Genomic DNA, 115343 nt, shown 5'->3' on the forward strand with positions numbered 1-115343 from the left:
GCTTGTGCAGCTCGTGGACGAGCGCGGACTTGCCGATCCCGGAGTAGCCCGAGACGAGCACGATCTCCGTCCTGCCGTGGCGGACCACGCGCTCGAACGCGTCGGTCAGCGCCTGGCACTCGGCCTCCCGTCCGTAGAGCCGCTGCGGGATCTGGAAGCGATCCGGCACGTCGCGCGCGCCGAGCGGAAACGGCTCGATCTTCCCCGCGGAGAGCCAGCGCGCGAGGCAGAGCTCGAGATCGATCTGGAGGCCGTGGGCGCTCTGGTACCGGTCCTCGGCCGACTTGGCGAGGAGCTTCATCACGAGGTCGGACACGGGCCCTGGGATCGCCGGCCGGAGCTCGGCGGGAGGCGGCGGGACGCGGGCGATGTGGCAGTGCACCCACTCCAGCGGATCACTCGCCTGGAAGGGCAGCTTGCCGGTGAGCATCTCGTAAAAGGTGACGCCGAGCGAGTAGAGGTCGCTCCGGTCGTCGACCCAGCGGTTCATCCGCCCGGTCTGCTCGGGGGACATGTAGGCGAGGGTGCCTTCGATGACGCCCGGGCGCCTGAGCGCGGGCTGCTCGCGGGGCACGCGCACCGCGAGGCTCATGTCGGTGATGCGCGCCTCGCCCGTCTCGCCGTCGAGCAGGATGCTTTGCGGCTTGATGTTCTTGTGGATCATGCCGCCCCGGTGCATCTCCGCGAGGGCGCCGGCGATGCGGGCGGCGCACCTCAGGAACACCGCGACGTCCATCGGTTCTCGACAGAGCTTGTCGAGCGGCTGGCCGCGGAAGTCGTTCACCGGTGGATTGGACACGATCTGCATTGACATAGAGCTCCGTGCTGTGATGGAGGCTCGGCGCGCCGCTCGGGGCGGCCTCGACGACCGGGCCCGGGGCGCAAGGGGGCCCTTCGCGCCGATCGACGCGCCTGTCCTTACGTTCTCACCCCGGGCGCCGGTCGACGATCGACGCCTCGGGCGCACGCCCGCGCGTGCGGCCCCGGCGGTCGCGCCGGAATCGCCGGACAATCGTCCTCTTGAACCAAGACCGCTCGCGCGATGGCCTGGACTCTCTCGTTCCTCGCCATTCGCCATGTGGCATTCATGGCTGCGCCCGAGGGCGCTCTGCTCGTCGCTCCCCCTGATTCCCCCTCTCTCATGGAGCCGATGGCGCCGGCGACGCTCGGGGCGATCCCATCACGCCCACGCCGGCGGGCCTCGTCGGCAGCTCGGCGGCGTTCTTATCCGCCCGCTCGAAGGCTGCCTTCGAGGCCGTGCTCCCGCCCGAGCCCTCTCCCCGTCTCTCCCCTCTCCGCGGCGGTTCCCGCCTTGGACAAAGGCTACACTACGAAGTCCTGAAGGACTCATCAAGAGGGATGTTGATGTCGCGCGGCGCGAAGACATGAGGCGATGAGGTGTGCTTGGAGGCGCCGCTCGCCGCAGCACTCTTGTGCTCGGTCGCTGCGCGCCGCGCGTGTCGTCGCCCGGCCGTCTAGCTGCTACCTGGCGCGCCTCGAGAGCGCTCGAGAGAGAGAGCGCGCGGCGAAGGCTCGCCATCGCCCCGGCGCCGCTGGTCGCGCCGAGCGCCGCGGCGAGCGACCGCGCGCTGCGCCGGGGCGCCGGCCGCGCCCGTGAGCCCTGTCCAGGCCGGCTGCGCCCGGCCCGGCAACGGGGGACGCGGGCCGCGGCCGTGAGCCCGGCGCGGGGCGGTCGCGCCCGGGCGCGGGCGGGGCGGCTGCTCCCGGCCCTTCGCGCGCGGGGGCGCGGCGCCCGCCGCCGGTTCGCGTGAGGGTTGCTGCTTTTCCGCGCCCAGTTTACGCGGAGGTCCATGACGCTCCACCCCCTCGCCGGCCAGAAGGCCCCGCCCGACGTGCTCATCGACCCGGAGAAGCTGCGCGCGCAGTACTACAGCGAGGTCCCCGACCCGGGCGACCCGCAGCAGCGCGTCGCGTTCGGCACGTCGGGCCACCGCGGGTCGGCCGCGCGGCGCAGCTTCAACGAGGCGCACATCCTCGCGGTCGCCCAGGCCCTCTGCGAGTACCGCGCGAAGCAGGGCACGACCGGCCCGCTCTACCTCGGCATCGACACGCACGCGCTCTCCGAGCCGGCGCAGCGGAGCGCGCTGGAGGTCTTCGCCGCGAACGGCGTCGACGTGCTCATCGCCGAGCATAACGGCGTCACGCCCACGCCGGTGATCTCGCACGCGATCCTGACCTACAACCGCGGGCGGACCGGCGGGTTCGGCGACGGCGTCGTGATCACGCCCTCGCACAACCCGCCCGAGGACGGCGGCATCAAGTACAACCCCCCGAACGGCGGGCCCGCGGACACCTCCGCCACCGGCTGGATCGAGGACCGCGCCAACGAGCTCCTGCGCGGGGGCAACGCCGGCGTGAAGCGCATCCCCTACGAGTCCGCGCTGCGCGCCCCGACCACGCACCCGTACAACTTCATCGGCTCCTACGTCGCCGATCTCGGCAACGTGGTCGATCTCGAGGCCATCCGCGGCGCGAAGCTGCGGCTCGGCGTCGACCCGCTCGGCGGCTCGAACATCGCATACTGGGGGCCGATCGCCGAGAAGTTCGGGCTCGACATCACGGTGGTGAACAAGGCCGTCGATCCGACGTTCAGCTTCATGCCGCTCGATCACGACGGCAAGATCCGGATGGACTGCTCGTCGCCGCACGCGATGGCGAACCTCATCGGGCTGAAGGACACCTACGATCTCGCGTTCGGCAACGACACCGACTCCGATCGCCACGGCATCGTGACGCGCAGCGCGGGCCTCATGAACCCGAACCACTACCTCGCGGTCTCGGTGTCCTACCTGTTCCAGAGCCGCCCGCACTGGCGCCCGGACGCGGCGGTGGGCAAGACGCTCGTCTCGAGCAGCATGCTCGATCGCGTGGCGAAGGACCTCGGCCGTCCGCTCCGTGAGGTGCCGGTCGGCTTCAAGTGGTTCGTCGACGGCCTGCTCGACGGCTCGCTCGGCTTCGGCGGCGAGGAGAGCGCCGGGGCCTCGTTCCTGCGGCGCAACGGGCAGGTGTGGTCGACGGACAAGGACGGCATCATCCTCGACCTGCTCGCCGCCGAGATCCTCGCGCGCACGGGCAAGGACCCCGCCGAGCACTACCGCGCGCTGACCGAGCGCTTCGGCGCGCCGCTCTACACGCGGATCGACGCCCCGGCGACGCCGCGCGAGAAGAGCGTCCTCAAGAAGCTCTCCCCCGACGCGGTGCGCGCCGAAACCCTCGCCGGCGAGCCGATCGTCGCGAAGCTCACGCGCGCGCCCGGCAACAACGCGGAGCTCGGCGGGCTCAAGGTCGTCGCGGAGAACGGCTGGTTCGCCGCGCGGCCGTCGGGCACCGAGGACGTCTACAAGATCTACGCGGAGAGCTTCAAGGATCGGGCGCACCTCGATCGCGTGCTCGACGAGGCGCGCGCGATGGTCGCCGACGCGCTCTCGGCGCAGTGAGGGCGGGCGCGCGGGCGGCTGAAATGCGGGCGGCGGGCGGCGGCGCAAGGCCGCCCGCGGCGCGTGATGGGGACAAACCTATCTTGTAGGATGGCGCCCGGCGGATCCCACTCCAGAGCGGGGCGAACCGGCTCGGCCGGGATCCGTGGGAGGAGCGAGAGATGACCGTTTCCGTCAAGGGCGCTGAGCTGTTCACCTCGACGTGTGGCCAGGGGCCCCCGTGCCTCGTGCTCTGCAGCCTCGGGACGAAGGCGCACGAGCGCCAGACGCCGGCGCAGCTGAGCGATCGCCTGAAGCTCGTCTACGTCGACCTGCGAGGGAGCGGCCGCTCGACCGGCGATCCTGCCGACCTCACCTTCGACGTGCTCGCCGAGGACCTGGAGTCCGTGCGGCGCGCGCTCGGGGCCCCGCGGATTGCCGTCTTCGGGCACTCGATCCTCGGGGCGCTCGCCGTCGAGTACGGCAGGCGCTGCCCCGAGAGCGTCTCGCATGTGATCACCGCCGGCACGCCGCCGAGCGGCGACATGGCCCGGCTGTCGGCCAGGTCCGCGGCCTTCTTCGAGCAGGACGCGTCGGAGGAGCGCAAGCGCATCCTGCGGGACAACCTGGCCAAGCTGCCTCCGGGCGCGCCCCCGGGTCAGGCCATGTTCGCGCAGACGCCCATGCGCTTCTTCGACGCGCGCTTCGACGCCGCGCCGCTGTTCGCGGAGGCCGAGCTCCGGCCGCAGTTCTTCGCGCACCTGCTCGGGACGCTCGCGCCGTCGTATGACATCACCGCCGATCCGGGCTCGCTCCGCGTCCCGCTCTTCATCGCGCTCGGGCGTTACGACTACACGGTCCCCCACGTCCTGTGGGACGGCATCGCGGAGACGTTGCCGGACGCGACGCTGCACCTCTTCGAGGAGAGCGGGCACCAGCCGTTCTTCGAGGAGCCAGGCCGCTTCGCCGCGGCGGTGGCGGCGTGGATGGACCGGAAGCGCTGAGGCCACGCCTCGATACCGGGCTCATCGCGCGCGCAGATCCGCGAGCGCGATCGGCTGCCGCAGGAACACCTCGCCGCGCTCGCCCTTCAGGATAAGCGCGATCTCCTCGCCGGTCCGGTCGAGATCGACGTCCACGACGCCGTAGTTCGTGCGGTCGAACACCTCGCTCACGAGATAACGATCGATACCCCTCCCCACCTGAGGCTCGTTCCAGGGCGCGTTCGCGAGGGGGCTCGACGTGAGCTCCCAGAAGTCGGGCCCCACGCGCCCGCCGACGTCGCGCCCGGGCACGTGCATGAGGTTCGCCATGTGGAGATCGCCGCTCACGAAGACCACGCCCTGGATGTCGTTCGATTCGATGAAGGAGAGGATCTCTTCGAGCTCGCCGGGCGCGTCGGTGCGGAAGCTGTCCCAGCCGTTCTTGACGGGGTGCTCGGGGAGCACCTGCGTGGGCGAGGCGATGATCTTCACGGGCGCGGCGCTCTCGCCGAGGCCTGTGAGCAGCCAATCGAGCTGGGCGCGACCGAGGATTTCCGCGCCGGACACGCGCTTGTGGTAGCGCGAGTCGGGGAGGAAGATCTCGGCGGGGCCCATCCGGACGGAGGAGAAGACCCCGGGGACGTCGGGTAGCCCGAAGCGGGCCTGCGCCCAGCAGCGCCGAAACGCGCGCAGCGAGGTGTCCTTGCCTTCGTAGCGGCCGTCCGAGTCGTTCGGGCCAAAGTCGTGGTCATCCCAGACGCCGAGCACAGGGACCTCGGCCAAGAGCCGCCGGATCGCATCGTTATTGCGATTCCGGAGGTGCGTGAGCATGAGCGTGTGCTCGGAGCGGGCGTCCAGATCGGCGCAGTAGGACGTGTCGCCGATCATCAAGAAGACGTCGGCGCCCTCGCGCGCGATGGCGTCGAAGATGGTGAGCCGCGCGTTCGTATAATCCCAGAAGCACGAGCCGTAGGCGATCTTGAGCCTGCGCGCGCCCGCCTCGGGCGCGGCGCGGAGCTCGTGGCGATCGGTGAGGCCGTTCTCGCTGGAGATCTCGTAGCGGTAGCGCTGGCCGGGGCGCAGGCCCGTGACGTGGAAGGCGGCGCAGAGCCACTCGGCGCGCTCGGGCGTGAGCGCGGCGCGGATCTCCTCACCGTCGCTGGAGAACAGCGAGATCGAGAGCGGGGAGGTGTCCCTCGCCTGGACCCAGATGCGCGCCTCCGTCTCGGAGACCTCGCCGACCATCGGGCCTGCGAGGAGCGGCCCTTCGGGACAGCTGTTCCATCCACCCGGATTGCCGCCCTCCTCCTCGGACGGGAGCTCGATCCGAACGCCGTTCCATTGCCCGTCCCAGCCCGTCGAGCCCGCGTATTTCCACGAGCCGCCGAACGTGTTGCCGCCCTCGTCGAGGGTGAGCTCGAACGAGCCCTCCTTGCCATGCTCGGGCTCGAACCACCGGCCGCGGGCCACGCCGCCCTCGAGCTCGCCCTCGAGGCGGCCGCCCTTGTGCGTGTACGTACCGCGGACGGCGCTGCCGCTCTGCGTAATGGTCAGCGTCCCGAACGTCGTCGTCCAGATCCCTGCGAAGCGGGGCATACTGCGCTCCACCCCGCGGCCCGCGAACAGCTCGGCCACGAGAGCCTCCTTCCAGGGGTCGCCCTGGGGAGCGCCCCGTCGCCGTCATGACACCATGCGCGGGGGCCCATGTAAACTCGCTGGCGGCGGGTCGCCCCGCGCTCCGTGCGGGCTTACCCCTCTGCGGCGCGGAACGCGGCCACCACCCAGTTCACGTGACGGCCGCGATCGTCGTTGCTCGAGTGGCGCTTGAACAGCGGCATCTTCAGGATGCGCACGTGATCCTGGAGGTTCGTCTTGAAGGGCGCGTCCGGGATCGGCGTCCCGTCGGGCCGCACCTGCCGCCCCTCGATCTTCATCTTCTTGAGCACCTCGAGCGACGCGAGCCGCAGGAGCTCATAGGCCTTGTCCGGGTCCTTGCTGCTCACCGACACGATGAGCTTGCCGAACGTGGGATCCTTGTTGACCAGGACGTCGCCCTCCTCGAAGCCGCAGTCGAAGCGGACCTTCAGGTCGGTGAGGCCCTTGTCCTCGAGCGCCTCGCGGATCGCGTCGGTGTCGGGGAGCACGATGCGATCGAAGACGCCCGCGTTGGGCAGGAACAGCCCCTTGCCGCCGTCGCGCGAGTCCCTGATCTCCGGCTTCCAGCTCTCCGCGTTGATGCGGAACTCGCGGCTAACGTGCGTCTGCACGACGTGCTGCTGCTCGAAATCGATGGCCTGCCCGTCCGCGATGCGCATCTGCCACGCGACGAGGTTCACGGGCACGCGGCCGCGCTTCCGCTTGATGCCGTAGCTCTCCTCGCTGACCGGGTGCTCCACCTGGATTCGTGTGTTCATCTCCAGGAAGTAGAACTTCCCGTCCTTGAACATGAGCTCCACGGTGCCCGCGCCCACGTAGCCCACGCGCTCCGCGATCTGCACGGCGATCCGGCAGATCCGGTCCTCCAGGCCAGGGTACCGCCGGAGCAGGGCCGGAGGCGCCTCTTCCTGGATCTTCTGGCTCGCGCGCTGCTCGCTGCAGTCGCGCATGCCGAAGTGCCGCGTGTTGCCGTAGCGATCCCGCAGCACCTGCACCTCCAGGTGGATCGTCTCCGGGATGTTCTGCTCGAACATCACGCCCGGCTGCCAGTTGTACGTCTTGATCTCGCCGAGGACCTTCTGGATGGCCTGGGGCACCTGCTCCTCGGTCGGGATGACCGCCTGCCCGCGCCCGCCGCCGCCGTTCGCGGCCTTCAGCCGCCCCGGGAAGGTGAAGCCCCCGGCGGCGTGTGTCTCCAGGATGGTCCGCTGGATCTCGCCGGGATCGTCGCTGTCGATGACGAGCCCCGGCGTCACGGCGCTGGGGTCGAGCTCCTGGGCCATCAGGCGGAACTTGCGCTTGTCGCCGGCGTTCTCGACGACGTCCTGCATGGGGCCGATGAAGACGATGTTCTTCTGGCGGAAGTGCCGGATCGCCGCGGCGTTCTCCGCGAGCGGGCCGTACCCGGGGTAGAGCCCCGCGCGCGACAGCTCCTCCTGCCACCCCTCCCCGAAGCGCCGCTCGAACTCGGCCCTCACCTTGTCCGCGATCTGGAGGTAGTTCGCGTAGCTCTCGCGAAAGCTCCCCTCGAGGCCCACGGCGAAGCCGCCGCCCTCGAGCGCGATCCGCACCTGCAGCGCGTCCTCGTCGTCCTTCAGGCTGTGCAGGACGACGGGGACCTTGCCGAGCGCGATGGCCTCGCGCGTGGCCCGCACGCCCATCTCGCCCTTGTCCGCCACGAGGATGTACTTGAGCTGCCCCGCGCTCACGGTCGTGGCGGGATAGCTGTCCAGCCGGTGCACCGCGGCGTACAGGAGGTCGAGGACCTGCGGATCCTCCCGGTAGATCTCGCCGGCCCGGGCGCGCAGGTGCTCCGCCGCCTGTTCGCGCAGCGAGGGCACGTCCTGCTCCAGGATCAGGAACTTGAGGAAGCTCTCGTCCTCGAATTCGCGGCGCTTGAGCGCGCGCAGCAGCCCGCCCTCCAGGTAGCCGGCGAAGCCGTCCCGGTCCGCGGGCGTCACCGACGCGCGCGCCTCCCGGATGCGCGAGAGCAGGTCCTCGGCCTCCGACAGGAGGTCCTGCACCCGCACCTCGTCGTTCAGCTGCCGGCGCAGCGCCGTCTCCAGAGGGCGCTGCCAGCCGAAGTGTGTTCTCCACACCTCGCCGTTGGCGATCAGGTACCGCAGCCCGAGGAGGCGGTGCGCGTCCTGGCCGCCGGCCAGCGTGCCCAGGTCGAGCAGCACGAACCCCGGGACGCCCATGGCCGTGGTGAACGCCTCCATCGAGGAGACGTAGCCGCCGCGCGGCAGCACCAGCTTCCACGGCGGGAGGGCTTGAGGGTCCTTGTGAGCGGGCAGGGAGCTGATGCGGACGGCGGTGGTCATCCTGAGCGGTTCTCCGGCGCTGCCAGCAAGCACCGAACCGTCGCGGGATGTCAAGCCCGTCGCCTGGGCGTTCGTCCTCCGGCGACGTGGCGCTTGCGCGCGCGGCGCGAGGCCGCGAGCCTCTCCGCGGCGAGCGCCCGGCGCTCTTCATGAGCGCCTCCTCGGCGCTTGGCCCGCTCCCGGCGCGTCAGGTTCCGGTGCCGCCCTCGGGTCGCGGCGCGGCTTGTTCACCGCGGGTCGCGTAGGCGATGCCGGCCTGGAGCGTCCCGCGCATCACGATGTTGCCCCAGGGGATGTCCAGCCGTACCAGGGTCTTGGCCACGTCGGGGCGCAGGCCGGTGAGGACGACCTGCGCCCCGAGGAGCTGGACCGCCTTCGCCGCGTTGACGAGGACGGACGCGACGTGCGAGTCGATGAGGCTCACCCCGGTGACGTCGAGGATGGCCACGCTCGCCTGGGTCCGGCTGAGGCCCTCGAGCAGCGTGGAGAGCACCTGCTCTGCGCGCTGCGCGTCGACGAGCCCGATGAGCGGCATCACCACCACCCTGTCGGTGATCGGGATCAGCGGGGTCGAGAGGTCCCGGAGCCGCTTGGACTGCTCCTCGATCACGAGCTCGGCCTGCTTGCGCTCGGTGATGTCGATCTCCATCCCCACCATCCTGAGCGGCTTTCCGTCCGCGTCCCGCGCGACGATCCTGCCCCGATCGATGTTCCATCGGTACTTCCCGTTCTTCATGCGGAGCCGGGTCTCGCAATCGTAGGCAGGGTATCTCCCCTCGATGTAGCCGAACGCGGCATCCATGACGCGCTGCACATCGTCCGGGTGGAGCAGGTTGACCCACGAGTCCACGTGCGGCGCGAGCTCGCCTGGAGCGTACCCCAGCGATTCGCACCACCGCTCGCTGTACATGACCTCGTTCGTCACGATGTTGTAGTCCCAGTAGCCCTCCGGCAGCATCTCGAGCACGTAGTTGAGCCGCTCCTCGCTGTCCTGGTGCGCCGCCGCGAGCGCTTGCCGCTCGGTGATGTCGTAATGCATGATCAGCGCGCCGCTCGCCTCGTCGCCTCCCCGCTCGCTGCCTCGCGCACTGGAGGCGAGCGCGCTCGCGACGACCTCGAAGTGGCGTGGCGGCGCCGCGCGGTCGCAGGCGTACTCCAGCGTGAACGCCTGCGAGCGGCCGGCCAGGACCTCGCGCGTCCCGCGCGCGAAGGCCTCCACGCTCTCGCCCCCGCGGACCTCCGCGCAGCGCGCCAGGTAATCGCCCCCGACGCCGAAGCGTTCCCCTGCGAGCGCCTGCTCGACGTTGAGCCGTGACCAGGGCGCGTTCACGGCATGGATGCGCCCCTCGTGATCCACGATGGCCGCAGGCTCCCTGATCGAACACAGGAGCGCCTCTGGTGAGCTGATGTGCATGAGTTCCCCTCGTGGTGCGCCCCGAGGGGCGCCTCTGTCGATGGTTGGTACAGCAACCATACCAGAGCCTCCCCACGGTGGTCTGCCCACCTGTACATCGAGATAAGGAGAGTTCGCCCGTCTGCTGCGCTGTGGGCGTCGCGCTGGATGAGCGACGTTTCGAGTGGTCTGGCCTGCGCTTCCGGCTGCGGGCGAGCGCGTCTCCGAGGAGAGCGCTTCACACAGGGCTTGTCCAGGTTTCCGGGTGCGGTCCGTCGTCGAGGACCGACAGGTCGAGATCGCGGAGCTGCTCCGGGTCGCCCATGACGTCGATCTGGGCGATTTTCCCCTGCGCGAGCGTGAAGCGGAGCACCCGGAAGAGCCGCCCGTGCGGGGCCACGACGACGCCCACCGCGCCGTCCACGAGGGCAGGGCGCGCGAACTTGGCGCCGCGCGCGCCGGAGATCGCGTGCTTGGCCCAGGCGCGCGCCCCCCGGACCTCCCTCCCGGCCGGGGGCGCGGTCGTGGCGTCGCTGCGGATCACGACGTCCGGATCGAGGATGGCCACGAGCGCGTCGAAGTCGCCGCCGCGCATGGCCGCGAGGAAGGCGTCGACGACCTCGCGCTGGCGGCCGACGTCGGCGTCCGGAGACGGGGGCGCTCCCTGCACGCGGCGGCGGGCGCGGCTCGCGAGCTGCCTCGCCGCGGCCGGGGAGCGGCCCACGATGGAGGCGATCTCCTCGAAGGAGACCGCGAACAAGTCGTGCAGCACGAACGCGAGCCGCTCGGCGGGGGTCAGGGTGTCGAGCACCACGAGCAGCGCGACGCCGACGGAGTCGGCCAGCTCCGCCTCGCGCTCGGGGTCGGTCCCGGCCTCGCGGTCCGCGGCGGGGTCGGGCGCGGCCATCGGCTCCTCGCGCCGCGCCTTGCGCGCGCGCAGCATGTCGAGGCACACCCGCGCCACGACCGTCGTCAGCCACCCGCCCAGGTTCTCGACGCCGCTCCTGTCGGCGCGGCTCAGGTGGAGCCAGGACTCCTGCACGGCGTCCTCCGCCTCGCCCAGGGAGCCCAGCATCCGGTACGCCACCGCCCGCAGGTGGGCCCGGTGGGCCTCGAACCGCTCCGCCAGCCAACTATTTTCATCCATCGGTCACACTCCCTCGTCGCGCTTCGTCATGGCTGTGACGAACGAACCCTAGCCGATGTGACGATGCGAACGGACGTTCAGCGCCCCGTCACGGTCGGCGACCACACCCGAGCCCCTCGGGAGGAGCACGATCATGCTGAAAGCACGGATGACGAACCCCGCGATGCTGATCCCCGGCGTCCTGCAGCCCATCTACGCCCTGGTCGGCGCCGTGAAGAAGAGCGGCGTGCCGGCGCGGACGCTCGAGCTCGCCCACCTGCGGGCGAGCCAGATCAACGGGTGCGGCTTCTGCGTCGACGTGGGCGCGCGCGACATGAAGAAGGCGGGCGAGACCGACGAGCGCCTGTTCGCCGTGGCGGCCTGGCGCGAGGCGCCCTATTTCACCGACGCGGAGCGCGCCGCGCTGGCGCTCGCCGAGGCCGCGACGAGGCTCAGCGATCGCGCCGATCCGGTGCCCGACGACGTCTGGGAGGAGGCCGCGAGGCATTACGACGAGCCGGCGCTCGCGGCCCTGATCCTGCACATCGCGCTGACCAACTTCTTCAATCGCGTCAACGTCGCCACGAGGCAGATCGCCGGCTCGGCGAAGTTGGAGGCGCGCGCGGACCCCCGCTGAGGAGGCGTCACTGCGCCCCGCTTTTCACCGACATTGGCCGCCGACCGAGGTTCTCTGCCCTCGCGTCGTAGTGCCCGGCCAGGGGGCCTTGCACTTCCGGCAGCGCCCCTCGGGTCGAGCACTGCTCGTTTGATGGCAGTCCCCATGCGCTGCACTCGCTCGGCCCCCCTCGTCGCCATCGCTTCCTCCTGCGTCGCGATGGGAGCAGCGCGCGCTGTGAGAGGCCCCCCGGCGCAACGGGGCGCCTGCTCGACCAGGACACGGGATCGGCGAACCAAGAACGAACGAGGGCTCTGCCGACCTGACGAGACGAAAGGCCAACCCCGGCGCCCGATGAAGCCCGCGATGCCCGCGTCACGGCGCACGCTGCGCGCGCTGGCAGCGCCGCGCAGCGGTGAACGCGGTGACTACTCAGAGCGGATAATCAACGCGTCGCGGCGAGTCGAGGCACTGCAAAGGGATCGCAAGCTCCCTTAGCCTTGCGAGCAGGGCCTCATCCCCGACCACAACGTGGTCTCTTTTGTTCTCCATGTCAGATTCAGCAAAATAACTCTCTCGCAGTGCGTCAGAGATCTCGAACATCGTTACTCTATACACCTGCGCTACGATCCCGGGGAGCACCGACAGCCCTTCTCTGCGAAGTATCGCTGCAGTTTCAGGGCGATCCAGTTTCAACGGATAAATGCCTACCCATGCGGTTCTACCTGGTCCGGTGGCTGGGAGTTGCCCAGCGAGAACGCGTCCCTCATGCAGCCATTGAAGTAATGCGTCGACCAACACCTTGACTCCTCATGGAAATAGATGCGGATGACGTCGCCGCCGAATGCATGGATTTGAAGATGGGATGAATCGTGCGGGTAAGCCTTCGCTCCCACGTCCCAATGATATGTACCCTCCTTGCTACCAAAAAAGCTCTTTGATTCTCCAGGCGACCAGCCGGTCGTATTTCGGTATCCCGAGCCTTGATACTTGCCCAGGAATAGCTCCTCAGCTTCGGCGCGACTGACCACTCGCCCTTCGGTCGCACCTTCGTCGAGGGCTCTGGCTGCATTGCGGACTGATCTGCTGGACCAGTCCAGCTCCCGCACGACGGTCCGTGCTGCAGTCGGTCCCCCCCTTGCGGCCTCCGGCGCCGCCGCCCCTCCCCGGATGCCCGGCAGCACGGCGCCGAGGGCCATCGCCACCCCGATGCCGCTCTCGAGCGCGACGGCGCCGGTGAGCGCGAGCACGTCCATCGCCGCCCGCATCTCCAGGGCAAACGACTCCCCCACGTTGCCCGCGTGCCACTCCAGGCTGCGGAGCTCGAGCGCGTTGTAGAACTCCTTCGTGAGCTCGATCGACCAGGTGAACTTTGGCACGATCACCGGGTCGTCCATCATCGCCCCGCTCACGATCCCGGCCATCGGCTTGTCCCCGGTCAGATCCGAGAGCCTCAGCCCGTGCTCGAGCACCGCGTTCAGCGTGTCCCTGGCCGGTTCCGTGTAGTCGTCGCCGACCGAGGCTCCCCCGCCCTGCTCGAAGCGCTCCTCTCCCTCGTGCAAGAACACCGCCCAGTCCTGCTCGAAGTCCTGACGGCCATCTCCGGTCGGAGGAGGCGGCGGCTCATCCGGCGCGCCCCAATCCGGCGGCGCACCGACGTAGATCTCCTCCGGCGGAAAGGGGAGCGGCCTGCCGGTTTCATCGTCGAAATACACCCACCCGTCACTGCCGTTGTCGTACTTGACCTGCTTCCAGATCCACCCGGTCGGGTCCACGTGGTTGACCGGGTCGTTCATGACATAGCTGTACCGGTTGTAGCTCTGCCCCGACGCCGGATCGGTCACGAACGGATCCGGCGTCAAGAACCTCCGCAGGTTCGGGTCGTACAGCCTCCCGCCCATGTCGATCAGCCCGAGCTCCTCGTCGTGCCGGTGCCCCGTGAACCCGTGCTTCACCTCCCGCTCCGCCGGCTCCAGCGCCTTGCCGTTCGCGTCGATGCGCCTCCCGAACGGTTCGTAGTGCAGCCGCTCCACCTCCTGGCCGGCGTCGTCCGTCACGACACCCACGCTCCCCAGCGGGTCGCTGTGCACATACAGCGTCCGCTCCTCCCCGGGGCCGGCGAACACCACCTGCGCCACCTCCCCTTCGGGCGACGCCACCCGGAACACGTGCCGCTGCTTCCCGCTCCCGTCCGTGCGCCGCTCGTACAGCCCCCCGACGTAGATCGTCTCCTCCCCGTCCTGCGCCTTCTTCACCCGCGTGCCGAACGCGTCGTACGAGAAGTCCCAGCGCCTGCCCTCCTTCGTCAACCTCCGCGGCAGGTCGAACGCCGTGTACTCGATCGAAAGCCCCGCGCTCGACCACTCCAGCCGCCCCGCCGCGTCGTACCCGAACGCCACCCCGTCGCGCGACACTACCGCGTGCGGCCTTCCCGTGGCCTCGTAGCCGTTCTCCTCCGCCAGGAAGCCGCCTACCGAGACCGTCCGCAGGTTGCCGATCTCGTCGTACCCGTACGTGGTCCGCCGCGATCCCCCCGGCGCAACCAGGTCCCACTCCTCGATCCGACCCACCTCGTCGTAAACGAACGTCTCCACCCGCCCCGCGACGCTGTCGCGCCGCTCGAGCACGCGGCCGTCATCGTGGTACCCGTACGCCAGCGCCTGCAGCGGCGCGGTCTTCCTCGCCTGCACCGCCTCCAGCCGGCCCGTCACCGGATCGTACGCCCGCTCCGCGACCACCTCGTTGCCGAACACCGCCTTCAGCAGCGCCCCGTCCTCGTTCCGCGCGTTCACCTTCCACAGGGGCCGCGTCGACCCGTCCTCCTTGTTCGCGCGCAGCTCCCGCAGCGACCCGTCCTCGTAAACATACTGCACGCGGAACCGTTCCCGCCCCGGCACCTTGGGGTACACCAGCTCATCGCGCAGCCCCGCGGCCGTGTACGTCACCCCCACGGCGAACTCCTCGTCGTCGATCGCCGTCCGCACCTCCGCCACCCGCCCCCGGTCGTCGTACGTATACGTGACCGTCGTCCCGTCCGGGCTCACCGCCGCCGCCAGCTGCCCCATCCCGTGCGGCGCGTTGTCCCACACGAACGTCGTCACCCCGTCCGCATTCCGCACCGCGCGCCGCCGCCCCATCGCGTCCCGCTCGACCACGGCCGTACGCCCCAGCGCGTCCACCTCCTCCCGGATCTCCCCGTAGCCGTTGTACCGCGTGATCCGCGTCCCGGCGTCCGGATCGCTCACGCTCGTCCGCCGCCCTCGCAGATCGTACCCCAGCTCGGTCTTGTTGCCCTTCGGGTCGCTCACCACGGTCAGCTTGCTGTTCGGCCCGTACGCGAACGACGTCGACAGCCACACGCCCCCCACCTTCACCGCCGTCTCGCGCGGCCTCCCGTCGACGTCCACGGTCGTCCGGGTGAGCCGGAATTCGGGATCGATCCTCGTCGTCTCGAACATCCGATGCTCGTACCGCTGCCGCTCCCCATCCGGCGCTCGCTCCGAGCTCACCCGGCTCAGGCTGTCGTAGGTCCGCTCGGCCTTCTCTGCTGCCGCCGCGCCGAACCCAGGGCGGCTCACCGACAGCGGCCGGCCGAACAGGTCGTGCGTGCTTCTGCGCACCCTCATCTGCCCGTCGAGCGCGCGAAGCGCCTGCTCGACCACGAGCCCCCGCTCATCCATCGCCGCCACGGCGCGGCCTCCGTCCGCGAGCGTCGCTTCCACGACCACCCCGGCAGTCTTCCCCGCGTCCTCCCGCGCCGCCATCCGGATCTCGCTTACCGGCCCGGCCCCGGAGGCCGCCCCTCTCACGCGACCGAGATCGTCATGGGTCCGCGTCGACCGCGCGCCGTTCGCGTCGATCTCGCCCATCAGTACCCCGTACGCCGGGTGCGTGTACATCCATTGCGACACGCCGAGCCCGTTCCACATCTGGCTGACGAAGATCCCCTCCCCCGACACGTCGTCATACTCGTAGTTCCAGACGCGCGACGACTCACCGGCCGCGTCCCGCTTCTGCTGCCGCAGCCGGCCCGCCTCGTCGTACGCGAGCGAGATCGTCTCCCGGACGTCCGCGTCCTCGCTGTCCGGCTCGATCCTCACCTCGTCGAGCAGCCCGCGCTCGTCGTGGTGATAGGCCGTGTGGAGCTTCGCCGGCGCGGTCGTTCCGGCCTCGTACGTGCGCTCCGCCTGGGTCTCGATCAGGCCCACCAGCCACTCCTCGGGCCGCACCTCGAAGGTCCTCGCAACCTCCCGGCGCAGGCCGTCCCGGGTCTCCACCGTCTCGCCGAGCAGGTTGCCGTGATCGTCGACCTTGTACCTGGCGCTCCGCTGGATCGGCGCGCCGCTGCCCGGATCGTCCACGCCGAGGCAGTGCCGGCTCACCTCCTCGTCCCACCGGAGCTCGACCTCCGGATCCTCGTACTCGCGCCGCTCGATCCGGCGCGTGTAGACGAAGTAGCTGCGCCCGCCGTTCAGCGACCGCACGCTGTACTCCATGTCCTGCTGGACGACCCGCGCGCTCGCCCTCGCCGGGCCCTCCTCCAGCGTGCACGAGCCGTCGATCTCCGCCACGCAATCGCGCGCTCCCAGCGGACCGTGGGCCACGATCGGCCTGATCTCGCGGATCGACCGCGGCCGGCTCGCGTACGGGTAGGTCGTCCCGACGCGCGTGGCATGGTCGAACGAGGTGATCCGCTCCAGCGGCCACGCGCTGCTCCACTCCGTCATCCGCCCGAACCCCAGGGACCCACGCCCGAGCAGGTCCGTCCGCAGATCGTCGAACCGATAATATGTCCCTCCCGGCCTCTCGAGCCCGCCCGCCCACACCACGACCGGCGCGCCGCGGCGCACGCACCGTTGCGGGTAGGTGCAGCTCGGAACCTCCGAAGACGCCGGCTCCGTCCGGCCGTACCGGACCTGGGCGCGGAGCGACCTCGGGTCATCCCCATCGGACACACTGCTCAGCAGATCCACGTCGTGTCCGCTCGCGAGCGTGATCTTGAGGGACGTCCCTTTCCACGTGAGGACGTCTGCGCGCCCGTCGCCGTCGAAGTCGCCGTTCCACATCGCATCTCCGGCCGGGATCGGCGCGTCCGCCGAGCCCGTCTCGGGCTCCTCCCAGCCGATATCGACGCGCGAAAAGCTCCCATCCCCGAACGAAAGCAGGGCGATGATCCTGTCCATGATCACGGGTTCGCTCGGCCCCACGCCGAGCCAGTCCGGGATCGACACGAGCAGATCCTCGCGCCCGTCGCGGTTCAGATCGAACGGCTCGATGACCGCGCGGTCCGGCTCGTCCATGCGCGCGATCATGTCCAGCACCCCGGCGAGCTCCGGGTCCGGGAGGGGCGCGGCAGGGCGGAAGCCGTTCCCCGTGTTCATGCTGATCTCGACCGCGCCGGCGTGGATCCAGAGCGCGTCGCGCAGGCCGTCGCCGTTGATGTCGGCGAGCTTCGCCGCGGTGTCCCCGCGTTTCAGCGGGAGCGCGGCCGCGGTCGTCAGCTCGCCCCCGTCGTCGAGGTGGATCGCCACGCTCGTTCCGCAGTCGGCCCCCTCGCCCACGACGAGCTCGCCGCGGCCATCGCCGTCGAGATCGCCGCCGAGCGCGTGGCCGCACCGGTCCGGGCCCGCGCGCACGCCAGCGCTGACGGGCTCGCCGAAGCTGCCGCGCTCGTTCATCCGGACGTGCCAGAAGGGGCCGCTCTCGAGCTCGACCTCGATCACCACGTCGAGCAAGGCATCGCCGTCCAGGTCGACGAGCTCGAGCCCGGGCGCCATCGCGTAGAAATCGCCCGAGCATCTCCAGCGCTCGCCCGCCGACAGCCTGCCGCCCGTGGACACGAACGTGTCGGCGTCCTCATCCCACGCATACAGCCGGTACTCGCAGCGCTCGGTGTGGTAGGCGAGCAACTCCACCTTGCCGTCGCCATCGACGTCCACGGGGCGGCTATGGGTCAGGTTGACGTGCTCCAGCGGAGACGCATCCGGATTGACGTGGATTCTCCGGAACGACAGCTCGCTGCCAGGCTCCGAGAGATGCAAGTGCAGCTCATCGGAAGGCTTCGGGCGCGTGGTGGGCACGTGTGGCCATCCAGATCCCGGCGGGTGCACGGCGGGCGGCCTCGGCACGTCCTTGGCGCGGAGGATGTCGTCCCTGCCGTCCCCGTTGACGTCGAAGACGCGCAGCGAGGTGAGCGCCGACGGGATCTTGATCTCCGGGCCGTCCGCGAAGAGCGAGGCGTTCTCACGCACCCAGCGCAGCCGCTTCGGCCAGAGGCACGTGCCCCGGTGCCCGCACTTCTGCACCGACGACAGCAGGCTGCGTCCGAGGAGCCCCATCTCGTAGCCCGCTGAGCGAGAGACAGCCAGCTGCCACGAAGAGCAGCTCGCCGGGATGTGAAGCCAAGACCACAGGCCCCCTGGTGCGTCAACGCGCTTTCTGTGCCCCACTCTCCTCACGAGATCAGCTCAAGTCTCCCGGGACCCCTTCACTCTCCCGCCGAGGCTTCCTCTCGTCTCGCACCGCACAGTTCCCTATCCGTTCGCGACGCCGCCTCATCTCCGGACGACACTTCCCCCTTCCTCCGAGACCATCTCCGGTCTCCCGCCGCACAGTCCCCCCTCGTTCCGCGACGGCCCCTCATCTCCCGGCGACACCCCACCCTTCCCCGGAGACGACCTCCCATCTCCAGGCTGCCCTCGACCCTCGTTCTCCTCCTCGGCCGCCGTCGAGAACTTGCCTCCTCCCGCTCCGCGTCGGATTGCCAATGACATCCGGCGAGCGCGGTGCATAACCTGCGAGAATGGCCACGACCAAGACCAAACCGAAATCCAAGAATACCCAGTCGTCTGCGTCCGTCCGCCAGATCTTCACCACCTCGGACGCCAACGAGGCCTACCGTCACTTCCTGCCGCGGGTGCAGGCGGAGGTCCCGGCCGACCGCGCCGAGATATGCCGGCTCTCGGTCGAGCTCGTCCGAGCCAACGTGGACCGCGGCGTCGGCGCGATCCGCCCTCACCTCGGCCGCGTCCGCGAGAAGCTGCCGCTCTGCCCGATCGACGACCTCCTCGAGCTGCCGAGCCTCGCGCTCGGGCTCGTCGCCGCCGCGGGCCGCATCGCGGCCGCCGCGAGCGAGCGCGAGATCGAGGCGCGCCTCGAGAAATTCCGCCCCATGCGCGACCTCACCCTGCGGCAGCTCGAGATCTTCGCCGACCTCAAGCTCGTGCCCAAGCAGCGCGTCGCCGCGATCCGCCGCGGCTCCGGCCCGGTCGACCACGCGCGCGACGGGGTCGACATCGCCGGGATGTTCCACGAGCTCGCGGACACCCTCGCCGGCAAACACCCCTTCTCGCCGGACTACCTCGCTGCGATGGCCGAACACGCCAACTGGCTCCTCGTCCAGCTCAGGCCGCGAGGCGCCCAGCAAAGGCCGTCGGAGCGCTCGCCCGAGGCCGTCGTCCGCGACCAGTTCTGGACCGTCATCAACCAGCGCTACGACCACCTGCGGGAGGCCGGCGTCGCGGCGTTCGGCCTGCGCCAGCTCGACGCGCACGTCCCGCCGATCGGCGCCCGCACCCAGTCCCCCTCGGCCGCGCAGCCGCCGCAGCCGCCGGGCGGCACCGCGACGCCGGAGGACGCCGAGCCCGACCTCGCCGCGGAGCCCTGACGCGCCGCGCCCTCCCCATGCCGCGCGCGGCCGGCGCCGCTCCTACTACAGCCGCCGCCGCGCGCGGCGGCGCCGCCGCGCCGCATCGCCTGTCGCCGCTGCCCCGCCGCCTGCGGACTACCTCGACCCCGCGGGAAACCTCCCCGACACGTCGCGCCGCCCACCAGCGCGGACCAGATCCGTCTGAACTGGTCTACAGTGCGCGCCATGGCTAACCCGATCGACGCCGACCCCAGCCGTCAGCGAGACACCGCCCCCGCTTTCTTCCGCGGAAATACGGCGCCGGACGCCCGCACCGGCATGCAGCCCGCCGCGCTCCGGCGCGCGTTCGCCGATCACCTCCACTACTCGCGCGCCCGCGAGTCCGTCACCGCCACGCCCTTCGACCGGTACGTGTCCCTCGCGCTCTCCGTGCGCGACCGCCTCATCGACCGGTGGACCAAGACGCAGCACACCTACTACGAGAAGGACGTCAAGCGCGGCTACTACCTCTCGGCGGAGTTCCTCCTCGGCCGCGCCCTGGTCGCCAACCTGCAGGCGCTCGACATCTACGACAGCTACAAGACCGTGCTCGCCGACCTCGGCCTCGACCTCGAGGACCTCGTCGAGCAGGAGCCCGACGCCGGCCTCGGCAACGGCGGCCTCGGCCGGCTCGCCGCCTGCTTCCTCGACTCCATGGCCACCATCGGCCTGCCCACCTACGGCTACGGCATCCGGTACGAGTTCGGCATCTTCGAGCAGGTCATCCGCGACGGCTACCAGGTCGAGCGCGCCGACGAGTGGCTCCGCTTCGGCAACCCCTGGGAGATCGAGCGCCCCGAGCACGCCGTCCCCGTCTCGTTCGGCGGCTACACCGAGCGCGTCCCCGACAAGCGCGGCGGCTTCCGCGTCATCTGGCGCCACGCCGAGCAGGTCATCGGCGTCCCGTTCGACACCCCGATCGCCGGCTTCCGCTCGAACACCGTGAACACCCTCCGCCTCTGGTCCGCCCGCGCCGGCGAGGAGTTCGACTTCGAGCTCTTCAACGCGGGCGACTACGTGCACGCCGTCCACGAGAAGAACCAGTCCGAGGTCATCTCCAAGGTCCTCTACCCGAACGACAACTTCGACAAGGGCAAGGAGCTGCGCCTCCGGCAGGAGTACTTCTTCGTCGCCTGCTCCATCGCCGACATCGTGAACCGCTACAACCGGGTCCACCCGGACTTCTCGCGCTTCGCCGAGAAGAACGCGATCCAGCTGAACGACACCCACCCCGCCATCGCCATCGCCGAGCTGATGCGCGTCCTCGTCGACGAGCACCTGCTCAACTGGGACGACGCCTGGAAGCAGACGGTCGGCGCGTTCGGGTACACGAACCACACGCTGCTCCCCGAGGCGCTCGAGCGCTGGCCCGTCGCGCTCTTCGAGCGGCTCCTGCCGCGGCACCTCGAGATCATCTACGAGATCAACCGGCGGTTCCTGCGCGAGGTCATGGACGCCCACCCGCACGACCACGACCGCGTGGCGCGGATGTCGCTCATCGAGGAGGGGCACGAGCGCCACGTGCGCATGGCCCACCTCGCCGTCGTCGGCTCGCACTCGGTGAACGGCGTGGCCAAGCTCCACTCCGAGCTCGTCAAGCGCGACCTGCTCCGCGACTTCTACGACCTCTGGCCCGAGCGGTTCAACAACAAGACGAACGGCGTCACGTTCCGGCGGTGGCTGCTCGCCTGCAACCCCGCGCTCGCCGAGCTCGTCACCGAGAAGGTCGGCCCGAGCTGGGTGACGGAGTTCGACCGGCTGCGCGAGCTCGAGCGCCACGTCGACGACCCCGAGTTCATCGAGCGGGTCGCCAAGGTGAAGCGCGCGAACAAGACGGCGCTCGCGAAGATCATCTCGCAGGAGCTCGACATCACCGTCGACCCGAGCTCGATCTTCGACGTCCAGATCAAGCGCCTGCACGAGTACAAGCGCCAGCTCCTCAACGCGCTCCACATCGTCGCGCTCTACCTGCGCCAGAAGCGCGGCGAGCAGGTCGCACCGCGGACCTTCATCTTCGGCGCCAAGGCGGCCCCCGGCTACCGGCAGGCGAAGCTCATCATCAAGTTCATCCACGCCGTGGCCTACGTCGTGAACGGCGACCGGCGCCACACCGGGCTGCGGGTCGTGTTCATGCCGAACTACCGCGTCTCGCTCGCCGAGCGCATCATCCCCGCCGCCGACATCTCCGAGCAGATCTCGACCGCGGGCATGGAGGCGTCCGGCACCGGCAACATGAAGCTCGCGCTGAACGGCGCGCTCACGATCGGCACGCTCGACGGCGCCAACATCGAGATCCGCGACGCGGTCGGCCCGGAGAACTTCTTCCTGTTCGGCCTGACCGCCGACGAGGTGATCGCCCGCCGCCATCAGCACTTCGAGGGCCGCGACGCCGTCGCGGCCGACCCGGAGCTCCGCGAGGTGATCGACCTCATCGCGTCGGGCTTCTTCTCGCCGGAGTACCGGGAGCTCTTCCAGCCGCTGCTCGACCGCCTGCTCGGCCGCGACGAGTACATGATGCTCGCGGACTTCAAGGCCTACGCCGCCTGCCAGCGCGAGGTGGAGGCCGCCTACGTCGACCAGAAGACCTGGGTGCGCAAGGCCGCGCTCAACATCGCCCGCGTCGGCGAGTTCTCCTCCGATCGCACCGTGCGCGAGTACGCCCGCGAGATCTGGGGGCTCACGCCCGTCGACATCGACCTCGGCGGCGCCGTGTCCCTCGTCTGACCACGCCCGCGCGCCGCGCCCGCGGCGCCTCCCCGCGCGGCCGCGCGCCCCCCGCGCCGCGCCGCCGGGCCGACCTGAGCGGTCCGGCGCGCGGCGGCCTCTCCAGCGCCCGCTCCCGATCCAGCGCGCGTTCCCGATCCGGCCCCCTCTTGACGAACGGCCCCGACGGTGGCCGAAGCGGGCGCAGACGCCGGATCGACGCGGACGTCGAGGGGGACGGAAATCCCCTCGTGTGCGCGTGCAGAACCCCCTCGGGCGGAGCATGCTTCCGGTGCGGGAGCGCTCCCGCATCGGCCTCACGTCGGCCGCTTGCCGGGGCGAGGCTCTTGCTATTCTTCCTGACGGATTTATGCCGAACGATCCCGAGGAAAAAGAAGGCAGGCAGGGCGACCTCGCGACGGAGCGGGAACGGAAGGTCGAGAAGGCCCGCCGCTACAAGGTCGTCTTCCACAACGACGACTACACGACGATGGAGTTCGTCGTGCTCGTCCTCATGAAGTTCTTCCACCGCACCGAGACGGAGGCCACGCACATCATGCTGAGCGTGCACCACCGCGGCCACGGGGTCGCGGGCGTGTACACGAAGGATGTCGCGGAGACCAAGGTCGCCCAAGTCCAGGACTTCGCCAAGGAGCACGGGATGCCCCTTCGGTTGACCGCCGAGCCGGAATGACCATGCGCATCAGCCCCGAAGTTGAGATCGCCTTTTCGCTAGCCACCCGGGAGGCCTCGCGCCGCCGGCACGAGTTCGTGACCATCGAGCACCTGCTCTACGCGCTGCTCTTCGACGAGGAGACGGCCGAGGTCCTGCGGCACGCCGGGGGCGACACCCCGCTGCTCAAGAAGAAGCTCGAGCGCTTCCTCGACGAGGAGATCGAGGCGCTGCCGGAGGACGCGGACACGAGCCCGACGCTCTCGCTCGGCTTCCAGCGCGTGGTGGGCCGCGCCGCGATGCACGTGCAGTCCTCGGGCAAGAAGGAGCTCAAGGGCGCGAACGTGCTCGTCGCGATGTTCGCCGAGCGCGACTGCCCGGCCGTGACCTTGCTCGGCGAGCAGGGCATCAGCCGCTTCGACGTCGTGAACTACATCTCGCACGGCATCTCGAAGACGGGCCAGGACGACAGCCTCCGCGAGGAGTCCGAGGAGGGCGGCGAGCCCGGCGCCGCCCAGCCGATCAAGGACCCGCTCGCCGCGTTCACGATGAACCTCAACAAGGAGGCGTCCGAGGGCCGGATCGATCCGCTGGTCGGCCGCGAGAACGAGGTCGCCCGCACGATCCAGGTGCTCGCGCGGCGGCGGAAGAACAACCCGCTGCTCATCGGCGACGCGGGCGTCGGCAAGACGGCGATCGTCGAGGGGCTCGCGCAGCAGATCGAGAAGAAGGACGTGCCCGCGCCGCTCAAGGACGCGACGGTCTACGCGCTCGACATGGGCGCGCTGCTCGCCGGCACGAAGTACCGCGGCGACTTCGAGAACCGGCTGAAGGCCGTGCTGCGCGCGCTCGAGAAGCAGCCGGGGTCGATCCTGTTCATCGACGAGATCCACACGATCATCGGGGCCGGCGCGGCGAGCGGCGGGACGATGGACGCGTCGAACCTGCTCAAGCCGGCGCTCGCCTCGGGCCGCCTGCGCTGCATCGGCGCGACCACGTTCCAGGAGTACCGCGGCCACCTGGAGCGCGACAGCGCGCTCGCCCGGCGCTTCCAGCGCATCGAGGTGACGGAGCCGTCGGTCGACGACACGACGAAGATCCTGAAGGGGCTCCAGAAGCGCTACGAGGAGTTCCACAAGGTGACGTACACGGCGGAGGCGATCGAGGCCGCGTCCAAGCTGTCGGCGCGTTACCTCCAGGATCGCCGGCTGCCCGACAAGGCGATCGACCTGCTCGACGAGGCGGGCGCGGCGGCGCGCCTGCGCCACGGCGACGGCTACCGGGTGGAGACGGCGGACATCGAGCTCGTCATCGCGAAGATGGCGCAGATCCCGCCTCGCCAGGTGTCGACGTCGGACAAGGCGCAGCTCAAGGATCTCGAGCAGTCGCTGCGCTCGGTGATCTTCGGCCAGGACGAGGCGGTGAAGCAGCTCGCGTCGGCGATCAAGCTGTCGCGCGCGGGCCTGCGGGCGCCGGAGAAGCCGATCGGCTCGTTCCTGTTCTCGGGTCCGACGGGCGTCGGCAAGACGGAGCTGGCGAAGCAGCTCGCGAAGGCGCTCGGCATCGGCTTCTTGCGGTTCGACATGAGCGAGTACCAGGAGCGCCACACCGTCTCCCGGCTGATCGGCGCGCCGCCCGGCTACGTCGGCTTCGATCGCGGCGGCCTGCTCACGGAGGCGGCGGCGAAGACGCCGCACGCGGTGCTCTTGCTCGACGAGATCGAGAAGGCGCACCCGGACGTGTTCCAGGTCCTGCTCCAGGTGATGGACCACGGGACGCTCACCGACAACAACGGCAAGAAGAGCGATTTCCGCCACATGGTGCTGATCATGACGAGCAACGTGGGCGCGAGGGAGCTCGCGCAGTCGCGGGTCGGCTTCGGCGAGCGGGGCACGGCGGGCGACGACGACAAGGCGTACAAGAACACGTTCAGCCCGGAGTTCAGGAACCGGCTCGACGCGCGGATCATGTTCCGTCCGCTGGATCCGTCGGTGATGGGGAGCATCGTCGACAAGTTCATCGGCGAGCTCGCGGCGATGCTGGCCGACCGGTCGGTGACGGTGGAGGTGACCGACCGGGCGAGGGCCGAGCTCGCGACGAGGGGGTATGATCCTGCGAACGGGGCGCGGCCGCTCGGGAGGGTCATCGAGAACGAGATCAAGCGGCGGCTCGGGGACGAGCTGCTCTTCGGGGCGCTGGAGAACGGGGGGAGCGTCGCGGTCGACTTCGAGGGGAGCGACTTCACCTTCAAGTTCACCGCGGCGCCGGCCGGAGAGGAGCCCGAGAAGCAGAAGGTGAACGGGGCGGCGGAGCCGGTTCCGGCGGAGTAGTTCCCCCGGGGGCTGGGGGGGAGGGCGCGATGGTGTGAGCGCCCGTCTTCCCTCCCCAGCCTCGACGGGCTCAGTTCAACGAGTGCGGCATCGCCAGCGTAAACGGCGCAATCTCCGCATCAAACACCCGCCCATCCGGCCGATACATCTGGTACGTCCCCCTCATCGTCCCGCGCGGGGTCTCGAGCACACACCCGCTCGTGTACTCGAAGTGCTCGCCAGGCTTCAGCGAGGGCTGCTGCCCGACCACGCCAGGCCCCCTCACCTCCTCCACCTTCCCGCTGCCGTGCGTGATGATCCAGTGCCGCGTCTTCAGCTGCGCGGGCTCGGTGCCTTCGTTCGCGATCCGCACCGTGTAGGCAAACACGTACCGATGCTCCGTCGGCGAGGACTGCGTGGGGACGTAGACCGTCGAGACGGTGACCCGGATGCCTTGCGTGATGGCCGTCGACACAACCACGCACTGCCACCGCTGCGCCGCGCGCACAAGAGCCGGGCACGCGGGAGACATCGCGCACGGGCCATGAGCCTCTCCAGAAGCCGGCGTTGACAGGCTCCGAGCTCATCCACAGGTTTCGCTGACCGTGGGGGAACGAACCCTGGAGGAACCCGCCGTGCGCGAGCAAGAACGGATCGGTGCTGGAAACCCTGACGGCGATCGGTTCGTCCCGATCGCGATCCTGCCGCCGGCGCGCGGCGACGGCGCGGCGCTCGCCCAGGGGCACGACGGCGCCGGTCAGGGAGGAGAACCCCACGGGCTCGGGCTCACGGCGATCGGGCCCGTCATGCCGGAACGCAAGATCCGCGAGTGGGCCCTCGTCCTGCAATCGAGCGAGATCTGGCACGCCGTCCGGTACACCTCGGCGGGCTGGGTGCTGCTCGTGCGCGACGAGGACTACCCCCTCGCCGCAGGCTCGATCGACCGGTACGAGGCGGAGAACCGCGACTGGCCCCCGCGCCGGCCGCGCGAGCGGCCGCGCCACCCGCCGTCCGCGGTCGCCGGCGTCGCGTTCGCCGCGCTCGCCCTGTTCTTCTTCCTCGTCACCGGCCCGGCGAGCGGCGGCGGGCGCTGGTTCCAGCGCGGCGCCTCCGTCGCCGACCTCGTCATCGGGCCCGAGCCGTGGCGCGCGATCACCGCGCTCACGCTGCACGCCGACTCGGCGCACGTGCTCGGCAACGTCATCTCCGGGACCGTCTTCGCCTCCGCCGTGCAACGCCGCCTCGGCGCGGGCGGCGGCGCGCTCGCCGTCGTCGCGGCCGGGACCCTCGGCAACCTCGCGAACGCGCTCTGGTACGAGAGCATGGGGCAGCACCACGCCTCGATCGGCGCCTCCACCGCGGTGTTCGGCGCGGTCGGGCTGCTCGCCGCCACGCAGGTCGTGCTCGACCGCGCCCACCGGAGCGAGGAAGAGCGCAGCCTGCTCCAGCGCGCCGCGCCGCTCGTCGGAGGCGTCGCCCTGCTCGGCGCCCTCGGCGCGAGCCCGCGCTCCGACCTCGGCGCGCACCTCTTCGGCCTGCTCGGCGGCGTCGTGATCGGCCTCGTCGCCGGCCTCGCGCTGCGCGGCCGGAGCGCGCCTGGACGCCCCCTCGTCCAGGTCGCGCTCGGCGCCGTCGCGACCGGCATCGTCCTCGGCGCGTGGCAGCTCGCGCTGCGCGCCTGACCGACCCCCACGCCAGCGGGCGCGACCTCAGCGCGGCCGCCGCCCCTGCCTCAATCCACAGTCCGCCGGCCAGATACCGCGACCGCAGCGCGGCCGCCGCCTCGACCTCAGTCCGCTGGCCAGAGCCCCACCGTCTCAGTCCGCTGGCCAGAGCCCCACCGTCCCGCCGACCCACGTCAGATCCCGGTTCTGATCGACGCCGAGCATCTTCCCGCGCGAGAGCCGCACCAGGTTGAGCACGAGCGAGAGCTCGGGGTCGCCGGGCGCGCGCAGGAACATCATCCGGACCTCGGCCTTCACCCCGTGGCCATCGGGCATCGGGAGCGCCGGCTCGTACGTGATCTTCTCCTGGAGCAGCCACCGCGAGCGCTCGCGCTCCGGGATGGCGGCGACGTCCTCGGGCGTGACGTCGACCTTCACCCCGGAGCCCGCGAACGAGAACAGCGGCTTGAGCACGTAGCGATCGAGGTCCTCGGGCAGGCGCTCGACGTCGCTCAGCGTCCGCGCCCGGGGGACGGCGGGGTGATCGATGCGCGGCAGCGTGTACTTCGACCACGTCCAGTACCAGTTCGGGTGCGAGCACCACGTGACGTCGAGCGGCTCGTTGTAGCGGAACGGGAGCTCGATCCGCTTCGACTCGAGCTCGTCGAACACGACGCGGTTGTAGAGCCGGCGGACGGGGACGAGGCGCCCGTCCACGCGGCGGTACAGCCGGTTCTTCTCCCGGACGAGCGCCGTCGGGCAGACCGCGTCGATGCCGACGAGGAGCTTCGTGGCCCGGAAGTCCGGGTACGTCTTCTGCTGCTCCGGGTGCAGGTCGAGCAGCACCACCGACTCCTCGGGCTCGCCCGCGAGCAGCGCGCGGCGCAGCCACGCGACGACCTCCTCGCGGCTCCGCCCGCCGAAGCAGCACGTCCAGCGCCGGTCGAGCCCCGGCATCCCGGCCATCACCTCGGCCAGGATCTCCGACTGCACGAGCATGAGCGCGTAGAGCGACGGGAACGCCTGCAGCTCGACCACCTTGCCCTCGAGCTCGCCGTCCGCGCCGCGCACGATCGCGAAGTCCACCTGCGCGCAGTTCGGCAGCGGGTCCATCCCCGGCACGTCGAGGTGGGGCGGGATCGCGCGCTTCATCTCCTGGATCAGCGCGGGGTCCGAGATCTGCCGCACGATCTCCGTCGCGGAGCGCTCGAGGTCCTCGCGCAGCCGCCGCGGCAGGAACAGCGGCGTCTCGGCGACGCGGAACGGGATCGAGCACTCGAGGCGCCGCTCGAGGCGGCCGAGGTAGTCCTGGTACGTCGACGGGCCGAAGGCGGCGTTGAAGGCGCGCCGGAAGGTGGGGTCCATGAACTTTGGTGGTACCACGGCGACCCGCGCGGCTGCACGGCCCGGCGGCTCGGCCCGGAAGCGCGCCGGCGGGTCCGTTCCGGCTTGAGGCGCGGGGCGCGACGACTAGAGTCGCGGCGAACCCTCTCCGAGGCCGCCACGATGACGATGACCATGCTCCGCTCCGCCAAGGTACTGCCGCTCGTCGCCGCGCTGGCCGCGGCGTGTTCGAAGACCCCCGAGCCGACGGCCACATCCACGCCCGAGGCGCCGGCGACCAGCAAGCCCGCTGCGCCGGCCCAGACGGCGCCCGCCGCGCCGGCCCAGACGGCGCCCGCGGCCGCACAGCCGGCCGGCGGCGAGCTCGCCTGGGACGCGCCCGCGAGCTTCGAGACCGCGCCGAACCCGAACTCGATGCGCAAGGCGACGTACAAGATCAAGCGCGCCGCGGGCGACGCCGAGGACGCCGAGCTCAGCGTCAGCCAGGCCGGCGGCAGCGTGGACGCGAACATCACGCGCTGGGTGGGGCAGTTCGCCGAGAAGAGCGCCGACTCGCCGAAGCGGAGCGAGGTCAAGGTCAACGACATCAAGGTCACCGTCGTCGAGGTGCGCGGCACGTTCAGCGGCTCCGGGATGCCCGGCATGCCCGCCTCGGCGCCGAAGCCGGCCTACGCCCTGCTCGGCGCGATCGCCGAGACGCCCTCCGGCGAGCTCTGGTTCTTCAAGATGACCGGCCCCGAGAAGACCGTCACCGGGGCGCGCGCCGACTTCGACAAGCTCGTGAACAGCCTGCGCGTGAAGTGACGCGCCGCGCCTGACCGCGCGGGGCCTCACTTGCGCAGCGCTTCACGTCGCGCGGCGCCTCACACCGCGCGGCGCCTCACGTCGCGCGGTGCCTCACGTCGCGCGGTGCCTCCCCCTCGCGCGGCGCCTCACGCTACGCCGCCGCAGCTCACACCTCGACCTCTCCCTCGAAGTACCGCGCGAACCCCGGCGGCAGCGCCGCGGGGCCGACCGGCGGGAGCGGCGGGCGCGCGCTCGAGAGCGTCTGCCAGAGGAGCAACGTCTCGCCCGGGCGCTCGCGCCCGATCTCGCGCAGCGCGGCGAGCGCCTTGCCGCTGTACGTGACCTCCCCGGGCACGCCGATCAGCCGCTCCACCTCGGGGATCGCGGCGATCGCCGCGGCGGTCGGCGCGCCGTAGCCGGGGCCGAACGCGCGGTGCTCGATCTCGAAGCGGACGGACGGGAGCCGCCGCCGGGTGAAACGCGGCGCGCGCCGGGCGAGGGTGCGCGCCATGCTCGCGACCTCGTACCGGACGACGGCGCGGTTGCAGACGATGCGGTCGGCGATGCGCACGCCGACGATCGTGGTCGGCCAGCCGAGCATCGCTGCGCCGAGCGCGAGCCCCGCCAGCGTCCCGCACGTACCCGAGGCGACCACGATGCGATCCGGGCGCGGCGCGTCGCCGCGCCGGACCTGCTCGGCGAGCTCGAGCATCGCGTCGACGTACCCGAGGCACGGCAGCGCGGACGACGCGCCGGGCAGGATGAAGTAGGGACGCTCGGCGCGGCGCATCGCGCCGAGCACCCGGAGCGCCGTGGACGTGTACCCGCCCCCGCGGACGAGCTCCGCGCCGCCGGCCGCGTCGGTGAGCAGCGCCGCGCGGCCGAAGCGGGTGACCGGCTGATCGTACAGCACCGCGGTCACGGCGAAGCCGAGCGCCCGGCCGAAGAGGACCGTGGCCATCACCTGCGTCGACGCGAGGCCGCCCGCCGTGACGAGCGTCCGCGCGCCGCGCCGCGCCGCGTCGGCCAGCAGGAACTCGAAGCGCCGCACCTTGTTGCCGCCGTAGAGCGGCGAGATCAGATCGTCGCGCTTGATCCAGACGCCGCCGCGGCCGAGGTACCCCTCGATCGCGGTGCACGGCACGACCGGCGTCGGCGCGTGCGCGAGCGGCCGCCACGGGACCTGCCCCGCGAGCTCGGGCAGCTCCGCGAACAGCGGCAGCTCCCGGGAGGCAGGCACGAAGGCCGCTCCGCCGGCGAGCCCGTCCGCGCCGGGCGCCGCGCCGAGCGTGTTCCCGGAGGGCGCCGCCCCGCCCGCCCCTCCCGTCGCGCCGCGCTGCGCCTCGCGCTCAGGCACGCGCCGCCGCGCCGTGCCGCGCCGGCGAGCCGCCCGGGCCGGCCTGCTCCCCCGCGTCGCCGGCGTCGTCCTCCGGCCCGGCGCCGAGCTGGCCGCCGCGCACGACGAGCGGATCGCTGAGGTACGTGTCCGTCAGCCGCTTCGGCCCGGCGAGGCCGAGCAGCCTGAGCGGCAGGAGCAGCACCGAGAGCACCCACGACGCGACGCCGAGCGCGAGCTTGCCGGCGTACGCCTCCGCCACGAGCGCGAGCTTGCGGCCCGCCGACAGCGACGAGATCGGCGCGTCGGTCAGGCCGATGCGCATCAGCCGGAGCTCCGCGATCCGCACCGAGTGCCGGACCAGATCCGGCAGGCGCCGGAGCGCCGGGTGGTCCATCGGCAGGCGCTTCTGCATGAACGCCTCGAGCCGCGACACGCCCCAGAGCGACACCAGCGCGAGCCCGAGCAGCCGGCGCCGGAGCGCGGGCCTTCCCGCGATGGCCTTCGCCGTCTGCCGCTCGCCGAAGTCGACGTGGCGCTCTTCCTGGCGCACGCCGCGCTTCAGGATGGCGACGATCTCGGGCTCGTCCACGGTGTCGATCATCGCGTAGAACGCCTGGAGGACGAGGCCCTCGCCGAGCGCCATCTCGAGCGCGACGTGCTCGGCCCAGTCCCCGCCCATCAGCCCCGTCGCGAGGAACCGCACGCTCCAGGCCGCCTTCTCGGGCTGCGCCCCCAGGATCTCGAGGATGCGGAGGAAGTTGCCGACGTGCTGGAACTCCTCCACGGCCTGGCGCGAGAGGAAGCGGGCGGACTCCAGGTCGGGGGCGTTGTAGAGCCAGTGCCCGATCTGGACGCCGGTGATCTCCCCGTAGAGGAACTGCTGGACGGCCCAGACGATCACGTCCTTGTCCTTGACAGGATCGAGCTTGGCGCCCTGGAAATCGAACGCCATCTCTTCGCGGGTCACCAGCATCACTCGCCCTCCGGAGCGATGAATCTAGCCCAGCTCGCGGCCCCGGGCAGGCCGGACGCGCTGAGCCCGCCGCGTGATGCCCGCCGCGCACCCGCCGCGCCCGCCCCGACGCGCCCGCCCCGACGTCGGCGCCGGCCGCGGCGGCGCCGGCGACGCCAGCAGCTGTCCGGCGCGGCCCAGCCCGGCCGGGCGGCGCCGGGGTCTGCCGCCCCGTGGTATACGGCCGCGGCGGCGGTCAGGAGCCGCCGACCAGAACCTCAGGAGAAGCACCATGGCGCGCGTCCACAACTTCAACGCCGGCCCTGCCGGGCTCCCCCTCCCTCCCCTCGAGCGTGCCCAGCGCGAGCTCCTCGATTTCGAGGGGACGGGCATGTCCATCATGGAGCACAGCCACCGCGGCAAGGCGTTCGAGGCCGTGCACAACGAGGCCATCTCGCTCCTCCGGCAGCTGCTCCGCGTGCCGGACGACTACCACGTGCTGTTCATGCAGGGCGGCGCGGCCATGCAGTTCGCGCTGGTGCCGATGAACCTGCTGCCCTCGGAGCGGAGCGCCGACTACATCCTGACCGGCGGCTGGTCCGAGAAGGCCATCGAGGAGGCGAAGCGCGTCGGGACCGTCCGTGTCGCCGCCAGCACCGCGGTCGACAAGCGCTACACCCGGATCCCCCACCAGAACGAGCTCTCGCTCGACCCGAACGCCGCGTACGTCCACATGACGACGAACAACACGCTGTTCGGCACCCAGTGGCACTGGCTCCCGGACACCGGCGAAGTTCCGCTCGTGGCCGACATGTCCTCGGACATCCTGTGGCGCCCGATCGATGTCTCCAGGTTTGCCCTGATTTACGCCGGCGCCCAGAAGAACATCGGGCCCAGCGGGGTGACGGTCGTGCTCGCCCGGAAGGACCTTGTTGACAGGGGCAGAAAAGACATTCCTGTCATTTTCCGTTATGCCACTTACGCTGCCAACAACTCCCTCTACAACACCCCTCCGACATTCGCAATCTACCTCATGCGCAACGTGCTCGCGTATACGCTCGAGATCGGTGGGCTCGAGGAGCTCGAGCGACGCAATCGCAAGAAGGCTGAGCTGCTCTATGCGACGCTGGACGCAAATGCGGACTTTTTCCTGGCTCCGGCCGAGAAGGAGAGCCGCTCGTTCATGAACGTCGTGTTCCGGCTGCCCAGCGAGGATTTGGAGAAACGTTTCGTCGCCGAGGCCGCAAAGGAGGGTATGGTGGGGCTCGCCGGGCACAGATCGACCGGGGGTATCCGGGCTTCGATCTACAACGCAGTATCCATCGAATCAGTGGAGCGCCTTACGGCGTTCATGCGGGACTTCGTCAAGAGGGCCTGACGCGCTGCGGGATCTCGACATTCTCATCATTTCCAGGCTCGCCTCGCTTTCCATCTGGGTCGCGGGCGAGCCGTAATTCGTCGCGTCCCAACCTTCAGCCCGCTTGACGTTGTTCCGCCCGGTACAACAGGCCCCGGCGGAAAGGGTCTGTCGGCCTTTCCGCCGCTTGGAAGGGGGGTGGTGAACACCAGCCCCTGACCAGCACCGGGAGGGGGTGGCGAACGCTGCTCCCGGCCCGATACCGGGAGGGGGTGGACAACACCAATCTGCGACCGATAACGGGAGCGGGAGGACGACGCCGCTCCCTGCCGGCTCGCAGCCCTGTCGGAGACGTGAGTCGAGCGAGCCAACCGTTAAGGAGAGGATGATGGCGAGCATGGATGATCGTGGGATGATTTCCAGGAGTGAGGAGGACCAGGAGGAAAGGCGGGCCTCGCAGAGCGAGCCCCCGCCCTCATCGATGACGCAGAAGCAGGCAGCCGAGCGGCAGCAGCGTGGGTTCGCCGCCATGGATGAGGAGCGCCAGCGCAAGATCGCCAGCAAGGGCGGGAAGGCGGCCCACGAAAAGGGCACGGCGCACGAGTTCACGCGCGACGAGGCGCGCGCCGCTGGAAAGAAGGGTGGCGAGGTCGTCAGCCAGAACCGCAAGCACATGGCCGAGATCGGCCGGCGGGGCGGCGAGCGCGTCAGCCAGGACCGGGCGCACATGGCCGAGATCGGCCGCAAGGGCGGCGAGGCCGTGAGCGGCGATCGCCAGCACATGGCCGAGATCGGCCGCCGCGGCGGCGAGTCACGGGGCGATCAGCCGCGGAGCGAGCAGCCGCGGAGCGAGCAGCCGCGCTGACGGGGGAGAGCTGGGGCCCGGCGGCTCGGCGCCGGCCCAGCCCCGCTGCACCTCTTGCGTGCTCCACGCCCCGGGGCTCCCGGTCGTGGCCGCAAGAGGAGACAAGGAGGCGCACGCCCCGGGGCTCCCGGGTCGTGGCCGCACAAGGAGATCGCGTGATCCACGCCCCGGGGCTCCCGGTCGTGGCCGCGAGCTGCCCTCCTCTGAGGAGGGCCGACATCGCAGGACGGCGAGCGCCGCGGGCTCCTCGCCCGTTGCGATGCCGTCCATGGCGACGGTACATGCTGTCTACCCTCATCCGTTGCGAGCGGGCGGCGCGCAGCTCCTCACGCAGGGCTGCCGGCGGCGTCCGATCGGCGCGCCCAGCGCGCGTCAGCTCGGCGCAATCCCCAGCGGCGTCAGCTCGGCGCGATCGCGCCCAGCGAGACGTCGGTCGGCGTCTCCTTCGGACCGGGGATCCACTCCTCGTCGGGCTCCTCGGGCGGGAGCACGACCGGAGCGCCGTCGTAACGCAGGCGCTTTCCCGGCCAGACGAAGCTGCGGAACAGGTAGGCGAGCAGCGAAGGCTGGTCCAGGTTCGGGTGGATGAACGGGGCCACGCGCCTCGCGTGCTCGGCCGGCAAGAGGCTCCAGTGGAGGCCGGGCTCCATGTGGTGAATGGAGTGGAAGCCGTTGTTGTACGTCCACCAGTTGACGAGCCGGCCGACGAAATTGCGCGAGTGGTTGTGCTCGCTGTCCTCCTTGCAGCCGTCGTGCTGGAGGTAGTTCATGGTCACGATCCCCCAGGCGGCGTACTGGTGGGGAATCAGCACGTAGAGAAGGAACTTCTGCCAGTCGAGCGCGAAGAGCGCCGCCATCGCGCCGAGGAACACCGCCGACTCGAGCAGCATCTGCCGGAACCAGGGCGGGTTCCGCCGGTACATCGCCTGGAAGTAACGCATGTCGGCGGGCAGGATGTCGCGGACCACGCGGCTCATGAAGAGGAGCCCGTTCAGCAGGTTCCACCGATAACGCACCTTCGTCGTGCGCATGACGTCGCGCCGCGATTGCGTGTGCTTGTGATGGCTGAGGTTATGGCCCGGCACGTAGGCGCTGACGGGGTGGCCGTACGTCAATGTGAGCACGACCTGGAACGCGCGGTTCATCCATCGCCGCCGGAAGACCGGGCAATGGACCGAGTTGTGGGTCGCCACCGCGCCGAGGAACGAGAAGGCGCAGGTCGCGCCGAGCAGCGGAATCGCGAGCCAGAGCGCCCGCGGCGCGTAGATCCATTGCACCGCGACGAGCCCGAAATACGTCGCGACGAAGAGCAGCGTCTTGAAATCGGCGCGGTACCGCAGCATGGCTGAATTTCCCGGCAGCGACCCCCGCGCGCCTTGCCGGATCGTCCGCGCGGCGCGAGGCTGCGCCGGACGTCCGGACAGACGCGGCGGTGCGTCAAATTCTCGGGGCCCTTAGTAGCGCATTTCGTCGCAGCCGGAAGCGTGAAGTTGCATTCCGACGTCACGTCATCGTCACCGACGGCGCGCGCGGTGCGATCGCTCCTTCGCACCGCTCCGCGGCGCGCGCGCCGCGCGGGCCGCTCACCGGCGCTCCACCGGCGCTCCGGCCCTGCGCGCCGTGTCCGCCGGACGCGCTGCGCTCACCAGCGCTCCGGGCGCGGGCCGCTCCTCACCAGCGTTCCGGGCGCGTGCCTCTCGGCTGGAGATCCGGGCGCGGAAGTTGCCCGGCCGGTCGCGGGAGTTGCTCGTCTGGTGCGATGTCGCAGAGTGCGGCGGAGCGCGGCGGAGCGCTTCGGCGCGCCCCGCCGCGCCTTCGGCCGAGCGCGGCTCGCGCTTGACGACCCCGTCGCGAACCGCCAACGTGGCCCGGTGAGCTCATCGCGTATCGGCTTCGATCCAAACGGTCCTGCGCTCGGCCACGGGGTCTACGGCCTGCCTCACACCCCCGAGGAGGCCCGGGTGGTCCTCATCCCGGTGCCCTGGGAGCCCACCGTGTCCTACCGCCGCGGCGCCGCCAAGGGCCCGGCGGCGATCCTGCGGGCGAGCCGGCAGGTCGACCTCTTCGACCTGCACACGGGCAGGCCGTACGAGCAGGGCATCGCGATGCTCGACGTCGACCCCGACATCGTGCGCTGGAACGCCGAGGCGTGCGCGGCGGCCGAGCCGGTGATCGCGGCGCAGGGCGAGGTCGCCGGGGACCGGGACCTCGAGGCGCGCCTCGCGACGGTGAACGCGCTGTCGCGCCGGCTGAACGAGCGCGTCGCCGAGCTCGCCACGCGGTGGATCGAGCGGGGCAAGCTCGTCGGGATCGTCGGCGGCGATCACTCGGCGCCGTACGGCACGATCGCGGCCCACGCCGAGCGATACCCCGGGATGGGGATCCTCCACGTCGACGCGCACGCCGACCTCCGGAAGGCGTACGAGGGGTTCACGGACTCCCACGCTTCGGTCATGTACAACGTCGCGACCCGCCACCCGAGGATCTCGCGCATCGTGCAGGTCGGGCTGCGCGACATGAGCGAAGACGAGCTCAAGTTCATCCGCGAGTCGAACGGGCGCATCGTCGCCCACGTCGACCCCGCGATCGCCGACCGCCTCTTCGAGGGGGAGCCATTCCACCTGATCGCCGACGCGATCATCGAGGATCTCCCCGAGGACGTCTACGTGACCTTCGATATCGACGGGCTCGACCCGGTGCTGTGCCCCAACACCGGCACCCCCGTGCCCGGCGGGCTCTCGTTCCAGCAGGCCGTCGCCCTCATCGGCCGCATCCAGAAGAGCGGGCGGCGCATCGTCGGCTTCGACCTGAACGAGGTCGCGCCCAAGGACGATCACGACGACTGGGACGGCAACGTCGGCGCGAGGCTGCTCTACAAGATGATCGGCTACGCGCTGATCTCCCACGGCAGCCGCTGACGGCGCGCGCGGACGCTCAGCCGCGCGCGGACGCTCAGCCGCACGCGGACGCTCAGCCGAGCGCGCGCTTGTACGTCTCGATCGCGAGGTGCACGTCGAGCGTGCCGGCCATCTCGCGGCAGGAGTGCATGCTCAGCATCGGGGCGCCGACGTCGACCGTCGCGATCCCGAGCGCGGCCGCGGTGATGGGGCCGATCGTGCTGCCGCACGGGAGGTCGCTGCGGACGACGAAGCGCTGGGGGGCGTAGCCGACGTCGTGGCAGAGCGCCTCGAGCGCCGCCGCCGTCGCGCCGTCGGTCGCGTAGGACTGGTTCACGTTCGACTTGATCACGAGCCCGCGGTTGATCTGCGGGGCGTGGCGCGGCTCGTGCTGGTCGGCGTAGTTCGGGTGCACCGCGTGCGCCATGTCCGCCGAGACGAGCAGCGAGCCGGCCATCGCCCGGACGAACGCCTGGGGCTCGCGCTCCCGGTACGCCTCGACGATCCGCGCGAGCACGTCGCGCAGCACGCTGCCCGCGGCCCCCACGGCGCTCCGGCTGCCGCACTCCTCGTGGTCGTAGAGCGCGATGACCCGCGTCGCCGCGCCGACGTCGCCCGCGCCGATCAGCGCCGACGTCGCGGCGTGGCAGCTCGCGAGGTTGTCCAGCCGCGACGCAAAAATGAACTCGTCCCCGAGGCCGCCGAGCGACGCCTTGAGCGTGTCGTACAGGCAGAGGTCGAAGCCGAGGATGGCGTCGCGCGGGGCGTCGACCGCGCGCGCGAGCGCGGCGTGGAGGTCCACCTCGCGGCCGAGGCCGATCACGGGGACGAGGTGCTTCTGCGCGTTGAGCACGAGCCCCTCCGAGTTCACCCCGCGGCTCAGGTGGATCGCGAGGTTCGGGACACGCGCGACCGGGCGGACCAGGTCGACGAGGTGGCGCTCGACGCGTCCGTCGCGGCGGACGTGCACGCGGCCGGCGACGCTGAGGTCGCGGTCGAGCCAGGTCGAGTAGAGCACGCCGCCGTAGACCTCGACGCCGAGCTGCTGGTAGCCGCTGCGCGAGAGCTCGGCGTTCGGCTTCACCCGGAGGTTGGGCGAGTCGGTGTGGGCGCCGAGGACGCGGAAGCCGCCCCGCGCCGGGTGCTCGGCCCCGGCGACGAACGCGACGATCGTCGAGCCGCCGCGGATGACGTAGCGGCGATCGCCCGGCTTGAGCGCCCACGCGTCGCGCTCGTCGAGCTCCGAGAAGCCGGCCGCCCCGAGCCGCGAGGCGACCTCGCGGACGGCGTGGTACGGCGTCGGCGCGCGGTCGATGAACGCGCAGAGGTCGCGGGCGGCGAGCACGCCGCGCTCGCGCAGCGCCGACATCTCGTCCGCGCTCTTCAGGAAGCGCTCGCCCAGGTCGTTCGATGGTTTCGGATCGCCTGCGCGATCGTGGATCTCGGGGGCCGTCATGGAGGCTGCGAGTCTACTCCGTCCGGCGCCCCCGGGATCGCGGCACACACGCGGGGCGCGCCATGGTATCGACCCCCGGATCGCCGCCGGTCCGCCGGGATCTGCTCCGGCGCCGCGCCGCGAGGGAGACGCGCCCCGATGTACCGCCTCGTCCGACCGCTCCTGTTCGCGCTTCCACCCCGCCTGGCGCACGAGCTCGGCATGCTCGCGCTGGCCCCGATCGAGCACGTGGGGACGCTCCGCGCCCTGCTGCGCGCCCGCCTCGCGCCCGAGGACGGGCGCATCGCGGTGCGCGCCATGGGGCTCCACTTCCCCTCCCCGCTCGGCGTCGCGGGCGGCTTCGACAAGGACGCCCGCCGCGCCCGCGCGCTCGCCGCCCTGGGCTTCGGCTTCGTCGAGCTCGGGACCGTCACCGCCCAGGCGCAGGCCGAGAACCCCCGGCCGAACCTCTTCCGGCTGCCGGCCGACCGGGCGCTCATCAACCGCCTCGGGTTCCCGAACCAGGGCGCGGCGCGCGTCGCCGCCCGGCTGCTCGACCGCGGCGGCGCCGCGGCCGTCGGCGTGCCGGTGGGCATCTCGATCGGCAAGTCCCGGGTCGCGCCGCTGGACCCGATCGAGCCCGCGATCGAGGACTACCTCGCGAGCTTCCGCGAGGCGCGGCGCGCGGCGGACTTCGTGGTGGTCAACGTGTCGTCGCCGAACACGAAGGACCTCCGCGCCATGCAGGGGCCGGCGATCGCGCGGGCGCTGCTCGCGGCGCTCGTGCGGGAGAACCGCGGGGGCGGGGCGCCGCTGCCGCTGCTCATCAAGGTCGCCCCGGACCTCGGCGACGACGAGCTCGAGGCGCTGCTCGCCGTCGTCGAGGAGGTCGGCCTCGCCGGCGTCATCGCGACGAACACGACCGTGCGGCGCGACGGGCTCGCGACGAGCCCGGCGGAGGTCGCGGCGATGGGCGCCGGCGGGCTGAGCGGCCCGCCCCTCCGGCAGCGGTCGCTCGCGATGGTGCGGCGGATCCGCGCGCGCCTCGGCGCCGGCGTCACGGTGATCGGCGCCGGGGGCGTCGAGTCGGCGGAGCACGCGCTGGCGCTGATCCAGGCGGGCGCCGACCTGGTGCAGCTCTACACGGGCTTCATCTACGGCGGCCCCCTCCTCCCCGCCGAGATCGCGCGCGGCCTGTCGGAGCTCGTGACGCGGTCCGGCGCGCGGTCGATCGAGGAGCTGGTCGGACGGCCGGAGCGCGCCGCGCGCGCTACGATCGATCATGGAGCTTGAAGCCCACATCCACGACACCATCCGCGACATCCCGGAGAGCGACTGGGACGCGCTCCACGGCGCGGACCAGGCGCCGTTCCTCTCGTGGGCGTGGTTCGACGCGCTCGAGCGGACGGGGTGCGTGGGCGAGGAGGCGGGCTGGCTGCCCCACCACATCACGCTCCGGGCCGAGGGCGTCTTGCTCGCCGCCGCGCCCGCGTACCTGAAGGACAACAGCGAGGGCGAGTTCGTCTTCGACCACGGGTGGGCCTCGGCGTCCCACCAGCTCGGCGCGCCGTACTACCCGAAGCTCGTCGTGGCGGTGCCGTTCACGCCCGCGACCTCGCCGCGCCTGCTCGTGCGGCGCCCGGAGGACCGGCCGCTGCTCCTCCAGGTCCTCGCCGAGACGCTCCGCAAGCTGGTCGCGCGGACCCGCATCTCGAGCGCGCACGTGCTGTTCCCGACCGAGGACGAGGCGGCCGCCCTCGCCGGCGCGGAGATGGCGCACCGCCACGGCATCCAGTTCCAGTTCGTGAACGAGGGGTACCAGACGCTCGACGACTTCCTCGGGCGCTTCAACGCGAAGCGGCGGCACCAGATCCGGCGCGAGATGCGCGAGGTCGCGAAGCAGGGCCTGTCGATCGAGACGCTCCGCGGCGCGGCGATCACGCCGGAGATCGTGGACACGATGTTCGGCTTCTACGTCTCCACCGTGGAGAAGTTCGCCTGGGGCCGGCAGTACCTGAACCGCGCCTTCTTCGAGGAGATCGCGGTCCGGCTCCGCGGCGGCGAGGGCGCCGCGCCCCGGGGAGGCCTCGAGATCGTGGTCGCGCGGGACGGCAAGCGGATCATCGCGGGCGCGCTGAACCTCGCCGGCCCCACGGCGCTCTACGGCCGCTACTGGGGCGCCTCGGAGGAGCGGCCGTTCCTGCACTTCAACGTCTGCTACTACCACCCGGTCGAGGACTGCATCGCGCGGGGCCTGAGCCGCTTCGAGCCGGGCGCGGGCGGCTCGCACAAGCTCGTGCGCGGCTTTGCGCCGAGCGTGACCCACAGCGTGCATCACCTCGCGCACCCGCGCCTCGACGCCGCCGTGCGCGAGTTCCTGGTCCGCGAGCGCGCGGCCGTGCGCGCGAAGACGGCCGACAGCAGCGTGGCGTTCCGCTGAGCCTGCCCCCGCGGCAGGGCCGGTGTTGACGTGGCGCGCTCCCGGGAGGGATGCTGTCGGCGATGCGCGCCTTGCTTGCCCTGCTCGCCCCTTCCCTCGTCGTTGGACTCGCCGCGAGCGGCGGCTGCTCCAGCGATCCCACCCCGAGCGGCCCCTCGACCACGGCGACCGTGACCGTCGCCGGGGCGGGCGGGAGCGCCGCCGGCTTCGGCTGTTCCGGCGGCAACCCGGACGGGCGGTGCGCGATGCTCGCCCAGGTCCCGGAGAGCTGCAGCTGCCCCGACTGCGCGGACTCGGCGAGCTGCTCGGGCCGCTGCAACGACGACGGCGTCTGCGACCTGCGGCCCGACGGCGAGGACTGCACCTGCGCCGACTGCGGCGGCAGCGTCGCCGAGTGCAGCCCGAGCCGCGGGTGCAACGACGCCGAGGGCTGCAACGTCAACGAGGACTGCACCTGCCCCGACTGCACGGACACCCCGCGGTGCACGGATCACTGCACCGACAACGGCTCGTGCGCGGAGTACTTCGAGGGCTGCTCCTGCGCCGATTGCGGCAACGTGGAGCGCTGCGGCGGCGCCCCGGCCACGACGACGACCGCCACGACCAGCGCCGCGGGCGGCGGCGGCGGCGCGGGCGGCAGCGGCGCGGGCGGCGACCCGGCCGGCGGCGGCGGCGCGGCGAGCGGCGGCGCGGGCGGCGCCGGCGGCGCGTAGCGGCAGCCCCGGCGCCTGCCGGCGCCTACTGCTTCGCGCTCAGCCCGTGTTTCCTCAGGAACATGCGCACGTGGTGCCGCTCCATGCCGGCGCGGCGCGCCATCTCGCTGATGTTGCCGCCCGTCGCGCGGATCAGCTCGCTGAAGTACCGCTGCTCGAACGTCGCGACGGCGCTCCGCTTCGCCTCCCCGAACGCCGACGTCGGCGCGACCACGTCGCCGCCGCCCTCCAGCGGGAGGATCGCCGCGATCGCCTCGGCCCCCGGCGGCAGGCTGGCGGCGACGCTCGTGACGTTGATGAGCTCGCGGACGTTGCCCGGGAAGTCGTGCTGGCCGAGCGTCGTCGTGATCAGATTGACCATCTCCACGGCGCGCTCCGGGCACCCCATGCGCTCGCAGACGCTCTGGACGAGCAGCGGGATGTCCTCGCGCCGCTCGCGGAGCGGCGGCAGCTCGATGCGCATCTGGGCGATCCTGAAGAAGAGATCGCTCCGGAAGCGCCCGGTGTTCATGCTGCGGCCGAGATCGCGGCGCGTCGCGGCGATGATCCGCACGTCGATCGGCTCGTAGCTCCGCCCCCCGACGCGCTTCAGCTTGCGCTCGGAGAGCACGCGGAGCAGCTTCGGCTGGAGCTCGGGCGGAAGCTCGCCGAGCTCATCCAGGAAGATCGTGCCGTGGTTCGCCTCGTGGAAGGCGCCGTTCTTCCGCTCGCCCGCGCCGGGGGTCGGGCCCTGCTCGCTGCCGAACAGGAAGCTCTCGGCGAGCGCGCCGGGCAGCGAGGCGCAGTCCACGACGATGAACGGGCCGCTCCGCCGGGTCGAGTGGTCGTGGATGGCCTGCGCCGCGAGCTCCTTGCCCGTGCCGGTCTCCCCGGTGATGAGCAGCGAGAGCTCCGTCGGCGACACCTCGCGCAGCAGGCGGAACAGGTGGCGCATGCGCGGCGAGGCCCCGATCAGCGGGCCGAAGCTCTCGTCGAAGCCGACGTCCACGCGCTCCTTCTCGAGCGGCTCGAAGCTCAGCACCGACCCGCCGACCTGGATCGCGCACGCGGCCGTCAAGATCGCCTCGCGGATGCGCACCGTCGCGACGAACGTGCCGTTCTTGCTGCCGAGGTCACGGATGAGCACGCCGGGGCCCTCGGCGCGCAGCTCGCAATGCGTCGAGCTGACCTCCGGATCGTCGACGACCACACCGCAGCTCGGGTCGCGCCCGACCACGACCGGCGAGATGCCGATCTTGACGGGCTCCCGGCCCGCGGCGCGCAGCGTGCCCCCGCGAACGAACCACTGCACCGCGCGCGCGCGGGTCGCATCCCTCGTCGAGCTCATATCCAACGGTTATTCGATTTCCCCGATCTTGACCACATCCACGCACGCACCCCATCGCCTGCCGGGCTTCCCACCTGGGCGCACCGGGTGCGCGCCTTCACGAGGTGCCGCGGCGCCGCGTCGAAAACTTTCAAATTCACGGCAGATACCTGGAGAAATTCCGATCAATTCACGTGCTGAGCACATAGCCGGATCACCCCTCAGGAGGTTACAGTACGAGCCTGCGGTTGAGACGGAGCGGGCGAGGGCTTCACCCCGGTTCGTCGATGCGCGATCCGACAGCCAGCGATGAGCCTGTCGAGGTGTGGAGATCAACGCGACCCGGGGGGCCGAATTCCCGGCCCCCTCAACACGGGAGCACGCGCAGGCGCTCCCGGCGAGGATGCTTATGCCGAGAACAGGATCGATTCTCCGGAGGCGCGCCGCGACGGCCCTGGGGCTCCTCGGGCTCTCCGCCGCGGCGGCGGCCACAGCGGCCTCCGCCGGCTGCACCGGCGCGGTCGACGGTCCGTGCCTCTCCGACGAGCAGTTCTTCGCGGAGAAGGTGTGGGTCCCCATCCTCTCGACGAAGTGCATCGGCTGCCATAACCCGCAGGGCCAGGCGGCGAAGTCGAAGATGGTCCTCGCGGGGAGCAGCGAGGCCGGCTTCCTCGACAAGAACCTCGCGACGTTCAAATCGCTCGCCAACCTCGAGCTCGGGGGCGAGTCGTACGTCCTGCTCAAGCCGACGAAGAGCATCGATCACGGCGGCGGCAACGTGATCGAGGTGGACGGCCCCGAGTACGAGGCGCTCCGCGAGATGGTGGACCGCACGAAGAGCCCGTCGTCCTGCGAGACGGACGTCAACGCGTCGTTCGCCGACGTGGTGATGAGCGGGCCGGAGGAGACGCTCCGGATGGCGAGCCTCGAGCTCGGCGGGCGCCTGCCCACCGAGGCCGAGGAGCAGGCCGTGCAGGAGAGCGGCATGGCGGCGCTCGACCCCATCCTGGATCAGCTCCTCACCGAGGAGGCGTTCTATGTCCGGCTGAAGGAGATCTATAACGATCTGTTCCTCACCGACCGCTACATCAACGGCGAGGCGGCCGTCGAGCTGCTGAAGAGCGACGCGTACGATCCGAAGTGGTACAACAGCATCCCGCAGGATCCCGCGCTGGTCGAGAAGTACGGCGCGCGGGACCTGGAGGACGTCGTGAACCGGCTGAAGAGCTGGACGAACCGCGCCATCGGCAGGGAGCCGCTCGAGCTCATCGCGCACATCGTGCGGAACGACAGGTCGTTCAAGGAGGTCCTCACCGCGGACTACACGGTCGTGAACCCGTTCTCCGCGAAGGCCTACGGGGTGAACGTCGAGTTCAAGAACGACGCCGATCCTGCTGAGTTCGTCGAGGCGAAGCGCGATCCCATCCCGCTCGCGGGCGTGCTCACCTCGGTCGTGTTCCTCACGCGGCACCCGACGACGAACACGAACCGGAACCGGCACCGCGCGCGGGTCGTCTACGAGTTCTTCCTCGGCACCGACATCCTGAAGACGGCCGAGCAGCCGCTCGATCAGACGAAGATCACGGATTTCAACCCGACGATGAACAACGCGGCGTGCACCGTCTGCCACGCCGCCATCGACCCGCTGGCCGGCGCGTTCCACAACTTCGACGATCTCGGCCGGTACAAGGCGGACGACGCCTGGTACGACGAGATGCGGCCGCCGGGCTTCGGCGCCGAGGCGGTGCCGTTCGAGGAGTTCCCGAGCGCGCTCCAGTGGGTGGCGAAGCGCGTCGCCGACGACCCGCGGTTCGCGCTCGCCGCGGTCTACAACATGTACACCGGCCTGACCGGGCAGAAGCCGCTCGTCGCGCCGGCGAACGACGATCCCGAGTTCGGCGCCAAGTTCCGCGCGTACCTCGCCCAGTACCACGCGTTCAACGCGATCGCGCACGACTTCGCCGAGAGCGATTACAACCTGAAGACGGTCGTCAAGGGCATCATCAAGAGCCCCTATTTCCGCGCGCGCAACGTCGCGGGGGCGTCCCGCGGCGAGGCGACGACGCAGCTCGGCGGCACGCGGTTCCTCGGGCCCGAGCAGCTGCACCGCAAGATCTGGGCGGTGACGGGGTACCCGTGGCGGCCGAGGGCGTTCGAGGACGACGGCAGCCGCGTGGACTGGCTGCTCCGGCGCGACACCTACAACCTGCTCTATGGAGGCATCGACTCCGAGCAGGTGACCCAGCGCATGACCGAGCCGAACGGGGTCATGGCGAACGTCGCGGACCGGATGGCGAACGAGATGGCGTGCATCTCGGTGCCCCTCGACATGCACCTCCCGCAGGAGGAGCGGCTCCTCCTGCCGTTCGTGGAGCAGACGTTCGAGCCGAGGGACGCGAACGGCTTCGAGGTCGTGCCGGCCGTGGAGGCGATCAAGAAGAACATCCAGTACCTGCACAAGCGGGTGCTGGGCGAGGCGCTCGAGCTCGGCGACCCCGAGATCGAGCGGACCTACCAGGTGTTCCTCGGCACCTGGGAGGAGGGCAAGGAAGGCATGAAGAAGGCCGAGGGCGAAGAGGGGCGGATCTCCACCTGGCTCCCCGGACCGTGCCAGGTGCAGAGGGATTACTGGACCCGCGACGAGCTGCCCGACGACCAGAAGCTCCAGCGCGACGAGAACTACACCGTCCGCGCGTGGATGAGCGTCATGACCTATCTCCTGTCGGACTTCAGGTTCCTTTACCAGTAGGAGCAGCCATGGAACGTCGAGATTTCCTCAAACTGGCATCGATGGCTGGCCTCGGGGTCGTCGCGGCGGGCGCGCTGTCGCGGGACGCCGCGGCGGCTGACCCCTACTCGGGCCCCCTCTGGATCAACGTCCACGCGGGCGGCGGCTGGGATCCGACGAGCCTCTGCGATCCCAAGGGCGCGCAGAGCGCCGCGGAGCAGGAGACCCGGGACGCGATGAACCGGAGCTACCTCGCCGCGGACATCGGGGACGCGGGCAACCTCCGGTTCGCGCCGGTCGGCGCCCTCCCGGCGTTCTTCAAGAAGCACTACAGCAGGCTGCTCGTCATCAACGGCATCGACACCGGGACGAACAGCCACGACGCGGGCGTGCGCAACACGTGGAGCGGCACGCTCCGCGACGGCAAGCCCGGCTTCGCGGCGCTCGTGGCCGGCGTGCGCGGCGGCGCGCTGCCGATGGGGTTCATCAGCAACGGCGGCTACGAGACGACAGCGAACCTCGTGCCCGTGACGCGGATGCCCGAGACGGGGCTGCTCCGGCGGCTCGCGTACCCGAACGTGGTCGAGCCGTCGGCCGAGACCCCCGAGCGCTACCACACCGAGGCCACGATGACCCGGATCCTGGAGGCCCGGCAGGCGCGGCACGCGGCGAAGCTCGAGCAGCAGCGGCTGCCCCACGTGAAGCAGGCGATGAGCACGCTGTTCACCTCGCGCGTCGGGCAGAACGAGCTCAAGCAGCTGATGCAGTACCTGCCCGAGAAGTTCGAGGACGCCTCGCTGCGCAAGCAGGCGCAGGTCGCGCTCGCGGCCTACCGCGCCGGCATCTGCGTGAGCGCGAACCTGTCGCTCGGCGGGTTCGACACCCACGGGAACCACGACCAGAACCATATCCCGCGGCTCGACGCGCTCTGCGACGGCATCGACTTCCTCCTGACGACGGCCGAGGAGCAGGGGATCGCCGACCGGGTCGTGCTGGTCGTGGGCTCGGACTTCGGGCGGACGCCGGGCTACAACCAGGGCAACGGCAAGGACCACTGGAACATCACCAGCATGATGCTGGCCGGCCCCGGCATCCTGGGGAACCGGGTGGTCGGCGCGACGGACGAGCGGCACAACCCGCTCAGCGTCGACCCCGTCACGCTGCAGCCCTCGGAGAACGGCGTCCGGATCACGCCGGGGCACGTGCACAAGGCGCTGCGCAAGCTCGCGGGGATCAACGAGGATCCCACGGTGCAGCGGTTCCCGCTCGCCGAGGAAGAGGACCTGCCGCTGCTCGGGTGACCGCGCTCGCGGCGCGCTGCTAGTCTGTCGTGTGATGTCGAACCACGAAGACCACAGCTCCGACACCGTCCAGCAGCTCGCCGGGGAGCTCATGCTCGGGAGCCTGCTCGAGCGGCTCGCGTCCCAGCACGGCGGGTACGACCTGCTCGACCACTGGCAACAGGGAGAGTTCCACCACGACGTCGTGCTCCGCGTGCGCGAGCCGGGCGAGCTGCCGGGCGACGTGCTCGTCGTCGCCACGAACTGCAACGGCGGCGTGAAGGAAGTGCTGGTGTTCGCGAACGTGCCCGAGCGCTGGGCGCTGTGGCACGACCGGTGCCCGGACAACCCCGAGTTCGAGGGGCAGGTCGAGCCGATCCTGGCGCGCGCCACCACGCATCACTGGTTCGATCCGTGCGCGCTCCTCCTCCCCGACGCGCGGAGCGAGCTCAGGCCGGAGTTCCGCGCGCGCGAGCGCGGCGGCGGGTGGAGCAAGCGCTGAGCGGGGCGGATCACTCCACCGAGAACACGATCTCCTCGCTCGGCGCGACGCCGTCCGCTTCGACCCGGAGCCGGTGCGCGCCGGCCGCGAGCGGCCAGTCGAACGTGTACGGCGGCCCGAGCTCGATCGCGCGGCCGTCGAGCACGAGCCGCGCGCGGCCCACGCCCGGGGGGACGTCGGCGCGGAGGCGGATGGCCTGGAGCGAGTTGACCGAGGGATCAAGGACGAACCGGGCTCCGTCGGGCGGATAGGCGACGCGGACGCGCGCGCCGCCGCGCGGCGGGCCCGCGGGATCGCCGGGGAGCGCGCCGCAGAGGGGGGACAGCTCCTCGGGCGCGAGGGGGCGGCCGGCGGCGCGCGCCCACGCGGCGAGCTCCGCGCCGTACCGCTCGAACGAGCGCTCCTCGACCACGCCGGCCGGGCAGGCGCCGGCGCGCAGGCCGTTGCGGCGGTCGATGCGCACCACCTCGTGCATGTCGCACGACACGAGCGCCGCGGCCTCGTCGCGCGGGAGGAGCTCGCGGCGGCGGTGCGGGCACGCCTCGACCGGCCGCATGCCGGACAGGGCGCAGACCTCGACCTCCGCGAGCAGCTCGGGGTCGGGCGGCTCGAAGGGGCGCGGCGGGCGGAGGCGCGCGGCGGCGAGCATGGCGTCGCGGAACAGCGGGCCCGCGCCCGTGATGCCGCTGACGCCGCCCATGGGCGCGCCGTCGAAGTTGCCGACCCAGACCGCGACGGTGACGTCGGGCGTGAAGCCGACCGCGACGTTGTCGCGGTACCCCTTGGACGTGCCCGTCTTCGCGGCCACGGGGAACGGCAGGTCGAGGGCGCTGCCCTCGCCGAACGACGCGATGCGCGCCTTGTCGTCGGCGAGGATGTCGACGATCACCCGGGCGCGCGCGGGGTCGAGCACACGCGCGCCGCGCGGCGCGCTCGGGGACGCGGGCGCGGGCGGCTCGGCGGGGGCGCCGGCCGCGCGGGGCGCGCCTGCCGCCGCGCGCACGGCGCGCACGGGCAGGTAGAGCCCGCCGCGCGCGAGCGTGGCGTAAGCGTTCGCGAGATCGAGGAGGCGCACCTCGCCGTCGCCGAGCGCGATCGCGACGCCGTACCGCGACGGCTCGCGATCGAGCGAGCGCAGGCCGAGCTCCCGGAGCCGCGCGACGACGCGGTCGGGGCCGAGCGCGGCCGCCGTCCAGACCGCCGGGACGTTGTACGAGCTGGCGAGCGCGTCCCGCAGGCGGACGGGGCCGTGGAAGCGCCCGTCGTAGTTCCGGGGCGCGTAGCTGCCGTCCTCCGTCGGGAAGGAGAGCTCGACGTCGGGCAGGGCGGTCGCGGCGGTGAACCCGAGCTGCTCCATCGCGAGCTCGTAGACGAACGGCTTCAGGGCAGAGCCGGGCTGGCGCAGCGCGAGCACGCCGTCGTTGTGGCCGAGCCCGGCGGCGTCCTCGATGTCGTGCGAGCCGACGTACGCGAGGACGTCGCCGGTCGCGTTCTCGAGCACCACCACCGCCGCGGCGCTCACGTCGCGGTCCGCCAGGGCGCGGACGGTGCGCTGCGCGAGGACCTCGATCTCGCGCTGGAGGCCGCGGTCGATGGTCAGCGTGATGGCGCTCGCGCGGCCGTGGCCCAGCGCGTCGCGCGCTGCGTCGGGGCCGCCCGGGCCGCCGTCGCCCAGCGCGCCGCCGAGCACGGCGCGGACGAGGTGCGGCGCGCCGAGGCCGCTCCCCTTCGGGGCGAGCGCGATCGGCTCCGCGCGGGCGCGGGCCACCTCGCCCTCGCCGGCGAGCCCGGCGGCGAGCATGCGATCGAGGACGCGGTTCCTGCGGCGCTCGAGCGGGCCGGTCCCGCGGCGCGGGTCGTACAGCGCGGGGCCGCGCGGCATGCTGGCGAGCGCGGCGGCCTCGGCGAGCGACAGGTCGGCGGTGGGCTTGTCGAAGTAGAAGCGGCTCGCGGCCTCGACGCCGCGCAGGCCCGGACCGAACGCGACGCGGTTCAGGTACTGCTCGAGGATCTCGCGCTTCGAGAGCGACGCCTCGATGCGGAGCGCGAGCGCCATCTCGCCGAGCTTGCCGCGCAGCGTGCGCGGGCGCGGCACGAGCGCGCGCGCGAGCTGCTGCGTGATCGTCGAGGCGCCCGAGACGACGCGCCGCTCCGCCGCGAGCTGGCCGAGCGCGCGCGCGATCGCCAGGGGATCCACGCCGGGGTGGCGCGCGAACCGCCGGTCCTCCGCGGCGAGCAGCGCGCGCTGGATGCGATCGCCGGCCTCGTCGAGCGGCAGCCAGCGGGCGCGCGCGCCGTCCCCGGCGCGCAGCTCGCGGAGCACCGCGCCGTGGCGATCGAGGATCACCGTGGAGACGGCGGGCTCCTCGGCGGCCTGGAGCGCCGGCGGGAGCGGCGTCAGCGCCGCGAGCACGGCGAGCAGGAGCCACGGCGCCGCGGCGGCGGCGAGCGCGAGCTTCACGGCGCGGCGCGCGGCCGCCGCGCGGGTCACGCTCGCCGCCCCCCGCGAGAGGCGCGCGCGGACCCGGGCGAGCAGCCCGCCCGCGCCGCGATGCGAGAGGCGCGCGCGGGCCCGGGCGAGCAGCCCGCCCGCGCCGCGATCGGCGCCCGGTGACGGCGGCGTGCGCACGGCTCAGCGCGGGCGCGGCGCCGCGCCCGCCCCTCGGCCCGTGACCTTGACCGTCGTGGCCCCCGTCCGGCCGAAGACCTCGGGGGTGTACATCTCCTCCGCGCGCGCGGGCGGGACCACGAACGCGCCGAGCGTCGTGGCCCGCGCGAGGTAGCGGTACCGGTACATCCCCGCGGCCATGTGGTCGACGAAGAACAGGACCCGATCGTCGCGGACCTCGCGCACGAACCGGCTCGGCTCGTAGGCGCGGCCGGTCGCGCGGAGGTCGTCCTGATCGTCGCCGTCCGCCTCGGCCTCGGCCTCCGCCTCCGCGGCGTCCACGTCGAGCGAGCGCGCGGACGTCGCGAGCCGCGCGTCGACCGCCTCGAGCCCCGCCGGCAGCGGGTCGTCGATGACCACGAAGTCACGCGGCGACGGCGTCACCACGAGCAGCTCGCCGAGCACGAGGTCGCCGCCGGCGAAGGACAGCGAAGGCGGCGCCGCGCCCGCCGCGCCGCCGAGCGCGGCCGCGAGGTCCTCGGGCGCGAGCGCGCGCAGCGACTTCTCGACGTAGAAGCCGCGGTCGAGCGCCGCCGCGGGGAGCGACTTGCGCGCGTAGCGGAGCCGCGCCTCGTAGAAGAGCCGCCCTGTGCCGTCGACCGAGAACGCGAGCGGCGCGCCGGCGGCGCTCGCGAGCCGCGCCGCGGGGATCGACGTCCTCGCCTGCTCGGTGGTCGGGCCGTGGAACGGCGCCGAGAAGATCTCCGCCTGCCCGAGGAACACGCGCGCGTCGAAGTCGGGCGCCCGCTTCTCCTGCGCCCTCCGGTACTCGTCGAGCGCGAGCAGCGCCCAGGCCGTCTCCTGCGTGCTGCGCCACGTGCCGCCCCGGCGATCCGCGAGCAGGCCCGCCGCGAGCCGCGGGGCGAGCGCGTGCGACGGCCGCGCGGCGAGCAGCGCGCGCAGGACGAGCGCCGAGGTGCGGACCTCGGAGTCCATGAGGACCGCGTACGCGTCGCCGTGGTTCGAGACCGCCCGCGCGGCCGGGCCGTCGAGGCGCAGCGCGCCCTCGAGCTCGCCCACGAGCTGATCCACGGCCGCCCGGTCGCTCTTGCCGACCACCATCGCGTGCGCGAGCAGCGCCTTCGAGAAGAGCGGCAGGTCCTTGCGCGCCTCGAACAGCCGGCTCGCGCGGCCGGGGTCGGGCGCGCCGCTCAGCGCGAGCACGTCGAGGATGAACGGCGCCGTGGCCCGCGCGAGCGGATCCCGGTCGACCTCGCTCAGCCGCTCGCGCAGGAACGCGATCGCGCGGTCGGTCGCGTCGCGCGGCACCGCCACCCCGTGGCGCCTCGCCTCGGAGAGGCCCCACAACGCGTAGGCCGTGGTCCAGAGATCCGGCTCGTCGGACTCGGCGAAGAAGCCGAACCCGCCGTCGCCCCGCTGGTGGGAGAGGATCTCCCGGACCGTCTTGCCGACCACCGACGCGACGTCCTTCGGCAGCGCGATCCCGTACGCCTTCGCGAGGTCGCGCAGCGAGAGCAGCGGCACCATCCGGCTCGTCAGCTGCTCGGTGCACCCGTACGGGTACTCGATCAGCTGCTCGACGCCGCCGCCGAGGCCCACGAGCGCGGTCGGCGCGAGGCTCACCGTCATCCCGCCGACGTCGTCGCGGATCGCCGACAGGTCGCCGAGCCGCTCGGCGCTCGCGGTGGTCGTGTCGCCGTAGAGCGCCACGGCCTCCGGCGACGCCGGCGCCTTGATCTCGCGGGTCACCTCGACCACGTCCTCCGCCCCGCCGCCGGCCGCCCGGAAGCGCAGCGTCGCCTGGCCCGCCCGCGGCGCCGCGAGCGCGAACCGGACCTCGGCCGACTCGCCCGGCGCGAGCTCGATCGCGCGCTTCGCGCCCCCGGAGAGCGCGAGCCCCGACGCGGTGACCTCCACCTCGACCGCGGATCGCGCGAGCCCCTTCGAGGTCACGACGACGCCCGCGTCGATCGCGTCGCCGGCGCGGAGGAAGCGCGGCAGCGCCGGCCGGGCCATGAGCGTGCGGCTCGCCGTCACCCGCGACGCGCCGTAGCCGAAGCGATCGTCCTCGGCGACGGCGACGGCCATCACCCGGTACGTCGTGAGCGAGTCGGGCAGCTTGAAGCTCGCGTGCACCTGCCCGGCGGCGTCCGTGACGAGCGCGGGGTGGTAGTAGGCGCTCTGGCGGAAGTCGCGGCGCACGCCGGTGCCGCCCCCGGCCCCGTCGCCGCCCGCGCGCCCCTTGTCGGCGCCGAGATCCGCGAACGGGTTGCGCACGCGCGCGAGCGCGGCGCGCGACTCGATCGTCGCGACCTTCAGGTCGCGCGGCGCCCCGAACACCGGGATGGGATCCGGGGTCTGGTAGTTCACGAGCGACAGCACGCCCTCGTCGACGGCGTACAGCGCCACCTCCGCGCGAGCGGGCTGGCCGCGCTGGTCGCGCACGTCGACGTCCACGCGGATCGGATCCCCGGGGCGCGCGTCCGCCCGGTCCGGACGGACGTGCACCACGAGCCGCCGCGCCTCCGGGTTCACGCGCAGCGGCGCGTAGCCGAGGCGGAACGCCGGCGCGCCGACGTCGGGCCCCGCCGCGCCGTCCTTGCCCGGCGCGGGCGGCGGCTTCGTCCGGCCGCGCAGGAGCAGCACGGAGACGAACGCGTTCGGCCGGAGGTCCTCGGTGATCGGCACGTCGATGACCGGCATGCCGCCGGAGAGCGTCGCCCGCCGCTCGGTCAGGATCCCGGCGCGCTCGACCGTGATCAGCGCGTCGGCCGACGCGAACGGCGACTTCACCAGCACCCGCGCCGTCTGGCCGACCTCGTAGCTGTCCTTGTCCGGCACCAGCTCGACCTTCAGCTCGTCGCTGTCGCCGAAGCCGCCGCCGCCCGCCCCGAGCGCGTAGATCCCCGCCGCCGCCCCGACCGGGTTGCCGCGGCGATCCTTGGCCTTCGCGTGCAGCAGGAAGTAGCCCGCGCCCGGGATCGCGAGCTCGCAGCCCCGCGGCGCCGCCGCCGTCGTCACCCCGCAGCGCGCGACGACCTTGTCGACCGGCGCCATGACGCTGCGGTACGCGCTGCCGCTCTGCTCGCGGGCGAGCGTCCACGTCCGCTGCACGAGCGCCACCTCTACGCCGACCTGCGCGACGCGCGCCCCCTTCGGGTCGACGGCGAGGATCTCGGGACGGAGCACGTCGCCCGCCTTCGCGAAGCGCTCGGGCTCCTTGATCGCGACGTAGAACTCGGCCGGATGCACGAGCGCCGTCGTGCTCCCGGCGAGCGCCTGCCGCGACACGTCCGTGATCTCCGCCTCGCACGTCACGCTCTCGGGGCCGCGCTGCCCGGGCAAGGCGAGCGTCGCGCCGATCGCCGCCTGCCCGCGCGCGTCGAGCTTCTCGCCTCCGCTCTGCACCTGCGCCTCGCGCGGCGCCTGCGCCGGCAGCGCGTCGGTGAGCTCGTCCTCGCGGATCGTGAAGCCCTCGAGCCCCGGCGGCGAGAACGCCGCCGGCGCCCGCGTCACCGAGAGCCGGGCCTCCGCGTTCGTCATCGGCGCCCCGAACAGGTAGTCGCCGCGCGCGATCCAGCGCGCCTTGTCGCCGCGCACGTAGCTCGGCTTGTCGCTCTCGACGCCGACCTTGAACTCCGCGGGCCGGTACTCGGCGACCTCGACGCTGCTCGTGACGTCCGGCCACCCGGCCTCGCCCCCCTGCACCGTCGCCGAGAGGCTGTACGTGCCGAGCCGCGCCGTCTCCGGGATCTTCACGTCGGCCGAGAACGTGCCGAACGGGCCGAGCGCCGGCGAGAGGGAGACGAGCGCCTCGCCGTCCGGCCCCTCGACCTTGAACGCGACGCCCTTGCCGGCGGGCGTCGTCGTCCCGCGCGCCGCCTCCTCGCGGAAGATGCCCTTCACCCGCACCGTGTCGCCCGGCCGGTAGATGCCGCGATCGGAGAACACCATCCCGATGGGGCGCGCCTCGCTGAAGTCGTACGGCGCGCCGAAGCGCCACCCGCTCAGCGCCTCGGCCACGCGGCGGTACGTCCAGTCGTCGCCCGCGCGCGCGAAGATCACGCCGCGCTCCGGCGCGGACGTCGCCCCCGGCCGGTACAGCGCCGCGGGCACGCTCGCGAGGCCGCGCGCGTCGGTGAGCACCGGCGCGGGCGCGGGCGCGCCCGGGGCGCGGATCCACACGCGCGCCCCCGCGACCGGCGCGCCCGTCGACAGGCGCGTGATCCACACGAGCGAGCCGCTCGGCGACACCTTCGCGCTGATGCCGAGGTCCGTCACCTGCGCGATCACCGCCTCCGAGGCGACGCGCGCCTGCCGCGTCCCGGGCCGCGCGGTGTAGCTCAGCCCGATCGCGAGCGGCCCCCGCTTGCCGGCGCCGCCCAGCACCTCCTCGGCGCGCACGAGGTGCGTCGCCGGCGCGTTCGCCGCGGCGGCCGGGCGCAGGACCGAGCGCTTGCCGGAGGGCAACGCGGCGATCTCGTTCAACTTCGGGCTCCGTCCCGGGCTGTTCGGGTCGGCCTCGAGCGCGAGCACCGCGTCCTCGGTCATCGCCCCGACCGCGAGCGTGAGCTCGCGGACGTTTACCGACATAACCGGGATCTCGGGCCGCTGGCCCGGATCGAAGATCCCTCCCGCGAGGCCGATCTGCGCCTCGGGCCAGCGGTCGCCGAACGCGACCTGCGAGGAGAAGGGCTCGGCGAGCGCTTGCCCGTGCTGGTCGCGCAGGCCGGCCGCCACGCGCACGCGGTAGCTGCGCCCCGGGGCGAAGCGCCCGTCGATCGAGACGTGGCTCGTGAGGTCGTCGTCGCTCATCCACGCCGGCCACCGGAGCTTGACGGCGGGCTCCACCGAGATCGCCCGCTTCACGTCCGCGAGCCGGACGTTGTTCGAGAAGACGAGCGACACCCAGCCCTGGGTCGAGCACCCGCCGCCGGGCGTGTCGCGGTCGCACTCGACGCGCTCGACCCGGAGCGGCCCGTAGGTGCGGTAGGAGAACCGCTGCTCCTCGCCCGCCGGCAGCGGCCCTTCCTTGCCGCGGAGGCTCCCGGCAACGGCGATCTCGACGTCGCTGTCGCGCGGCAGCGGGGCGCGCGGGACGAGCTCGGCGAGCAGCTCGTTCTTCGGGTCGGGGCGCCGCACGTCGAGCGCGACCGGCGCGCCGCGGCCGCCGGCCGTGACGGACACGCGCCGCGCGATCTCGGCCGTCTCGACCGGTTGGTTGAACCGGAGCTCGAAGCGCGCGTCCGGCCGGAGATCGTCCTTGCCCGACCAGGGCTCGACGCGCGCGACCCTGGGCAGCTCGGTGCGGAACGTGAGCATGTACGGCGCGGCGAGCGCGCTGCCGTCGAGCGCGCGGGTGCCGGCCGGGACCTCGACGGTGAACTCGGTGGCGCGCGGCAGGCGTCCGTCGGGCACGAACGTGAGGCCGCTCGTGCCGACCCAGCGCCACCGCCCCGGCGCGGCCGGCTTCAGCGTCGCGGGGGCGGCGGCCTCGGCGCCGGCGAGGTCGAGCGATCGCATCGGCCGGTTGAAGACGAGGCTGATCTCCGCGGGGCTCTCGGTCTGCCCGCGCGGCGCGCCGAACACGACCGCGAACGGCCCCTCGGCGGGCCGCGCGCCCGGATCGAGCGCGCCGGGGGCGAGCGTGCCGCGGGGCGGGACGTTGGGCGCGCGGGCGCCCTGCACACAAGCGAGGCTGAGGGCGATGACGGCCAGGGCTGCGGGCGCGGACCGGAGGCGCGGGGCGGCGGGCATGGCCCGCGACTCAGCAATGGGGATGCCGCGGCTGCAAGAGGCCTGTCCGCAGCGGAGCCGGGGGGGCGATGTGGCAGGCGAGACACGCCGGGAGAGCTCCGGGACGCAGCGGACGCGACGGGGGGCGGGCGCGGGCGCCGGCGCGGCGCGGCGCGGCGCGGCGCGGCGCGAGGTGGGGTGGGGTCGTGCCGAGTCGTCCGGCCCCCGGAGAGGGGTGTCTCTGCGCGGGGTGGGGGCCCCGCCGAACTCGTCTGAGATAGGGCCCCTCCGGCAAGCCGGAGGAGCCCCATCTCAGACTCAGACATCGGCCCATCCCCCACCCCGCGCAGAGACACCCCTCTCCGGGGGCCTACGGAGGGTACAGAGCAGGTCCCAACGGTTCGAGTTCTTCCCGATGGTCTGGCCGCGGCAGGTCCCAACGGTTCGAGTTCTTCCGCAGGGTCTGGCCGTGGCGGGTCCCAACGGATCGGATCCGTTGCCAGGGGGTGGCCTCGGCGGATCCGAGGGAGCGGGGCTCACGGCCAGGTGTCCATAATCGCGGCGATCCAGCTGTCCGGATCGCGAAATCCGGGATCCTGCTCGATATGGATGAAGCGTCCGCTGTAACTCGCGGCGGGGCTACCACAGACCCGGCTCGCCGGCACACCGTTGAGGAGCCTACCTTGGACGTTGGTCGTCGCGTTCAACGAGCAAGCGCCGCCGCCGGGGACGCCGATGCGCCACGCGGGCTTGTAGGCGAGCAAATTGCGCCTGAGCTCCAGGATCTTGTCGCCCTCGACGGGGACGACGTCCATGCCGTGAGAGAGGTGCACGTCCACCGACGCGCAGGTGCTCTGCGCCATGCCATGCCACTGAATGGCCGACCATCGCCTCGATCCGTAATGGGCCGCGAGCTCCTGATAGGTGGCGTGGAACATGTTCGCCACGTTGTGGGCCATGTCCGAGGTGGCCAACGAACTCTGACAAGCGCTCTCGACCATGCTCGCGTCGCGGTGGGCGCCGCCCATCAGGAAACTGCGAGACCTCGTCTCCTTGAAGACGGTGATGGCCTGGATCTCCGTCTCCGCATCCGCGATCGGATGTGCCGCCGAATGGCAGATCTCTCGCTCCGCGGCCGCATCCACGATGAAGGTGCCCAGCCCGCGATCGACGATCCGGTCGCCATTTCCGTCGGCGACCTCCATGAGCACACAGTACCTGCGGCCGTTGGACGCGTCGCGGACGAGCCGGATCCGCGCGAACGACGACAGACTGGACGGAAGCACGGCGTCGCATCGACCGGCCATCATCAGGCGAACGACGCTCCGCCACGCGCTCATCTGGGTCGAGCTGGGGACGACGAATGCCCCTGAGTCCCTTCCGGGCATCTGGTCGCGGATACACGCCGCGAGCTCCTCCAGGGTCGTGCTCGACGAGCAGGTCAGGTCGGCGGCGAGCGCCGTGCGAGACGCCATCAGGGCGCCGGCGCCGAGCGTGCACAAAATCGATCGTTTGAACCACATCGCAGCAATACCTCCAGGTCGGGGGTGTACGGGTGGGATCGTCCGGAGATCACGTGCGAGGCGCGCAGCGCACGTAGGCATAGGAACGAGGCTCGCCCGGGCTCCACGCCGCGTCGCACGGCGCGTTCGTCGGCGTTCACCGATCCTTCAGGCGCGCGAGCGCTCGCCGTCTTCTCCGCCGCCTGCGCGATGATCGCCAAGCAACATCACCGGTCTGCGAGCGCGAGTGCAAGGCGGAGACCGCCGCGGAGACAGGCGCGCTGTGCGAACCGTTCGCGGTCGCTGCGGCCACCACATCGCAGCATCACACGACCCGGTGGGCCACCAGGGCGCCGCACATCGTGCCAGCGACGCACCTCTCTCAGGCTGGCAGGCGTCGTCCAGGCGCGCAGCGCTCCCTGTCCGCTCCATCGCGCCCCGCAAGCTCCCGGAAAAATCGCGGAAATATAGGCCCCCTTATGCTGGGCCGCGTGAAGCTCCTCCCGCACACGCTGCTCCGCCGCGAGACAGCCGAGGCGATCGCCATCCCGATCGGGGCCCTCGCGGCCTCGCTCCTCGTGTTCGGCGCCTTCGTGGCCACGCAGGGCGCGAACCCCCTCGACATCTATTACGGGATGTACCGCGGCGCCTTCGGCACGTGGTTCTCGTTCCAGAACACCCTCCTCCGGGCGGCGCCGCTCATGCTCACCGCCCTCTGCACGGCGCTGCCCGCGCGCCTCGGCCTGATCGTCATCGGCGGCGAGGGCGCGGTCGTCGTCGGCGGGCTCTCGGCCGCGTCCGTGGCGCTCGCCGCCGGCGCGTGGCGCGCGCCGCCCGCCGCCGTGCTCGCGGCGATGTTCCTCGCGGCGCTCGCCGCCGGGGCGCTCTGGATCGGCCTCGCCGGCGCCCTGCGCGTCTACCGCGGCGTGAGCGAGACGATCAGCAGCCTGCTCCTCACGTACATCGGCGTCGCGCTCCTGAACCACCTCGTCGAGGGGCCGCTGCGCGACCCCGCGAGCCTCAACAAGCCGTCGACCGCCCCGATCGGCGCCGCGAACGCGCTCGGGAACCTCCCCGGCCTCGAGGTCCACTGGGGCCTCGCCTACGGCGTGATCGCCTGCGCGCTCTGCTACGTGCTGATGCACCACACGACCTTCGGCTTCGCCGCGGCGATGAGCGGCGGCAACGTCCGCGCCGCGCAGCTCGCCGGCCTCCCGGTGAAGCGCCTCGTCGTGATCACCTGCATGCTCGCCGGCGCGTGCGCGGGGCTCGCCGGCATGGTGGAGGTCGCTGCCGTCCACGGCCGCGCCAACGCGTCGCTCGTGAGCGGGTACGGCTACACCGGCATCCTCGTCGCCTTCCTCGCGCGCCACAACCCGCTCGCGGTGATCCCGGTCTCCCTCCTGCTCGGCGGCATCGGCGCGAGCGGCGGCCTGCTCCAGCGCATGGCGCAGCTCCCGGACGCCACGGTCAACGTGCTCCAGGGGATCCTGTTCCTCGCCATCCTCGCGAGCGAGACCCTCTACGGCCGCTTCCGCTTCGTCCGGAAGCCCGAGCTCCGGCAGGCGGCGCCGGCGCCGTCGGTGGCGTGATGGGCGGCGCCGACGCGCTCGGGCTCTGGGGCATCCCGCTCGCCGTCGCGGCGGGCGCGATCCGCATCAGCACGCCGTTCCTCTTCGTGAGCCTCGGCGAGTGCCTCACCGAGAAGAGCGGCCGCGTGAACCTCGGCCTGGAGGGCACGCTCGTCATGGGCGCCATGGGCGGCTACGGCGTCTCCTACGTCACCGGCTCCGCCTGGCTCGGCGTGCTCGCCGCCGGCGCCCTCGGCGCGGCGCTCGGCGCGCTGCACGCGTTCCTCTGCGCGAAGCCGCGCGTCAACGACATCGCCGTCGGCATCGCGCTCATGCTCTTCGGCGTCGGCCTCGCCTTCTTCCTCGGCAAGCCGCTCATCAAGCCGACCGCGCCCCGCCTGCCCGCGATTTCGCTCGGTTTCTTCAGCGATCTCCCGCAGATCCGCGCCGCGCTCGAGGTGAACGCGCTGTTCCTCGTCGGGGCCGCGCTCGCCCCGGCCCTGCGCTGGATGCTGGACCGCACCCGGATCGGCCTCGTGCTCCGCACCGTCGGCGAGAGCGCCGACGCCGCGCGCGCGATGGGCGTCGACGTGAACCTGGTCCGGCGGCGCGCGACCATGGCCGGCGGCTTCCTCGCCGGCGTCGGCGGCTCGTACCTCTCGCTCTTCTACCCCGGCAGCTGGAACGAGGGCCTGTCGAGCGGGCAAGGCCTGATGGCCGTCGCCCTGGTCATCTTCGCGCGCTGGAACCCGGTGCGTTGCCTCTACGCCTCGCTCCTCTTCGGCGGCGCGAGCGCGCTCGGCCCGGCGCTCCAGTCCGTGGGCGTCACCTCGGGGTACCACCTCTTCAACGCCGCGCCGTACATCGTCACGCTGGCCCTCATGGTCGCCACGAGCTCCGCGACCCAGAGCCTGCCCCACCAGCCCGCCGAGCTCACGCTGGCCCGCTGACGGGCGTCACCCCACGAACGGAGGAACCGACACATGACCTACGTGGCCGCCGACCCCTACGCCTGGCCGTACCATGGCGAGCTCCGCCCCGAGACGACCGCGCTGATCGTGATCGACATGCAGACCGACTTCTGCGGCAAAGGCGGGTACATCGACCTGCTCGGCTACGACATCTCGCTCACGCGGGCCTGCATCGGCCCGATCCAGCGCGTGCTCGCGGAGGCGCGCCGGCGCGGCTACCACGTCCTGCACACGCGCGAGGGTCACCGGCCGGACCTCTCGGATCTCCCGGCGAACAAGCGCTGGCGCTCGCGCCGGACCGACGGCGGGCGCGGCGCCGGCGTCGGGATCGGGGACCTGGGGCCGCGCGGGCGGGTGCTCGTCCGCGGGGAGCCCGGCTGGGAGATCATCCCGGAGCTCGCGCCGCTCGCCGGCGAGCCGATCATCGACAAGCCCGGCAAGGGCTCGTTCTACGCCACCGATCTCGACCTCATCCTGCGCCAGCGCCGGCTCGAGAACCTGATCCTCACGGGGATCACCACGGACGTCTGCGTGCACACGACGATGCGCGAGGCGAACGATCGCGGCTACGAGTGCCTGCTGCTCTCCGACTGCTGCGCGGCCACGGATCCCGGCAACCACGCCGCCGCGCTGAAGATGATCACGATGCAGAACGGCGTCTTCGGCGCCGTCTCGACGTCCGGCGCGCTGCTGGAGGCGCTCGCGTCGTGATGGATCCGCGCGCCCTCACGAGCCCGGCGGCGAGGCCGCCCCGGGCCCTCGCGCCCGGCCTCGGGCTCGGCGCCGACGCGGCCGCGCCCCCGCCGGCGCTCTCCGCCGTCGGGATCACGAAGCGGTTCGGTCCGCTGCTCGCGCTCGACGATGTCTCGCTGCGCGTCGCGCCCGGGAGCTTCCACGCGCTCCTCGGCGAGAACGGCGCCGGCAAGAGCACGCTCGTCAAGTGCATCATGGGCTACCACCCGGCGGACGCGGGCGAGGTGAAGGTCGGCGACGCCGCGGTCGCGATCAAGAGCCCGCGCGAGGCGCAGTCGCTCGGGATCGGCATGGTCTACCAGCACTTCACGCTGGTGATGAACATGACGGTCGCGGAGAACCTCGTGCTCGCGCGCCCGGCGCTCCCCCTCGTGATCGACTGGCGCGAGGAGCACGCGCGGATCCGCGCGTTCATGGCGCGCATGCCCTTCCGCATCGATCCGGGCCGGGCGGCGCGCTCGCTCTCGGCCGGCGAGAAGCAGAAGCTCGAGATTTTGAAGCAGCTCTACCTCGGCAGCAGGATCATCCTGCTCGACGAGCCCACGTCGGTGCTCACGCCCGCGGAGGCCGACGAGGTGCTCGGGATGCTGCGGCGCATGGCCGATGAGAAGCGGATCAGCGTCCTCATGATCTCGCACAAGTTCCGCGAGGTGACGCGCTTCGCGGACGAGGTCACGGTGCTGCGGCGCGGCCGCCTCGCCGGCCGGGGGATGGTCAAGGACCTCACGCCTCTCGCCATGGCCGAGATGATGGTGGGCTCGCAGCCCGCGCCGCCCGGGCCAGAGGAGCAGGCGGCGCGGCCGGCGGCGGGCGGCGAGGGCGCGCGCGCCGGGGAGCCGATCCTGCGCGTCGAGGGGCTCGCGGCGAACGACGATCGCGGGCGGCGGGCGCTCGACGGCGTGACGCTCACGGTGCGTCGCGGCGAGATCGTCGGCATCGCCGGCGTCTCGGGCAACGGGCAGGAGGAGCTCGTCGAGGTGCTCGCGGGCCAGCGGGCCGCGCGGTCCGGGCGCGTGCTCGTCCACGGCGAGCCGTACGGCGCCGGGCGCGAGCAGATCCGGGAGCACCGGGTGCGGTGCCTGCCCGAGGAGCCGCTGCGGAACGCCTGCGTCCCTTCGATGTCGGTCTCGGAGAACATCGGCCTGCGCGTCTTCGACGGGCCACCTTACACGGCGCTCCGCTGGGGCGTGAGCCGCGCCGCGCTGAGGAGGACGGCCGAGCGCCTCGTGAAGGAGTACGCGATCAAGACGCCCTCGGTCGACGCGCCGATCGGCAAGCTCTCGGGCGGGAACGTGCAGCGCGTGGTCCTCGCGCGCGAGCTCGGCGGCGACGTCGAGCTGCTCATCGCGGCCAACCCGTGCTTCGGCCTCGATTTCGCGGCGGTGGCCGAGATCCGCGCGCGCATCAGGGCGGCGCGCGATCGCGGGACCGCGGTCCTGCTCGTGAGCGCGGATCTCGACGAGGTCTTCGCCATGGCGGATCGCATCCTCGTGATGAGCGAGGGGCGCGTCGTCCACGAGTCCGCGGCCGCCTCGGCCGACATCGCCGAGATCGGGCGCGCGATGGCGGGGGCGGGGCACCCATGACGGCGCTGGGACCGGAGATCGCGGCGAGGCCGTCCCCGTTCCGCCTTGCCGAGCGGGGGGCTGCGGCGCTGCTCGTGATCGACATGCAGCGCGATTTCCTGGAGCCGGGAGGCTTCGGCGCGGCGCTCGGCAACGACGTGCGGCCGCTCCAGCGCATCGTGCCGGCGGTGAGGAAGCTCCTCGACCTGTTTCGCGCCCACGATCTGCCGATCATCCACACGAAGGAGGGGCACAGGCCGGATCTCTCGGACTGCCCGCCTGCCAAGCGGCGGCGGGGTGCGCCGGGGATGCGGATCGGGGATCCGGGGCCGATGGGGCGGATCCTCGTCTTGGGGGAGCCGGGGAACGATTTCGTGCCGGAGCTCGCGCCGGAGCCTGGGGAGCTCGTCGTGCCGAAGCCGGGCAAGGGGGCGTTCTACCGGACGGGGCTCGACGCCCAGCTGGCGGCGCGCGGGATATCCCAGCTGATCATCGCGGGGGTGACGACGGAGGTGTGCGTGCAGACGACGATGCGGGAGGCGAATGATCGCGGGTATGAGTGCTTGTTGGTGGAGGATGCGACGGAGAGTTATTTCGCGGAGTTCAAGGCGGCGACGCTCGAGATGGTGAGGGCGCAGGGGGGAATTGTGGGGTGGACGGCGAGGGTGAAGGAGGTGAGCGAGGGATTCTAAAGGGTGGGGGGAGCGGGAGAGGAGGAATCGAGCACGAGCACGAAGACGAGCACGAGAGACGAGGGACGAGGGACGAGGGACGGGAGGCGGGAGACAAAGAGACGGGACGGGAGATGACGGACGGGGGAGGAGAACGACGGGGGTTACTGCTGAACTGATCCGATGGATCCTTCCACGAGGTAATTCATGTTCTCGAGGGCGATGTCGGTCTGCTTCTGCTCGACGCTCTCGGCGAGGATCACCTTTCCCTCGTTGTCCTTGATCGGACCCTTGAAGATGGTGAGCGTGCCCTCCGTGAGCTTCGCCTTCGCCTCCTCGGCCTTCTTCTTCGCCTCCTCGGAGACGGCGGGGCCGTACGGCGAGAGCTTGATGAACCCCTCCTTGAAGCCGCCGCGCAGGAGGTGGGGATACTGCTTTCCCTCGCGGATCCAGCTCATGTAGTCGGTGTAGACCTTCGCCCAGTTCCACTCGGCGCCGGTGAGGTAGCCCTTCGGGGCGAGCGTCGCCTGGTTCGTGTGGTAGCCGGTGCTGAAGGCGCCGCGGCGCTCGGCGAGCTCGATGATCACCTTGGGCGAATCGACGTGGGCGGTCAGGACGTCCACGCCCTGATCGATGAGGCTGTTCGCCGCCTCCGCCTCCTTGACGGGCATCGACCAGTCGCCGGTGAAGATCACCGCCGTCGTCGCGCTCGGGTTCACGCTCCGGGCGCCCAGCGTGAACGCGTTGATGTTGCGCAGGACCTGCGGGATGGGCTTCGCCGCGATGAAACCGAGCTTGCCGCTCTTCGTCGTCATCCCGGCGACGATGCCGGACACGTACTCCGCCTCGTCGATGTAACCGAAGTAGCTGCCGACGTTGGCCGGGTGCTTCGAGCCGTCGTAGAGGCCGCCGCAGTGGAGGAACGTCTTGTCCGGGAACTTCTCCGCCTGCTTGAGGATGTGCGGCTCGAAGTAGCCGAACGACGTCGGGAAGATCACCGCCGCGCCGTCGAGGTTGATCATGCTCTCGATCGTCTTCTGCACGGCGACCGTCTCGGGGACGTTCTCCTCCTCGCGGGTCTTCACGCCGGCCAGCTTCGCGACCGCGGCGGCGCCCTCCGCGTGCGCCTGGTTGTACCCGTAATCGTCCCTGGGGCCGACGTAGATGAAGCCCACCGTGAGCGGCTGATCGCTCGCAGCCTCCTTGCCGCACGAGGCAGGCAGCAAGGCGAGGGATACGAACAAGGGCCGGACACAGGCGAGGAGCCGCGGCCCTCGCGGCGCTTCAGCCTTGGGCAGAAGAGGAGATCGCAGGGTGTTCTTCACGGCATGAATGTGTACGCCCGTCTGCTTTTCTGGATCTTTTCCCTCCCGTGAATTCGCCGCGATCTGCGCGATGGCCATTGAGCTGGCGTTGCGCGCTGTGGCATGGTGTCGATCAACAGACGAGGTTTCGAGATGGCCTGGTCAGATGCAAACCCAGAACCGACGCGCGAGTCGGTGCCTGTGCAGTTGCCGTTCATCGTTGCGAACGTGGCGGCCGTCGCCGCGCGCCCGGAGTCGGTCCCGTGGCGGCGCTTCCGCGAGGGCGTCGAGATCCACCGCCTCTACGGCGACGGCAGCGAGGGCGCCTCGGCGGCGCTGCTGCGCTACGCGCCGGGCGCGTCCGTGCCGCAGCACGTGCACCGCGGGCACGAGCACATCCTCGTGCTCTCGGGATCGCAGTCGGACGAACGCGGGCTGCACCGCGCCGGGACGCTCGTGGTGAACACGCCCGGAACCCGGCACAGCGTCGCCAGCGCGGAGGGCTGCATCGTCCTCGCGATCTGGGAGCAACCCGTCGTCTTCATCTGAAGTTCATCTGAAGCCATCGGCTTCATCTGAAGCCATCCGCGCCCAGGGCCCTTGTGCGCGGATGTGCGATATCTCTATCCGGCGCTCGTCGTCCGCGCTACCCTCTCGCCCCGTGCTTGCCATGGCCCTCGGGGCGCAACCCGCTGTGGGCGACCTGTTCGCCGGCAAATACCGCATCGAGCAGCTGCTCGGAGAGGGCGGCATGGGGCTCGTGTTCCGCGCGCGGCACATCCACCTCGACGAGCCGGTCGCGATCAAGCTCCTGCGGGACGAGTACATGAGGGACCCTCTCCTCGTCGAGCGATTCCTGCGCGAGGCGCGCGCGGCCGCCAAGATCAAGAGCGATTACGTCGTCCGCGTGGTGGACGCCGACACGCTCGACGGCGGCCCGCCTTACCTCGTGATGGAGTACCTCGAAGGCCACGATCTGGCCACGCTGCTGCAGCAGAGCGGCCCGATGGCCCCGGCGGAGGCGGTGGGCCACGTGCTCGCGGCGTGCGACGCGCTCGCCGAGGCCCACGCGCTCGGCATCGTCCACCGCGACCTGAAGCCCGCGAACCTCTTCGCCGCGCGCCAGCGGGACGGCTCGACCTGCACCAAGATCCTCGACTTCGGCATCTCCAAGCTCGCGGGCACGGCGGAGGAGCTGACCCGGACTGGCGCGGTGCTCGGCTCCCCGCTGTACATGGCCCCCGAGCAGATGAGGTCGTCGCGCGCCGTCGACCACCGGGCCGACATCTGGTCGCTCGGCGCCGTGCTCTACAAGCTCCTGACCGACGCGGCCCCCTTCCCTGCCGCGAACCTCCAGCAACTCGGCATGCTCGTGCTCATGGCCGACCCCGTCCCCCCGCGGCAGCAGCGGCCGGACCTCCCGGAGGACCTCGAGGCCGTCGTGCTCCGGTGCCTGGAGAAGCCGCCGGAGCGGCGGTTCTCCACGGTCCTCGAGCTCGCGGCTGCGCTCGCGCCGTTCGCGCCGGAGGCGGCGGAGCGCGTGCTCTCGCGGGACCGGCCGCTCCCGCCCGAGCCCCCGTCCGGAGCGCCCCCGCGCGGGACGGCGCGGCCTGCGCCGCCCACGCAGACGCCGCTTCCCGGGCAGGGCGCCGCGCCGCGGCGGGACGTGACGGCCCTCTCCGCCCGCGGCGGTTCGCCGGGCGGCGCCGCGCCGCGCCCGTGGTTCACACGGGAGGGCGCGGTGCTCGCGGCGGCGGCGCTCGCGGCGGGGGCGCTGATCGCCCTCCTCTTCTTCGTGTTCCTGCGCCGCTAGCTCCGTGCTTCACAAGGCTGGCCAGGGAGCCCGAGAGATCGCGCCCTGCGCCCGCGAGCTGCTGCGCGAGCCCCTCGAGCTGCTGCCACATCGGCACGAGCCGCTCGACGCCCAGGAAGAGCTCCACGACGGGGTTGGCCTGCTCCGGGGGCACCACGCGCGCAGGAGATTGACCGACGATACGTCCGATGGTGTTGCCGGTTGCCATGGTGTCACCTCACCGCGCGTGGCCGGCGGGCACGATCGGCTCCTCGCCGCGCCGCCGCATGCGCTCGCGCTCCACCTCGGGGGGTGGAGCTCCTCCACCTGGTCGAGCTGCAGCGCGCACAGGAACGTGTAGTCGCTCTCGCCGTACTGGACGCGGCACTTGCGCTTCCGGTAGCTCCCCGCGAGGCGCAGCGCCGGGGAGATCCCCCACTCGATTCGGCAGAGAGCGCGACGATCAGCGCGCCGGAGCCGACGCGGGCCGCGACCGCCTCGCGCCTCGGCGGGACCTGGGTACGACATCGCCGCACGCACATCCGCGCCGGCTCCCCGGAGCGCCCCCGGCGCTCGCTTTCTCCGGCGCAGAGGTTCAGTTGAGCCGCATTTTACCGTACGCTCTCCGGTGATGGATGCGAGGAAGACGCTCCCCCCGGGGCCGCTCGTCACGGACGAGGACATCCGGGAAGAGCTCCGGCGGCTGTTCGACGCCGGCCCCGACTCGGGGCTCGTCATCCGGGTCTACGGCGAGTCGGGAGAGGGTGCGGCAGCGGCCGACACCTTCCGCGAGATGCTCGCGTCGCTGCGCATGTACGAGGGCACGGCGAAGGACAAGCCCCTGGAGATGCTCGTCGACGCTCCGGGCAAGGCGCACATCGCGCGCGCGCTGTCCGTGCTCGGGCACAAGCAGCACCAGAAGCGGATCCTCGATCACATCCTGACCACGTTCGGCCGGCGCCTCATCGACCCGCTCGCCGAGATCCTCGACACGACCCCGTCCGGCTCGGTGACCGCGCGGCTCACCATGCTCCGGGACATCTTCCTCGCGCACATCGCGGATCTGCGGATGACCCCGGAGTCGCAGCAGATCCTGACCAGCGACCTGCGCAAGCTCATGACCGACGAGTACCTGGCCATGGTCGCGGAGAACGAGGAGCGCGTGCAGCGCCCGCGCGTCGCGATGCTCGCGCAGCAGATCCTCCGGCTCGTCGGCTCGACGTTCCACCGGGCGCTGAAGCGGTGGCCCGATCACGCCGAGCAGATCGCGTCGTCCATCGCGCGGCGGAGCCCGAAGAAGGTCCGGCTCAGCGAGGTCCCGAGGCTCATCCGCGGCCAGATCACCGATGGAATCGAGGAGTTTCTGTGGATCGAGACGAGCGCGGACATCGAGGGCGCCCTCCGCCCGATGCTCGCCGAGCACCAGGACGTGATGCCGGTGACCCAGACGACGCTCGACCGATCGACCTACCGCGAGTTCGCCGACGCCTGCTGGGCCATCATCGCGGAGCACTGCTGACCTGACGGCCCCGCTCGGGCGCACGCCTCGCCGCGAAGCCCGCCGGCGCGCCCAGGGCGCCGCGACGCCCCGGTCGTCGCACACTCCCCACGTCGCGGGCGATTGTGTCCGGGCGGGAGGCCGCCTCTGCGACGGCTCCGGCGCGCCGCGTCGGGAATGATTTCCGTCACGCGCTGTTGTAAGGGGCCGCTGGCGCCTGGACCGCCGCTTGCGGCGTCCGTTTCCGCCGGCGCGGACAGCTTCTTCCCTTCGCGGAGGGGTGCACGGCCGTGATCGAAATCAACGATCTCTACAAATATTACGGCGACCGGAAGGCCATAGGTCCCCTGTCGTTCTCCATCGAGGCGGGCGAGATCGTCGGCCTGCTCGGCCTGAACGGCGCGGGCAAGACGACGACGCTCCGGATCCTCGCCTGCGACCTCCTCCCATCCGCGGGCCAGGTCCTCGTGGACGGGCTGGATGTCGTCGACCACCCGCACGAGGTGCGGTCCCGCATCGGGTACCTCCCCGACCGGCCGCCGCTCTACGACGAGATGAGCGTGCGCGCGTTCCTCCACTTCGCCGCGCGCCTCCGCGGCGTGGACGCCGGCGCGGTCGACAAACGCGTGGCCGAGGCGCTCGCGGTGACGCAGCTCGAGGACGTCGCCGCGGATCCCATCAGCGCCCTGTCGCACGGCTACAAGCAGCGGGTCGGGATCGCCCAGGCGATCGTGCACAAGCCGCGGCTGCTCGTGCTCGACGAGCCGATCAGCGGCCTCGACCCGGTGCAGATCGTCGAGATGCGCGCCCTGCTCCGGAGCCTGCGCGGTGAGCACACCATCCTGCTCTCGAGCCACATCCTCTCCGAGATCAGCGAGACGTGCGACCGCATCCTCGTGATCCGGGACGGCGAGATCGGCGCGCAGGGCACCGAGCAGGAGCTCTCCGCGAAGCTCCTGCACGGCGTCCGGGTCGAGCTCACGGTGCGCGGGCTCGCGGCCGAGGGCTCCGGGTACCGCGCCGCGCGGGGCGAGGCCGCGCGCGCGCTCGAGCTCGCGCGCGAGGTCGAGGGGGTCACCTCCGTCGAGCAGATCGCCGCAGCCGAGCCGGGGAGCGACGTCGTGAGCTTCGCCGTCGAGGCGGACCGCGACGTGCGCGCGGCGCTGTGCGCCGAGCTCGTGCAGGCGGGGATCGGCATCCTCGAGGTGAAGCGGAGCGAGCGCGAGCTCGAGTCGGTGTTCCTGCGGCTCGCGACGCGCAGGGAGAAGGCGGAGCCCGCCGCGGCCGAGAGGGCGAAGGCGGGCGGCGAGGCCAGGCAGGCCCGCGCCGAGGGGCGCGGCGAGGAAGGCGAGGGCGAAGCATGAGAGGGACATTGCTCGTCGCGCGGCGGGAGCTGTCCGCGTACCTGAGATCACCGCTCGGGTACGTCGTCGCCGCCGCGGCGTTGCTCATCGACGGCATCTACTTCCAGGTCGCGGCGCTCGGCTCGGGCGCGCGGCTCTCCGCGGACGTGCTGCTCAAGTTCTTCGACGGCACGGCGTTCATCACCATGGTCGCGGCGCTCATCCTCTCGATGCGGCTCATCGCCGGCGAGCGCGAGAGCGGGACGCTCATCCTGCTCAAGACGGCGCCCGTGCGCGACGGCGAGATCGTCTTCGGCAAGTTCCTCGCCGCCCTCGCGCTGGTCGCGCTGATGACGGCGGTCACGATCTACATGCCGCTGCTCATCTTCGTGAACGGCAAGGTCTCCGTCGGCCACATCGTGGTCGGCTACGCCGGCGTCCTGCTGCTCGGCGCCGCGTCGCTCGCGATCGGGCTCTTCGCCTCGACGGTGGCGGCGAGCCAGGTCATCGCGGTCATCCTCGGCGCGGCGATCCTCGGGACGCTCGGCTTCCTGTTCCTCGTCGCCCGCGTCACCGAGCCGCCGCTCAACGACTTCGTGAGCGCGCTGAACATCTACCCGCTCAACCAGAAGCCGTTCCTGAGCGGCGTGCTCCGGCTGGAGAACGTCCTGTACTACGTCGCGGTCGCGTACTTCTTCTTGCTCGCCGCGACGCACACCCTGAGGGCACGGAGGTGGCGGTGAAGGACAACAAGACAGAGGCCCACGGGGCCGAGGCCGCCGGCAAGGCCGGCGCGGAGGAGGGCGCGCCGAAGCGCGCGCCCGAGCCGCCGCCCGGCGCGGAGAAGCAGGCCGCGCCGGCGCCCGCGCCCGCCGGTGAACCGACGCTCCGCGCGGGCGGCTGGATGGTGCCGGCGTACGCCGGGGCGCTCCTCTGCGTCTTCCTGGGCGAGCGCGTCGTCCCCACGATCGACTGGGCCCGCTACGCCCTGTCGGGGATCGGGGTCCTGACCCTGGTCCTCATCACCGCGCTCCGGTTCGCGACCGCCGTGCGCGAGACGGGCGAGCGCCGCGCCGTCGAGCGGGCGCTCGCGATCCTGTCGGCGCTCGGCGTCGTCGCGATCGCGGCCTACTTCACGACGACCGACGCGGGCCGGGGGCTGCTCGGCGTCGCCGGCGCCGCGCCCGAGACGCGGGCGCGCATCGACGCGGCCACGACGGTCGGCTGGGTCGCGCTCCTCGCGATCGCGACGGTGCCGCTCTTCTTCGGCGAGGCGGCGCTCGCGCCGATGCGGCGGGCCGAGCGGATCGAGGTCCGCCGGGTGCGCGCCGCGACGCTCTCGGGCGTGACGCTCGCGTTCGCCGCGGTCTACTCGGCGCTCTTCGTGTACGGCGCGAGCCAGCTCGATCTCAAGGCGGACTTCTCGTACTACCGCACGGCTCGCCCGGGCGACTCCACGAAGCGCGTCGCCGAGAGCCTGACCGCGCCGCTCAAGATCACGGCGTTCTTCCCGCAGCAGAACGAGGTCGGCGCCGAGGTCGAGGGCTACCTGCGCGAGGTGAAGGCGGCGTCGCCGCAGATCACCGTCGAGATGCAGGACCGCCTGCTCGTCCCCGCGGTCGCCAAGGAGGCGAAGGTCACGCAGGACGGCGTCATCGTGCTCTCGCGCGACGCCTCGCGCGAGACGGTGACCATCGGCGCCGACATGAAGACCGCGGGCGCCAAGCTGAAGAGCCTCGACGCCGACTTCCAGAAGGCGCTGCTCAAGGTGATCCGGACGCAGCGGATCGCCTACATCACGGTGGGCCACGGCGAGATGAACGAGGCGGCCGGCAAGGCCGCGGCCGAGGGGCGGACGGCCAAGAACCTCCGCAAGCTGCTCGAGTCGCAGAACTACCAGGTGAAGGACCTCGGGCTCGCCGAGGGGCTCGGCAGCGAGATCCCGAAGGACGCGTACGTCGTCATCGTCCTCGGCCCCGAGAAGGAGTTCCTGCCGGAGGAGGTCGCGGCGCTGAAGCGCTACGCGGACGGCGGCGGGCACCTCCTGCTCGCGCTCGATCCGGACGCGAAGGTCGACCTGAACCCGCTCGCCGGCGCCGTGGGCCTCGCGTGGAAGCCCGAGGTCCTCGCGAACGACCGGATCTACGTGCGGCGGCGTTACAACGACTCCGATCACACGATGCTGGTCACGCAGCGGTACTCGTCGCACGCCTCGGTCTCGACGCTGAGCCGCCACGCGCAGCAGGCCCCGACGATCTTCCCCGGCGCGGCGTCGCTCGACAAGCAGGGCGAGGGCGACCTGAAGATCGACTTCGTCGTCCGGTCGATGGGCGAGACGTTCGCGGACGCGAACGGCAACTTCAAGTTCGACGAGGGCGAGAAGCGGAGCGCCTACAACCTCGCCGCGGCGGTCTCGAAGCAGCTCGCGCCGGGCGGCGAGGACGGCGGCGAGAAGCAGGAGCTCCGCGCGTTCGTGCTCGCCGACGCCGACGCGTTCAGCGACGCGGTGTTCAGGAACGAGCCCAACATCGTGCTCGCGCTGGACGCGCTCCGGTGGCTCGGCGGCGAGGAGAGCTTCGCCGGCGAGATCACGACGAACGAGGACGTGCGGATCGAGCACACGAAGGAGAAGGATCAGGTCTGGTTCTGGGCCACGATCCTGGTGGCGCCGGCCCTGGTCCTGGGGCTCGGGCTCTTCATCACGCGCCGCGGGCGGCGCGCGAGCGGGAGGCGCGCATGAGACTGGATCGCAGCTTTTTCGTGCACCTCGGCCTCCTCGTGGCCGCGGCCTTGTTCGCGACCCTCGTCTGGACGCGCGACAAGAAGGCCGCCGCGCTGGCGGTCGCGGACGTCACCGTCTGGGCCGGCCGCGCCGAGGACGTCGAGGGCATCACGTTCGAGGGGAAGTCGAAGAAGGTCACCCTCGAGGCCAAGAAGGACAAGGAGGGCCGCTACTTCGTCGGCACGGCGGAGCGCAAGACGACGCCCCCGCCCGACAAGCCGAAGGACGACGTGCACGGCGAGGGCGACGACCACGACCACGACGAGGCGCCCGCGGAGCCGGAGCCGGCGGTCAAGACGACGACGTTCGTCTCGGTGGGCGCCGGCAACAAGCTCGCCGAGGCCGTGGCCCCGCTCAAGGCCCTGCGCGCGGTCGGCCGCATCCCGGACGATCGCGCCGGCGAGTTCGGCCTCGCCGAGCCGGAGGGCACGCTCACCGTCAAGCTGCGCGGCGCGGAGCGCAAGCTGGTCCTCGGCGCCGCGACGCCGGGCGGCTCGGACCGCTACGCGCGCGACGAGGCCACCGGCGAGGTGTACGCCATCAAGGGCGACATCTACCGCGACCTCGACACCGCGGAGTCGCGGCTGCTCGAGCGGGATCTGCACGAGTGGAAGGACGCCGACGTCGCCCGCGCTCGCGTCATCGTCGCGGACAAGCGCCGCGAGATCGTGCGCAGCGGCGACGAGGCCAAGAAGTTCTGGGCCGACCCGGCGAGCCCCGAGCAGAACGACGAGACCGTCGCCAACTGGATGAGCAAGCTCGATCGGCTCCGCCCCACCGAGTACGTGGCCACCCTCCCCGAGCAGAAGGAGGTCGTGGTGCGGGTCGAGTACGCCGGCCGCTCGGGCGACATCGGCTTCCTCGAGCTCGTGAAGGGCCCGCCCGGAGCGAGCGGCAAGCCCGACTACTTCCTGGTCACCGAGCGCACCCGCCTGCACGGCAAGGTGCCCGCGGGCCTCGCCGAGCAGGTCGAGCAGGACGTCGGCGCCGTCGTCAAGTAGCCACCCGCGCAGCCCGCGCGGCCTCGCGCCCTCGGGCTGCCCCCCGCGGCGCCCGAGCCTCCCCCCGGCGCCCCGCGCCGCATTCCGCCGCGCAATCTCCCCCCAGCTTCGCTCTTTTCTTGCCGTACCGGGTCCGGAGCTGCAACGCTCGTGCGCAATGTTCTTCCGACGATGGCCCACCTTGGCGCTGAGCGCTGCGGCGGCGCTCGCCGCGGCGTGCAGCTCGCCGCCTCCACCGCAACCCGAAGCGCCCGCGCCGATCGCGACGCCGGCGCCTCCCCCCCCGGAGCCTGCCCCGCCGAAGCCGTGCAAGGCGCTCGACGAGCAGTGTCAGGCAGAGGAGTCGACCCGGGCGAAGATCGCCAGGAGCTCGCTCGTCTTCGCGCCCGTGAAGGGCTGGACCTACGCCCAGGGAGAGAGCGCCACGATCGCGCAGGCCGCCGACGAAGGTCCGGCGCTCGCGACCGCGCAGGTCGACGTGGGCGAGGGCAAGCCGGCGACCGAGAAGCGCGACGCCGCGCTCGACGCGCTGGCGCAAGAGATCAAGGTGACGCTGCCCAAGAAGAAGCTGAACTGGAAGAAGCCCGACGACGTCAAGGACATCGCCGGAAGGAAGATCGGCCTCTGGCAGAAGGAGGGCGCGGCGCGCGGGACGAAGAAGGGCCCGCTGCTGATCTTCGCCGACACCGGCAAGGAGGGCGAGATCGTGATCGGGCTCGGCTTCGTGCCGGACGACGACACCACCGGCGCGGACGCGACCATCCTGCAATCGATCGAGTCGATCTCGGTCGCTGGGGAGTGATCGCGTGACGGCACCGAACGTCGCGCCGGGGAGCGTCGTCGCGGGGAGGTTCTCCGTCCGCTCGCTCCTCGGCTATGGCGGCGCGACGGCCACCTTCCGCGCGGTGACGGCGCAGGCGCGCGACGTCGCCCTCAAGCTGTACTCGCCGGTCATCGGGCAGCGCCCGGACGTGATGCAGCACCTGCAGCGGTACGTGGCTGAGACGAACAGGCTGCCGAACGAGCTCGCCGCGCACATCCTCGAGGCCGGCTACGATCCGGCGACGGCCGCGCCCTTCACGGTGACGGACATGCTCCTGATCCCGTCGCTCGCGGACGTCGCGGTGCGCCGGCCGATGACCTTCGAGGAGGTCGGCGCGATGCTCCGCTCGCTCGCGGCGGTGCTCGACGCGGCCCACGCGCGCGAGGTGCCCCACAACGGGCTCAGGCCGACGAACCTGTTCATCGACCCGAGCTCCCCGGGCCACGTGAAGGTCACCGATTTCGGGCCGTCGCTCGCGCGCACCCTGCTGCCCACGCCGGAGGGCTACGTCCTCTCGGCGCCCTGGCTCGCGCCGGAGCAGCTGCAGCCGGGCGCGCACACCGGGGCCGCCGCCGACATCTTCTCGGCGGCGCTGATCGCCTTCTTCGCGCTGACGGGCCGCTCGTACTGGCGTTCCTGCCAGGGGCAGGTCGACGTCGCCGCGTGGCAGCGCGAGATCATGGCGCCGCGCCTCGCCGCGTCCGCGCGCGCGGCGGAGCTCGGCATCCCGCTGAGCCCCGCGCTGGACGCCTCCTTCGCGCGCGCGCTGGCGCACGACCCGCGCGAGCGCTTCCGCTCCGCGAGCGAGCTCGCGGCGGCGCTCAGCGGCTTCTCGGCGCACGCGATCGAGGTGGGCTCGACGCTGGCCCTCTCCCCTGCCGCCGAGGCGGTCGCCCCGTCGCCGCCTGGCCACGCCGCCGCGGTGGCCACGCTGCAGCCGCCGGTCGACGTCACGCAGCTGGCGCCGTCGCCGCTGGCCTCGCCGCCCCAGCTGGCACCTCCGCCCCACGTGCCGCCGCCTGTGCAGGCGCCGCCCCACGTGCCGCCGCCTGTGCAGGCGCCGCCCCACGTGCCGCCGTCCCCCGTGGCGTCACCGCAGCAGCCGGCGCCATCACGGCCGCTGCAACCGACGCTCGCCGACGAGAACAGCGCGCCGGAGCCTTCATTTCAGGCAAAGGATGCGGTGGCCTCCTCTGCCGTCGTCCCCGCCCCCGCGCTCACCGCGGTCATCAACGGGCAGCGCTCGCCGCGGGGCAAGGCCGCGTCCCTGGCGGTGGGCGTCGCCGCGGTCCTGCTCGTCGGGGGCGCCGCCGCGGCGTGGTTCGCCATGGATCACGGCGACAAGCCGGCCCCGGGCCCGAGCGCCTCGGCCAGCAGCGAGGTCGCGCCGTCCGCGCCCCCCGTCGAGCCGCCTCCTTCCCAGGTGGCGAGCGCGCCGGCGGTCGACGCCGGCTCGCCGGTCGCCGCGCCCGACGCGGGCGCCGCGAATGCCGGCGCGACGGCGGCCGCGAGCACCGACGTGCCGGCGCGGATCACCTGCAAGCCCGTCGCCTGCGAGGAGATCACGGTCGACGGCAAGGCGGTCGCGGACCCGGCGGACATCCGGCTCACCCCGGGCGTGCACAAGCTGGGCGTGAGGCGCGCCGGCTACTTCCCCCGGACCCAGAGCGTCGTCGTGAAGGCCGGCACGCCGGTCGAGCAGGAGTTCGAGCTCACCGCGATCCCGCCTGGCCCCGCGCAGCCTGCTGCGCCCAGCAAGCCTTGCGGAAAATTCCTCAAGCGCTGCAAATAACGGCGCGGCGCGCTCACGCGCGCGGGTGCGCGCGCCGGTAGGCCGCGCGGACGTGGTCGTCGGCGAGGTGCGTGTAGATCTCGGTCGTCACGATGTTGGCGTGGCCGAGGAGGGCCTGGACGCTCCGGAGGTCGGCGCCCCCCTCGAGCAGGTGGGTCGCGAACGAGTGGCGGAGCTTGTGCGGCGAGCTCGGCTTGCCGATGCCCACGGCGCGGGCGTACCCGCCGAGGAGCTTCCACACCGCCTGCCGGGTGAGCGCCCCTCCGCGCGGGGAGAGGAACAGCACCTGCGTCGCCGCGCTGCGCGGGTGGGCGGCGCGCGCCTCCAGGTAGGCGTCGATGGCGGCGAGCGCGGGCTCGCCGAGCGGCACGAGCCGCCGCTTCCCGCCCTTGCCGAGCGCCATCACGATCCCCTTGCGCCGCTCGATGTCCGCAATCTTGAGGCGCACCACCTCGCTGACGCGGAGGCCGGCCGCGTACATCACGTGCAGCATCGCGCGATCGCGCAGCCCCCTGAAGGTCCCTTGCTCGGGCGCCTCGATGAGGCGGGCGATCTCGTCGAACGAGAGCACCCTGGGCAGCCGCCGCCCGACCCGGGGTCGCTCGACCAGCGCGCAAGGATCCCGCTCGATGCGGTGTTCGCGGAGCAGGAACCGGATGAACCCCCGCACCGCGGAGAGGTGGCGGGCCGCCGAGCTGGCGCTGATGCCCGCCTGCCCCAGGGCGACCAGGTACGTGCCGACCAGCGCCTGATCGAGCCCCTCGACGGTCGTGACCCCGGCCGCCTCCGCGTGCGCGACGAGCTTGGCGAGGTCGTGGCCGTAGGCCTCGAGCGTCAGGGGCGCCAGAGCCCGCTCGACGCGGAGGTGATCCAGGTACGCGTCCACCCAGCTCGCGAGGTCCACGCCCCACGCTACAGCGAAAGCGGCGAAGCGCACCAGAAAGCCGGCCCTGGCCGGTGTGCCCTGGACAGCGGGGCCGCCTCCACGCTCCTTGAGCCCCCCTGAATCTGGCCGTCCCCGTTCCAGCCGGACGCGGAATGCGTCAAAGTGTGGTGGTGGTGTCGCCCTTCGAGGTCGTCGAGCCCCGCGGCGCGGAAAGCCCGGTCCTCGTCGAGGTACCGCACGCGGGCCTGCACATGGATCCCGAGTCGCTGTCGTGGACCATCGCGCCGGCGCGCAGCATCGGTCGGGATGCCGACCTGTACGTCGATGCGCTCTTCCAGGACGCGCCGGACGAGGGGGCGACGCTCCTCTTCTCCCGGATGAGCCGCCTGGTCATCGACCTCAACCGGAGCGAGACCGACTGCGACAGCGACGCGGTCGAGGGCGGGGGCCGGACGCCGTACCCGCGGGGGCTCATCTGGCGGCTCACCACGGATGGCGAGCCCATCCTCAGCGCTCGCCTCCCGAGGCGCGAGGTGGAGCGTCGGCTCGACCGCTTCTACCGTCCCTACCACCGCAGCCTCAGCGCCATCCTCGCGCGCAAGCGCGAGCGCTTCGGCTTCGCGATCCTCCTCTGCGCGCACTCGATGCCGAGCCAGAGCCGCCGTGGTCATGCGGAGGGCGCCGTCAGCCGCGCCGACATCGTCCCCGGGACGCGCGGCCGGACGACCGCCGCCAGCGCGGTGATCGACGCGGTCGACCAGCACGCGCGGTCTTGCGGTTTTTCCGTGCGGCACGACGATCCCTACAAGGGAGGCTTCAGCACCGCCCACTACGGCCAGCCGCACCGCGCCATCCACGCCGTGCAGATCGAGATTGCGCGCCGGCTGTACATGGACGAGCAATCCCTTGGCATGGATGGGCAAGGATTCGCCGCCGTGCGAGACTTCGGGCGTACCCTGGTCGCGCGGCTCACCTCGTCCGATCTGCTCGGTCTGCTTCGCTGCAACCCCTTCGATGCCCGTGAGATCTGATCCAGCTCCATCGATGGAAAAGCCTTACCCAGAGGCGAACCGCGATCGCCCGCCAGCGAGCCATCGCGCGCCTGCCGGACGCGAGAAGGCTGCGCCGGCCCAGGCGGGTCTAGCGGACGCCGACGCGGCCGGCGGGGTCATCGAGGGGAGCGGGCCTGCGGCATCGAACGATGCCGCGCCTTCCCCGCAGCGCTCCGGATCGAGCCCGGTCATCACGGTCGAGGAGGTGCCCGCGAGCGCGCCGCGCGAGAACGTCAGCAAGCCGCTGCTCGCGTCCGAGGCGCTCATGGAGGACCTGGCGCCGATGCGCCCGGCCCAGGACGCGGCGCGGATCTGGTGCGCCGCCGTGGGCGTCGGCTTCCTGGTGCTCGGCGGCCTTTCGGTCGCAGGGCTTCGCCCGGGGGGCGCGGCGGCGGGGCCACCCGCGTTCGTGCTGGGCATCGTCTCGCTGTTCACGGCGCTGACGTCGGTGAGTTACCGGCAGCGCGCCGTCGCCATGGTGGTGCTGGGGGTGATCGGGACCCTCATCGGCCTGAAGGGCGCCGGTTCGGCCCCTGTGGATGGCGTCGGCTGGGGAGCCGCTCGGGCCGCGGCGGCGATGGCGCTCCCTGCGGCGCTCGTCTTCCGTTCTCGCTACCGGGCTTACAGCGGCGCCCGCTGGCTCCTCGTCGCCGCTTTCCTGATCGCGCTCCCGTCGTTCGGGCAGGCGGTTGCGCGGCTCGCTTTGTACGATCCCCACCTGGCTCAGCTCGGCGCGCTGGTGGTGGTGCTGGCGGTGCTGTCCAGCTTGACCGGGTTCATGGGGGCGGAGACCACCGGCGCCGGGGCGTTCCTCGCCGTCGCGGTGGTGCTCGCCTTCACGACCGACCTGATCATCGGCGGGCTCGCCCAGATCCACACCTTCTCGACCCGGAGCGTCGTCAGCGTGTTCTCCGCTGCCCTCGCGTTCGCCGCGACGTCTGCCATCACGAGCCTCGGGCTGTTCCAGATCCTCGCGTGGCGCCTGGCCGCCGACGCCCGCCGGATCGACCTGCACTCGCGCCCCAAGGACAAGGACACGCCGGATCGCGACCAGCGACCCCCCTCCGGCGGCGAATGGCTCACCTAGAGCTACGGTCGCCCGCTGCGGAGACGGGCCCAGCTCGACGTTTTCGGTGCTCAGCGCACTGGAGTGCGCTTCCGCGCCGAAAACGCCGATCTGGGCCCGTCTCCTGTGCGGGCGACCGCAGCTCTTGATCCACGAGAGGGCGCCGCCGCAGCAGCAGCGCTAGTTCGTGAGGCGGGCGCCGCAGCGCTCGTCCACCGGGGGGGGCCGCTGCTCTGGTCCGGGGGGCCGCTGCTCTGGTCCGCGGTTTGAGAGCCGGGACGACCTCTTGGTGAGCGAAAAGTTGGGTCCTCGGCGGCGGAGGGGGTCCGGGAGGCTTGACATGTCCGCCGGCTTCCTTCACTTTCCCGCGCTCCCGAGCCCCCTGCTCCCCCGCGCAGGGCTTGCGCTCGGACAGTTTTACCGAGCAGGGTCGGGGTACCGAGGGCGGTCCCCCTTCCAACCGAGGACGTCATGGCGAAGAGCGACATCACTGGGAAGCGGAAGCTTCTGGCGCAGAATGTCTCCCACTCCAACATCAAGACGAAGCGCTGGCAGCTCGTGAACATCCAGACCCGACGCGTCTGGGTCCCCGAGCTCAACCGCTTCGTGAAGCTCAACCTCACGACACGCGACATCCGGACGATCGACAAGATCGGCGTCGTCGCGTACGCGAAGCGCCACGGCGTCACGCTCTAGGCAAGACACGGCGGCGTCGCGTACGCGACGCGCCACGCTCTAGACGAACGCAGCGCGCCGGAAGCCCTGGGAGGGTTTCCGGCGCTTACATTTTTATAACTCGAACGCTGAACCTCAAGGATCTTCAGGCGGCCGGCACCGCCGGCACCGACGCCTGGTCGTGTTGCCTGTGCGCCCGCGACGACTGGGCGCGGCGCTGAGCGCCGACGGTCCAGCGTGCCTTTGCGACGTGCTCGTCGCCGGTTCACGCCGGAGGCTGCGTCAGTCGCTTGCGGATCGGGCTCCCGCGCCTGCCATGAAGCCGGCCGCGAGGTTGACCGCGCGGGCGTCCCGGTCGTCCCTCACGACGGCCAGGGCGGCGTCGGCGCCGAGCTGCGTCCGGACGTCGTGGAGGGCGGTCTCGAGGGCCGTGCCGCGGAGGAGCGCGCCGAGGGCGCTCACGTCGAGCTTGGGGCGACCCGTCAGCGCGATGGCCGCCGCGAAGGCGCTGCGCTGGAGGATCGCGATCGGCGCCGCCGCGGGCAACGGCGTGCCGGGGGCGAGGCGCGTGATCCCGCGGCGAACCGGGACGGCGTCGCGGCCGAGCACGATCTCCAGCTCGGGCACGGCGATGCCGTCGTCGGTGCGCGCGTAGGCGAGCGCGGCGATGGTGCCCCAGCCGTCGCAGGCGACGATGGCGTCCGCAGGCCGCGCCTCGTCTCCGACGGGCCACGGCGCCTGGAGCGCCGTCGCGCCCTCGGTGATCGTGGTGGACGCGGCCTCCACCTCGGCAGGCACCGCCTCGGCGAGGTCCTCGGCCGTCAACGTGCCCCCCGCGACCGCACCGCCCACGCCGAGCAACGCCCGCTCCACGTCGCGCGCCCGGAGCGCCACCGCGCCGAGAGAGCCGACCTCGCGGAGCAACCCGGCCCGCGCGCCCGCGCCCGCGCGCTCCGCGGCGACCACCCCGGGGCGCACCAGCTCGCGCAGCCGCGCGCGCCCGAGGTAGCCGTGCAGCAGCACCAGCATGCCGAGCGAGCGCGGGACCGCGACGCGCGCCGCCTCCGGCACGCTCTGCCCGTCGACGAACCCGCGCGGCCGGGGCGCGCCGCGCCCCGGCTGGATCGCCCGGCCATCAAAGGCCCTCGCGCCCACGCCGACGCCGGCCGCGAGCGCGACGGCGGGCGCGAGCAGCACGTCGGGCTGCGCGCCCGCCGCGGCGAAGAAGCCGGCGACGATCGCGTCGATCGCGCTGCCGGACGCCTCGAGCGCAGCGCGCGCCGCGGAGGCCGCAGCGGCGTCGCTCGCCGTAGCTGCAGCGCCGCGGATCACTGCTCCTCGTCCTCGGCGACGAGGGTATTCGGCATGGGCATGGTAGGCCTTACCACGGCCGAAGCCGTTGATCGATCGGGCTTGCGCGCCAGCAGCGCCGCGAGCGACGCCTTGATCTGGGCCGCGCGGTCCCCCTCGACGACCACGAACACCTCGCGCCGCCCGCGCAGGCGCTCGGCCACGCGCTCGAGCGCGGCCGCGCTCATCGACGACGACTTGCCGAGCGCACGCAGCCGCGAGTAGACGATCGGCCCGGGCGGCGGCGTGTCGCGGGCGACGTCGAGCACCGGGATCACCTTCGCCGCGCGCGCGGTCGCGATGATGTCGTCGCGCTCCCAGATGCCAGCGGGCTCCCAGCAGCGCACGACGCCCTCGGCGGGCAGGCGCTCGAACAGCGCAGCGAGCTTCTTCCGGTTGGTCGCCGTCGGTCGGAGCGACGCCGGCGTCTGCAGCACGACGCACCGCGCCTCCAGCACGGCGGCGACCTCCAGCGAGGTCGCGAGCGCCTCGTCGAGCTCGCCCCCGGCCGCGAGCTCGCCGACCACACGCGGCAGCACCACGCTGAAGACGAAGCCGGGCGGTACGGCCTTGCGCCACTTGCGCAACGTCGTCGCGCGCGGCAGCGAGGCGTCGACCGGGCGGAGCTCGACCATATCGAAGCGTTGTTTGTACTTCTGGAGATCCCCCTGGAGCGAGGGCAGTCCGACAAGGAGACGGGCCATCAGCGCGGACTCTTAACCCAGCTTGCGCGCCGATGCAGCGCGTGGCCGACCGCGGCGTGATTTCTCATTTGTAGCTGGAAATTCCTTGAATTTTACTCGAAGTGGAACCACTGCGTCGGGTTCGCCCGGAGGAAACTCTCCATCGCTCCCGTGACCTGGCGCGCCGCGACATCAAGCTCGGACGGTCCTGGCTTGCGGGGCAGCGAGATGGGCGGGGCGATGCAGATCTCGTACTGCATGTAGCCCGTCCGCCGGGTGAAGACCGGGACGATCGGCGCGCCGCTCGCGGCCGCGAGCTGCAGCGGGCCCTCCGGCACGCGCCACGGCTTGCCGAAGAGCTCGACATCGCGCCCGCGCATCCCGGACGGGAGGCGATCGATCTGGATGGCGACCACGCCCCGTCGCCGCAGGTGCGCGAGCAGCGGGAGGATCGCGAGCGGATCCTCGTCGACGTGCTGGATCCGCATGCCGACCCGGTCGCGCGTGCCGTCCTGGATGGCCTGCGCCCGGCTGTCGCGCTCGCGCTGCATCACGACGATCACGTCCGCGGCGTGCACCGAGCGCAGCAGCGGCGCCGCGGCCTGCCAGCCGCCGGCGTGCGCGGTGACGACGATCACCCCGAGGCCGCGCCGGTACGCGTTCGTGAAGTGCTCGTCGTTCACGCACACGCCGGTGAGCCGATCGGGCCGGGTGCTGCTCGCGATGAACGCGTCCGTGAGGCAACCGGCGAAGTTGATGAACACCCGGGCGACGTCCCGGTACTCCTCGAGCGCCCCCCGCGGACCGAGCGCCAGCCGCAGGTTCCTGCGCACGGCCCGCCGCTGCGCCGGCAGCACCGCCCCGACGGCGAGCCCGAACAGCGCCGGGCAGCGGCGGACGAGCACGTCTGGGCCGTAGGTCACGCTGGCGTCGACGGCGCGCCGCCAGAGGACGGAATCGTGCTGGCGCAGATCGTCGAAGAGCGCCCGGAGCCTGGAAGATAGAGCCACGTTCGTGATCGTACGCGCGGCGTGTTGCCGGCGGCCACCCTAGCGGATCCTCGGGCGCCCGCGAAGGGCGCCCGAGCACCGCCGCGCCTGCGCGCCTCGCGCGCGACGGCGGCTCTCCGAGGGCAGCCTCCTCAGCCAGCGCCGGGATCTTCGGGCGGCTCGCCAGGCGCCGGGTCCGCCGGGTCCGGCGGCCCGCCGTCCTCCGAGCGGCGCAGCCCCCACGCGGCGACGGCGCGCACCGACGGGTCGTCGTGCTCGAGCGCCGCGGCCAGCGCGCGCTTCGCCCTCGCCGCGGCCGCGCCGCGGGCGCCGCCCGCGAGCCGGTTGGCCGCGACGATGGCCGCGTTCCTCGCGAGCCCGCCGCGCCGCGCTCGCCGGAGCGGCGTCCCGAGGGCGAGCTCGCCGAACGCGCGCTCGTCCAGCGCGGTGAGATCGTCGACGTCCCGCGCTTCCCAGCGCGCCAGGGGGTGGAACGGCTCGGTGCGCTCGAGGGGCGGCGCCGCGGTTTTGTTGAACGGGCAGACCTCCTGGCAGACATCGCAACCGAAGAGGTGCTCGCCGATGCCGGGCCGCAGCTCCTCGGCCGGCGCGCTCCGCTGCTCGATGGTCAGGTACGCGACGCACCGCCGCGGATCGAGCACGAACGGCGCCGTGAAGGCCTGCGTCGGGCACGCGTCGAGGCAGCGCGTGCACGAGCCGCAGCGCTCCGCGATCGGCGCGTCGGGGGTGAGCGGCAGCGTGGTGACCACCTCGCCGAGCAGCTGGTAGCTCCCCTGCCCCGGCGTGATGAGCAGCCCGTTCTTGCCGACGAAGCCGATGCCGGCGCGCGCCGCCCAGACGCGCTCCATCACCGGCTCGACGTCGCAGAGCGGCCGCGCGAGGACCGAGGGCGCGAGCGACCGGATGAACGACGCGAGCCGCCGCAGCCGGCGCTTCAGGTGGTTGTGGTAGTCCTGCCCGCGCGCGTAGCGCGCGATGCTCTGCGCGAGCGGCGCGTCGCGCCCCTCGCTCTCCCTTGGCCGGGCGTACCTGCGGCCGACGCACACGACCGATCGCGCCCCCTCGAGGATCGCGCTCGTGTCCAGCCGCCGCCGCTCTTCCGCGTACTGCGCGAGGTAGCCCATCTCCCCGTGCATCCCGCGCGCGATGAACTCGACGTACCGCGCGTGCTCGACCCCGAGCGGCTCGTCCGCGCGCGCGACGCCGACCACGTCGAAGCCCAGCGCGAGCGCCTGCTCGCGCACCAGCCGATCGGGCGTCGACCAGGCCGCGCTCGCCTCCCCTCCGGGGCGATGGACGTCGCGCTTGCTCATGCTGGTACGGCCGGCAGCGTCGCTGCCTCCACGCGGGTCACCGCGCGGGCTCGCCCGGCGCGCCCCCGCCTAGCAGCCGATCGAGCGTGATCGCGCACGCCGCGCGCACGCTCAGGTGATTATAGCCGGTGTCCGCGGCCGACCGGATGGGCTCGAGCCGGAGGTCGGCGTCGGCGATGAGCTCCGGCGTGAGGCCCCAGCCTGTGCCGAACAGGATCAGCACCGGGCGCTCGGCCTGCGGGAGGAGCCCGCGCGCCGCTGCGTACCCCGTCACCGGGAGCCCTCGCGACGCCGCCGCGGTCGTCCAGACCTCGACGCCTGCTCGCCCCGCGCCGCTCATGGCCGCGTACACGTCCTCGATGCTGGAGACCACGCTGAGCACGTCCAGCGCGACGGCGCGATCGGGGATCCGGCGTTTCCCCGATCCGCTCACCCAGTGCTCCCTGATCCGCTCCGCCAGCGCGCGCTGCGCGGCGACCGGGTGCACGACGAAGAGCCGCTCGGCCCCGTACGTGCGGGCGCTCCGCGCCATGTCGTGCAGGTCGAGGTTGGTGATCGCGGTGGTCACCGTGCCGCCGGAGCGGTCGAGCACGGGGTAGTGAACGAGCGCGAGCGCGAGCCTCATCGCCGCGACGCTCCCTTCTCCTCCGGCGCGAGGCCGGCCTCTCGCGCCTTGCGCCACAGATCGGGCCGGCGCTCTGCCGTGCGCAGCTCCGCTTGCGACCGCCGCCAGCGGGCGATCGCCGCGTGGTTCCCTTGCTGGAGCACCTCGGGCACCGTGTGCCCGCGGAACTCCACGGGGCGCGTGTACTGCGGGTATTCGAGGAGCCCGGACAGCGCGGGGCTGTGCGACTCGTGCTCGGCCGACACAGCGTTGCCCAGCACGCCTGGGAGCAGGCGCACGCACGCATCGATCACCGCCATCGCCGCCACCTCGCCGCCCGTCATGACGAAGTCGCCGAGCGAGATCTCCTCGTCGACGAACGCGCGCACGCGCTCGTCGAACCCCTCGTACCTGCCGCACATGAGCGCGATCGCGGGCCGGGCCGCGAGCTCGATCGCCTTCTCCTGGCGGAAGGGCTGCCCCTGCGGCGTGAGCAGCACCCGGTGCGCGCGCGGCGCGGGGGCGGGCGACGTCGCTTCCGCCGGCATCATCGCTCCCGCCGACATCGTCGCTCCCGCTGACGGCGTCGCCTCCACCGGCGGCGTCGCTTCTGCTTGCGGCACGGCCGCGGCGGACGGCGCCCCCTCCGCAGCGCTCGGAGGCCCGCTCGCCGGCGCGCCCTCCCGGGCGGTCTCGTCGAGGGCCTCCAGGCAGTGCACGAGGCAGTCGACGCGCATCACCATGCCGGAGCCGCCGCCATAGGGGGTGTCGTCGACGCTCCGGTGCCGGCCGATGCCGAACTCGCGTGGGCTGCGGAGCCGCACGGCGAGCGTGCCCGACGCGATCGCGCGCCCGACCATGCCGATGGCCAGGAACCCCTCGAAGAGCTCGGGAAACAGGGTGACTACATCAACGCGCATCGGTTAGCCGCGGCGGGTCGGCCCGCGCCGGACGACGGATCAGACGAGGCCTTCCAGCGTGACCAGCTGCACGGTCTGGCGCTCCACGTCCACGCTGCTGACGAAAGTCTCGGTCAGCGGGACCTCGACCGGCCCGGCGCCCTTCCTCTCCACGACGAGGACATCACACGTGGGGTACGACTGGAGCGACTTCACGTGCCCGAGCAGCTCGCCCTCGGGCGTCAGCACGCGCGCCCCCTCGACGTCGCACGCGTAGAACTCGCCCTCGTCGAGCGGCGCGAACGCGTCCCTCGGCACGCACACCGCCGCGCCGCGCAGCGCCTCGGCCGCGTCCCGATCCTCGACGCCCGCGAGCCGCACGAGCAACGCTTTGTCGACGGGGCGCGCCCCCAGGATCTTCACATCCCGCTCAGCGCCGTCCGGGAGCCGGAGCTTCACCGCCGGCCGCGTGAGGAGCAGGTCGGACCCCTCGTTGTAGAGGCGCAGCCGCAGCTCGCCCTGGACGCCGTGCGGGCGGGCGATCTCCGCGACGGGAACGTAACGTCGCTCCACGCTGGGTTCGTCTCAGTCGAGGATGTCGAGGTGCGCGCGACGCCCCGACTTGCTCGCCGCCGCGCTCAGCAGCGTCCGGATGGACTGCGCGGTGCGCCCGTCCTTGCCGATCACCTTGCCGATGTCCTCGCGCGCGACCGTGAGCTCGATCCGCGGGAAGCGGTCCCCCGCGACCTCACGCACGACGACCCGGTCCGGGTGGTCGACCAGCGCGCGGGCGACGAGCGCGACGAGGTCGACCAGCGGAGACGTCGAGGGCGCCATGCTACTTCGCGGCGTCCGCCGGCGCGGCAGCCTGGGCGAGCCCGGGGTGCTTGAGGAGCAGCGCCACCGTGTGCGTCGGCTGGGCGCCGTTCGAGATCCAGTGCCGCACGCGGGGCACATCCAGGCGGATCTCGGTCCTGCGCGGATCGTAGGTGCCCAGCCGCTCGATGAACCTGCCGCCGCGCGGGCTGCGCTGGTCGGCGACGACGATGCGGTAGAAGGGCGTCTTCTTGGTGCCCGCGCGGGCGAGACGAATATGAACGGCCATCTTGTGAACCTCGATCGGATGGAAGAGCCCGTGCGCAGCGTGTGCACGGCCTGCTCTTGAGGCGCCGGAGCGTAGCTCGTTCAGTGCTCGGCGCCAGAAGCGGGGGCGCAACCTAGGCGAAGACACACGCCGCGGTCAACCCCGCAAAAGCGCGACGGACCCACCAAGGACAACTTTTCCGCCCACGCCGTGGGCGCAACGCCGGGCTTGCGGCCCCGCATGACGTCCCCACGCTGGGACGTGTGCTCGCGCACATGTCCGTCCACGCTAGACCTGTGCGGGGGAGCCTCGGTCCAGGCCGGAAACCGTGCTCCGCGCTGGTGCATCGGAGGGGGATGGGCTCAGAATTCTCGGATTTTGTTGCGAAACAAGGAGTGAGCGCGCGTCTCGCGGGGGTTGCCGATGGGCCGGCGCCCCCGCGGGGCTCACGGGGAAGATGTGCTACACGGGGCGTCAGCCCAGGTCGAGGATGATGACGCCTCGGTTGGGATCGTCCTCTTCCGCGTCAGGAAGACGACGAGGAGCGGGGTAGCGTTCGATCGGCAGCTCGAGGCGCGGTCGGATTTCTTCTCGTCTGGACCGATCCTTCTCTTCTTCGCGCTGCCGTATTTGCTCGATGATGAACGGAGGAAGCATCGACTAACCCCTCCACCTCGTAGAGTGCTCGCGGCCTGAGTGGTGGAACGAGGTCTGGGAGAAAGCACCCCGCTCTAAAAGCGAATCTAGCAATGTGGGATGGCGGGTCAAGGTTATCGCTCGGGCCGACAGTGGTATGTTCGCGGCGCTCATGACGCGGAACGGCGCGTGGTATGCGCGCGTATCTTTCAGGAAACACGCGGAGGATCGGCGCAAGCCGGCGCCTTGGCGAGCGACGTCCGGCACGTCCTCGTCGTCGTCCTCGTCCACGCTGGCGTCGCTGCTGGCCGCGCTGACCGCGATCGTCGTGACGCTCGCGCCCGCCCGCGCAGCGGGCGGACCCTTCGACGTCAACGACACGACCTGGGAGGGCTGCTCGGAGTTCCTCGAGATCGCGCGCGCGGAGCTCGGCGTCGCCAGGGTCCACCCCGTCGCCGTGCTCGACTGGAGCGAGGTCAACGCCGAGGACGGCGTCCTCGTGCTTCACCCGCTGCAGACGCTCGACGCGGACGAAACGACCGCGTTCATGAAGGCCGGCGGGCGGCTCGCCATCGTCGATGACTACGGCCGCGGCGACGACACGCTCCGCCGCTTCCAGATCGAGCGCATCCCGACGCCGGCTCGGCCGGTCGCCACCCTGCGGAACAAGCCCTCCCTCGCCATCGCGGAGCCCGTCATCGACATCGTCGGCGGTCACTCCATCGGCCCGCACCCGGTCGTGAGCCAGGTGCAGCGGCTCGTCACGAACCACGCCACCGGCCTGATCCACCCGAACCTCTCGCCCGTGCTGCGGATTCGCGCCCTCGGCGAGCCGGACGTGATCGTCGCCGTCGCCGGACAGGTCGGCAAGGGGCGGCTCTTCGCGATGGGGGATCCGTCCGCGCTCATGAACATGATGCTCCGGTACCCCGGCAACCGCGCCTTCGCGTCGGGCCTGGCCCGCTACCTCGTCGACGAGGACGGGGCGCAGGGGCGCAAGGGGCGGCTCTACATCGTCGGGAACCGGTTCGAGGAGGAGAGCTCGTTCGGCGGCGAGACGTCGCTCCGCAAGGACTTCGACGCGCAGGTCAAGGCGCTCGCGAACGCCGTCGAGGACGCCCGCCGCGAGGGGCTCCCCGGGGGCGCCCTGCTCGCCCTCGCCGCGCTCGCCGGCCTCGGCCTCGCGATCTGGACGGCGCGCGCCTCGGCCAGGCCGTACCGGAGCCCGCTCCCTCGATACGCCCGCCCGACGCCGCTCGTCGCGCAAGGAGGGGCCGCCGGTCGCTTCGCCGTGCTCGCCGCCCCCTCGTCGCCGCGCGGGCTCGCCTTCCTCGAGCTGAAGAGCGCGCTCGTCGAGGCGCTGGCCGTGCGCTTCGGCCTCGAGGCCAACCCGGCGCCCGAGGCGGTCACGCGGCTCGTGGCGCGAGAAGGAGCTCTTGACGAGCGAGCCCTCTCGGCATTCAAGGAAGTCCTGGCCACCATGTACCGCGTCGAAGCGTCCGTCGTCGCCGGCAAGCCGGCGACCGTGTCCAGGCCTGCGCTCGTCCACGCAGCCGACGTCGTGCGGAAGGTCCTCGCCGCCTGCGGCGCCGATGGACGGCAGCCCCCGCGCCGAGCTCACCCGGGCGCGGAGGTCGATCGTTCGGCGGCGCGCCCCGAAGCGCCGCCTCCGCAGGCGGGCGCGAAGCCCGTAACACCACCCCCTGACAAAGGCGCTCGATGAACCAGGTTCAGGCCGTCGCCGTCGACGAAATCTCCGCGGCCAAGGAGCGGATCGAGGCGGTCCGGCGAGAGATCACGCGCGTTTACATCGGATCGCCGCGCGCGCTCGACATGATGCTCACCGCCCTGCTCGCGCAGGGACACGTGCTGCTGGAGGGCGTCCCGGGCGTCGCGAAGACGACCCTGGTCAAGGCGTTCGCGGCCGCCCTCGGCGCGTCCGTCCGGCGGATCCAGTTCACGCCCGACCTCCTGCCCGCCGACATCACGGGCACGTACGTCCTGTCGCCCAAAGAAGGCACCTTCGCGCTGCGCCCTGGGCCGATCTTCGCGAACCTCGTGCTCGCCGACGAGATCAACCGCGCCCCGGCGAAGACCCAGTCGGCCCTCCTCGAGGCGATGCAGGAGCGGCAGGTGACGATCGAGGGCGACCGCTTCGAGCTCCCGTCGCCCTTCATGGTGCTCGCGACCCAGAACCCGATCGATCTCGAGGGCACCTACCCGCTGCCGGAGGCGCAGATCGACAGGTTCCTCATCCGGGTGAGCCTCGGGTACCCGCAGCACAAGGACGAGGTGGCGATGCTCCGCGCGCACAACGTCGAGCCGCCGCGGGCGCGCGCGACGCTCTCCGTCCAGGACCTCCTCATGCTGCAGGGCGTCGCGCGGCGGATCCACGTCGAGGACGACCTGTACGAGTACGCGGTGAACCTGACGGCGTTCACGCGCACGCACGCCCGCGTGTTGCTCGGCGCGTCGCCCCGCGCGACGCTCGCGCTGATCCAGGCGGCGAAGGCGGCGGCCGTGATCGGCGGGCGCCCGTTCGTGACGCCGGACGACGTGCGCGGCATGGCGCCCGCGACGCTCGCGCACCGCCTCGTGCTCGCGCCCGACGCCGACGTGGACCCGAAGGCGCGCGACGCGATCATCGACGAGGCGGTCCAGCGCGTGGGCTACCGGCGCGCGGCGCGGCCGGCGTAGATCTCCCCATGCAGCTCTACCCGACGCGCACCGCCGCCCACCTCGCCATCGCCGGCGTCGCGGTCATGGGAGCCGGCCTCATCGCGCGCGAGCCCGCGATCGTCGGCTGGGGCGGGGCGCTCCTGGTCGCGATCGCGCTCGCCCGCGGCGTGACGCTCGTGTCGGTGGCGCGCATCCGCGCGGCCGGCTTCGAGATGCTCTGGGGCGGCTCGCGGCGGACCCTCCGGTCGGCGCGGGGAGGCACCGTGGAGATCGAGGCCGAGGTGCGCAACCGCGACACGCTCGCGGCGCGGTACGTCAAGCTGCGCGCGATCGCGTCGTCGCAGCTCGACGTGCGCATCGAGCCGAACCGCGGGGAGGTCTCCGCCTCGGGGCGGCTCAAGGTGAAGGTCATCGTGCAGACGCCGCGCGTCGGCCAGCACGGGCTGCACGGGCTCGCGCTCGAGGTGCACGGCGCGCCGGGCCTGTTCGAGGTGCCGCTGACCTTCGCGAACCCGTACGGGATCGAGGTGCTCCCGCGCCCCTTCATGGCGTACCTGACGCAGCCGCGCGGGGGCCGCAGCCACATCCTCGCGGCCTCCGGCCGCCCCGGTCGCGTGCGCGGCGAAGGAGACGACCTGCGCGAGCTGCGCGAGCACCAGCCGGGGGACCCGTTCCGGAAGATCGCGTGGAAGGCGAGCGCGCGCCGGGGCACGCTGCTCGTCCGGGAGTTCGAGCGCGAGGAGCGGGACGTGGTCTGGATCATCGTCGACGCGGCCGTGGAGCTCTGGGCAGGCCCGCTCGGCCGCGCCCCGCTCGACCTCATGATCGACGAGGCCTCCGCCATCGCCACCCGGCACCTCGGGCGCGGCGATCGCGTCGGCCTCATGATCCTGGCCCCCGGCCCGCGCGTGACGATCGCGCCCGACCACGGCCCGGGGCACGGGCAGAAGATCGCGCACGCGCTCACCGTCGGCTGCTGCACGTACGACGCCGACCGCAGCGAGCTCGACGAGGCGGACGTCGCGTCGCGGGTCCTCGAGCACCTCCGGCCGCTCGACGCGCGCGGCCTCGCCGACGTGCGCCGCGGCGACCTCGACCGGCTGGCCGCCCGCGCCGAGTCGATGCGCGCGCGGGCCCCCTTCTCGGCGCCCGCGCCGCTCGGACGGTCGCAGCGCGAGCGCACGCTGCGCCGCTACCTCGCGAGCTACGGCATCGAGTCGCCCGCGCGGACCGAGCCGGAGCGGCGCGATCCCGCCGTGGTCGTCGCCGAGGCGCTCGGGCACGTCGCGCGCGCCAAGCCGCGCGCGAGCATGGTCTACGTCCTCGGGCCGCCTCCGGCGGACGCGCAGCCCGGCCAGCTCTCCGAGGCGGTGCGGCGGCTCTCCCGCAAGGCGGTCAGGGTGATGTGGACGCTCCCCGATTTCGAGCCGGGGCTCGGCCCTCCCTGGGAAGCGCCGCGACCGCCGGAGGGCGACGGGGACGACGCGCAGCAACGACAGGCGCCGCCCGACAAGGTGTTCCACGAGCTCGCGCCGATCGCGGCGGAGGCCGTGCTCCTCCGCGCGCGCGCGGCGCAGACCCGGCGCGAAGCCGCGCTCCGCAAGATCGGCGTGCGGGTGCTCCGGCTTCGCGCCTCGACCCAGGCCGCGCAGCGCGCGGCGGCCGCGTCCTCCGACGGGGCGCGTCCCCCGCAGGGCTAAAGACCAGCGATGTCCATTGCAGAGCTCTTGAGGTCGCGCGGGCTGTCTCCGAAGAAAGGCTTCGGGCAGAACTTCCTCGTCGACGTCGAGGCGGCGCGCCGCATCGCCGAGGCCGCGACGACGCCCGCGGGCGGCGCGGTGCTCGAGATCGGGGCGGGCCTCGGCGCGCTCACGCGGCCTCTGCTGGAGCGCGCCGCGCGGGTCGTCGCGATCGAGCGGGATCGCGATCTCGTCCCGATCCTCCGAGAGCAGCTGGCCGGACCGATCGACGAAGGCCGGCTGACCCTGCTCGAGGCGGACGCCGCGCAGGTCGACTGGGTCGCCTCGCTCGACGGCCTGGAGCGCCCGCACGCGGTGGCCGGCAACCTCCCGTACCAGCTCACGGGCAGGCTCCTCGAGCAGGCGACGGTGATCGCCGACCAGATCGACCGCGCGGTGTTCATGGTGCAGCTGGAGGTCGCCGAGCGCCTCATCGCCGCCCCGGGCAGCGGCGACTACGGCGCGCTCTCGGTCTTCGTGCAGGCCGCGTTCGACGTGCGCCGCCTCTTGATCGCGCGCGCGGGCGCGTTCTACCCGAGGCCCGAGGTGGACTCCGCCGTCGTCGTCCTGACGCCTTGGCGCCCGCGGCGCGCCGAGGAGACGGACGCCTTCCGCGCCGCCGTGCGCGCCGCCTTCTCGGCCCGCCGCAAGACGCTCCGGAACGCCTGGAAGAACCTGTACGGCTGGTCGTCCGAGGAGCTCGATCGGCACGCGAAGGACGCCGGCATCTCGCTCGACGCGCGCGGCGAGACGCTCAGCGTCGAGGCGTTCGCGCGCATCGCCCGCTTGAAAGGCCGCTGAGCTCCCCTACACGGAGGCGACCTCCGACGACGGGTCGGTAACGCCGCGAACCCCTAGTCGGACGCGCAGGTCCGTGCTAGTGGGCCGCGCGACTCGTCAAAGCTCGTACGAGGAGGGCTCCCGCTCCATGGTTGTTGGAAAGATTACCCAGGTCATCGGCCCGGTCGTCGACGTCGATTTCCCGTCGGGCCAGCTGCCCAAGATTCTGAATGCGCTCCGGGTGAGCAACCCGAGCATCTCGGCTGAGCCCGACAACCTGGTGCTCGAGGTCGCTCAGCACCTGGGCGAGTCGACCGTGCGCACCATCGCGATGGACTCCACCGACGGCCTCGTGCGCGGGCTGGAGGTGCGCGACACCGGCAAGCCGATCATGGTGCCGGTCGGCACCGAGTGCCTCGGCCGGATCCTGAACGTCGTCGGCGCGCCGATCGACGAGGCCGGCCCCGTGAACGCGAAGAAGCTGGCGCCGATCCACAGGGAGCCTCCGCCGTTCATCGAGCAGTCGACCAAGGTCGAGGTCTTCGAGACCGGCATCAAGGTCATCGACCTCATCGCCCCCTACCGCAAGGGCGGCAAGATCGGCCTCTTCGGCGGCGCCGGCGTCGGCAAGACGGTGCTCATCCTGGAGCTCATCAACAACGTGGCCAAGGCGCACGGCGGCGTGTCCGTCTTCGCGGGCGTCGGCGAGCGGACGCGCGAGGGCAACGATCTCTTCCTGGAGATGAGCGAGTCGAAGCTCGCCGACGGCAGCCCCGTCATCTCCAAGGCCGCGCTGATTTACGGCCAGATGAACGAGCCCCCGGGGGCCCGCGCCCGCGTCGCGCTCTCGGCGCTCGCCGTCGCCGAGCACTTCCGCGACGAGGAGGGCCAGGACGTGCTCCTGTTCGTGGACAACATCTTCCGCTTCACCCAGGCGGGCTCCGAGGTGAGCGCGCTCCTCGGCCGTATCCCGAGCGCCGTCGGCTACCAGCCGACCCTCTCGACCGAGATGGGCGCCTTCCAGGAGCGCATCACGTCGACGACCAAGGGCTCGGTCACCAGCGTGCAAGCGATCTACGTCCCCGCCGACGACCTCACCGACCCCGCGCCGGCCACGGCCTTCGCCCACCTCGACGCGACCACCGTGCTCTCGCGCGCGATCTCCGAGCTCGGCATCTACCCGGCCGTGGATCCGCTCGACTCGAACTCGACGATGCTCGATCCGCAGATCGTCGGCGAGAAGCACTACTCGGTCGCGCGGCGCGTGCAGCAGACGCTGCAGCGCTACAAGGACCTCCAGGACATCATCGCCATCCTCGGCATGGACGAGCTCAGCGAGGACGACAAACTCGTCGTGTCGCGCGCCCGCAAGATGCAGAAGTTCCTCTCGCAGCCGTTCTTCGTCGCGGCCCAGTTCACCGGGCTCGAGGGCAAGCTCGTCGCGCTCAAGGACACGATCGCGGGCTTCGAAGAGATCCTCGACGGCAAGCTCGATCACGTCTCCGAGCAGGACTTTTACATGGTCGGCGGCATCGACGAGGTGAAGGCTCGAGCGTCGCAGAAGGCGGCCTGACACAGCCATGGCCGAGACAATCCTCCTCGAGATCGTGACGCCGACCGGCGTCGCGCTGCGCGAGCAGGTCACGGACGTGACCGCGCCGAGCGTCGCCGGCGAGTTCGGCGTGCTCCCGGGCCACCTGCCCCTGCTCGCCGCGCTCCGAACTGGCCTCGTCACCTACCACCAGAACGGCCAGGAGCACCGCCTGGCCGTCCATCACGGCTTCGTCGAGGTCGCCCACGACACCGCGCTGCTGCTCACCGAGCGCTTCGCGAAGAAGGAAGACGTCGACGTCGTCCGTGTGCGCCTCCGGCTCAAGGAGGTCGACGCCGAGCTCGACCACTGGCAAGGCGACCTGACCGATCCGCGCCGCCGCGAGCTCATCGAAGAGGAGCAGTGGCTCGCCACCGAGCTCGAGCTGATCGGCGACCCGCCGCCGCCCATGGTCCGCGAGGACACGCGGTTCCTTGCCGAGCACGCCGAGGCCCCGTCCGAGGAAGAGATGGTCGCGGCCTCCCACTCCGACGAGAGCCTCACCGATCACAAGCGCCCCGGCTCTCCGTTCCCCGACCCGAAGTGACGAACCTGCCGGCTACCGCCTTGCGCGAGCGGCCGCCTCACAGGACACTGTTCTCCACGCAGGCCGCGAGGGACTGGGGGGTCTCCCGCTTCGCGAGCTGTCTAGATCGCCGAGGCGCTGGCGCGCTCGCCGCCACGCCCGTCGGGCCCACCCTTCATCTGCAGGCCCCGCGCGCACGGGGCCCCCAAGGCAGCCCATGATCTCTCCGGAGACGATCGCGCTCGTGAAAGAGCGCACGGATCTCGTCGCGCTGGTCGGCGAGAGCGTGCGGCTCACGCGCCGCGGGGCCTCCTTCACCGGGCTCTGCCCCTTTCACAAGGAAAAAACGCCGAGCTTCCACGTGAACCCGAACCGCGGGTTCTATCACTGCTTCGGCTGCAAGGAGACGGGCAGCGCCATCGACTTCGTGATGAAGCTCGAGGGCCGGACGTTCGCCGAGGCGGTGCGCGCGCTCGCCGAGCGCGCCGGCATCGAGGTGGCGGAGTCGATGACCGAGGCCGAGCGGCGCGAAGCGCAGGCCGCGCGCAGGTCCAAGGACGACCTCTACGCCGTCAACCACCTCGCCGCGACGTTCTTCGAGCACTGCCTCCGCGGGGGCCCGGGCGCCGGGCCCCACCCGCTCGCGCGCTACGCGCACGAGGAGCTCCGGCGCCGCGGCTTGCCGCTGACGGACGACGCCGGGGCCACTGATCCGATCTCCGACGCCCTCCAGGCGTTCCGGATCGGCTACGCCCCGTTCGGCTGGGACGCGCTCGGCGCCTACCTGCGGCAGCAAGGCGTCTCCCCGGTCCTCGCGGAGCGCGTCGGCCTGCTCGTGCCGCGCTCGTCGGGGAGCGGCCACTACGATCGCTTCCGGCACCGGCTCATGTTCGCGGTGACCGACGTCATGGGCCGGGTGATCGCGTTCAGCGGGCGCGCGTTGCCCGATCCCTCCCCCGCCGAGCTCTCGTCCCTCGGGCTCACCGGCCCCGCGCCGCAGGCCGATAACGCGCCGGCGAAGTACATCAACAGCCCCGAGTCGCCGATCTACACGAAGGGAGAGCACCTCTTCGGGCTGTACCAGGCGCGCCAGGCGATCCGGCAGCGCGGGGAGGCGGTCCTCGTGGAGGGCAACTTCGATGTCGTCGCGCTCCACGCGCGCGGCATCGGCCACGCGATCGCCCCGCTCGGGACCGCGTTCACGCCCGGGCAGGCGAAGCTCATCAAGCGCTTCGCGCCCGCGGTCGTCCTGCTCTTCGACGGGGACTCGGCCGGCAAGAAGGCCACGCGCGCGGCGCGCGTCCCGTGCCGCGAGGCGGGGCTCAGCGCGCGCGTCGCCGTGTTGCCCGCCGGCAGCGATCCTGACGATCTCTCGCGCACCCACGGCCCCGACGCGGTCGCCCGGATCGTCAAGGGCGCGCGCGGCCTGCTCGAGCACCTGATCGACGAGGCGCTCGACGGCGACAGCTTCGGCGGCTCCTCGCTGCCCGAGCAGCTCGCCCGCGTGCGCGCCGTCGCCTCGCTCCTCGCCGAGGAGGACGATTCCAGCCTCAGGATGATGGCGAAGCTCTACGCCGACCGCCTCTCGTCGAAGCTCGTGATCGGCGGCCGCTCGCCCGACGATCTCCGGCAACTCGAGCACATCGTGGAGCAGTCGCTCTCACGCCCGCGACAGAACCAGCCGGCCCACGCCCGTGAGGTGACCCCTACCGGGCAGTCGACCGAATCCTGGGAGCACGCCCGATCCCGCGCGCAGAGCCAGGAGGTCAGCCTCGAGATCCTCGGCTCGATCCTGGATTTCCCCGAGTTGCTGGTGGACGACGACGTACAGGCGGCCCTGGAGTGCCTCGAAGGCGATGTCGCCCTCGCAATTGTCGCAGCGCGTCAAAATTTCACATTTGAAATGGGACTTGCCGCCAGCGAATTTCTTGCGCAAGTCCCAGCTCCGATCCATTCATTCGCGGCTGGACGGCTGGTCTCGCCTGTCTTCGAAGCGGCCTCAGCGGCCAAGGCGATGCTCTTGGAAAACTCAGAAAAGTTGAGCAGGCAAGCCCTGGCCCGACAGAAGGCAGCTGTGATGAGCCAGCTTCAGAAGAGCACGGTCGATGCCGATGCTGAGAACGCTTTGCTCCGCGAACTATTCCAGCGGAGAGCCGGGAGGCTCGGTCTTTCTTGATGCGTTCCGGGTCGCTCCTCCGTGGCGACCCGACGGGCGTGATCCCTAAGTTAGTCGGAATCATTGGTGTCTTGTCGGTCGCGGCGAGCTGTCGCCGTAAGTGGAGCATGAGGTAATGGCGAGCAAGGCCAAGCAATCTTCCGGTCGGGCAAGCGGGGTCGCGAGGGCTTCGGCGGGCGGCGCGATGAACGGCGCGCGGCACGCCTCGACGCGCGGCCACGCTGAGGCAGGGGCACGCCCAAGCAGCAAAGGAGACACGGGCATCCGCGCCGAACGATCAGAGAAAGACCGGAAAACGCTGGAGAAGCTCGTAGAGACCGGCAAGAGCAAGGGCTTCCTCACCTATGACGAGGTGAACGACGCGCTCCCCGCGGACGTCGCGCCCGATCAGCTCGACGACGTCGTGGGCGCGCTCGGCGACGAGGACATCGAGATCGTCGACGGCGCGACCCAGGTGAAGATCGCGCCGAAGCGCATCGCGGACGAGGAGGCGGGCGAGAAGAAGCTCGTCGTCACGCCCGACCGCGAGGAAGAGGACGTCGACTACTACTCCAAGTCGAACGACCCGGTCCGGATGTACCTCCGCAAGATGGGCAGCGTGTCGCTGCTCACGCGCGAGGGCGAGGTCGAGATCGCGAAGCGGATCGAGATCGGCGAGCAGAAGGTCAACGCGGCCATCCTCGACTCCCCGATCGCCGTCCGCGAGATCATCGATCTCGGCGAGAAGCTCCGGAAGCACAAGATCCGGGTGAAGGAGCTCATCAAGGACGCCGAGAACGACGACCAGGAGTTCGATGAGGAGGAGGCCGACCGGCGCATCATCCGGCTCATCGACAAGGTGAAGCGCGTCGACAAGAAGAAGGCGGAGCTCCTCGAGGAGCGCAAGGACGTGAAGACGGAGGTCCGCCGCAAGCAGATCGACGTCGAGGTGACGCAGGCGACGGCCGAGCTCGTGACGACGCTCGAGGAGATGCGCCTGAACAAGCGCACGATCGACAAGATCGTCCAGAAGCTGAAGAGCCTCATCTCGAAGGTCGAGAAGGCGGAGGCCGGCGCCACGGAGCTGGAGCGGCGCACGGGGCTCTCGAAGGGCGAGCTCAAGCGCGAGCTCATCAAGGTGAAGGGCAACCGCGCGCTCGAGGGCCGGCTCGCCAAGAAGCTCAACGTGAACCGCGAGGAGCTGAACGACTTCGAGTCGACCATCAAGAACGCCCAGAAGGGCCTGAAGAAGGTCGAGGAGGAGCTCAACATCGACGTCGCCGCGATCCGCGAGACGTACGAGAACATCCGCGAGGGCGAGCGGATGGCCGAGCGCGCCAAGGCGGAGCTGGTCGAGGCGAACCTCCGCCTCGTGGTCTCCATCGCGAAGAAGTACACGAACCGCGGGCTCCAGTTCCTGGACCTCATCCAGGAGGGGAACATCGGCCTGATGAAGGCCGTCGACAAGTTCGAGTATAAGCGCGGCTACAAGTTCTCGACGTACGCGACGTGGTGGATCCGGCAGGCGATCACCCGCGCGATCGCGGACCAGGCGCGGACGATCCGCATCCCGGTCCACATGATCGAGACGATCAACAAGCTCATCCGCACCTCGCGCTACCTCGTGCAGGAGTACGGCCGAGAGCCGACCCCCGAGGAGATCGCCGAGAAGATGGAGCTCCCGCTCGACAAGGTGCGGAAGGTCCTGAAGATCGCGAAGGAGCCGATCTCGCTCGAGACCCCCATCGGCGAGGAGGAAGACTCGCATCTTGGCGACTTCATCGAGGACAAGAGCGTGATCTCGCCCGCAGAGGCGGTGATCAACATGAACCTCGCCGAGCAGACCCGTAAGGTCCTGAAGACGCTGACGCCGCGCGAGGAGAAGGTGCTCCGGATGCGCTTCGGCATCGGCGAGAAGAGCGATCACACCCTCGAGGAGGTCGGTCAGGACTTCGAGGTCACCCGCGAGCGCATCCGGCAGATCGAGGCGAAGGCGCTCCGCAAGCTCCGGCACCCCAGCCGGTCGAAGCAGCTCAAGAGCTTCATCGACAGCTAGCCCGTGGGCAGGCCTGCTCGGTCACCGAAGGCAGCCCCTGCGAGCCGCTCGCGCTCGCGGCCTCTCCCCGGCGTGCCGCGCGGCCGCGCCGGCGGTGGGCCGCTTGCCGTGCGGCGCGCCGCCGCGGCCCTCGCCGTGCTCGCAGGCGCGCTCCTCGGCGCCGGGTGCGGCAAGACCATGTCCGAAGACGACTGTCGCAGGGTCGGCGACGCGATGCGCGCCGCCTGGAAGGCGGAGCTGAAGCGGGTGGCGCCGGCGGAGGCCGGCGGCGCCGGCAACGCCGCGGTCGTGCTCGAGGGCGAAGGGGAGCGGCTCTCGGCGGAGTGGACGCTCGACTGCAAACGAGAGCTCGCCGGGAGCGAGGTGGAGCCCGGCGAGCTCGACTGCCTCACGCGCGCGAAGACGCTCGAAGAGCTCCGCCGGTGCGCCGCGCCGTGAGCGCCGGCATGCGCCGGGGCGTCGGGAAACGACGCTGACGGCGGCGGCTCCGCGCCAGCGAGCCGGCGAGATCAGTTCAGGTAGCGTTTGTCCTTCGGAGGGTCTTTCTGGCCGCCGGGGATGACCCGGAGCGGGACGCCTCCGGAGCGGCCGCGCGCCGCGGGCACACGGCGGAGCGCGGCGGACTGCGCCTGCAGCTGGCGGAAGCGCATGCGCAGGTAGAACCGGCGCAGCGGCGAGAAGTCACCGAACAGGTAGCCAGCGAGCATGCCGCCGAACGGCGTGATCAGCCCCTCGGGGGGCGCGCGCATGGCGATGACGTTGAGCACGGACATCACGAAGATGAAGACGAGCAGCATCGTGCCCGTCACGGGGAGGACGAAGAAGAGGCGCACGGTGGCGTGGCGGTGGGCGAGCGCCCACGCGACGGCGACCGCCTCGATCATGCCGAGCCCGCCGAAGACCACGGCCTGCTCGACCTGGGGGACGAGCGCGCCGACCGCGACCTGGAGCGCGAAGGCGAAGGCGGCTGAGCCGAACAGGAACGCCAGCGTGCGGCCCGCGCCCCAGCGCGCCTCGAGCGACGGGCCGAGGAAATACAGGCCGAGCAGCGTCGTGATGAAGTGCCATGGATCGCCCAGGCTGTGGATGAGGGGCGCGGTGAACAGCCGCCACACCTGGCCGTGGAGCACGGCATCGCCGATGACCAGGAACGGATCGAGCGCGCCGACCCCGGCGCCCGCCCACTTCACGCCCAGAGTGAACATCACCCAGATGCAGCCGATCGCGATCATCATCCCCAGCAGGGCCTTGCCTGGCTTGGGGAACCCCATTGAGGTGTGCTCCGGGCGCATGGCTTTCCACCTAACAGCCGCGCCTCTGCCGGGCAACCGCTGCCCCCGCACTTTACCGCGATTCGGCTCCTGCCAGAGCCCGCGCGGAGCGCGGCGGCCCCCCTCCGCGCCACCCAGGACGCTCCGAGGCGGGGTCCGCCCGGTGACGCGGCGAGGCATGGCGCGCCGACGCTGGGCAGGCCGTCACGCCCGAGCTGCGCCCGAAGGCGTCCCTCTCAGAAGAAGTTGCCGATGTTGAACTCGAACTTGTACGTCTCTTCGAAGGGGAGCCGCTTGAACGGGAAGCCCCACTCGAACCGCAGCGGCCCCATCGGAGAGAACCACCGGAGCCCGAACCCCCACGAGGTCCGGACGTCGAGGAGGCGCTCGGGCGAGAAGCACGGGTTCGTGACGGCGTACGGCGAGGCGGGGGCCGCTTCGCAGTAGAGCTTCTCGAGGTTCCAGGCGTTGCCCAGGTCGGTGAAGACGACGCCCTTGATCTGCACGGCCTCGAGGATCGGGAACTCCAGCTCGAGGTTCTGGTAGTACATCAGGTTGCCGCCGATGTTCGCCCCGTTCGCGATCGGCGCGGAGTTCGGGTCGGGGCTCTCGCGGAGCGGCAGGCGCGGGCCGATGTCCCGGATCTCGAAGCCGCGGACGTCGAGGATGCCGCCGAGGAAGAAGCGCGCGAACACCGGCACGCCCTCCGGGTTCGGGCTCGTCACCAGGCCAGCCTCGGTGTTCAGCTTGAGGACGAGGCTGTCGGTGATCGGGTAGTAGAACCTCCCCGTCGCGCGGTAGCGCAAGAACTCGTTCTGGCTGCCGAGGGCGCTGTGGGCGAGCTCCACGGAGCCCTGCAGGTAGATGCCCGAGGTCGGGAAGAGCTGGTTGTTGCGCGTGTCGTAGGTGAGCGTCGGGCGGACGCTCGACGTGATCCCGTCGTTGAAGAGGTTGGCGAGCGGGAGCCGCTGGAACGTGGACCGCGGGTCGGCGGTGCCGAGCCCGGTCGTCGTGGAGGACGAGATCTCGTCGCTCTCCAGCGTGTAGGTCAGCGAGGCGCGGAGCTCGGGCTCGATGAGCGGGTACCCGATCGTGAGCGCCCCGCCCGTGGAGGTCTGCGAGAACTCCTTGTAGGCCCGCAGCTGGTTGTAGACGCTCACCGACGCCGAGAACGGGCTGTCGAACAGGTACGGCTCGAAGAAGCGGATGTCGACGAGGCGCCGCAGGCTCGAGATCTGCGCCTGGACCGAGAGCGACTGGCCGCTTCCGAGCAGGTTCGCCTGCTGCACCTGCGCCGTCGCGATGAAGTTCTCGACGCTGGAGAAGCCGGCGCCGATCTGGAAGGTGCCCGTCGGCTTCTCGCCGATGTCGACGTTGACGTTGATGTGCTGGGGGTCGTCGCCCTGCTCGGTGGAGATGTCGACCCGCTCGAAGTAGCCGAGCGCGGTGATCCGCTGCTTCGACCGCTCCAGCTTCGTCTCGCTGAACAGCTTCCGCTCCTCCACCTCCATCTCGCGGCGGATCACCTTGTCCCGCGTCTTCGTGTTGCCGCGGATCTCGATGCGGCCGAAGTAGACGAGCTGGTTTCGGCGGATGGCGACGGTGATGTCGACCTCCCGGTTGTCCGGATCGAGCTGGGGCTCCGGCGTGGCCTCGACGTTGGCGTACCCGGCGTCCCGGTACAGCGTCTGGATCGCGCTGAGGTCCTTCGCGAGCTCGGCGCGGTTGAACCAGTCGCCCGGCTTGGCTCGCACCATCTCGCGCAGCGCCCGGCGCCCGCCGAGCGGCTCGATCTCGCGGCCGTCGGCGTCCCGCTCGAAGACGCGGAGCGAGCGGATGCGGAACCGCGGCCCCTCGTTGATCGTCAGCGTGACCTCGATGCCCGTCCGGTCGGGCGTGAGCATCACCCGCGGCGTCGCGACCTGCACCGAGAGGAACCCGCGGTCGTAGTAGAGCGCGTTGATCACGAGGACGTCGCGCTCGAACGCGTCCTGGCGGAACGGACCGCCCGTGCCGAAGGCGAAGAAGCCCCCCTGCCCCGTGATCATCACCTCCCGGAGCTCCTCGTCCGGGATGTTGTGGTTGCCGATGAAGGTGATCCGCCGGACGGTGACCGGCGCGTGCTCCTTGATCGTGAACTTGAGGGTGACCTGGTTCTCCCGCTCCGGGACGACCTCGTAGCTGACCTCGGCGAGGAAGTAGCCCTCCTCGGCGTACTTGTCGCGGAGCTTCTGAACCCCCCGCCGGATCGCCGCGTAGCTCAGGATGGTGCCCGTCTTGATCTCGACCGAGAGCGCCTCGGTGAGATCCTCGGTGCTGATCTCGCTGTTGCCGGAGAACTCGATGCTCTTGATGCTCGGACGCTCGCGGACGAGCACCCGGAGGCTCACGCCGTCGTCCCGGCGGGTGAGGTCGACCTCGACGTCGTCGAACAGGCCCGAGTTCCACAGCTCGCGCACGTCGCGCGCCAGCCCCTCCGGGGTGAACGCCCTGCCGACGCGCGTTTGCCCCAGGTAAACGAGCACGTCCTCGGTCGAGATCCGCCGGTTCCCGGCGACGACGACCTGGACGACCGGCTGCCCTCGGGCGAGCTCAGCCTCGGTGGGCGCCAGATCGATCGTCGGCTCCGCCGCATCGGCGGCGCCCTGCGCAGGTGTACCGGCAGGGCCGGCCTGGGCTCCGCCGGCCGCGTCGGCCGGCGCCGGCGGTTGAGCGGGGCCGGCTGGGGCAGGAGGCGGCGCAGCCCCGCCCGCGGGCGGCTGCGCTCCCGGAGCACCTCCGGGCACTTGCGCTGCAGCAAACCGGGGCCGGGCCACTGCCGCAACGAACACCAGGAGGAGGCCGAGCCAGACGAGCCGCAGCAAGCGGCCGGGGAGGCGAAGCGGTGGACGGGTGCCTGTCGCGTACAAGGCGCCACCCCGTAGCCCAGCACGCCGTGAGTCTCAAGGGCGGACGCCCAAAACAGGCCGTCGCCCGCGCGCCGCGCGGCGTCCCCCGCGTTCGGGTCGATCCCGAGGCCATCTGACGCTATGCCAGGGCGCGCACAAGCGTAGGCGAGCACTCGCTGCCAGAAATTCCCGCGAGGCAGCCTTGACCGAGCGCGAGCCCCTGGGTAATTGCCGAGGCTCACCAGCGTTCACCTGAACATCGGAGCACCTGTCGACGGGTGCCCGCGCATCTCCTGGAGCAACGCGTGTCTCGAACCCCCTCCCTTCCGCCCGACGGCGAGGCGCCTCGCCGGGGCCGCCGCGGCGGCCGGCCCGGTGACAGCGACCCGCCGCCCCCTGCGCCCGACACATCGCTCGCCGAGGAGGCGCAGCGCCGGTACCTGAACTACGCGCTCAGCGTCATCACCTCGCGCGCCCTGCCCGACGTGCGCGACGGGCTGAAGCCGGTGCAGCGCCGCATCCTCTACGCGATGCTGCACGACCTGCACCTCGGGCCGGACGCGAAGTACCGGAAGAGCGCCGCGGTCGTCGGCGACGTGATGGGCAAGTACCACCCGCACGGCGACGTCGCGATCTACGACGCCATGGTCCGGCTGGCGCAGGACTTCGTGATGCGCGCGCCGCTCATCGCGGGCCACGGGAACTTCGGCTCCGTGGACGGCGATGCGCCGGCGGCGATGCGCTACACGGAGGCGAAGCTCCGCCCCCTCGCGCTGGAGCTGCTCAGCGAGCTCGGCCAGCGCACCGTGAACTTCCGTCCCAACTACGACGGGACCCGCTTCGAGCCGATCGTCCTCCCCTCCCGCTTCCCCAACCTGCTCGTGAACGGCTCGCAGGGGATCGCGGTCGGGATGGCGACGAGCATCCCGCCGCACAACCTCGGCGAGGTGATCGACGCGTGCGTCGCGCTGATCGAGAACCGCGAGCTCACCACGCAGCGGCTGCTGACGTTCGTCAAGGGCCCCGACTTCCCGACGGGCGGCCAGCTGCACGCGACGAAGAAGGAGCTCGAGGCCGTCTACACGTCCGGCCAGGGCTCGCTGAAGCTCCGCGGCGAGTGGAAGCTGGAGGAGGGCGACGGCAAGCGCGGGGCCGCGCCCCAGATCGTGATCACCTCCATCCCGTACGGGGTCGAGCGCAAGGCGATCGTCGAGAAGATCGCCGAGGTGATCGTCTCGAAGAAGCTGCCGACGCTCGTCGACGTGCGCGACGAGTCGACCGCCGAGGTGCGCATCGTCATGGAGCTCAAGCGCGGCGCCGACCCGCAGCTCGTGATGGCGTACCTCTACAAACAGACGCCGCTCGCGATCAACGTGCAGGTGAACCTCACCTGCCTCGTGCCCACGGACAACGCGGACGTCGCCGCGCCGCGGCGGCTCGGCCTGGGCGAGATCCTCTCGCAGTTCCTCGACTTCCGCTACGCGACGGTGACGCGGCGGCTCGAGTTCGAGCTCGGCGAGCTCCGGCGGCGGATCACGATCCTCGAGGGGTTCGAGAAGATCTTCGACGCGCTCGACGAGGTGATCCGGATCATCCGCAAGAGCGAGGGCAAGGCCGACGCGGCCGAGAAGCTGATGAAGCGCTTCTCGCTGAACGAAGATCAGACGGACGCCATCCTGGAGCTCAAGCTGTACCGCCTCGCGCGGCTCGAGATCCTGCTCGTGCAGAAGGACCTCGCCGAGAAGCGCGCCGAGGCGAAGCGGATCGAGGGGCTGCTCAAGAACGACGCGAAGCGGTGGGCGATCGTCCGCGACGAGCTCGTCGAGATCAAGGGCTCCTACGGCGAGAAGCGCCGCACGAAGGTGCTGGGCGCCGTCGACGAGCCCGAGTACCAGGCCGAGGATTTCATCGTGGCCGAGGACGCCAACGTCATCCTCTCGGCGCAGGGCTGGGTGAAGCGGGTCCGCGAGGTGCGGGATCTCTCCTCGACGCGCGTCCGCGAGGGCGACAGCGTGCTCGCCGCCGTCGCCGGGTCGACGCGGACGACCGTCGCGTTCTTCTCGAACCTCGGCGCGTGTTACGTGTGCCGCATCCACGACGTGCCGCAGTCGACCGGCTACGGCGATCCGGTGCAGAAGCTCTTCAAGCTGGCCGACGGCGAGCGGATGATCGCGATGTTGTCCTTCGATCCGAGGGCGCTCGACGTCCCGCCGCAGACCCCGGACGCCGCCGAGCCGGAGCCGCCCTTCGCGCTCGCGATCACCCGCGGCGGGCTCGGCTTCCGGTTCTCGCTGCGCCCGCACCGCGACCCGTCGACGCGCTCGGGTCGCCGGTTCGCGAAGCTGAACGAGGGCGACGAGGTGCTCTTCGTCCACGCCGTGGACGGCGCCGACAGGGTGCTCTGCGCCTCGAGCGACGCCTTCGCGCTCAGCGTGCCCGTGGAGGAGCTCGCGCTCCTCTCCGGCCCGGGCAAGGGCTCGATCGTGATGCGGATCGCCGAGGGCGAGCGGCTCATCGGCGCCGCGCTCGCGCTCGGCCCGAACGACGTGATCACGGTCGAGACAGAGAAGGGCAAGACGCTGGAGATCGCCGCGAGCAAGATCGCCGGCCCCCGCGGCACCCAGGGCGAGCAGGTCGCGCGCCGCGACCGCTTCGCCCGGGTGGTGCCGCCGGCCGTCGTCGTACCGACGCTGGAGGTGAGCTGAATGGCCGCCACGAATCCCCCGGTCCGCGCCGCTTCCGGCGCACGTTACACGGCCGCCGACATCGAGGTGCTCGAGGGCCTGGAGCCCGTCCGCAAGCGCCCCGCCATGTACATCGGCGGCACCGATGCCAGGGGCTACCACCACCTGCTCTGGGAGATCGTCGACAACGCCGTCGACGAGGCGATCAACGGGCACGCGAAGCGGATCGAGGTGACGCTCGACGCCGACCACCAGGGCGCGACCGTGACGGACGACGGGCGCGGCATCCCCGTGGACGTCCATCCCCGGTACAAGCGCGCCGCGCTCGAGCTGATCTTCTGCACGCTGCACGCGGGCGGGAAGTTCTCGAGCGACAACTACAAGGTCTCCGGCGGGCTCCACGGCGTGGGCTCGAGCGTCGTCAACGCGCTCTCGGAGCTCGTCGAGGTGAAGGTGCTGCGCGACGGGTTCGAGCACCACCAGACGTTCTCGCGAGGCGTGCCGACCAGCAAGCTCAGGAAGGGCGCGCCCACCCGCAAGCACGGCACGAGCATCCACTTACGGCCGGACCCGGAGATCTTCGGGCGCGACCGGCGCTTCGACGCCGAGACCATCCGCGAGCGCCTGGAGGCGAAGGCGTACCTCCACGGCGGGCTCGCGATCGCGTTCCGCGATCTCCAGTCCGGGGAGTCGATCGAGCTCCTCCACCCGAACGGCATCGCCGACTTTTTGCCGAAGCTCGTCGCCCAGCGCGGCAAGGCGGTGACGCACCCGTCGATCTTCTACGTCGCCCGCGAGGGGGAGATCCGGCTGGAGGCCGCGCTCCAGTGGACGGAGTCGACCGACGACTACGTGAGGTCGTACGTCAACGGCATCCCCACCCACGCCGGCGGCGCGCACGAGTCGGGCTTCGGCGCGGCGATCGTGAAGGCGGTCCGCGCCTTCATGGAGGCGAAGAAGGTCCAGCCGAAGGGCGTGACGCTGACGGCCGACGACATCCGCGAGGGGATCGTGGGGGTCCTGTCGATCTACATCCAGGACCCTCAGTTCCAGGGGCAGACGAAGGACCGGCTGAACAACGCGGAGGCGGGGCCGGCGGTCGAGGGCATGGTCCGGCCCGCGCTCGAGCAGTGGCTCCTCCAGAACGGCACCGCCGGCGAGGCGATCGTGGCCCGCGCGATCCTCGCGGCGCGCGCGCGGGAGGCGCGGCGCGAGGCGACGCAGCAGGTCCTGCGCAAGACGCCCGTGTCGCACCGGCTCAACCTGCCGGGCAAGCTCGCCGACTGCGCCTCGACCGACCCGAGCGAGAGCGAGCTCTTCATCGTCGAGGGCGACAGCGCCGGGGGCTCCGCCAAGCAGGGCCGCGATCGGCGCACGCAGGCGATCCTCCCGCTGCGCGGCAAGGTGCTCAACGCGGAGCAGGCGTCGACGTCGAAGGTGCTCGGCAACAAGGAGCTCCAGGACATCGTGAGCGCGCTCGGCTGCGGCTTCGGGAAGGACTTCGACGCCTCCAAGCTGCGTTACGGCCGGATCTTCCTGCTGATGGACGCCGACAGCGACGGCCAGCACATCGCGACGCTGCTGCTGACGTTCTTCTACCGCCACCTCCCCGGCCTGCTCCGCGGCGGGCACGTGTTCCTGGCCCAGCCGCCGCTCTACCGGATCGACGTCGGCAAGGAGACGCACTGGGCCCTCGACGACGCCGAGCGGGACCGGATCCTCGCGAAGCTGCCCAAGACGGCGAAGGCGGACATCTCGCGCTTCAAGGGGCTCGGCGAGATGCCCGCCGAGGACCTCAAGGCGACGACGCTCGACATCCGCCGCCGCCGCGCGCTGCGCATCGTCATCGAGGGAGAGATCGAGACCGATCGCATCCTGAACGAGCTGATGGGCAAGGACGCCCAGGCGCGCTTCCGCTTCATCATGGAGCGCGCGCCGAACGCCGAGATCGACGTCTGAGCGGCGACGCTCCGTTCCAGCCAGCGCGGCATCTTCGCGCGGCACGCGAACCCCGTTCGATGCCGCGCACCCCGCCCGCATTCATCACCTGACAGCAACGAGAACGACGCGGCGATGTCGCGATGTATGCGTGCGCGACGTCATGCGCGCGCGCGCAGGCACGCTGCACGTTGTGCCAGGCACGGCCCGGGCGTTGATGTCGCGTGAACAGCAGGCCACACCCGGTATGGCAGCGCGTGCAGGTTGGCCCTACTCCGCGGGTTTTTGTTCGGTGGGACGCTGAGTCATTCAGGCCTCAGTTGCTGCGCAGGCTTGCGGCCTACTGGTTGCAATAGGTCGTCCCGTGGCCGCGATGACCGTGGCACACCGCCCTTTCACCGCTGGAGAGGTACTCGTGACGACTGCGCTTCCCATCTCGACTCCGATCGCACCCTCCTTTTCCCACAGCACGCCGTCTGCCCGTTCCCTCGCGGTCTCGGCGCCCCACACCGCGGCGCCGAGCGACGGCGCGCAGCCGCTGCGCGACCGCGCCGCCGTGCTCTCGCGCGCCAACGCCGCGCCGCGCCCGGCAGCGCCGCTCCCGCGCAGCACCTCGGAGAGGCTCCTGCTCGGCCGTGATCGCATCCGCAACGCCGCGGAGGCGGGTCAGCGGATCCGCTCGTACGAGGTCGCCCTGGACCTCGATCTGTCCGAGTTTCACTTCGCTCGGCTCTTCCGCGCCGCCTTCGGGCTATCTCCGCACGTCTACTACGATGAGGTGCGCGCGGAGCGTGCCCGCGCCCTGCTGCGCGAGGGGCTCACCGAGGGCGAGGTCGCTCGCCGCATCGGGTTCCGCAGGCCTGCGGAGCTCCGGGCCCTCCTGTCCAAGCGTGGGGGCGCGACCCCGCAGGCCGTCGAGCCGGAGCAGAGCGACGCTTCGGCCGAGTGAACGGGCGGAAGCTGCCGTTCCCACGCGGCGCCCGCGCCTCGCCTCCCCCGGGCGAGGGGAATCGAAACGACCCACCCCCCATGACATCAAGATCAGAGTCGCCGGTGCTTGAGCGCGGGCAGATTCGCCCTCACCCGCCCAAGATACGCGGGGTCGAGCGTCGCCATCGCGATGCCTTCGCCCTCCGAGGCCTGAGCGATCACCTCACCCCACGGATCGACTACGCAAGACTTGCCGAACGTCGCCCGACCGCCGGGGTGCTTGCCCCACTGCGCCGCGGCCACCACGTACGTCTGGGCCTCGATGGCCCGCGCGCGGAGCAGGACCATCCAGTGGTCCTTGCCCGTGAGCAGGGTGAACGCCGCGGGGACGACGATGGCCTCGGCGCCTGCCGACGCGAGCGCGCGGTAGAGCTCCGGGAACCGGACGTCGTAGCAGATCGAGAGCCCGAGCTTCACGCCGTCGATCTCGGTGACGACGGGGCGGTCGCCCGGGCTCGTCGACGCCGACTCGCGGTACTTGGTCCCGTCCGGGATGTCGACGTCGAAGAGGTGGATCTTCCGGTAACGGGCGGCGAGCCGGCCGTCGGGCCCGAAGACCGCGCACGTGTTGTACGGCCGCGCTGGATCCTGCGCGCGCTCGGGGAAGCCGCCGGCCACGATGGTCACGCGGGCCGACCGCGCCGCCCCGGCGAGGCTGCGGACGATCGGGCCGCCCCCCTCATCGAGGTCCTCGGCGATGCTGCGCTTCCCCTCCTCGTTGCCCATGTACGCGAAGTTCTCGGGCAGCACGACCGTGGTCGCCCCACGGCTCGCTGCCTCGGCGATGCGCGCCTCCACCCGCGCCAGGTTCTCGCTCACATCCTCCTGGCTGGAGAGCTGAAGGGCCGCCCAGATGACCGGTTTCTGCATGCGGCGAAGCCTACCTCACGATGAACCGGCGTGCGCCACGCGCCGAAGGAAGCGCGCAGCTCCCCGGGTTTCGTCAATCTCCAGACGCACGCGCGGTCCCGCGGTCAGCCGCTGACCCGCCGCCCGTCACACCGCTGCCGCCCGCAACGCCGCCGCCCGTCGCTCCGCCGCCGCCCGCAGCGCCGCCGCCGCCCGCAGCGCCGCTGCCCGTCGCTCCGCCGCCGCCCACGCCGAGATCCGGCACAGCGCACTCGAGCGGCACGGCGTAGGCGCACGTCGCGCCGCACGCCTCGCAGACGCAGGCGAGCACCTGCCGGAACGCCTGGTGCGCGGCGCCCGCGTCGTCCGGAAAGACGCACCTCGCCTGGCAGGATTTGTTGTGGCCGCAGTCCTTGAGGCACAGGCTGATCTGCCTGCACCCTGGCTCCCCGTCACATGCCGCGAGCTGCGCCTCGCACCGCGCCCCGCGGGCGGCGTGCTCGTTGACGCAGTCGCCGCAGCGCCCCCCTTCGCCGCCGTAGGCCGCGAGGCACTCGCAGACGTTCGCCGGCCCAGGCCTGCCGTCGGGGCCCCCGTCGGCCTGCGCGCCGCCCCCGGCGCCGGAGCCGGTCGCCGCGCTCGCGCCGCGGCCGCGCGGCGGCGGGAGCCGCTCCTCGGTACAGCTCGGGAGCCACGCGAGCGCGAGCGCCGGCCCGAGCACGAGCCCCCCGCAGAGGACAGCGCGCGCGTACAACCCCGACCCGAAAGGAGCACGCACCGCCCTCCGAACGAACGACATGATGAGGGCGATCGTAGCGTGCCTCGCCTCCAGGACCGAGCTTGCGTCCCGCAGCGCGCTCCCGTCCGCACGAAAGGCAGCGAGCGTGCAGAACCCTCTCCCAGCAACCACCGAACACCACTATGCTTTCCGGGTTCATCGCAAAAATTCTCATGGAAATTGCTCCCCTTTCGCTGATGCCGCGTTCCGTGCTCGCCCTGGCCAAGGAGGTCGCGCGCGCGCTGCTCCGGCGGCCCGTCGTCGGGATCGCCGCCGCCGCGCAGACCGCAGACGGCCGGTGGCTGCTGATCCGCCGCAGCGACACCGGGACGTGGGCCCTCCCGGGAGGGACCCTGGAGTGGGGTGAGACGCTCCGCGACTCCATCGTGCGGGAGCTCGCCGAGGAGGCCGGCGTCACCGAGGTCGAGATCGGGCGGGTGGTGGGGGTGTACTCGCGTCCCGATCGCGACGTCCGCTTCCACGCCGTGACCGTCGTCGTCGCAGCCCGGATCGGCGCGCCGACGCGCCCTCCCCAGAACCCGCTGGAGATCCGCGAGGTCCGGCTGTTCCGGGACGACGAGCTCCCGGCCGAGCTCGCCATGGGCATGGGGGATCTGCTCGCCGCCGCCAGGCGCGTCGGCGACACGGAGCTCGAGTGAGCCGAGGCGACCGATGACGCAGGCACACCACGACGAGGCCGGCGCGCGCAGCGCGCTGCAGGGCGGGCTCGCGACGGATCCGAAGCACAAGGCGCGGATCGACGAGCTGGCAGAGCGCATCGAGAAGTACCGGGCGAGCTACTACGCCGGGCGCCCCGAGATCTCGGACGCGGCGTTCGACGCGCTGGAGGACGAGCTCCGCGCCCTCGACCCCGCGCACCCGGTGCTCGCCCGGGTCGGCTCGGCCTCCCTGATCACGGAGTGGGAGAAGGCGCGGCACGAGATCCCGATGGGATCGCTCAACAAGGTCGTCTCCGAGGACGAGCTGCGCGCCTGGGTCGCCCGCTGCGAGGAGATCCTCGCGAAGGAGACGCCCGCCGCGGCCGACGACGGCGGCGCCGCGCCGCCGGCCGCGACGATCGCGGACGATCTCTTCGTGGCCGAGAAGCTCGACGGCATCTCCATCGAGGTCATCTACCGGGACGGCAAGCTCGCCGACGCCATCACCCGAGGCGACGGCGAGTGGGGCGAGCGGATCACCGCCAACGTCGCCCGGATGAAGGGGGTCCCCGCGCGGATCCGCGAGCGGGGCCGGCTGTCCGTGCGCGGCGAGATCATCCTCCGCCTCTCGGACATGAAGCGCTACTTCCCGGGCGTCACGAGCCCGCGCAACATGGCCGCGGGCGCGTCCAAGCGGTTCGACGGCCAGGGGGCGGAGCACTGCACCGTGCTCTTCTACGACGTCGCCGAGCACCTCGAGATCCCGACGTGCCAGGCGCGCTTCGCCTGGCTGCGCGAGCTCGGCTTCGCGACGCCGCAGACCGCCCACGGCGGCGTCGAGGACGTCGTGAAGCTCTACCGGCGCTACGCGAGCGAGCTCCGCGCCGGCCTCGACTACGAGATCGACGGGCTCGTCGTCTACGTCAACGCGATGCACCTCCAGGGCCTGCTCGGCGACGTCAACCGCCGGCCGCGCGGCGCGGTCGCCTTCAAGTTCGCGTCGCCCGCCAAGGTGACGACCGTCGTGGCGATCCAGTGGGACACCGGACCGAGCGGCCGCGTGACGCCGGTGGCGATCGTCGAACCGGTGGAGCTCGCCGGCGCGAACGTCCGGCGCGCCTCGCTGCACAACGCGGCGAACGTGCGGAGCCTCGGCATCGGCGTGGGCGACGAGGTGCTGGTCTCGCGCCGCAACGACGTCATCCCGTACGTCGAGGAGGTCGTGGAGAAGCGCGGACCCGACGCGGTCCCCCCCTCGGTCTGCCCGGTCTGCAGCGCGCCGCTCGTCGTCGAGGGCGAGTACCTCCTCTGCCGCAACGCCGGGTGCCGCGCCCTCATCGAGGGGCGCATCCACAACTGGATCGACGCGATCGGCGCGCTCGAGTGGGGCGACAAGCTCATCGAGCAGGTGGTCGCCGCGAGGCTCGTCCGGGAGCCGCTCGATCTGTACAAGCTCTCGGTCAAGGACATCGCCGACCTCGATCGGCGCGGGGAGAAGAGCGCAACGAAGTGCCTCGATCAGCTGAAGAGCCGGCTGCCGCTCGCGCTGCCGACCTTCCTCGCGGCGCTCGGCATCGAGGGGTTCGCGATCCAGACCGCGCGGCTGCTCGTGTCGGCCGGGTACAACACCATCGAGAAGGTGCTCGCCGCCCGCGAGGACGAGCTCGCCGGCATCCCGGGGCTCGGCGCGATCAAGGCGGCGAGCATCGTCCGCGGGCTGCGCGCCCGCAGCGACGAGGTCGCGCGGCTGCTCGCGGGGGGCATCGTCCCGGTCGCGCCCGAGGCGGAAGGTCCGCTCGCGGGGCTCACGTTCTGCTTCACCGGCTCGGCGTCCCGCCCCCGCGGCGAGCTCACCCACCTCGTCGAGTCGAACGGCGGGCGGGTGCTGAACTCCGTCACGAAGGAGCTCAATTACCTGGTCCTCGCCGACGTGGCGTCCGCGTCGAGCAAGGCGGTGAAGGCGCGCAAGTACGGCACGAAGCTCATCACCGAGGACGACCTCGAGAAGCTCATCGCCGAACGCCGCGGCGGCGCACCGGGCTAGACAGGAGCCGGAGCTCTACCAGGTGATGTCCTGGTGCTCCGTCACCCCGAGCACGTCCTGGAGCTCCAGGGTCCTCCCGTCCGGGAGGCGGATCGTGCCCGTGTAGAGGCCGATCGGCTGCATGAACTCCGACGAGATCACGCCGAGGTTCGTGTGGTGCGAGTGCGCCGCGCCGGGGACGAACCGGAGATCCACGGCGCCGTCCGCGGTTTGCACGCGCCACGGGTCGAGCGGCCGCTCCGCGTCGAAGGTCAGCCGTCCCTCGTCGAGCGGGATGAGCTCGCTCTCGACCCAGAGCGCGCACTCGGCCTCGCCGATGAACCCTTCGCCCAGGTTCATGCCGACGCGCTCGCCGCTCTCCGCCCGCCCGAGCGCCAGGGCCCAGCGCCAGGTGGTGCGGCGCGGCATGAGGCCGTTCGTGTAGTCGTAGCTGGCGAGCGCTCCGTCGAGCGAGACGCGACGACCGAGCACCGTCACCTCCCCTTCGACGCCGAGCAGCTGCCGCTTCTCGGTCGTGAGCAGGAGCCCGCCCGGCATCGGCGCGATCACCGAGAGGGCTGGAGGGGCCACGCGGCTGTCCAGCCGCGCGCGGACATCGAGGCCGCGGAACGCGGCCGTCAACGCGATCGTCGTTTCCCCGCGCGGGCGCTCGATGCGCACGCGCGCGAACGGCAGCCACGCCGAGGCAGCGCTGCCTTCCCCGCCGACGTCGCCCACGCTCGCCGCGAAGGGAGGGCCGAACGCGAAGCGGTCGACGAGCAATCGCCGGCCTGCCTTGTCGAGCACGACGCCCATCGCCATCACGAGGTAGCCGAGGTGGGCGACGCCGACAGCAATGAAGAGCTCGTCCGACGCGATCGCCACGTACGTCCACCGCTTCTGCCGGAGCAGCCGGTCGAGGCCGCGCGGCGCGAGCGGCGTCATGTCGACGCGAGGCAGCTCGCCCCGGTAAGAGCCGACGCGCGCTGCGCCCGTGGACGGATCGAAGATCACATCGGGCGGCGTGAGGATCTCGCGCATCTCGCCAGGGTAGCGTCGACGTGGCCGCCGCCCAAGGCAGGCTGCTCCTGAAAGCCGACATCCTTGCGATGGCGCAAACGAAGGAGGCAACGCCGGCGCGGTGCGCGCGGCCTCAGCGCGCCGAAAACGACGGCGCAGCGCGGCGCCGGAGCGCTGCGCGCCGTCGGGTCCCCCGCTAGACTCGCGTCATGATCGACGCCATCGCCACGCCGCCGCCCCCCCAGAACGAGCCTGTCCTCGCGTACGCCCCTGGCACGCCGGAGCGCGCGGCCCTCAAGGCGGAGCTCGAGCGCAAGGCGCGGGAGACGATCGAGATCCCGATGATCATCGACGGCGAGGCGGTCCGGACCGGCGCGCTCGACGAGGTCCGCGCGCCGCACCGGCGCGATCTGCTGCTCGCCCGCGCCCACCAGGGCGGCGCCGAGCACGTGGCGCGCGCGATCGAGGCCGCGCGGCGGGCGCACCCCGCCTGGTCGCGGACGCCGTGGACCGCGCGCGCCGCCGTGTTCCTGAAGGCGGCCGAGCTGCTCGCGACGCGGTACCGCCCCGCGCTCAACGCGGCGACGATGCTCGGGCAGAGCAAGACGGCGTTCCAGGCGGAGATCGACTCGGCCTGCGAGCTCATCGATTTCTTTCGCTACAACGTCCACTTCGCCCACCGGATCGCCGCGGAGCAGCCGGCGAGCGCGCCGGGCACCTGGAACTTCGCCGAGCCTCGCCCGCTGGAGGGCTTCGTCTTCGCGGCGACCCCGTTCAACTTCACCGCGATCGCGGCGAACCTGCCCGCGGCCCCGGCGCTGATGGGCAACACCGTCGTCTGGAAGCCGTCGGCGAACGCGCTGTACTCCGCGCACTTCGTGATGGAGCTCTTGATCGAGGCGGGCCTCCCGCGCGGCGTCATCAACCTCGTCATGGGTCCGCCGGAGCTCGTCTCGAACGCCTGCGTCGATCACCCGGACTTCGCCGGCATCCACTTCACCGGCTCGACCGCGGTCTTCCAGTCGATCTGGCGCCGCATCGGGGAGAACATCGGGCGCTACCGGAGCTACCCGCGCATCGTGGGCGAGACCGGCGGCAAGGACTTCGTCTTCGCGCACGCGAGCGCGGACGTCGACGCGCTCGCGGTGGCGCTCGTGCGGGGGGCGTACGAGTACCAGGGGCAGAAGTGCTCGGCCGCGTCGCGCGCGTACATCCCCCGCTCGATCTGGCCGGCGCTGAGGGACCGGCTCGCGGGCCACATCCAGGCGATCCGCATGGGGGACGTCGCCGACTTCCGCAACTTCATGGGCGCGGTGATCGACGGGCGCGCGCACGCCCGGCTCACGGATCGGATCGCCGCGGCGAAGAAGGATCCGGCGTGCTCGCTCGTCTGCGGCGGCGGCGGGCGCGCGCACGACGGGAGCGACGGCTGGTTCGTCGAGCCGACGCTCATCGAGACCGCCGATCCGCGCCACGCCCTGATGACGGAGGAGCTGTTCGGGCCGGTGCTCACGGTCTGGGTCTACCCGGACGGCGAGGAGCAAAAGGCGCTCGCGGTCTGCGACGAGACGTCGCCGTACGGCCTCACGGGCGCGGTGTTCGCCCGCGATCGGGCGTTCATCGAGGCGGCGGGCGACGCGCTCCGCTTCGCGGCGGGGAACTTCTACATCAACGACAAGCCGACCGGCGCCGTCGTCGGGCAGCAGCCGTTCGGCGGCGCGCGCGGATCCGGCACGAACGACAAGGCGGGCAGCCTGTTCAACCTGCTGCGGTGGGTCTCGCCGCGGGTCGTGAAGGAGACGTTCGCGCCGCCGCGCGCGGTCGCCTACCCGTTCATGGCCGCGGAGTAGAGCGCGCGGCGAAGCGCGCCATCGCCGCCGCGCACCTCAGCGCGGCAGCGACGCGAGGACGTCGGAACCGCGGGCCCGCTTGAGGGGTGGCGCCCGAGGGCGTCTTGCTCCCGTGCAGCCTTGCCGGCGCCGCTGAAGAGCCCGCAATGAAGACGGGCCGTGTAGTCAAGTGGACAACACGAACCTACCCGACGAAATCGTGCCGGTCCTTGTCCTACGAGGTCCAACAGTGTAGGCGTACAATTCCTTCACGGAAACGACGAGGGACCACAGAACGCAGCAAGCGTTGGAGGTGCCATGAGGTCGATGTACTTGTTGGGTCTTGTTGTAATCGGCACGGTCGCGGCAACTGCTGCGGGTTGCGGTGGGGATGACGAGGGCAGCGGCGGAGACGGGGGCGCCGGCGGGGCCGGAGGGGCCACGAGCTCGTCGACCACCTCGAGCACGAGCGTCGTCGCCACCACCTCGTCCGCGGGCGGGGAAGGCGACGAGAACAACAGCATCGAGACGGCTGAGGACATCGACTTCGCCGCCTGGGTGGATGCGACGCTCGAGCCGGTCGATGCGGACCAGGACTTCTACCGCTTCAGCGGGACCAAAGGGCAAATCCTGGCCATCGAAACTGACGCGAAGCCGGATGACGACCCGAGCGATCCGACGTACCCCGATCTGGTCGTCACGCTGCTCGACGCCGAGGGCACCCAGCTCGCCCAGAACGACGACCAGACCCCGGGAGTTATCAACGACAGCCTCCTGTACACCGTCCTCCCCGCGGATGGCGATTACTACCTCCGCCTGGAGGAGTGCACCTCTGCGTTCGGCACGCAGGGATGCGCTTCCGCGGACGAGATCCTCGATTTCGACTACAGCGTGCGCATCTTCACGGTCAATGTGGGGGCCGACGAAGAGGACAGCCTCGTCGGAGAGACAGAGCCCAACGACGACGCGGAGCAGGCTGGCGCGCTGGGCTACGACTCCACGGTCGAGAACCAGCAGACCGTGTACTACAGGACGTTCGTGTTCGGCGGCTTCGAGAGCGCGACGGACGTCGACGTCTACTCGTTTACCCTGCCGGAGACCCCCCCCGCCGCGAGCGGGCTCAAGGCCCGGTTCGAGGTCTACGGCCCGACCGGACCGGACGGCAACGGCTCCACGGTCGACGTCAGCGAGGTCGCCGTCTTCAGCGCGGCCGACCTGACCACCGCCTACGCGAAGGTCGACGCCTCGAAGGGCGGCGACATCGAGGTCCCGGTCCAGATCGGGGAGGAAGGGAAGTACTTCGTCTTCGTCAAGCGCGCGCCGGGGGACGTCGGCGCGAACGACTTCTACATCCTGCTCCACAACCGCGTGGAGTCGCAGGG

Annotated in this window: 85 protein-coding genes (2 of these 85 running past the window's edge); 52 read left to right on the forward strand and 33 right to left on the reverse strand. The window is 71.7% G+C overall.

Annotated features, from left to right (window positions below; genetic code table 11):
* Positions 1 to 814, reverse strand: the beginning of a protein-coding gene (locus WMF43_RS25610) for an AAA family ATPase (protein WP_437668508.1). Its footprint begins 4145 nt before the window's first position; 814 of the gene's 4959 nt are visible here — the first part of the coding sequence; the start codon lies at positions 812 to 814; the stop codon falls past the left edge of the window.
* 997 nt (positions 815 to 1811) lie between these two features.
* Between WMF43_RS25610 and pgm the strand changes: the two genes are divergently transcribed.
* Positions 1812 to 3458, forward strand: coding sequence for a phosphoglucomutase (alpha-D-glucose-1,6-bisphosphate-dependent) (gene pgm, locus WMF43_RS25615; RefSeq protein WP_437668510.1), 1647 nt, complete (start codon positions 1812 to 1814; stop codon positions 3456 to 3458).
* 161 nt (positions 3459 to 3619) lie between these two features.
* The gene (locus WMF43_RS25620; protein ID WP_437668512.1) at positions 3620 to 4441 is read left to right on the forward strand and encodes an alpha/beta fold hydrolase; all 822 of its coding nucleotides are present in this window, start codon (positions 3620 to 3622) and stop codon (positions 4439 to 4441) included.
* A 21-nt stretch (positions 4442 to 4462) separates the two neighbouring features.
* On the opposite strand, the gene WMF43_RS25625 is transcribed toward WMF43_RS25620, so the two are convergent.
* The 4 genes from WMF43_RS25625 to WMF43_RS25640 form a co-directional block, all read right to left on the reverse strand.
* Complete coding sequence (locus WMF43_RS25625) at positions 4463 to 6016, reverse strand: alkaline phosphatase D family protein (protein ID WP_437668514.1); 1554 nt, start codon at positions 6014 to 6016, stop codon at positions 4463 to 4465.
* A 152-nt stretch (positions 6017 to 6168) separates the two neighbouring features.
* Complete coding sequence (locus tag WMF43_RS25630; protein WP_437668516.1) at positions 6169 to 8400, reverse strand: biotin carboxylase N-terminal domain-containing protein; 2232 nt, start codon at positions 8398 to 8400, stop codon at positions 6169 to 6171.
* A gap of 187 nt (positions 8401 to 8587) precedes the next feature.
* Positions 8588 to 9814 (reverse strand): PAS domain-containing protein, encoded by a 1227-nt coding sequence (locus WMF43_RS25635; RefSeq protein WP_437668518.1) that lies wholly within the window; start codon positions 9812 to 9814, stop codon positions 8588 to 8590.
* A gap of 217 nt (positions 9815 to 10031) precedes the next feature.
* Positions 10032 to 10940 (reverse strand): sigma-70 family RNA polymerase sigma factor, encoded by a 909-nt coding sequence (locus tag WMF43_RS25640; RefSeq protein ID WP_437668520.1) that lies wholly within the window; start codon positions 10938 to 10940, stop codon positions 10032 to 10034.
* A 136-nt stretch (positions 10941 to 11076) separates the two neighbouring features.
* On the opposite strand from WMF43_RS25640, the gene WMF43_RS25645 reads away from it, so the two are divergent.
* Positions 11077 to 11556, forward strand: a complete 480-nt coding sequence (locus tag WMF43_RS25645; protein WP_437684083.1) for a carboxymuconolactone decarboxylase family protein — start codon at positions 11077 to 11079, stop codon at positions 11554 to 11556.
* Positions 11557 to 12242: 686 nt separating this feature from the next.
* Here the strand turns inward: WMF43_RS25645 and WMF43_RS25650 are convergent.
* Positions 12243 to 17873: an FG-GAP-like repeat-containing protein gene (locus tag WMF43_RS25650; RefSeq protein ID WP_437668521.1), complete on the reverse strand. Its 5631-nt coding sequence runs from the start codon at positions 17871 to 17873 to the stop codon at positions 12243 to 12245.
* Positions 17874 to 18337: 464 nt separating this feature from the next.
* Here WMF43_RS25650 and WMF43_RS25655 point away from each other — a divergent pair, with 464 nt between their 5' ends.
* The 4 genes from WMF43_RS25655 to clpA all read left to right on the forward strand — a co-directional run bounded on the left by WMF43_RS25655 (position 18338) and on the right by clpA (position 24928).
* On the forward strand, positions 18338 to 19201 hold the full coding sequence (locus tag WMF43_RS25655) for a hypothetical protein (RefSeq protein WP_437668523.1): 864 nt from the start codon (positions 18338 to 18340) through the stop codon (positions 19199 to 19201).
* 207 nt (positions 19202 to 19408) lie between these two features.
* The gene (locus WMF43_RS25660) at positions 19409 to 21946 is read left to right on the forward strand and encodes a glycogen/starch/alpha-glucan phosphorylase (protein ID WP_437668525.1); all 2538 of its coding nucleotides are present in this window, start codon (positions 19409 to 19411) and stop codon (positions 21944 to 21946) included.
* A 349-nt stretch (positions 21947 to 22295) separates the two neighbouring features.
* Positions 22296 to 22619: an ATP-dependent Clp protease adapter ClpS gene (clpS, locus tag WMF43_RS25665; RefSeq protein ID WP_104982598.1), complete on the forward strand. Its 324-nt coding sequence runs from the start codon at positions 22296 to 22298 to the stop codon at positions 22617 to 22619.
* Positions 22616 to 24928: an ATP-dependent Clp protease ATP-binding subunit ClpA gene (gene clpA, locus WMF43_RS25670; protein WP_437668527.1), complete on the forward strand. Its 2313-nt coding sequence runs from the start codon at positions 22616 to 22618 to the stop codon at positions 24926 to 24928. Before clpS ends, clpA begins: the two co-directional genes overlap by 4 nt.
* Positions 24929 to 24998: 70 nt before the next feature.
* Here clpA and apaG read toward each other — a convergent pair whose 3' ends face one another.
* Positions 24999 to 25382, reverse strand: coding sequence for a Co2+/Mg2+ efflux protein ApaG (gene apaG, locus WMF43_RS25675; protein WP_104987470.1), 384 nt, complete (start codon positions 25380 to 25382; stop codon positions 24999 to 25001).
* Between the two features lie 160 nt (positions 25383 to 25542).
* Here apaG and WMF43_RS25680 point away from each other — a divergent pair, with 160 nt between their 5' ends.
* Complete coding sequence (locus WMF43_RS25680; protein WP_437668529.1) at positions 25543 to 26589, forward strand: rhomboid family intramembrane serine protease; 1047 nt, start codon at positions 25543 to 25545, stop codon at positions 26587 to 26589.
* 135 nt (positions 26590 to 26724) lie between these two features.
* Here the strand turns inward: WMF43_RS25680 and WMF43_RS25685 are convergent, their stop codons facing one another.
* Positions 26725 to 27936 carry a hypothetical protein gene (locus tag WMF43_RS25685; protein WP_437668531.1) on the reverse strand — a complete coding sequence of 404 codons (1212 nt, stop codon included), beginning with the start codon at positions 27934 to 27936 and terminating at the stop codon, positions 26725 to 26727.
* Positions 27937 to 28077: 141 nt separating this feature from the next.
* Here WMF43_RS25685 and WMF43_RS25690 point away from each other — a divergent pair, with 141 nt between their 5' ends.
* The gene (locus WMF43_RS25690) at positions 28078 to 28719 is read left to right on the forward strand and encodes a hypothetical protein (RefSeq protein WP_437668533.1); all 642 of its coding nucleotides are present in this window, start codon (positions 28078 to 28080) and stop codon (positions 28717 to 28719) included.
* Positions 28720 to 28867: 148 nt separating this feature from the next.
* Here the strand turns inward: WMF43_RS25690 and WMF43_RS25695 are convergent, their stop codons facing one another.
* The gene (locus WMF43_RS25695; RefSeq protein WP_437668535.1) at positions 28868 to 30058 is read right to left on the reverse strand and encodes a 1-aminocyclopropane-1-carboxylate deaminase/D-cysteine desulfhydrase; all 1191 of its coding nucleotides are present in this window, start codon (positions 30056 to 30058) and stop codon (positions 28868 to 28870) included.
* Positions 30051 to 31013 carry a ferritin-like domain-containing protein gene (locus WMF43_RS25700; protein ID WP_437668537.1) on the reverse strand — a complete coding sequence of 321 codons (963 nt, stop codon included), beginning with the start codon at positions 31011 to 31013 and terminating at the stop codon, positions 30051 to 30053. The genes WMF43_RS25695 and WMF43_RS25700 overlap by 8 nt, the downstream gene beginning before the upstream one ends.
* 271 nt (positions 31014 to 31284) lie before the next feature.
* Here WMF43_RS25700 and serC point away from each other — a divergent pair, with 271 nt between their 5' ends.
* A complete protein-coding gene (serC, locus tag WMF43_RS25705) occupies positions 31285 to 32370 on the forward strand; it encodes a 3-phosphoserine/phosphohydroxythreonine transaminase (protein ID WP_437668538.1) in 1086 nt (361 codons plus the stop codon).
* A 391-nt stretch (positions 32371 to 32761) separates the two neighbouring features.
* Positions 32762 to 33214: a KGG domain-containing protein gene (locus WMF43_RS25710; protein ID WP_437668540.1), complete on the forward strand. Its 453-nt coding sequence runs from the start codon at positions 32762 to 32764 to the stop codon at positions 33212 to 33214.
* Positions 33215 to 33612: 398 nt separating this feature from the next.
* Here the strand turns inward: WMF43_RS25710 and WMF43_RS25715 are convergent, their stop codons facing one another.
* Positions 33613 to 34557, reverse strand: coding sequence for a fatty acid desaturase family protein (locus WMF43_RS25715; protein WP_437668542.1), 945 nt, complete (start codon positions 34555 to 34557; stop codon positions 33613 to 33615).
* 543 nt (positions 34558 to 35100) lie between these two features.
* Here WMF43_RS25715 and WMF43_RS25720 point away from each other — a divergent pair.
* Positions 35101 to 36132, forward strand: a complete 1032-nt coding sequence (locus WMF43_RS25720) for an agmatinase family protein (protein ID WP_437684085.1) — start codon at positions 35101 to 35103, stop codon at positions 36130 to 36132.
* A 52-nt stretch (positions 36133 to 36184) separates the two neighbouring features.
* Here WMF43_RS25720 and WMF43_RS25725 read toward each other — a convergent pair whose 3' ends face one another.
* Entirely contained in the window at positions 36185 to 37480 is a 1296-nt protein-coding gene (locus WMF43_RS25725) for a M18 family aminopeptidase (protein WP_437684087.1), read from the reverse strand.
* A 225-nt stretch (positions 37481 to 37705) separates the two neighbouring features.
* Between WMF43_RS25725 and WMF43_RS25730 the strand changes: the two genes are divergently transcribed.
* From WMF43_RS25730 to WMF43_RS25740, 3 genes are all read left to right on the forward strand, one after another.
* Positions 37706 to 38839 carry a quinone-dependent dihydroorotate dehydrogenase gene (locus tag WMF43_RS25730; protein WP_437668543.1) on the forward strand — a complete coding sequence of 378 codons (1134 nt, stop codon included), beginning with the start codon at positions 37706 to 37708 and terminating at the stop codon, positions 38837 to 38839.
* Entirely contained in the window at positions 38829 to 39986 is a 1158-nt protein-coding gene (locus tag WMF43_RS25735) for a GNAT family N-acetyltransferase (RefSeq protein ID WP_437668545.1), read from the forward strand. The genes WMF43_RS25730 and WMF43_RS25735 overlap by 11 nt, the downstream gene beginning before the upstream one ends.
* 62 nt (positions 39987 to 40048) lie before the next feature.
* On the forward strand, positions 40049 to 40699 hold the full coding sequence (locus WMF43_RS25740) for a hypothetical protein (RefSeq protein WP_437668547.1): 651 nt from the start codon (positions 40049 to 40051) through the stop codon (positions 40697 to 40699).
* Positions 40700 to 40724: 25 nt separating this feature from the next.
* On the opposite strand, the gene WMF43_RS25745 is transcribed toward WMF43_RS25740, so the two are convergent.
* Positions 40725 to 42026 (reverse strand): sigma 54-interacting transcriptional regulator, encoded by a 1302-nt coding sequence (locus WMF43_RS25745; RefSeq protein WP_437668549.1) that lies wholly within the window; start codon positions 42024 to 42026, stop codon positions 40725 to 40727.
* 388 nt (positions 42027 to 42414) lie between these two features.
* Between WMF43_RS25745 and WMF43_RS25750 the strand changes: the two genes are divergently transcribed.
* The 3 genes from WMF43_RS25750 to WMF43_RS25760 are packed head-to-tail and all read left to right on the forward strand — an operon-like array spanning position 42415 to position 46515.
* Positions 42415 to 44754 carry a DUF1588 domain-containing protein gene (locus WMF43_RS25750; protein ID WP_437668551.1) on the forward strand — a complete coding sequence of 780 codons (2340 nt, stop codon included), beginning with the start codon at positions 42415 to 42417 and terminating at the stop codon, positions 44752 to 44754.
* 8 nt (positions 44755 to 44762) lie between these two features.
* Positions 44763 to 46034, forward strand: coding sequence for a DUF1501 domain-containing protein (locus tag WMF43_RS25755; protein WP_437668553.1), 1272 nt, complete (start codon positions 44763 to 44765; stop codon positions 46032 to 46034).
* Positions 46035 to 46068: 34 nt separating this feature from the next.
* Positions 46069 to 46515: a hypothetical protein gene (locus WMF43_RS25760; protein WP_437668555.1), complete on the forward strand. Its 447-nt coding sequence runs from the start codon at positions 46069 to 46071 to the stop codon at positions 46513 to 46515.
* A 10-nt stretch (positions 46516 to 46525) separates the two neighbouring features.
* On the opposite strand, the gene pbpC is transcribed toward WMF43_RS25760, so the two are convergent.
* The 3 genes from pbpC to WMF43_RS25775 form a co-directional block, all read right to left on the reverse strand.
* Positions 46526 to 49144 (reverse strand): penicillin-binding protein 1C, encoded by a 2619-nt coding sequence (gene pbpC / locus WMF43_RS25765; RefSeq protein WP_437668557.1) that lies wholly within the window; start codon positions 49142 to 49144, stop codon positions 46526 to 46528.
* A gap of 3 nt (positions 49145 to 49147) precedes the next feature.
* Positions 49148 to 54901, reverse strand: coding sequence for an Ig-like domain-containing protein (locus WMF43_RS25770; protein WP_437668559.1), 5754 nt, complete (start codon positions 54899 to 54901; stop codon positions 49148 to 49150).
* Positions 54902 to 55416: 515 nt separating this feature from the next.
* Positions 55417 to 56085 carry a hypothetical protein gene (locus WMF43_RS25775; RefSeq protein WP_437668561.1) on the reverse strand — a complete coding sequence of 223 codons (669 nt, stop codon included), beginning with the start codon at positions 56083 to 56085 and terminating at the stop codon, positions 55417 to 55419.
* A 776-nt stretch (positions 56086 to 56861) separates the two neighbouring features.
* Between WMF43_RS25775 and WMF43_RS25780 the strand changes: the two genes are divergently transcribed.
* Genes WMF43_RS25780 through WMF43_RS25800 form a run of 5 tightly spaced genes read left to right on the forward strand, consistent with a single transcriptional unit; the run spans position 56862 to position 61934 of the window.
* Positions 56862 to 57974, forward strand: a complete 1113-nt coding sequence (locus WMF43_RS25780; RefSeq protein WP_437668563.1) for an ABC transporter permease — start codon at positions 56862 to 56864, stop codon at positions 57972 to 57974.
* Positions 57974 to 58903, forward strand: coding sequence for an ABC transporter permease (locus tag WMF43_RS25785; protein ID WP_437668565.1), 930 nt, complete (start codon positions 57974 to 57976; stop codon positions 58901 to 58903). The genes WMF43_RS25780 and WMF43_RS25785 overlap by 1 nt, the downstream gene beginning before the upstream one ends.
* 33 nt (positions 58904 to 58936) lie before the next feature.
* Positions 58937 to 59635, forward strand: coding sequence for a biuret amidohydrolase (gene biuH / locus WMF43_RS25790; RefSeq protein WP_437668567.1), 699 nt, complete (start codon positions 58937 to 58939; stop codon positions 59633 to 59635).
* Positions 59635 to 61263: an ABC transporter ATP-binding protein gene (locus WMF43_RS25795; protein ID WP_437668569.1), complete on the forward strand. Its 1629-nt coding sequence runs from the start codon at positions 59635 to 59637 to the stop codon at positions 61261 to 61263. The genes biuH and WMF43_RS25795 overlap by 1 nt, the downstream gene beginning before the upstream one ends.
* The gene (locus WMF43_RS25800; RefSeq protein WP_437668571.1) at positions 61260 to 61934 is read left to right on the forward strand and encodes a cysteine hydrolase family protein; all 675 of its coding nucleotides are present in this window, start codon (positions 61260 to 61262) and stop codon (positions 61932 to 61934) included. Before WMF43_RS25795 ends, WMF43_RS25800 begins: the two co-directional genes overlap by 4 nt.
* Before the next feature lie 143 nt (positions 61935 to 62077).
* On the opposite strand, the gene WMF43_RS25805 is transcribed toward WMF43_RS25800, so the two are convergent.
* Complete coding sequence (locus WMF43_RS25805) at positions 62078 to 63157, reverse strand: BMP family ABC transporter substrate-binding protein (RefSeq protein WP_437668573.1); 1080 nt, start codon at positions 63155 to 63157, stop codon at positions 62078 to 62080.
* Between the two features lie 255 nt (positions 63158 to 63412).
* Between WMF43_RS25805 and WMF43_RS25810 the strand changes: the two genes are divergently transcribed.
* The 10 genes from WMF43_RS25810 (at position 63413) to WMF43_RS25855 (ending at position 74248) form a co-directional block, all read left to right on the forward strand.
* Positions 63413 to 63766 (forward strand): cupin domain-containing protein, encoded by a 354-nt coding sequence (locus tag WMF43_RS25810; protein WP_437668575.1) that lies wholly within the window; start codon positions 63413 to 63415, stop codon positions 63764 to 63766.
* 121 nt (positions 63767 to 63887) lie between these two features.
* Positions 63888 to 65030, forward strand: a complete 1143-nt coding sequence (locus WMF43_RS25815; protein WP_437684089.1) for a serine/threonine-protein kinase — start codon at positions 63888 to 63890, stop codon at positions 65028 to 65030.
* Between the two features lie 4 nt (positions 65031 to 65034).
* Positions 65035 to 65370 (forward strand): hypothetical protein, encoded by a 336-nt coding sequence (locus WMF43_RS25820; RefSeq protein ID WP_437668576.1) that lies wholly within the window; start codon positions 65035 to 65037, stop codon positions 65368 to 65370.
* A gap of 270 nt (positions 65371 to 65640) precedes the next feature.
* Complete coding sequence (locus WMF43_RS25825; RefSeq protein ID WP_437668578.1) at positions 65641 to 66528, forward strand: hypothetical protein; 888 nt, start codon at positions 65641 to 65643, stop codon at positions 66526 to 66528.
* 269 nt (positions 66529 to 66797) lie between these two features.
* A complete protein-coding gene (locus WMF43_RS25830; RefSeq protein ID WP_437668580.1) occupies positions 66798 to 67871 on the forward strand; it encodes an ABC transporter ATP-binding protein in 1074 nt (357 codons plus the stop codon).
* Positions 67868 to 68593, forward strand: coding sequence for an ABC transporter permease (locus tag WMF43_RS25835; RefSeq protein WP_437668582.1), 726 nt, complete (start codon positions 67868 to 67870; stop codon positions 68591 to 68593). The genes WMF43_RS25830 and WMF43_RS25835 overlap by 4 nt, the downstream gene beginning before the upstream one ends.
* The gene (locus WMF43_RS25840) at positions 68590 to 70590 is read left to right on the forward strand and encodes a Gldg family protein (protein ID WP_437668584.1); all 2001 of its coding nucleotides are present in this window, start codon (positions 68590 to 68592) and stop codon (positions 70588 to 70590) included. The genes WMF43_RS25835 and WMF43_RS25840 overlap by 4 nt, the downstream gene beginning before the upstream one ends.
* Positions 70587 to 71633: a DUF4340 domain-containing protein gene (locus tag WMF43_RS25845; RefSeq protein WP_437668586.1), complete on the forward strand. Its 1047-nt coding sequence runs from the start codon at positions 70587 to 70589 to the stop codon at positions 71631 to 71633. The genes WMF43_RS25840 and WMF43_RS25845 overlap by 4 nt, the downstream gene beginning before the upstream one ends.
* A gap of 181 nt (positions 71634 to 71814) precedes the next feature.
* Positions 71815 to 72435, forward strand: coding sequence for a hypothetical protein (locus tag WMF43_RS25850; RefSeq protein WP_437668588.1), 621 nt, complete (start codon positions 71815 to 71817; stop codon positions 72433 to 72435).
* Positions 72436 to 72439: 4 nt separating this feature from the next.
* Positions 72440 to 74248 (forward strand): serine/threonine protein kinase, encoded by a 1809-nt coding sequence (locus WMF43_RS25855; protein ID WP_437668590.1) that lies wholly within the window; start codon positions 72440 to 72442, stop codon positions 74246 to 74248.
* Between the two features lie 13 nt (positions 74249 to 74261).
* On the opposite strand, the gene xerD is transcribed toward WMF43_RS25855, so the two are convergent.
* Positions 74262 to 75152, reverse strand: coding sequence for a site-specific tyrosine recombinase XerD (gene xerD / locus WMF43_RS25860; protein ID WP_437668592.1), 891 nt, complete (start codon positions 75150 to 75152; stop codon positions 74262 to 74264).
* 134 nt (positions 75153 to 75286) lie between these two features.
* Here xerD and WMF43_RS25865 point away from each other — a divergent pair, with 134 nt between their 5' ends.
* The 3 genes from WMF43_RS25865 (at position 75287) to rpmB (ending at position 77948) form a co-directional block, all read left to right on the forward strand.
* Positions 75287 to 76165 carry an N-formylglutamate amidohydrolase gene (locus tag WMF43_RS25865; protein WP_437668594.1) on the forward strand — a complete coding sequence of 293 codons (879 nt, stop codon included), beginning with the start codon at positions 75287 to 75289 and terminating at the stop codon, positions 76163 to 76165.
* A gap of 13 nt (positions 76166 to 76178) precedes the next feature.
* Entirely contained in the window at positions 76179 to 77273 is a 1095-nt protein-coding gene (locus tag WMF43_RS25870; protein WP_437668595.1) for a hypothetical protein, read from the forward strand.
* A gap of 450 nt (positions 77274 to 77723) precedes the next feature.
* The gene (gene rpmB / locus WMF43_RS25875) at positions 77724 to 77948 is read left to right on the forward strand and encodes a 50S ribosomal protein L28 (protein ID WP_104982632.1); all 225 of its coding nucleotides are present in this window, start codon (positions 77724 to 77726) and stop codon (positions 77946 to 77948) included.
* 261 nt (positions 77949 to 78209) lie between these two features.
* Here rpmB and WMF43_RS25880 read toward each other — a convergent pair whose 3' ends face one another.
* From WMF43_RS25880 to WMF43_RS25925, 10 genes are all read right to left on the reverse strand, one after another.
* A complete protein-coding gene (locus tag WMF43_RS25880; RefSeq protein ID WP_437668597.1) occupies positions 78210 to 79259 on the reverse strand; it encodes a hypothetical protein in 1050 nt (349 codons plus the stop codon).
* Positions 79256 to 79981 (reverse strand): DUF72 domain-containing protein, encoded by a 726-nt coding sequence (locus tag WMF43_RS25885; RefSeq protein WP_437668599.1) that lies wholly within the window; start codon positions 79979 to 79981, stop codon positions 79256 to 79258. The genes WMF43_RS25880 and WMF43_RS25885 overlap by 4 nt, the downstream gene beginning before the upstream one ends.
* Positions 79982 to 80073: 92 nt before the next feature.
* Positions 80074 to 80970, reverse strand: coding sequence for a lysophospholipid acyltransferase family protein (locus WMF43_RS25890; RefSeq protein ID WP_437668601.1), 897 nt, complete (start codon positions 80968 to 80970; stop codon positions 80074 to 80076).
* Between the two features lie 131 nt (positions 80971 to 81101).
* Positions 81102 to 82283, reverse strand: a complete 1182-nt coding sequence (gene queG, locus WMF43_RS25895; RefSeq protein WP_437668603.1) for a tRNA epoxyqueuosine(34) reductase QueG — start codon at positions 82281 to 82283, stop codon at positions 81102 to 81104.
* A 37-nt stretch (positions 82284 to 82320) separates the two neighbouring features.
* On the reverse strand, positions 82321 to 82908 hold the full coding sequence (locus tag WMF43_RS25900; protein WP_437668605.1) for an RNA methyltransferase: 588 nt from the start codon (positions 82906 to 82908) through the stop codon (positions 82321 to 82323).
* Positions 82905 to 83807, reverse strand: a complete 903-nt coding sequence (trmD, locus tag WMF43_RS25905) for a tRNA (guanosine(37)-N1)-methyltransferase TrmD (RefSeq protein ID WP_437668607.1) — start codon at positions 83805 to 83807, stop codon at positions 82905 to 82907. Before trmD ends, WMF43_RS25900 begins: the two co-directional genes overlap by 4 nt.
* Before the next feature lie 39 nt (positions 83808 to 83846).
* Positions 83847 to 84359 (reverse strand): ribosome maturation factor RimM, encoded by a 513-nt coding sequence (gene rimM, locus WMF43_RS25910; protein WP_437668609.1) that lies wholly within the window; start codon positions 84357 to 84359, stop codon positions 83847 to 83849.
* 12 nt (positions 84360 to 84371) lie between these two features.
* Complete coding sequence (locus tag WMF43_RS25915; protein ID WP_104982640.1) at positions 84372 to 84623, reverse strand: KH domain-containing protein; 252 nt, start codon at positions 84621 to 84623, stop codon at positions 84372 to 84374.
* 1 nt (position 84624) lies between these two features.
* Positions 84625 to 84891 (reverse strand): 30S ribosomal protein S16, encoded by a 267-nt coding sequence (rpsP, locus tag WMF43_RS25920; RefSeq protein ID WP_012237071.1) that lies wholly within the window; start codon positions 84889 to 84891, stop codon positions 84625 to 84627.
* A gap of 453 nt (positions 84892 to 85344) precedes the next feature.
* Positions 85345 to 85527 (reverse strand): hypothetical protein, encoded by a 183-nt coding sequence (locus tag WMF43_RS25925; protein WP_104982642.1) that lies wholly within the window; start codon positions 85525 to 85527, stop codon positions 85345 to 85347.
* Between the two features lie 151 nt (positions 85528 to 85678).
* Here WMF43_RS25925 and WMF43_RS25930 point away from each other — a divergent pair, with 151 nt between their 5' ends.
* The 9 genes from WMF43_RS25930 to WMF43_RS25970 all read left to right on the forward strand — a co-directional run bounded on the left by WMF43_RS25930 (position 85679) and on the right by WMF43_RS25970 (position 97470).
* A complete protein-coding gene (locus tag WMF43_RS25930; protein WP_437668611.1) occupies positions 85679 to 87229 on the forward strand; it encodes a DUF4350 domain-containing protein in 1551 nt (516 codons plus the stop codon).
* On the forward strand, positions 87226 to 88203 hold the full coding sequence (locus tag WMF43_RS25935; protein WP_437668613.1) for an AAA family ATPase: 978 nt from the start codon (positions 87226 to 87228) through the stop codon (positions 88201 to 88203). Before WMF43_RS25930 ends, WMF43_RS25935 begins: the two co-directional genes overlap by 4 nt.
* An 8-nt stretch (positions 88204 to 88211) precedes the next feature.
* The gene (locus WMF43_RS25940; protein ID WP_437668615.1) at positions 88212 to 89885 is read left to right on the forward strand and encodes a DUF58 domain-containing protein; all 1674 of its coding nucleotides are present in this window, start codon (positions 88212 to 88214) and stop codon (positions 89883 to 89885) included.
* A gap of 9 nt (positions 89886 to 89894) precedes the next feature.
* Entirely contained in the window at positions 89895 to 90725 is an 831-nt protein-coding gene (rsmA, locus tag WMF43_RS25945; RefSeq protein ID WP_437668617.1) for a 16S rRNA (adenine(1518)-N(6)/adenine(1519)-N(6))-dimethyltransferase RsmA, read from the forward strand.
* A gap of 127 nt (positions 90726 to 90852) precedes the next feature.
* A complete protein-coding gene (gene atpD, locus WMF43_RS25950; protein WP_437668619.1) occupies positions 90853 to 92277 on the forward strand; it encodes a F0F1 ATP synthase subunit beta in 1425 nt (474 codons plus the stop codon).
* 7 nt (positions 92278 to 92284) lie between these two features.
* Positions 92285 to 92842, forward strand: a complete 558-nt coding sequence (atpC, locus tag WMF43_RS25955) for an ATP synthase F1 subunit epsilon (protein ID WP_437668621.1) — start codon at positions 92285 to 92287, stop codon at positions 92840 to 92842.
* A gap of 196 nt (positions 92843 to 93038) precedes the next feature.
* Positions 93039 to 94997, forward strand: a complete 1959-nt coding sequence (gene dnaG, locus WMF43_RS25960) for a DNA primase (protein ID WP_437668623.1) — start codon at positions 93039 to 93041, stop codon at positions 94995 to 94997.
* 115 nt (positions 94998 to 95112) lie between these two features.
* On the forward strand, positions 95113 to 97032 hold the full coding sequence (gene rpoD / locus WMF43_RS25965; protein ID WP_437668624.1) for an RNA polymerase sigma factor RpoD: 1920 nt from the start codon (positions 95113 to 95115) through the stop codon (positions 97030 to 97032).
* Positions 97033 to 97140: 108 nt separating this feature from the next.
* The gene (locus WMF43_RS25970) at positions 97141 to 97470 is read left to right on the forward strand and encodes a hypothetical protein (protein ID WP_437668626.1); all 330 of its coding nucleotides are present in this window, start codon (positions 97141 to 97143) and stop codon (positions 97468 to 97470) included.
* A 71-nt stretch (positions 97471 to 97541) separates the two neighbouring features.
* On the opposite strand, the gene WMF43_RS25975 is transcribed toward WMF43_RS25970, so the two are convergent.
* The gene (locus tag WMF43_RS25975) at positions 97542 to 98324 is read right to left on the reverse strand and encodes a rhomboid family intramembrane serine protease (protein ID WP_437668628.1); all 783 of its coding nucleotides are present in this window, start codon (positions 98322 to 98324) and stop codon (positions 97542 to 97544) included.
* Positions 98325 to 98539: 215 nt separating this feature from the next.
* Complete coding sequence (bamA, locus tag WMF43_RS25980; protein ID WP_437668629.1) at positions 98540 to 101089, reverse strand: outer membrane protein assembly factor BamA; 2550 nt, start codon at positions 101087 to 101089, stop codon at positions 98540 to 98542.
* A gap of 407 nt (positions 101090 to 101496) precedes the next feature.
* Between bamA and WMF43_RS25985 the strand changes: the two genes are divergently transcribed.
* From WMF43_RS25985 to WMF43_RS25995, 3 genes are all read left to right on the forward strand, one after another.
* Positions 101497 to 103896, forward strand: coding sequence for a DNA gyrase/topoisomerase IV subunit A (locus tag WMF43_RS25985; protein WP_437668631.1), 2400 nt, complete (start codon positions 101497 to 101499; stop codon positions 103894 to 103896).
* Positions 103897 to 105834, forward strand: a complete 1938-nt coding sequence (locus WMF43_RS25990) for a DNA gyrase/topoisomerase IV subunit B (RefSeq protein ID WP_437668633.1) — start codon at positions 103897 to 103899, stop codon at positions 105832 to 105834.
* 394 nt (positions 105835 to 106228) lie between these two features.
* Positions 106229 to 106762: a helix-turn-helix domain-containing protein gene (locus tag WMF43_RS25995; protein ID WP_437668635.1), complete on the forward strand. Its 534-nt coding sequence runs from the start codon at positions 106229 to 106231 to the stop codon at positions 106760 to 106762.
* A gap of 92 nt (positions 106763 to 106854) precedes the next feature.
* On the opposite strand, the gene WMF43_RS26000 is transcribed toward WMF43_RS25995, so the two are convergent.
* Both WMF43_RS26000 and WMF43_RS26005 read right to left on the reverse strand, forming a co-directional pair.
* The gene (locus tag WMF43_RS26000; RefSeq protein WP_437668637.1) at positions 106855 to 107673 is read right to left on the reverse strand and encodes a carbon-nitrogen hydrolase family protein; all 819 of its coding nucleotides are present in this window, start codon (positions 107671 to 107673) and stop codon (positions 106855 to 106857) included.
* Positions 107674 to 107746: 73 nt separating this feature from the next.
* Entirely contained in the window at positions 107747 to 108451 is a 705-nt protein-coding gene (locus tag WMF43_RS26005) for a hypothetical protein (RefSeq protein ID WP_437668639.1), read from the reverse strand.
* Between the two features lie 152 nt (positions 108452 to 108603).
* On the opposite strand from WMF43_RS26005, the gene WMF43_RS26010 reads away from it, so the two are divergent.
* Both WMF43_RS26010 and ligA read left to right on the forward strand, forming a co-directional pair.
* Complete coding sequence (locus tag WMF43_RS26010; protein WP_437668641.1) at positions 108604 to 109089, forward strand: NUDIX hydrolase; 486 nt, start codon at positions 108604 to 108606, stop codon at positions 109087 to 109089.
* Positions 109090 to 109102: 13 nt separating this feature from the next.
* Positions 109103 to 111133: an NAD-dependent DNA ligase LigA gene (ligA, locus tag WMF43_RS26015; protein WP_437668643.1), complete on the forward strand. Its 2031-nt coding sequence runs from the start codon at positions 109103 to 109105 to the stop codon at positions 111131 to 111133.
* A 15-nt stretch (positions 111134 to 111148) separates the two neighbouring features.
* Here the strand turns inward: ligA and WMF43_RS26020 are convergent, their stop codons facing one another.
* The gene (locus WMF43_RS26020; protein ID WP_437668645.1) at positions 111149 to 112153 is read right to left on the reverse strand and encodes a DUF2804 domain-containing protein; all 1005 of its coding nucleotides are present in this window, start codon (positions 112151 to 112153) and stop codon (positions 111149 to 111151) included.
* Between the two features lie 188 nt (positions 112154 to 112341).
* Between WMF43_RS26020 and pruA the strand changes: the two genes are divergently transcribed.
* Together pruA and WMF43_RS26030 are read left to right on the forward strand one after the other, a co-directional pair.
* Positions 112342 to 113982 carry an L-glutamate gamma-semialdehyde dehydrogenase gene (pruA, locus tag WMF43_RS26025; protein WP_437668647.1) on the forward strand — a complete coding sequence of 547 codons (1641 nt, stop codon included), beginning with the start codon at positions 112342 to 112344 and terminating at the stop codon, positions 113980 to 113982.
* A gap of 297 nt (positions 113983 to 114279) precedes the next feature.
* Positions 114280 to 115343, forward strand: partial view of a PPC domain-containing protein gene (locus WMF43_RS26030; protein WP_437668648.1) — the 5' portion only. Its footprint extends 454 nt past the window's final position; only the first 1064 of its 1518 coding nucleotides appear in the window; its start codon is at positions 114280 to 114282; the stop codon falls past the right edge of the window.

The organism is Sorangium sp. So ce131 (genome assembly GCF_051519095.1).
Lineage (GTDB): Bacteria > Myxococcota_A > Polyangia > Polyangiales > Polyangiaceae > Sorangium.

Coding starts and splice junctions, on each gene's coding strand:
- WMF43_RS25780 (WP_437668563.1), top strand. CDS start 56,862: ATGCTGGGCCGCGTGAAGCTCCTCCCGCACACGCTGCTCCGCCGCGAG.
- atpD (WP_437668619.1), top strand. CDS start 90,853: ATGGTTGTTGGAAAGATTACCCAGGTCATCGGCCCGGTCGTCGACGTC.
- WMF43_RS25800 (WP_437668571.1), top strand. CDS start 61,260: ATGACGGCGCTGGGACCGGAGATCGCGGCGAGGCCGTCCCCGTTCCGC.
- atpC (WP_437668621.1), top strand. CDS start 92,285: ATGGCCGAGACAATCCTCCTCGAGATCGTGACGCCGACCGGCGTCGCG.
- WMF43_RS25740 (WP_437668547.1), top strand. CDS start 40,049: ATGCGCGCCTTGCTTGCCCTGCTCGCCCCTTCCCTCGTCGTTGGACTC.
- WMF43_RS25795 (WP_437668569.1), top strand. CDS start 59,635: ATGGATCCGCGCGCCCTCACGAGCCCGGCGGCGAGGCCGCCCCGGGCC.
- WMF43_RS25900 (WP_437668605.1), bottom strand. CDS start 82,908: ATGAGGCTCGCGCTCGCGCTCGTTCACTACCCCGTGCTCGACCGCTCC.
- WMF43_RS25725 (WP_437684087.1), bottom strand. CDS start 37,480: ATGTCGGCGCTGCGCGAGCGCGGCGTGCTCGCCGCCCGCGACCTCTGC.
- WMF43_RS25940 (WP_437668615.1), top strand. CDS start 88,212: ATGCAGCTCTACCCGACGCGCACCGCCGCCCACCTCGCCATCGCCGGC.
- WMF43_RS25710 (WP_437668540.1), top strand. CDS start 32,762: ATGATTTCCAGGAGTGAGGAGGACCAGGAGGAAAGGCGGGCCTCGCAG.
- serC (WP_437668538.1), top strand. CDS start 31,285: ATGGCGCGCGTCCACAACTTCAACGCCGGCCCTGCCGGGCTCCCCCTC.
- WMF43_RS25735 (WP_437668545.1), top strand. CDS start 38,829: ATGGAGCTTGAAGCCCACATCCACGACACCATCCGCGACATCCCGGAG.
- WMF43_RS25930 (WP_437668611.1), top strand. CDS start 85,679: ATGACGCGGAACGGCGCGTGGTATGCGCGCGTATCTTTCAGGAAACAC.
- WMF43_RS25825 (WP_437668578.1), top strand. CDS start 65,641: ATGGATGCGAGGAAGACGCTCCCCCCGGGGCCGCTCGTCACGGACGAG.
- WMF43_RS25865 (WP_437668594.1), top strand. CDS start 75,287: ATGCGTCAAAGTGTGGTGGTGGTGTCGCCCTTCGAGGTCGTCGAGCCC.
- biuH (WP_437668567.1), top strand. CDS start 58,937: ATGACCTACGTGGCCGCCGACCCCTACGCCTGGCCGTACCATGGCGAG.
- WMF43_RS25990 (WP_437668633.1), top strand. CDS start 103,897: ATGGCCGCCACGAATCCCCCGGTCCGCGCCGCTTCCGGCGCACGTTAC.
- rpmB (WP_104982632.1), top strand. CDS start 77,724: ATGGCGAAGAGCGACATCACTGGGAAGCGGAAGCTTCTGGCGCAGAAT.
- WMF43_RS25630 (WP_437668516.1), bottom strand. CDS start 8,400: ATGACCACCGCCGTCCGCATCAGCTCCCTGCCCGCTCACAAGGACCCT.
- WMF43_RS25660 (WP_437668525.1), top strand. CDS start 19,409: ATGGCTAACCCGATCGACGCCGACCCCAGCCGTCAGCGAGACACCGCC.
- WMF43_RS25700 (WP_437668537.1), bottom strand. CDS start 31,013: ATGCTGGTGACCCGCGAAGAGATGGCGTTCGATTTCCAGGGCGCCAAG.
- pgm (WP_437668510.1), top strand. CDS start 1,812: ATGACGCTCCACCCCCTCGCCGGCCAGAAGGCCCCGCCCGACGTGCTC.
- WMF43_RS25715 (WP_437668542.1), bottom strand. CDS start 34,557: ATGCTGCGGTACCGCGCCGATTTCAAGACGCTGCTCTTCGTCGCGACG.
- dnaG (WP_437668623.1), top strand. CDS start 93,039: ATGATCTCTCCGGAGACGATCGCGCTCGTGAAAGAGCGCACGGATCTC.
- WMF43_RS25915 (WP_104982640.1), bottom strand. CDS start 84,623: ATGGCGCCCTCGACGTCTCCGCTGGTCGACCTCGTCGCGCTCGTCGCC.
- WMF43_RS25935 (WP_437668613.1), top strand. CDS start 87,226: ATGAACCAGGTTCAGGCCGTCGCCGTCGACGAAATCTCCGCGGCCAAG.
- pruA (WP_437668647.1), top strand. CDS start 112,342: ATGATCGACGCCATCGCCACGCCGCCGCCCCCCCAGAACGAGCCTGTC.
- WMF43_RS25620 (WP_437668512.1), top strand. CDS start 3,620: ATGACCGTTTCCGTCAAGGGCGCTGAGCTGTTCACCTCGACGTGTGGC.
- WMF43_RS25730 (WP_437668543.1), top strand. CDS start 37,706: ATGTACCGCCTCGTCCGACCGCTCCTGTTCGCGCTTCCACCCCGCCTG.
- trmD (WP_437668607.1), bottom strand. CDS start 83,807: ATGCGCGTTGATGTAGTCACCCTGTTTCCCGAGCTCTTCGAGGGGTTC.
- clpA (WP_437668527.1), top strand. CDS start 22,616: ATGACCATGCGCATCAGCCCCGAAGTTGAGATCGCCTTTTCGCTAGCC.
- rsmA (WP_437668617.1), top strand. CDS start 89,895: ATGTCCATTGCAGAGCTCTTGAGGTCGCGCGGGCTGTCTCCGAAGAAA.
- WMF43_RS25685 (WP_437668531.1), bottom strand. CDS start 27,936: ATGGACCCCACCTTCCGGCGCGCCTTCAACGCCGCCTTCGGCCCGTCG.
- WMF43_RS25745 (WP_437668549.1), bottom strand. CDS start 42,026: ATGAGCTCGACGAGGGATGCGACCCGCGCGCGCGCGGTGCAGTGGTTC.
- WMF43_RS25835 (WP_437668582.1), top strand. CDS start 67,868: ATGAGAGGGACATTGCTCGTCGCGCGGCGGGAGCTGTCCGCGTACCTG.
- WMF43_RS25770 (WP_437668559.1), bottom strand. CDS start 54,901: ATGCCCGCCGCCCCGCGCCTCCGGTCCGCGCCCGCAGCCCTGGCCGTC.
- WMF43_RS25885 (WP_437668599.1), bottom strand. CDS start 79,981: ATGGCCCGTCTCCTTGTCGGACTGCCCTCGCTCCAGGGGGATCTCCAG.
- WMF43_RS25655 (WP_437668523.1), top strand. CDS start 18,338: ATGGCCACGACCAAGACCAAACCGAAATCCAAGAATACCCAGTCGTCT.
- WMF43_RS25815 (WP_437684089.1), top strand. CDS start 63,888: ATGGCCCTCGGGGCGCAACCCGCTGTGGGCGACCTGTTCGCCGGCAAA.
- WMF43_RS25870 (WP_437668595.1), top strand. CDS start 76,179: ATGGAAAAGCCTTACCCAGAGGCGAACCGCGATCGCCCGCCAGCGAGC.
- clpS (WP_104982598.1), top strand. CDS start 22,296: ATGCCGAACGATCCCGAGGAAAAAGAAGGCAGGCAGGGCGACCTCGCG.
- WMF43_RS26020 (WP_437668645.1), bottom strand. CDS start 112,153: ATGCGCGAGATCCTCACGCCGCCCGATGTGATCTTCGATCCGTCCACG.
- WMF43_RS25775 (WP_437668561.1), bottom strand. CDS start 56,085: ATGGAGGTCGCCGACGGAAATGGCGACCGGATCGTCGATCGCGGGCTG.
- WMF43_RS25625 (WP_437668514.1), bottom strand. CDS start 6,016: ATGCCCCGCTTCGCAGGGATCTGGACGACGACGTTCGGGACGCTGACC.
- rpsP (WP_012237071.1), bottom strand. CDS start 84,891: ATGGCCGTTCATATTCGTCTCGCCCGCGCGGGCACCAAGAAGACGCCC.
- rpoD (WP_437668624.1), top strand. CDS start 95,113: ATGGCGAGCAAGGCCAAGCAATCTTCCGGTCGGGCAAGCGGGGTCGCG.
- ligA (WP_437668643.1), top strand. CDS start 109,103: ATGACGCAGGCACACCACGACGAGGCCGGCGCGCGCAGCGCGCTGCAG.
- WMF43_RS25925 (WP_104982642.1), bottom strand. CDS start 85,527: ATGCTTCCTCCGTTCATCATCGAGCAAATACGGCAGCGCGAAGAAGAG.
- WMF43_RS26005 (WP_437668639.1), bottom strand. CDS start 108,451: ATGTCGTTCGTTCGGAGGGCGGTGCGTGCTCCTTTCGGGTCGGGGTTG.
- WMF43_RS25640 (WP_437668520.1), bottom strand. CDS start 10,940: ATGGATGAAAATAGTTGGCTGGCGGAGCGGTTCGAGGCCCACCGGGCC.
- WMF43_RS25755 (WP_437668553.1), top strand. CDS start 44,763: ATGGAACGTCGAGATTTCCTCAAACTGGCATCGATGGCTGGCCTCGGG.
- WMF43_RS25760 (WP_437668555.1), top strand. CDS start 46,069: ATGTCGAACCACGAAGACCACAGCTCCGACACCGTCCAGCAGCTCGCC.
- WMF43_RS26000 (WP_437668637.1), bottom strand. CDS start 107,673: ATGCAGAAACCGGTCATCTGGGCGGCCCTTCAGCTCTCCAGCCAGGAG.
- WMF43_RS25845 (WP_437668586.1), top strand. CDS start 70,587: ATGAGACTGGATCGCAGCTTTTTCGTGCACCTCGGCCTCCTCGTGGCC.
- WMF43_RS25750 (WP_437668551.1), top strand. CDS start 42,415: ATGCCGAGAACAGGATCGATTCTCCGGAGGCGCGCCGCGACGGCCCTG.
- WMF43_RS25690 (WP_437668533.1), top strand. CDS start 28,078: ATGACGATGACCATGCTCCGCTCCGCCAAGGTACTGCCGCTCGTCGCC.
- WMF43_RS25785 (WP_437668565.1), top strand. CDS start 57,974: ATGGGCGGCGCCGACGCGCTCGGGCTCTGGGGCATCCCGCTCGCCGTC.
- WMF43_RS26010 (WP_437668641.1), top strand. CDS start 108,604: ATGGAAATTGCTCCCCTTTCGCTGATGCCGCGTTCCGTGCTCGCCCTG.
- WMF43_RS25975 (WP_437668628.1), bottom strand. CDS start 98,324: ATGCGCCCGGAGCACACCTCAATGGGGTTCCCCAAGCCAGGCAAGGCC.
- queG (WP_437668603.1), bottom strand. CDS start 82,283: ATGAGCAAGCGCGACGTCCATCGCCCCGGAGGGGAGGCGAGCGCGGCC.
- WMF43_RS25650 (WP_437668521.1), bottom strand. CDS start 17,873: ATGGGGCTCCTCGGACGCAGCCTGCTGTCGTCGGTGCAGAAGTGCGGG.
- WMF43_RS25635 (WP_437668518.1), bottom strand. CDS start 9,814: ATGCACATCAGCTCACCAGAGGCGCTCCTGTGTTCGATCAGGGAGCCT.